Source organism: Methylobacterium sp. E-066 (assembly GCF_022829635.1).
Taxonomy (GTDB): domain Bacteria; phylum Pseudomonadota; class Alphaproteobacteria; order Rhizobiales; family Beijerinckiaceae; genus Methylobacterium.
This window is the reverse complement of record NZ_JAKSYO010000183.1, coordinates 55,453-167,670: the sequence shown is the minus strand read 5'-3', so window position 1 is coordinate 167,670 and position 112,218 is coordinate 55,453. Positions and strand designations below refer to the sequence as shown.

The 112,218-nt window shown below is 68.9% G+C and carries 106 protein-coding genes and 1 tRNA gene (2 of these 107 cut by a window edge); 54 read left to right on the top strand and 53 right to left on the bottom strand.

The genetic code is table 11. The features are described from left to right. Positions 1-270: the 5' portion of a response regulator gene (locus tag MKL20_RS26740; RefSeq protein WP_243971388.1), read on the bottom strand. 117 nt of this gene lie to the left of the window's left edge; 270 of the gene's 387 nt are visible here — the first part of the coding sequence; the start codon lies at positions 268-270; its stop codon lies beyond the left edge, outside the window. 86 nt (positions 271-356) lie between these two features. Then, on the bottom strand, positions 357-1,013 hold the full coding sequence (locus MKL20_RS26735; protein WP_092045953.1) for an alpha/beta hydrolase: 657 nt from the start codon (positions 1,011-1,013) through the stop codon (positions 357-359). Positions 1,014-1,286: 273 nt separating this feature from the next. Between MKL20_RS26735 and MKL20_RS26730 the strand changes: the two genes are divergently transcribed. The 6 genes from MKL20_RS26730 to MKL20_RS26705 all read left to right on the top strand — a co-directional run bounded on the left by MKL20_RS26730 (position 1,287) and on the right by MKL20_RS26705 (position 8,121). Then, positions 1,287-2,456, top strand: a complete 1,170-nt coding sequence (locus MKL20_RS26730) for a cysteine desulfurase family protein (RefSeq protein ID WP_244039185.1) — start codon at positions 1,287-1,289, stop codon at positions 2,454-2,456. A 69-nt stretch (positions 2,457-2,525) separates the two neighbouring features. After that, positions 2,526-3,995: a Fe-S cluster assembly protein SufB gene (gene sufB, locus MKL20_RS26725; RefSeq protein WP_244039184.1), complete on the top strand. Its 1,470-nt coding sequence runs from the start codon at positions 2,526-2,528 to the stop codon at positions 3,993-3,995. Positions 3,996-4,192: 197 nt separating this feature from the next. After that, complete coding sequence (gene sufC, locus MKL20_RS26720; RefSeq protein WP_243971380.1) at positions 4,193-4,945, top strand: Fe-S cluster assembly ATPase SufC; 753 nt, start codon at positions 4,193-4,195, stop codon at positions 4,943-4,945. Between the two features lie 4 nt (positions 4,946-4,949). Then, complete coding sequence (locus tag MKL20_RS26715; RefSeq protein WP_244039183.1) at positions 4,950-6,272, top strand: SufB/SufD family protein; 1,323 nt, start codon at positions 4,950-4,952, stop codon at positions 6,270-6,272. A 128-nt stretch (positions 6,273-6,400) separates the two neighbouring features. After that, positions 6,401-7,645 (top strand): cysteine desulfurase, encoded by a 1,245-nt coding sequence (locus MKL20_RS26710; protein WP_244039182.1) that lies wholly within the window; start codon positions 6,401-6,403, stop codon positions 7,643-7,645. Between the two features lie 92 nt (positions 7,646-7,737). Next, a complete protein-coding gene (locus MKL20_RS26705; protein WP_007566736.1) occupies positions 7,738-8,121 on the top strand; it encodes an SUF system Fe-S cluster assembly protein in 384 nt (127 codons plus the stop codon). Positions 8,122-8,127: 6 nt separating this feature from the next. On the opposite strand, the gene MKL20_RS26700 is transcribed toward MKL20_RS26705, so the two are convergent. Next, positions 8,128-8,715, bottom strand: coding sequence for a Uma2 family endonuclease (locus MKL20_RS26700; protein WP_244039181.1), 588 nt, complete (start codon positions 8,713-8,715; stop codon positions 8,128-8,130). Between the two features lie 1,106 nt (positions 8,716-9,821). Between MKL20_RS26700 and MKL20_RS26695 the strand changes: the two genes are divergently transcribed. The 4 genes from MKL20_RS26695 to MKL20_RS26680 all read left to right on the top strand — a co-directional run bounded on the left by MKL20_RS26695 (position 9,822) and on the right by MKL20_RS26680 (position 13,005). Further along, entirely contained in the window at positions 9,822-10,133 is a 312-nt protein-coding gene (locus tag MKL20_RS26695) for a hypothetical protein (protein ID WP_244039180.1), read from the top strand. Positions 10,134-10,843: 710 nt separating this feature from the next. Then, entirely contained in the window at positions 10,844-11,095 is a 252-nt protein-coding gene (locus MKL20_RS26690) for a hypothetical protein (RefSeq protein WP_244039179.1), read from the top strand. Positions 11,096-11,296: 201 nt separating this feature from the next. Continuing rightward, on the top strand, positions 11,297-12,229 hold the full coding sequence (locus MKL20_RS26685) for an ABC transporter ATP-binding protein (RefSeq protein ID WP_409568204.1): 933 nt from the start codon (positions 11,297-11,299) through the stop codon (positions 12,227-12,229). A gap of 14 nt (positions 12,230-12,243) precedes the next feature. Further along, positions 12,244-13,005 (top strand): ABC transporter permease, encoded by a 762-nt coding sequence (locus MKL20_RS26680; protein WP_244039317.1) that lies wholly within the window; start codon positions 12,244-12,246, stop codon positions 13,003-13,005. Positions 13,006-13,218: 213 nt separating this feature from the next. On the opposite strand, the gene MKL20_RS26675 is transcribed toward MKL20_RS26680, so the two are convergent. Next, positions 13,219-13,983, bottom strand: a complete 765-nt coding sequence (locus MKL20_RS26675; RefSeq protein WP_244039178.1) for an alpha/beta fold hydrolase — start codon at positions 13,981-13,983, stop codon at positions 13,219-13,221. Between the two features lie 125 nt (positions 13,984-14,108). On the opposite strand from MKL20_RS26675, the gene MKL20_RS26670 reads away from it, so the two are divergent. Then, complete coding sequence (locus MKL20_RS26670; protein WP_244039177.1) at positions 14,109-14,954, top strand: FkbM family methyltransferase; 846 nt, start codon at positions 14,109-14,111, stop codon at positions 14,952-14,954. Here MKL20_RS26670 and sfsA read toward each other — a convergent pair. Continuing rightward, complete coding sequence (gene sfsA / locus MKL20_RS26665; RefSeq protein ID WP_244039176.1) at positions 14,941-15,654, bottom strand: DNA/RNA nuclease SfsA; 714 nt, start codon at positions 15,652-15,654, stop codon at positions 14,941-14,943. The genes MKL20_RS26670 and sfsA overlap by 14 nt on opposite strands. Positions 15,655-15,819: 165 nt before the next feature. On the opposite strand from sfsA, the gene MKL20_RS26660 reads away from it, so the two are divergent. Next, complete coding sequence (locus MKL20_RS26660) at positions 15,820-16,560, top strand: competence/damage-inducible protein A (protein ID WP_244039175.1); 741 nt, start codon at positions 15,820-15,822, stop codon at positions 16,558-16,560. 41 nt (positions 16,561-16,601) lie between these two features. Beyond that, positions 16,602-17,471 carry a formate/nitrite transporter family protein gene (locus MKL20_RS26655; protein WP_244039174.1) on the top strand — a complete coding sequence of 290 codons (870 nt, stop codon included), beginning with the start codon at positions 16,602-16,604 and terminating at the stop codon, positions 17,469-17,471. 9 nt (positions 17,472-17,480) lie between these two features. Here MKL20_RS26655 and MKL20_RS26650 read toward each other — a convergent pair whose 3' ends face one another. Continuing rightward, a complete protein-coding gene (locus tag MKL20_RS26650; protein WP_244039173.1) occupies positions 17,481-18,761 on the bottom strand; it encodes an NAD(P)/FAD-dependent oxidoreductase in 1,281 nt (426 codons plus the stop codon). Between the two features lie 40 nt (positions 18,762-18,801). On the opposite strand from MKL20_RS26650, the gene MKL20_RS26645 reads away from it, so the two are divergent. Next, positions 18,802-19,005 (top strand): hypothetical protein, encoded by a 204-nt coding sequence (locus MKL20_RS26645; RefSeq protein ID WP_244039172.1) that lies wholly within the window; start codon positions 18,802-18,804, stop codon positions 19,003-19,005. Between the two features lie 133 nt (positions 19,006-19,138). On the opposite strand, the gene MKL20_RS26640 is transcribed toward MKL20_RS26645, so the two are convergent. From MKL20_RS26640 to MKL20_RS26610, 7 genes are all read right to left on the bottom strand, one after another. Further along, a complete protein-coding gene (locus tag MKL20_RS26640) occupies positions 19,139-19,624 on the bottom strand; it encodes an ATP F0F1 synthase subunit B (RefSeq protein WP_244039316.1) in 486 nt (161 codons plus the stop codon). A gap of 16 nt (positions 19,625-19,640) precedes the next feature. Further along, positions 19,641-20,219, bottom strand: a complete 579-nt coding sequence (locus tag MKL20_RS26635; RefSeq protein ID WP_244039171.1) for a F0F1 ATP synthase subunit B' — start codon at positions 20,217-20,219, stop codon at positions 19,641-19,643. Between the two features lie 150 nt (positions 20,220-20,369). After that, positions 20,370-20,597, bottom strand: coding sequence for a F0F1 ATP synthase subunit C (locus MKL20_RS26630; protein ID WP_007566773.1), 228 nt, complete (start codon positions 20,595-20,597; stop codon positions 20,370-20,372). 107 nt (positions 20,598-20,704) lie between these two features. Beyond that, positions 20,705-21,460 (bottom strand): F0F1 ATP synthase subunit A, encoded by a 756-nt coding sequence (locus MKL20_RS26625; RefSeq protein WP_243971346.1) that lies wholly within the window; start codon positions 21,458-21,460, stop codon positions 20,705-20,707. 73 nt (positions 21,461-21,533) lie between these two features. Beyond that, positions 21,534-21,908: an AtpZ/AtpI family protein gene (locus tag MKL20_RS26620; protein ID WP_243971344.1), complete on the bottom strand. Its 375-nt coding sequence runs from the start codon at positions 21,906-21,908 to the stop codon at positions 21,534-21,536. 189 nt (positions 21,909-22,097) lie between these two features. Then, complete coding sequence (locus tag MKL20_RS26615) at positions 22,098-22,742, bottom strand: DsbA family protein (protein ID WP_244039170.1); 645 nt, start codon at positions 22,740-22,742, stop codon at positions 22,098-22,100. A 100-nt stretch (positions 22,743-22,842) separates the two neighbouring features. Then, the gene (locus MKL20_RS26610) at positions 22,843-23,325 is read right to left on the bottom strand and encodes a DUF721 domain-containing protein (protein ID WP_243971340.1); all 483 of its coding nucleotides are present in this window, start codon (positions 23,323-23,325) and stop codon (positions 22,843-22,845) included. Positions 23,326-23,452: 127 nt separating this feature from the next. Here MKL20_RS26610 and mutY point away from each other — a divergent pair, with 127 nt between their 5' ends. Then, positions 23,453-24,793 carry an A/G-specific adenine glycosylase gene (gene mutY / locus MKL20_RS26605; RefSeq protein WP_244039169.1) on the top strand — a complete coding sequence of 447 codons (1,341 nt, stop codon included), beginning with the start codon at positions 23,453-23,455 and terminating at the stop codon, positions 24,791-24,793. Between the two features lie 138 nt (positions 24,794-24,931). Here the strand turns inward: mutY and MKL20_RS26600 are convergent, their stop codons facing one another. Then, entirely contained in the window at positions 24,932-26,122 is a 1,191-nt protein-coding gene (locus tag MKL20_RS26600; RefSeq protein ID WP_279595006.1) for a site-specific DNA-methyltransferase, read from the bottom strand. 573 nt (positions 26,123-26,695) lie between these two features. Between MKL20_RS26600 and MKL20_RS26595 the strand changes: the two genes are divergently transcribed. The 5 genes from MKL20_RS26595 (at position 26,696) to MKL20_RS26575 (ending at position 31,243) form a co-directional block, all read left to right on the top strand. Next, complete coding sequence (locus tag MKL20_RS26595) at positions 26,696-27,046, top strand: septal ring lytic transglycosylase RlpA family protein (protein WP_409568203.1); 351 nt, start codon at positions 26,696-26,698, stop codon at positions 27,044-27,046. Between the two features lie 119 nt (positions 27,047-27,165). After that, positions 27,166-27,480 carry a polyhydroxyalkanoic acid system family protein gene (locus MKL20_RS26590; protein WP_243971335.1) on the top strand — a complete coding sequence of 105 codons (315 nt, stop codon included), beginning with the start codon at positions 27,166-27,168 and terminating at the stop codon, positions 27,478-27,480. 80 nt (positions 27,481-27,560) lie between these two features. Next, positions 27,561-27,797 (top strand): hypothetical protein, encoded by a 237-nt coding sequence (locus MKL20_RS26585; RefSeq protein WP_244039168.1) that lies wholly within the window; start codon positions 27,561-27,563, stop codon positions 27,795-27,797. Positions 27,798-27,849: 52 nt separating this feature from the next. Then, positions 27,850-29,649 carry an ATP-binding cassette domain-containing protein gene (locus MKL20_RS26580; protein ID WP_244039167.1) on the top strand — a complete coding sequence of 600 codons (1,800 nt, stop codon included), beginning with the start codon at positions 27,850-27,852 and terminating at the stop codon, positions 29,647-29,649. A 103-nt stretch (positions 29,650-29,752) separates the two neighbouring features. Continuing rightward, complete coding sequence (locus MKL20_RS26575) at positions 29,753-31,243, top strand: carboxypeptidase M32 (protein ID WP_244039166.1); 1,491 nt, start codon at positions 29,753-29,755, stop codon at positions 31,241-31,243. Positions 31,244-31,618: 375 nt separating this feature from the next. Here the strand turns inward: MKL20_RS26575 and MKL20_RS26570 are convergent, their stop codons facing one another. Next, positions 31,619-35,095 carry an ATP-binding protein gene (locus MKL20_RS26570; RefSeq protein ID WP_244039165.1) on the bottom strand — a complete coding sequence of 1,159 codons (3,477 nt, stop codon included), beginning with the start codon at positions 35,093-35,095 and terminating at the stop codon, positions 31,619-31,621. Positions 35,096-35,105: 10 nt separating this feature from the next. Continuing rightward, the gene (locus MKL20_RS26565) at positions 35,106-36,344 is read right to left on the bottom strand and encodes an exonuclease SbcCD subunit D (protein WP_244039164.1); all 1,239 of its coding nucleotides are present in this window, start codon (positions 36,342-36,344) and stop codon (positions 35,106-35,108) included. A gap of 367 nt (positions 36,345-36,711) precedes the next feature. On the opposite strand from MKL20_RS26565, the gene MKL20_RS26560 reads away from it, so the two are divergent. After that, positions 36,712-37,752 carry a hypothetical protein gene (locus tag MKL20_RS26560; protein WP_244039163.1) on the top strand — a complete coding sequence of 347 codons (1,041 nt, stop codon included), beginning with the start codon at positions 36,712-36,714 and terminating at the stop codon, positions 37,750-37,752. 429 nt (positions 37,753-38,181) lie between these two features. Next, entirely contained in the window at positions 38,182-38,961 is a 780-nt protein-coding gene (locus MKL20_RS26555) for an endonuclease/exonuclease/phosphatase family protein (protein WP_244039162.1), read from the top strand. On the opposite strand, the gene MKL20_RS26550 is transcribed toward MKL20_RS26555, so the two are convergent. From MKL20_RS26550 to MKL20_RS26535, 4 genes are all read right to left on the bottom strand, one after another. Then, complete coding sequence (locus MKL20_RS26550) at positions 38,879-40,315, bottom strand: phospholipase D-like domain-containing protein (protein ID WP_244039161.1); 1,437 nt, start codon at positions 40,313-40,315, stop codon at positions 38,879-38,881. The genes MKL20_RS26555 and MKL20_RS26550 overlap by 83 nt on opposite strands. Before the next feature lie 66 nt (positions 40,316-40,381). Further along, positions 40,382-40,696 carry a hypothetical protein gene (locus MKL20_RS26545; protein ID WP_243971313.1) on the bottom strand — a complete coding sequence of 105 codons (315 nt, stop codon included), beginning with the start codon at positions 40,694-40,696 and terminating at the stop codon, positions 40,382-40,384. A 124-nt stretch (positions 40,697-40,820) separates the two neighbouring features. Next, a complete protein-coding gene (locus tag MKL20_RS26540) occupies positions 40,821-41,627 on the bottom strand; it encodes an enoyl-CoA hydratase (protein WP_244039160.1) in 807 nt (268 codons plus the stop codon). A gap of 93 nt (positions 41,628-41,720) precedes the next feature. Next, positions 41,721-42,182 (bottom strand): AMP-dependent synthetase, encoded by a 462-nt coding sequence (locus tag MKL20_RS26535; protein ID WP_244039159.1) that lies wholly within the window; start codon positions 42,180-42,182, stop codon positions 41,721-41,723. Positions 42,183-42,454: 272 nt separating this feature from the next. Here MKL20_RS26535 and MKL20_RS26530 point away from each other — a divergent pair, with 272 nt between their 5' ends. After that, complete coding sequence (locus tag MKL20_RS26530) at positions 42,455-42,877, top strand: hypothetical protein (protein ID WP_244039158.1); 423 nt, start codon at positions 42,455-42,457, stop codon at positions 42,875-42,877. A 4-nt stretch (positions 42,878-42,881) separates the two neighbouring features. On the opposite strand, the gene MKL20_RS26525 is transcribed toward MKL20_RS26530, so the two are convergent. Beyond that, positions 42,882-43,571, bottom strand: coding sequence for a uracil-DNA glycosylase (locus MKL20_RS26525; protein ID WP_244039157.1), 690 nt, complete (start codon positions 43,569-43,571; stop codon positions 42,882-42,884). Between the two features lie 224 nt (positions 43,572-43,795). Here MKL20_RS26525 and hemH point away from each other — a divergent pair, with 224 nt between their 5' ends. Together hemH and MKL20_RS26515 are read left to right on the top strand one after the other, a co-directional pair. After that, positions 43,796-44,878, top strand: a complete 1,083-nt coding sequence (hemH, locus tag MKL20_RS26520; protein WP_244039156.1) for a ferrochelatase — start codon at positions 43,796-43,798, stop codon at positions 44,876-44,878. Positions 44,879-44,972: 94 nt separating this feature from the next. Next, on the top strand, positions 44,973-45,131 hold the full coding sequence (locus tag MKL20_RS26515; RefSeq protein ID WP_243971301.1) for a hypothetical protein: 159 nt from the start codon (positions 44,973-44,975) through the stop codon (positions 45,129-45,131). A gap of 223 nt (positions 45,132-45,354) precedes the next feature. Here MKL20_RS26515 and MKL20_RS26510 read toward each other — a convergent pair whose 3' ends face one another. Further along, on the bottom strand, positions 45,355-46,272 hold the full coding sequence (locus MKL20_RS26510) for a peptidylprolyl isomerase (protein ID WP_244039155.1): 918 nt from the start codon (positions 46,270-46,272) through the stop codon (positions 45,355-45,357). 248 nt (positions 46,273-46,520) lie between these two features. Here MKL20_RS26510 and secA point away from each other — a divergent pair, with 248 nt between their 5' ends. The 7 genes from secA to MKL20_RS26475 all read left to right on the top strand — a co-directional run bounded on the left by secA (position 46,521) and on the right by MKL20_RS26475 (position 59,322). Continuing rightward, the gene (gene secA, locus MKL20_RS26505; protein ID WP_243971297.1) at positions 46,521-49,418 is read left to right on the top strand and encodes a preprotein translocase subunit SecA; all 2,898 of its coding nucleotides are present in this window, start codon (positions 46,521-46,523) and stop codon (positions 49,416-49,418) included. A 13-nt stretch (positions 49,419-49,431) separates the two neighbouring features. Further along, positions 49,432-50,103, top strand: a complete 672-nt coding sequence (gene bioD, locus MKL20_RS26500; RefSeq protein WP_244039154.1) for a dethiobiotin synthase — start codon at positions 49,432-49,434, stop codon at positions 50,101-50,103. Positions 50,104-50,371: 268 nt separating this feature from the next. Then, positions 50,372-52,318: a potassium transporter Kup gene (locus MKL20_RS26495; protein WP_244039153.1), complete on the top strand. Its 1,947-nt coding sequence runs from the start codon at positions 50,372-50,374 to the stop codon at positions 52,316-52,318. A 137-nt stretch (positions 52,319-52,455) separates the two neighbouring features. Beyond that, on the top strand, positions 52,456-53,856 hold the full coding sequence (gene ahcY, locus MKL20_RS26490) for an adenosylhomocysteinase (RefSeq protein WP_243971292.1): 1,401 nt from the start codon (positions 52,456-52,458) through the stop codon (positions 53,854-53,856). 383 nt (positions 53,857-54,239) lie between these two features. After that, positions 54,240-56,792, top strand: a complete 2,553-nt coding sequence (locus MKL20_RS26485; RefSeq protein ID WP_244039152.1) for a sensor histidine kinase — start codon at positions 54,240-54,242, stop codon at positions 56,790-56,792. Positions 56,793-56,843: 51 nt separating this feature from the next. Next, a complete protein-coding gene (locus MKL20_RS26480; RefSeq protein WP_244039151.1) occupies positions 56,844-58,076 on the top strand; it encodes an MFS transporter in 1,233 nt (410 codons plus the stop codon). Positions 58,077-58,266: 190 nt separating this feature from the next. Continuing rightward, positions 58,267-59,322 (top strand): nucleotidyltransferase domain-containing protein, encoded by a 1,056-nt coding sequence (locus tag MKL20_RS26475; RefSeq protein ID WP_244039150.1) that lies wholly within the window; start codon positions 58,267-58,269, stop codon positions 59,320-59,322. A gap of 24 nt (positions 59,323-59,346) precedes the next feature. Here the strand turns inward: MKL20_RS26475 and tolB are convergent, their stop codons facing one another. From tolB to tolQ, 4 genes are all read right to left on the bottom strand, one after another. Beyond that, positions 59,347-60,705, bottom strand: coding sequence for a Tol-Pal system beta propeller repeat protein TolB (gene tolB, locus MKL20_RS26470; protein WP_244039149.1), 1,359 nt, complete (start codon positions 60,703-60,705; stop codon positions 59,347-59,349). A 65-nt stretch (positions 60,706-60,770) separates the two neighbouring features. Continuing rightward, positions 60,771-62,072: a cell envelope integrity protein TolA gene (tolA, locus tag MKL20_RS26465; protein WP_244039148.1), complete on the bottom strand. Its 1,302-nt coding sequence runs from the start codon at positions 62,070-62,072 to the stop codon at positions 60,771-60,773. Between the two features lie 10 nt (positions 62,073-62,082). Continuing rightward, positions 62,083-62,529 carry an ExbD/TolR family protein gene (locus MKL20_RS26460; RefSeq protein ID WP_058192919.1) on the bottom strand — a complete coding sequence of 149 codons (447 nt, stop codon included), beginning with the start codon at positions 62,527-62,529 and terminating at the stop codon, positions 62,083-62,085. 24 nt (positions 62,530-62,553) lie between these two features. Continuing rightward, positions 62,554-63,270: a protein TolQ gene (tolQ, locus tag MKL20_RS26455; protein ID WP_092043862.1), complete on the bottom strand. Its 717-nt coding sequence runs from the start codon at positions 63,268-63,270 to the stop codon at positions 62,554-62,556. Positions 63,271-63,587: 317 nt separating this feature from the next. On the opposite strand from tolQ, the gene MKL20_RS26450 reads away from it, so the two are divergent. Then, positions 63,588-64,376, top strand: coding sequence for an HpcH/HpaI aldolase family protein (locus tag MKL20_RS26450; protein ID WP_244039147.1), 789 nt, complete (start codon positions 63,588-63,590; stop codon positions 64,374-64,376). Here MKL20_RS26450 and ybgC read toward each other — a convergent pair. The 3 genes from ybgC to ruvB form a co-directional block, all read right to left on the bottom strand. After that, the gene (gene ybgC, locus MKL20_RS26445) at positions 64,373-64,822 is read right to left on the bottom strand and encodes a tol-pal system-associated acyl-CoA thioesterase (RefSeq protein ID WP_244039146.1); all 450 of its coding nucleotides are present in this window, start codon (positions 64,820-64,822) and stop codon (positions 64,373-64,375) included. The two genes, MKL20_RS26450 and ybgC, sit on opposite strands and share 4 nt — an antisense overlap. 140 nt (positions 64,823-64,962) lie before the next feature. After that, the gene (locus tag MKL20_RS26440) at positions 64,963-65,691 is read right to left on the bottom strand and encodes a DUF4142 domain-containing protein (RefSeq protein WP_244039145.1); all 729 of its coding nucleotides are present in this window, start codon (positions 65,689-65,691) and stop codon (positions 64,963-64,965) included. Positions 65,692-66,058: 367 nt separating this feature from the next. After that, on the bottom strand, positions 66,059-67,108 hold the full coding sequence (ruvB, locus tag MKL20_RS26435) for a Holliday junction branch migration DNA helicase RuvB (protein WP_243971274.1): 1,050 nt from the start codon (positions 67,106-67,108) through the stop codon (positions 66,059-66,061). Positions 67,109-67,360: 252 nt separating this feature from the next. Here ruvB and MKL20_RS26430 point away from each other — a divergent pair, with 252 nt between their 5' ends. Both MKL20_RS26430 and MKL20_RS26425 read left to right on the top strand, forming a co-directional pair. Further along, on the top strand, positions 67,361-67,600 hold the full coding sequence (locus tag MKL20_RS26430) for a hypothetical protein (RefSeq protein ID WP_243971272.1): 240 nt from the start codon (positions 67,361-67,363) through the stop codon (positions 67,598-67,600). 125 nt (positions 67,601-67,725) lie between these two features. Then, entirely contained in the window at positions 67,726-68,106 is a 381-nt protein-coding gene (locus MKL20_RS26425) for a hypothetical protein (protein WP_244039144.1), read from the top strand. On the opposite strand, the gene MKL20_RS26420 is transcribed toward MKL20_RS26425, so the two are convergent. Next, the gene (locus MKL20_RS26420; protein ID WP_244039143.1) at positions 68,081-68,434 is read right to left on the bottom strand and encodes a hypothetical protein; all 354 of its coding nucleotides are present in this window, start codon (positions 68,432-68,434) and stop codon (positions 68,081-68,083) included. The two genes, MKL20_RS26425 and MKL20_RS26420, sit on opposite strands and share 26 nt — an antisense overlap. Before the next feature lie 77 nt (positions 68,435-68,511). Here MKL20_RS26420 and MKL20_RS26415 point away from each other — a divergent pair, with 77 nt between their 5' ends. Together MKL20_RS26415 and MKL20_RS26410 are read left to right on the top strand one after the other, a co-directional pair. Further along, entirely contained in the window at positions 68,512-69,408 is an 897-nt protein-coding gene (locus tag MKL20_RS26415) for a GGDEF domain-containing protein (RefSeq protein ID WP_243971266.1), read from the top strand. A gap of 214 nt (positions 69,409-69,622) precedes the next feature. Further along, positions 69,623-70,291 (top strand): LuxR C-terminal-related transcriptional regulator, encoded by a 669-nt coding sequence (locus MKL20_RS26410; RefSeq protein WP_244039142.1) that lies wholly within the window; start codon positions 69,623-69,625, stop codon positions 70,289-70,291. A 356-nt stretch (positions 70,292-70,647) separates the two neighbouring features. Here MKL20_RS26410 and MKL20_RS26405 read toward each other — a convergent pair whose 3' ends face one another. Continuing rightward, a complete protein-coding gene (locus MKL20_RS26405; protein WP_244039141.1) occupies positions 70,648-71,901 on the bottom strand; it encodes a DNA topoisomerase IB in 1,254 nt (417 codons plus the stop codon). 131 nt (positions 71,902-72,032) lie between these two features. Here MKL20_RS26405 and MKL20_RS26400 point away from each other — a divergent pair, with 131 nt between their 5' ends. The 4 genes from MKL20_RS26400 (at position 72,033) to MKL20_RS26385 (ending at position 75,399) form a co-directional block, all read left to right on the top strand. Continuing rightward, positions 72,033-73,196 (top strand): glycosyltransferase family 4 protein, encoded by a 1,164-nt coding sequence (locus tag MKL20_RS26400; protein ID WP_244039140.1) that lies wholly within the window; start codon positions 72,033-72,035, stop codon positions 73,194-73,196. 2 nt (positions 73,197-73,198) lie between these two features. Further along, positions 73,199-73,858: a class I SAM-dependent methyltransferase gene (locus MKL20_RS26395; RefSeq protein ID WP_244039139.1), complete on the top strand. Its 660-nt coding sequence runs from the start codon at positions 73,199-73,201 to the stop codon at positions 73,856-73,858. Positions 73,859-74,064: 206 nt separating this feature from the next. Then, entirely contained in the window at positions 74,065-74,637 is a 573-nt protein-coding gene (locus tag MKL20_RS26390; RefSeq protein WP_409568202.1) for an NAD(P)H-dependent oxidoreductase, read from the top strand. A gap of 147 nt (positions 74,638-74,784) precedes the next feature. Then, positions 74,785-75,399: a cytochrome b gene (locus MKL20_RS26385; protein ID WP_244039138.1), complete on the top strand. Its 615-nt coding sequence runs from the start codon at positions 74,785-74,787 to the stop codon at positions 75,397-75,399. 1 nt (position 75,400) lies between these two features. On the opposite strand, the gene MKL20_RS26380 is transcribed toward MKL20_RS26385, so the two are convergent. Next, complete coding sequence (locus MKL20_RS26380) at positions 75,401-76,300, bottom strand: AprI/Inh family metalloprotease inhibitor (protein ID WP_244039137.1); 900 nt, start codon at positions 76,298-76,300, stop codon at positions 75,401-75,403. Beyond that, positions 76,297-77,262, bottom strand: a complete 966-nt coding sequence (locus tag MKL20_RS26375) for a 2-hydroxyacid dehydrogenase (protein ID WP_244039136.1) — start codon at positions 77,260-77,262, stop codon at positions 76,297-76,299. The genes MKL20_RS26380 and MKL20_RS26375 overlap by 4 nt, the downstream gene beginning before the upstream one ends. Positions 77,263-77,505: 243 nt before the next feature. Here MKL20_RS26375 and leuC point away from each other — a divergent pair, with 243 nt between their 5' ends. The 5 genes from leuC (at position 77,506) to mqo (ending at position 82,977) form a co-directional block, all read left to right on the top strand. Further along, positions 77,506-78,918, top strand: coding sequence for a 3-isopropylmalate dehydratase large subunit (gene leuC / locus MKL20_RS26370; protein WP_244039135.1), 1,413 nt, complete (start codon positions 77,506-77,508; stop codon positions 78,916-78,918). A gap of 83 nt (positions 78,919-79,001) precedes the next feature. Next, positions 79,002-79,086, top strand: a tRNA-Leu gene (locus MKL20_RS26365). 472 nt (positions 79,087-79,558) lie between these two features. Then, the gene (locus tag MKL20_RS26360) at positions 79,559-79,837 is read left to right on the top strand and encodes a hypothetical protein (RefSeq protein ID WP_409568207.1); all 279 of its coding nucleotides are present in this window, start codon (positions 79,559-79,561) and stop codon (positions 79,835-79,837) included. Positions 79,838-80,270: 433 nt separating this feature from the next. Beyond that, entirely contained in the window at positions 80,271-80,792 is a 522-nt protein-coding gene (locus MKL20_RS26355; protein ID WP_244039134.1) for a lipocalin-like domain-containing protein, read from the top strand. A gap of 454 nt (positions 80,793-81,246) precedes the next feature. Continuing rightward, on the top strand, positions 81,247-82,977 hold the full coding sequence (mqo, locus tag MKL20_RS26350; RefSeq protein ID WP_244039133.1) for a malate dehydrogenase (quinone): 1,731 nt from the start codon (positions 81,247-81,249) through the stop codon (positions 82,975-82,977). A gap of 65 nt (positions 82,978-83,042) precedes the next feature. Here the strand turns inward: mqo and MKL20_RS26345 are convergent, their stop codons facing one another. From MKL20_RS26345 to MKL20_RS26330, 4 genes are all read right to left on the bottom strand, one after another. Beyond that, positions 83,043-83,312 (bottom strand): hypothetical protein, encoded by a 270-nt coding sequence (locus tag MKL20_RS26345; protein ID WP_244039132.1) that lies wholly within the window; start codon positions 83,310-83,312, stop codon positions 83,043-83,045. 134 nt (positions 83,313-83,446) lie between these two features. After that, entirely contained in the window at positions 83,447-83,659 is a 213-nt protein-coding gene (locus MKL20_RS26340) for a hypothetical protein (protein WP_244039131.1), read from the bottom strand. 228 nt (positions 83,660-83,887) lie between these two features. Further along, a complete protein-coding gene (locus MKL20_RS26335) occupies positions 83,888-84,211 on the bottom strand; it encodes a type II toxin-antitoxin system PemK/MazF family toxin (RefSeq protein ID WP_244039130.1) in 324 nt (107 codons plus the stop codon). Continuing rightward, a complete protein-coding gene (locus MKL20_RS26330) occupies positions 84,208-84,432 on the bottom strand; it encodes an antitoxin MazE family protein (protein ID WP_244039129.1) in 225 nt (74 codons plus the stop codon). Before MKL20_RS26330 ends, MKL20_RS26335 begins: the two co-directional genes overlap by 4 nt. Positions 84,433-84,785: 353 nt before the next feature. On the opposite strand from MKL20_RS26330, the gene MKL20_RS26325 reads away from it, so the two are divergent. After that, entirely contained in the window at positions 84,786-84,977 is a 192-nt protein-coding gene (locus tag MKL20_RS26325) for a hypothetical protein (protein ID WP_243971234.1), read from the top strand. Positions 84,978-84,994: 17 nt separating this feature from the next. Here the strand turns inward: MKL20_RS26325 and MKL20_RS26320 are convergent, their stop codons facing one another. From MKL20_RS26320 to murI, 3 genes are all read right to left on the bottom strand, one after another. Continuing rightward, a complete protein-coding gene (locus MKL20_RS26320; RefSeq protein ID WP_244039128.1) occupies positions 84,995-85,207 on the bottom strand; it encodes a hypothetical protein in 213 nt (70 codons plus the stop codon). Positions 85,208-85,231: 24 nt separating this feature from the next. After that, a complete protein-coding gene (locus tag MKL20_RS26315; protein WP_244039127.1) occupies positions 85,232-85,948 on the bottom strand; it encodes a cache domain-containing protein in 717 nt (238 codons plus the stop codon). Between the two features lie 169 nt (positions 85,949-86,117). Next, complete coding sequence (murI, locus tag MKL20_RS26310) at positions 86,118-86,993, bottom strand: glutamate racemase (protein WP_243971227.1); 876 nt, start codon at positions 86,991-86,993, stop codon at positions 86,118-86,120. A 261-nt stretch (positions 86,994-87,254) separates the two neighbouring features. Between murI and egtB the strand changes: the two genes are divergently transcribed. From egtB to MKL20_RS26295, 3 genes are read left to right on the top strand one after another with little or no spacing between them, the layout of a single operon-like run. Continuing rightward, positions 87,255-88,523, top strand: a complete 1,269-nt coding sequence (gene egtB, locus MKL20_RS26305; protein ID WP_244039126.1) for an ergothioneine biosynthesis protein EgtB — start codon at positions 87,255-87,257, stop codon at positions 88,521-88,523. A gap of 18 nt (positions 88,524-88,541) precedes the next feature. Continuing rightward, positions 88,542-89,516: an L-histidine N(alpha)-methyltransferase gene (gene egtD, locus MKL20_RS26300; RefSeq protein ID WP_244039125.1), complete on the top strand. Its 975-nt coding sequence runs from the start codon at positions 88,542-88,544 to the stop codon at positions 89,514-89,516. Positions 89,517-89,557: 41 nt separating this feature from the next. Next, complete coding sequence (locus MKL20_RS26295; protein ID WP_244039124.1) at positions 89,558-90,613, top strand: adenylate/guanylate cyclase domain-containing protein; 1,056 nt, start codon at positions 89,558-89,560, stop codon at positions 90,611-90,613. 58 nt (positions 90,614-90,671) lie between these two features. Here MKL20_RS26295 and MKL20_RS26290 read toward each other — a convergent pair whose 3' ends face one another. The 4 genes from MKL20_RS26290 to clpS all read right to left on the bottom strand — a co-directional run bounded on the left by MKL20_RS26290 (position 90,672) and on the right by clpS (position 95,319). Then, a complete protein-coding gene (locus tag MKL20_RS26290; RefSeq protein WP_244039313.1) occupies positions 90,672-91,970 on the bottom strand; it encodes a flavin monoamine oxidase family protein in 1,299 nt (432 codons plus the stop codon). A gap of 72 nt (positions 91,971-92,042) precedes the next feature. Next, complete coding sequence (locus MKL20_RS26285; protein ID WP_243971217.1) at positions 92,043-92,327, bottom strand: hypothetical protein; 285 nt, start codon at positions 92,325-92,327, stop codon at positions 92,043-92,045. Positions 92,328-92,417: 90 nt separating this feature from the next. Continuing rightward, positions 92,418-94,916 (bottom strand): ATP-dependent Clp protease ATP-binding subunit ClpA, encoded by a 2,499-nt coding sequence (clpA, locus tag MKL20_RS26280; protein WP_244039123.1) that lies wholly within the window; start codon positions 94,914-94,916, stop codon positions 92,418-92,420. Positions 94,917-94,953: 37 nt separating this feature from the next. Continuing rightward, positions 94,954-95,319, bottom strand: a complete 366-nt coding sequence (gene clpS, locus MKL20_RS26275; protein ID WP_243971702.1) for an ATP-dependent Clp protease adapter ClpS — start codon at positions 95,317-95,319, stop codon at positions 94,954-94,956. Between the two features lie 865 nt (positions 95,320-96,184). Between clpS and MKL20_RS26270 the strand changes: the two genes are divergently transcribed. Then, entirely contained in the window at positions 96,185-97,681 is a 1,497-nt protein-coding gene (locus tag MKL20_RS26270; protein ID WP_244039122.1) for a D-alanyl-D-alanine carboxypeptidase, read from the top strand. A 110-nt stretch (positions 97,682-97,791) separates the two neighbouring features. Here the strand turns inward: MKL20_RS26270 and MKL20_RS26265 are convergent, their stop codons facing one another. The 3 genes from MKL20_RS26265 to MKL20_RS26255 are packed head-to-tail and all read right to left on the bottom strand — an operon-like array spanning position 97,792 to position 99,920. After that, positions 97,792-98,538 carry a J domain-containing protein gene (locus MKL20_RS26265; protein WP_244039312.1) on the bottom strand — a complete coding sequence of 249 codons (747 nt, stop codon included), beginning with the start codon at positions 98,536-98,538 and terminating at the stop codon, positions 97,792-97,794. 3 nt (positions 98,539-98,541) lie between these two features. After that, positions 98,542-98,793 carry a hypothetical protein gene (locus MKL20_RS26260; RefSeq protein ID WP_244039121.1) on the bottom strand — a complete coding sequence of 84 codons (252 nt, stop codon included), beginning with the start codon at positions 98,791-98,793 and terminating at the stop codon, positions 98,542-98,544. Continuing rightward, positions 98,790-99,920 (bottom strand): S1C family serine protease, encoded by a 1,131-nt coding sequence (locus tag MKL20_RS26255; protein ID WP_244039120.1) that lies wholly within the window; start codon positions 99,918-99,920, stop codon positions 98,790-98,792. The genes MKL20_RS26260 and MKL20_RS26255 overlap by 4 nt, the downstream gene beginning before the upstream one ends. A 405-nt stretch (positions 99,921-100,325) precedes the next feature. Between MKL20_RS26255 and MKL20_RS26250 the strand changes: the two genes are divergently transcribed. Both MKL20_RS26250 and MKL20_RS26245 read left to right on the top strand, forming a co-directional pair. After that, a complete protein-coding gene (locus MKL20_RS26250) occupies positions 100,326-100,541 on the top strand; it encodes a hypothetical protein (protein WP_007569315.1) in 216 nt (71 codons plus the stop codon). A gap of 259 nt (positions 100,542-100,800) precedes the next feature. Then, entirely contained in the window at positions 100,801-101,100 is a 300-nt protein-coding gene (locus tag MKL20_RS26245) for a CCDC90 family protein (RefSeq protein WP_244039119.1), read from the top strand. 75 nt (positions 101,101-101,175) lie between these two features. Here MKL20_RS26245 and MKL20_RS26240 read toward each other — a convergent pair whose 3' ends face one another. Further along, positions 101,176-104,613, bottom strand: a complete 3,438-nt coding sequence (locus MKL20_RS26240) for an SbcC/MukB-like Walker B domain-containing protein (RefSeq protein ID WP_244039118.1) — start codon at positions 104,611-104,613, stop codon at positions 101,176-101,178. A 173-nt stretch (positions 104,614-104,786) separates the two neighbouring features. Here MKL20_RS26240 and MKL20_RS26235 point away from each other — a divergent pair, with 173 nt between their 5' ends. Next, entirely contained in the window at positions 104,787-106,463 is a 1,677-nt protein-coding gene (locus tag MKL20_RS26235; RefSeq protein WP_244039117.1) for a methyl-accepting chemotaxis protein, read from the top strand. A gap of 115 nt (positions 106,464-106,578) precedes the next feature. On the opposite strand, the gene MKL20_RS26230 is transcribed toward MKL20_RS26235, so the two are convergent. The 5 genes from MKL20_RS26230 to MKL20_RS26210 form a co-directional block, all read right to left on the bottom strand. Continuing rightward, positions 106,579-107,205 carry a DUF4194 domain-containing protein gene (locus MKL20_RS26230; protein ID WP_244039116.1) on the bottom strand — a complete coding sequence of 209 codons (627 nt, stop codon included), beginning with the start codon at positions 107,203-107,205 and terminating at the stop codon, positions 106,579-106,581. Continuing rightward, a complete protein-coding gene (locus MKL20_RS26225; RefSeq protein ID WP_244039115.1) occupies positions 107,198-108,568 on the bottom strand; it encodes a Wadjet anti-phage system protein JetA family protein in 1,371 nt (456 codons plus the stop codon). Before MKL20_RS26225 ends, MKL20_RS26230 begins: the two co-directional genes overlap by 8 nt. Before the next feature lie 36 nt (positions 108,569-108,604). Beyond that, on the bottom strand, positions 108,605-109,021 hold the full coding sequence (locus MKL20_RS26220) for an FKBP-type peptidyl-prolyl cis-trans isomerase (protein WP_092043916.1): 417 nt from the start codon (positions 109,019-109,021) through the stop codon (positions 108,605-108,607). Positions 109,022-109,117: 96 nt separating this feature from the next. Beyond that, a complete protein-coding gene (locus tag MKL20_RS26215) occupies positions 109,118-111,217 on the bottom strand; it encodes a methyl-accepting chemotaxis protein (RefSeq protein WP_244039114.1) in 2,100 nt (699 codons plus the stop codon). Positions 111,218-111,764: 547 nt separating this feature from the next. Further along, positions 111,765-112,218: the final stretch of a carbohydrate porin gene (locus MKL20_RS26210; RefSeq protein WP_244039113.1), read on the bottom strand. The gene runs 761 nt beyond the window's last position; the window shows 454 of its 1,215 coding nt (coding positions 762-1,215); its start codon lies off the right edge, out of view; the stop codon is at positions 111,765-111,767.

Below are 112,218 nucleotides of genomic sequence, written 5' to 3'. Positions count from 1 at the left end.
GGAGACCACCAGCACGGGGATCGACGGCCAGCGATGCGCCACCAGACGGGCCAGGGCGAACCCGTCCATCGAGCCCTGCGGCATGTCGACATCCGTCATCAGGACGCCGACATCGTCGCGGTTTTCGAGGACCTTGAGCGCCTTGTCGGCGTGGCTCGCCTCCAGCACGGTGAAGCCGGCATCCGCCAGGGTGTCCGACGCCTCCATGAGCAGGAGGCCGTCATCTTCCACCAGCAGCACGACAGGTTGGTCGGACGGGCTCTCTGACATCAGACCTGCAAAGGTTCAGCCGCGGCGTTCGAAGCCCGCGCCGTATTCCCCGGGCCTGCCCCCGTCAAGGCGCGAGGCCTGCGGCGTCAGGCGGCCTCCTCGCGCTTGCCGAGGCGCTTGTCGAGATAGGTGTCGACCGTCTGGGTCAGCTCGTCGACCTTGCCGTCGAAGAAGTGGTTGGCCCCCTCGACCATCTGGTGCTCGATGATGACGCCCTTCTGAACCTTCACCTTTTCGATGACCGGCATGACGTCCCGGGCCGGCGCGACCCGGTCCTCGGAGCCGTGCACGAACAGGCCGGACGAGGGGCAGGGGGCCAGGAAGGTGAAGTCGAAGCGGTTGGCCATCGCGGCGATCGAGATGAAGCCCTCGATCTCGGGACGCCGCATCAGCAGCTGCATGCCGATCCACGCGCCGAACGACACGCCGGCGATCCAGCACGACTTCGCCTCCGGGTTGACGGACTGCACCCAGTCGAGGGCCGCGGCCGCGTCGGACAGCTCGCCCGAGCCGTGATCGAATGCACCCTGGCTGCGGCCGACCCCGCGGAAATTGAAACGCAGGGCTGCAAAGCCGCGATTGGCGAAGGTGTAGAAAAGGTTGTACACAATTTGATTGTTCATCGTGCCCCCGAACTGGGGGTGCGGGTGCAGCACAATGGCAATCGGCGCGCCGCGCTTCTTGGGGGCTTGGTACCGCCCTTCCAGACGTCCGGCCGGGCCGGTGAAGATAACTTCGGGCATCGTTCGACTCTCGTTTCAGCGGTCGCCGGCCGCGCGATCAGGGGCAGTGAAGAGGCAGCCTTGACTCGCCGCACGCACACCATACAAACGCTCTTAGAACAGTTCTAGGCGATTAGAACTATTCTAAAGTAAGGCGAGCCGGCAGGCCATGCTAGCTCCCTGTGCCAGCCTTTCGGTTGGCGAGACCTCATTTGTCGGCGCGCCTTAGCACGGCGGACCGGTGCGCGGGCAAGGAATTGTACGCGCCGTACCAGGGGACGACACGGAATCAGCATGAGTCGGGCCCGCGCCTATCTCGATTATAACGCGACCGCCCCGGTCCGCCCGGCCGTGGCGGATGCGGTGGCGCGCGCGCTGATGCTGCCCGGCAACCCCTCGTCGATCCACCAGGAGGGCCGCGCCGCCCGCGCCGCCTTGGAGGCCGCCCGCGCCCAGGTCGCCGCCCTGGTCGGCGCTCGCCCGGCGCAGGTGCTGTTCACCAGCGGCGGAACGGAAGCCGCAAACGCAGTCCTGTCCGGGGCGCTCGGCCGCCGCGGGCAGCAGAAGCCGACCCGGCTTCTCCATTCGGCGACGGAACACCCTTGCGTGGCCGCCGGCCATCGCTTCCCCGAGGACGCGGTCGAGCAGTTACCGGTCACCTCGGACGGCTTGATCGACCTCGCGGTCCTCGAAACCCGCCTCGCCGCGCTGGCGGGCGAGAGCGTGCTGATCTCGGTCCACGCCGCGAACAACGAGACCGGCGCGATCCAGCCCCTGGCCGAGATCGTTGCTTTGGCTCGCGCCCATGGCCGGGCGTTGGTGCACAGCGACGCCGTGCAGGCGGTCGGCAAGATCGCCCTCGACATGGACGCCCTCGGGCTCGATGCGCTCACCCTGTCGGGCCACAAATTCGCGGCGCCGAAGGGCGTCGGCGCGATGATCCTGGCCGATGGCGTCGCCCTGGACAGCGCCTTCCTGCGCGGCGGCGGCCAGGAGCAGCGCCAGCGCTGCGGCACCGAGTGCCTGCCGGCCATCGTCGGCATGGGCGAGGCGGCACGGATCGCCGGCGCGGTGCTCGACCAGGAAGCCGCACGCCTCTCAGGCCTGCGCGACCGGATCGAGGCGGGCGTGCTTGCCCGGGCCCCCGACGCGGTGGTGTTCGCGGCCGATGCGCCGCGCCTGCCCAACACGCTCAGCTTCGCGGTTCCGGGCCTCGACGCCCCCGCGGCGCTGATCGCCCTCGACCTCGCCGGCGTGGCGGTGTCGTCGGGCTCGGCCTGCTCCTCGGGCAAGGTCGCGCGCTCGGCGACGCTGGCGGCGATGAGCGTCGATCCCAAGCTTGCCGGGGGGGCGCTGCGCGTCAGCCTCGGCTGGAACACGGTGGACGAGGATGCGTCACGCTTTCTCGACGCCTGCGAACGGGCCTTGCAGCCCCTATATAAGCGGCGAGGGCACGCGGCCTGAGCGACCGCGTCCCACGCTTTCCGACAGACGCTTCCCGGTCCTTGAAACCGGGCTTGCCAGGAGATGCTAATGCCTGCCGTGCAGGAAACAATCGACCGGGTCCGCTCGATCGACCTCGACCAGTACAAGTACGGGTTCGAGACCACCATCGAGATGGAGAAGTCCGCCAAGGGCATCTCCGAGGATGTCGTGCGCTTCATCTCGGCCAAGAAGAACGAGCCGGAATGGCTGCTGGAATGGCGCCTCGACGCCTATCGGCGCTGGCTGACCATGAAGGAGCCGGAGTGGGCGCGGGTCTCGTACGACAAGGTCGATTATAACGACATCTACTACTACGCCGCGCCCAAGCGCCCGGCGGCGATGTCGCTCGACGAGATCGATCCCGAGATCCTGAAGACCTACGAGAAGCTCGGCATCCCGCTGCGCGAGGTCGAGGTGTTGGAAGGCATCGCGCCGGAGCGCCGCGTCGCGGTCGATGCCGTGTTCGACTCGGTCTCGGTGGCCACGACCTTTAAGAAGGAACTCTCGAAGGCCGGCGTGATCTTCATGCCGATCTCCGAGGCGGTTCAGGAATATCCGGAGCTGGTGAAGAAGTACCTGGGCACGGTGGTGCCCTCGACCGACAACTTCTTCGCGACGCTGAACGCGGCGGTCTTCTCCGACGGCTCATTCGTCTACATCCCGCCGGGCGTCCGCTGCCCGATGGAGCTGTCGACCTACTTCCGCATCAACGAGCGCGACACCGGCCAGTTCGAGCGCACGCTGATCATCGCCGACAAGGGCTCCTACGTCTCGTATCTCGAGGGCTGCACCGCCCCGAAGCGCGACGACAACCAGCTCCACGCCGCGGTGGTCGAGCTGGTCACTCTGGACGACGCCGAGATCAAGTACTCGACTGTCCAGAACTGGTACCCGGGCGACAACGAGGGCAAGGGCGGCATCTACAACTTCGTCACCAAGCGTGGCGATTGCCGCGGTGCCCGCTCGAAGATTTCCTGGACCCAGGTCGAGACCGGTTCGGCGATTACCTGGAAGTACCCGTCCTGCATCCTGCGCGGCGACGAGTCCCGCGGTGAGTTCTACTCGATCGCGGTGTCGAACGGCATGCAGCAGGTCGATTCCGGCACCAAGATGATCCACCTCGGCAAGAACACCACCAGCCGGATCATCTCGAAGGGCATCTCGGCTGGGCGTTCGCAGAACACCTATCGGGGTCTGGTCTCGGCTCACAAGAAGGCCAAGGGCGCGCGCAACTTCACCAACTGCGACTCGCTGCTGATCGGCGACCAGTGCGGGGCGCACACCGTGCCCTATATCGAGTCGAAGAACGCCTCGGCGGTGTTCGAGCACGAGGCGACTACCTCGAAGATCTCCGAGGACCAGAAGTTCTACTGCCTGCAGCGCGGCCTCTCCGAGGAGGAAGCGACCGCGCTCATCGTCAACGGCTTCGTCCGTGACGTGCTGCAGCAGCTGCCGATGGAGTTCGCTGTCGAGGCTCAGAAGCTGATCTCGATCAGCCTCGAAGGCTCGGTCGGCTAATCCCACCGCGGATCAACGAAACGAAGCGATCATGGCGTCCTCGCCATGATCGCCGGCCGGATCGAGCGAAGGCTTCGACGCTCGTGTCCGTGCGGAAAAGCTTTCAAAATGGCCGTCCCGGTGGCGGCACGACAGGAACTGACGGCGCGCAGTCGGCGCACGGGTCCGGCCCGCCGTTCGATAGGACTTGAACTAACATGTTGGAAATCAAGAACCTCGTCGTACAGATCGAGGACAACCGCATCCTGAACGGCCTGAACCTGACCGTGAACGACGGCGAGGTCGCGGCGATCATGGGGCCGAACGGATCGGGCAAGTCGACCCTGTCCTACGTCATCGCCGGCAAAGAGGATTACGAGGTCCTCGACGGCGAGATCCTGCTCGACGGGCAGAACGTGCTGGAGATGGCCGCCGACGAGCGCGCCGCCGCCGGCATCTTCCTGGCCTTCCAGTACCCGCTGGAGATCCCCGGCGTCGGCACCATGACGTTCCTCAAGGCCTGTCTCAATGCCCAGCGCCGCGCGCGCGGCGAGGGCGAGATCTCGACGCCCGATTTCATCCGCAAGGTGAATGCCGCGGCGGACAAGCTCGAGATCAACAAGGAGATGCTCAAGCGCGCGCTCAACGTCGGCTTCTCCGGCGGCGAGAAGAAGCGCATGGAGATCCTCCAGATGGCGCTGCTGGAGCCGAAGTTCTGCGTGCTCGACGAGACCGATTCCGGCCTCGACATCGACGCCCTGCGCATCGTCTCCGAGGGCGTCAATGCGCTCCGGGCCCAGGGCCGCTCGTTCCTGGTGATCACCCACTATCAGCGGCTGCTCAACCACATCGTGCCCGACACCGTGCACGTCATGTCGAAGGGCCTGATCGTGAAGACCGGCGGCAAGGATCTGGCGCTCGAGCTCGAAGCGTCGGGCTATGCCGAGTACCGCACCAACGAGGCCGCGTAAGCCCATGGCCGACATCCAGAACCTGCGCACCAGCGCCGAGACCGGGCTGTCGAGCCTGTTCGAATCCGCGCGCAAGAGCTTCGCCTCGGAAGAGGCGATCGCCCGCGAGGAGGCGTTCCGTTTCTTCGAAGCCACCGGCCTGCCGAGCCGGCGGGTCGAGGCGTTCAAGTACACCGATCTGCGCGCCGCCATGAAGGAGGCCGTGCCCCCGGCCGAGGCTCCGTCGCCGAAGGCCGCGCAGGCCGCCGTCGCTTCGGCGAAGGGCTTTGCCGGTATCGACGCCGCACGCCTGACCTTCGTCAACGGCCATCTCATCCGGCCGCTCTCGGACCTCGACGGCTTGCCGGCCGGCCTTACGGTCACGCCGCTCAACGATGCGATGGGCAAGAGCGATGCGCGCCTCAGGCTGCTGGCCCCGGTCGAGCAGGCCCGAGAGAACCCGGTCTACCAGCTCAACACCGCCTTCCTGGCCGACGGCGCGCTGATCTCGGTGGCGGCCAGCACGAAGATCGAGCGGGCCCTGCACCTGCGCTTCATCGGGAGCGGGTCCGAGGGCTTCTCGACCGCCACCCGCGTGCTGGTCGATCTCGGCGACGGCGCGGAGCTGACCCTGCTGGAGAGCCACGAGGGTCCGAACGGCCTGACCTACCAGCCGAATGACGCCCTCGACGTGCGGGTCGGCAAGCAGGCTGTGTTCCGCCATGCCCGGCTCAACCGCGAGGGCGACGCCGCCATCGCGCTCTCAACGATCAGCGTGCGTCTCGATGACGAGTCGCAGCTGGAGACGGTCAACCTCGTCACCGGTGCCGTCCTCTCGCGCCATCAGATCTTCATGCATGTCGCGGGCGCGAACGTGAACGCCGTGGTCAACGGTGCCGCGATGCTCGGCAACGGCCAGCTGGCCGACTCGACCCTGCTTGCTGACCACGCGGCCGTGGGCGGCGTCGGCCGCGAGATGTTCAAGACGGTGATCGACGGGGACGCCACCGGCGTGTTCCAGGGCAAGATCATCGTTCGGCAGGCCGCGCAGCAGACCGACGGCAAGATGAAGTCGGATTGCCTGCTCCTCAGCGACGAGGGGCAGATGATGAACAAGCCGGAGCTGGAGATCTTCGCCGACGACGTCGCCTGTGGCCATGGTGCCACCTGCGGCGCCCCGGACGACGACCTGCTGTTCTACCTGATGGCCCGCGGCCTGCCCCGCGCGGTGGCTGAGAGCCTGCTGGTCCAGGCTTTCGTCGGCGAGGCTGTCGAGTCGGTCACGCATGAGGGCGCCCGCGCGGCGCTGATCGGTGAGATCGAGGCTTGGCTCGCGGCGCGCGCCTGACCCCTCAACCGATCCCGATTCGGGATCGCAACGCTCGTTCGGAGGCCTCTGTCGAGGCCTCCGCTTCACTCCGGCACCTCCGATGAGGTTGCCCCTGGGACGGACTCAGGTCTCAAAAGGTCGCGACGATGAACGCACCCGTCCTCACCACCGGCTACGACGTCGCGGCGATCCGCAAGGACTTCCCGATCCTGTCGCAGACGGTCTACGGCAAGCCGCTGGTCTATCTCGACAACGCGGCCTCGGCGCAGAAGCCGAAGCAGGTCATCGACGCGATGGTCTCCTGCATGGAGACCGGCTACGCCAACGTCCATCGCGGCCTGCACTTCATGGCGAACGCCGCCACGGAGGGGTTCGAGGGCGCCCGCGAGACCACGCGCCAGTTCCTCAACGCCGCCTCCACCGACGAGATCATCTTCACCCGCAACGCCACCGAGGCTTACAACCTCGTAGCCTCCAGCATGGGCTGGGCCGGGCTGATCGGCGAGGGTGACGAAATCATCCTGTCGATCATGGAGCACCATTCCAATATTGTGCCCTGGCACTTCCTGCGCGAGCGGCGCGGCGCGGTGATCAAGTGGGCGCCCGTCGACGAGGACGGCAACTTCTTGGTCGATGAGTACGAAAAACTGTTCACGCCGCGCACCAAGATGGTGGCGATCACCCACATGTCGAACGTGCTGGGCACGGTGACGCCGGCGGAGGAGATCGTGCGCATCGCCCACGCGCACGGCGTGCCGGTGCTGCTCGACGGCGCGCAGAGTGCCGTGCACCAGCCGATCGATGTGCGCGCGCTGGATTGCGACTTCTTCATCTTCACCGGCCATAAGGTCTACGGGCCGACTGGCATCGGCGTGCTCTACGGCAAGAAGGAATGGCTGGATCGGCTGCCGCCTTACCAGGGCGGCGGCGAGATGATCCGCACCGTCAGCCAGGACACGGTCACCTACAACGACCCGCCGCACCGGTTCGAGGCCGGCACCCCGGCGATCGTCGAGGCGGTGGGGCTTGGCGCAGCGCTCGAATACATGCTGGGGCTCGGCCGGCAGAACATCGCGGCCCATGAGGCGACGCTGACCCGCTACGCCCACGAGCGGCTCGGCGCGATGAACGCCCTGCGGATCATCGGGACGGCCAAAGGCAAGGGCGGTGTCGTCAGCTTCGAGATGAAGGGCGCCCACGCGCACGACATCGCCACGGTGATCGACCGTCAGGGCGTCGCGGTGCGCGCCGGGACCCATTGCGCCATGCCGCTGCTGACCCGCTTCGGCGTGACGTCCACCTGCCGGGCCTCGTTCGGCCTGTACACCACCACCGCCGAGATCGATGCCCTTGCCGAGGCGCTCGGCAAAGCCGAGATGATGTTCGCCTGATCGGCGCAGCGTCCCGGACCTTACCGGGCGGGCGATGTGCGAGCTGCGATGAAACCGGTTCCGTCTGCGCGGGTCCGGGGGAGAAGGAAACCATGAGCACCGACGCCACAATCACCGGCGGCGCCAACGCCCCCGCGGTCGAAGCCGCCTCGGCGATCCCGCCGGCCGAGCTGGACCGGCTGACCGACGACATCGTCGCCGCGCTGAAATCCGTCTACGACCCGGAGATCCCGGCCGACATCTACGAGCTCGGCCTGATCTACAAGGTCGATATCGGCGACGACCGGAAGGTCGCGATCGACATGACCCTCACGGCCCCCGGCTGTCCCGTCGCCGGCGAGATGCCGGGCTGGGTCGAGAACGCGGTCAGCGCCGTGCCGGGGGTGCAATCCTGTGCCGTGACGATGGTGTTCGATCCGCCGTGGGACCAGAGCCGCATGTCGGACGAGGCCCGCGTCGCCCTGGACATGTGGTAGGGCGCATCAGGTCGGCTCGCGCCCCGGCTCGAACGCAACCGTCTCATAGATGTCGGATAGCGCGAGCCGGGCACCGATCTCGGGCAGGTCGATGATGTCCGTCAGCGCCTCGTAGGTCTCCGCCGGCCACGCGTTTTCCACGCGGCGGTAGAGCAGGACGCTCGGGAAGCGCGTCTCCACTAGCAGGATGCCGCGCAGGGTCGGGTGACGCCGGTACTCGTCGAGCTTCCGGAAGCGATCGACGCTGCTGGTCAAGGGCGAGAGAACCTCGACCACGAGCCGGGGCGCGCGGCTCTCGTAGATGTCGCGCACGCGCTCGCCGCATTCCACCGTGATGTCGGGGCGCCGGAGCGTCGCGATGCTCGTGCCCAGGGCAATATCGTCCGTCGTCGGGCGGCAGCCGCTGCTGCGGAGCTGCTGATGCAGCGTGGCGATGATGTTGACCGTCACCTGATTGTGCTGGGTGCTCGCGCCGGTCATCCTCTTGATGTGCGGCACCGGCACGCAATCCACGAGCTCATAGAGCCCATCCTGGCCGAGCTGCCACGCGAAGAACGCCTCCGCATTCATGCGCCGCGTCGCAGGTTCAGCCATGGCCATCTCCCTGGATGAAAGCGAGCGTAGGGAGCCTTACGGAAAAGGCGAATTCCGGCCGCACTGAGCCGTTGGCGGCCCAGGGCAACTCCGAAGCCGGCGATCAGACAAGTGGATATTGGCATATGGGTGCTTTCGCCGAACGCCCGCCACTCAATACCAGTTCATATTTACGATCCGACGGCAGAAATTTCACGTGCCATTACTATCCGCAAAGGCGGATCCGCTGAAATTCCGGTCGAGCGCGGCATTTCCTCGGCTGGAGAGATAGCTGATCAGCTGAATACGCAGACGCCGGACAGAACTGGATTTTGCCTTGACTGTTCAATAACAGCCGAAACAACCTCCGTATGTATCAATTTACGGCGCTGTTAATATCTCGGTAACCACGATTGCCCACAGGGTCATGGACCGCCGGTTCAGGTGGTTTTTTCGGTGCAGACGGTGACGTGAGATGGGTCCGGGTTACGTGGTTGCGGCGGTTCTCGAAACGTCCGGACTGATTGGTCTCGTGGTCAGCGGGTTGGTACTCCGCGCCGAGCGGCAGGCGCGAGTGGCCGATCTGCGCGACTTCCTCCGTTCCGGTCAGAGCTCGCTCTCCGCATCGGGACTGGCGTCGCCGAGCCGTTGGCGCGCAGGCGCGTCCCGGGTCGTCAACGTCCCGGTCGGCACGCATCGCCGCGGAGGGGGTCAGTCGCGCGAGTCGGTTGCTCGTTCGGCCCTCGGACGCGCCATCGGTCAGAGCAACATCCGGACTACGCCCCGGCGCATGGCGCCGATCAACGCAGGATGATGTCGAGGCCGCTGCCGAGCAGGGTGACGGCGCTGAGCAGGAATATGAATTTCAGGTCTTCAAAACGCGTGCTCATGATCGGTCCTTATTTATCAAGGGGTTCGTCGTTGCTCGGATGCTGGATTATCACCCGATTAACGAATCTTTCGCGAGTCGTTTCAGGAACTGTTAGGGATTGTTCCGCGCTTTCCATTCGGTAAGGTTGATGAATGGTTAAGATCAACCTGTGCTGCTGAACCGGTCTTAACCCTGGTTCGGCAGGCCGGCCGTGTGGCGCCGCACGGTCGCGCGGCAACAGGGAAGGCGCAGGCTCATGACGCAGCCATCGACCAACGCGATCGTGCGGGCGCGCGATTGGATGTTCCGGGATCGCGGGACCGGCGCCATCACCGTGGCGCAATGGCCGAACCCGCCGCTCTGGCTGTTCCTCGGGCTCACGCTGGCCGCCTGGCTTGCCCGCAGCGCCGAACCCATTGCGTCGTGGCTGGGCATCGCCGCCGACCTCGCCCTGGGCTGGTGGGCGATTGATGAGCTCGTGCGCGGCGTCAATCCCTGGCGCAGGCTGCTCGGCCTCGCCACGCTGATCGGTCTCGCGGCGCTCGTTACCCTCCGGAGCGGCGGCTAGAGCCGCTCCCGATCGGGTTGCGACACGGGACACGACAAGGGCTGGCTTCGTCCTGATCGGCGTCCGTCCACTACACCCCCCTCATCCTGAGGCGGCGCCGCGCAGCGGCGCCCTCGAAGGAGCCCTCCAGGGATCGCGCGCAGACTGGAGGGCTCCTTCGAGGCTCGCTTCGCTCACGCCTCAGGATGAGGGAGTTGGGTTGGAGGAGCGCCGATCAGGACCGGATCGACTTTTGTGTCCGCTCAGCCGACGGCCCTGTCGAGGCGTCGTCGTGTACCGTGGCGTTGCGATTGGGAATAGCTCTAAGCCCGTGATTGAACGCGCCCGCTGACGCGGAACCGATATCCACTTCGCCTGACGCCAACGCATTGTCGGCATCCTGCTCGTTCAGGCCGCCGGTGACGATTCATCAGAGCGCGTTCTCGAGGGCGATTCAATCGATCTACGCCATCGTCGATTGCATTCTGCACTGTTGATTCGAAAATTATGATAATAAAACTCCTCGCAAAATTCATTTTCATGGAGAAATTTGCAAAGTTAACCGAAATTCAACCGGCACTTGAATTTCGGTTGACTACTGAGATGCGCAACGATTGATTGCGACGCAGCAAAAACTCATGAATGGTCGCCTCGGATTTTGTCCCGGGAAGCGACAGGTCTGTCGACGTGCGCGCTTCCATGCTCGGCTTCAGTTTGGGCTGGAAGGCACGATGACCGACGCAGGAGGCTTCGTAGCCCTCGATGCCGCACCGCGCCTCAGCGAGCAGGAGCGGCTTCTCCGCCAACTGGCCGACATGCTGAATCTTCCCATCTCGGTCTTTCGCCGCCGTCGTGTCGACCCGCCGGCTGAAGGTCCGACGGCAAGGGAATGTGCAGTGATCCTGGCGGCGTTCTCGCGCATCCGCGATCCGGAAGCCCGCCGGCGATGCCTGGCGATGGTCGAGCGCTGCGCCGACGCGTAGAATCGCGGTCCGGTTGTGCGCTCGCGCACGTAAGCGCAGTGAGAGCCGGGCCGACGGCATGCTATAGGGGCGCCCGCTTCCGAGAGCGGCCCGCCGGATAGGCAGGCCGCAAGGACCATCGCGACCTCTTCGGCACGCAGCATCCCCGAGCCGGTATTGCGGTCGCCGGTGCACGAGGCCCCGCATTCGATTTAGGCCCTGATGCCGATCATCTCCATTTCGAAGCTGTCGAAGACTTACACGTCGGGCTTTACCGCGTTGAGCGGCATCGACCTCGCCATCGAGCGGGGCGAGATTTTCGCGCTGCTCGGCCCGAACGGGGCCGGCAAGTCGACGCTGATCAACATCGTCTGCGGCATCGTCACGCCGAGTTCCGGCACGGTCACGGTCGACGGCCATGACATCGCCGCGGATTACCGCGCCGCGCGAAGAGCCATCGGTCTGGTTCCGCAGGAGCTCACCACTGACGCCTTCGAAACGGTGCTGAACACCGTGAGCTTCTCCCGCGGACTGTTCGGGCTGCGGCCGGATCCGGCCCATATCGAAAGAATCCTGCGGGCCTTGTCCCTGTGGGACAAGCGCGACAGCCGCCTCATGACTCTGTCGGGCGGGATGAAGCGGCGGGTGCTGATCGCCAAGGCCCTGTCGCACGAGCCCCGGGTGCTGTTCCTCGACGAGCCTACGGCGGGCGTCGACGTGGAGCTGCGCCAGGACATGTGGCGCCTCGTGCGCGACCTGCGCCAGCAGGGCGTCACGGTGATCCTCACCACCCACTACATCGAGGAGGCCGAGGAGATGGCCGACCGCATCGGGGTGATCCGGCGCGGCCAGATCATCCTGGTGGAGGAGAAGGCCGCGCTGATGCGCAAGCTCGGGCGCAAGCAGCTGACCCTTCAGCTCCAGGCGCCGATCCCCGCGGTTCCGCCGGAGCTGTCCGATTACGAGCTGGCGCTCGCCGGCGACGGCCGCGAGCTGATCTACACCTACGACACACGCGCCGAGCGCACCGGCATCACCGGGCTGCTCACCGGCTTGGCGGCCGCCGGAATCCAGTTCAGCGATCTCCACACCGAGCAGTCTTCCCTGGAGGACATCTTCGTCGGCCTCGTGCGCGAAGGGGAGACACGGGCATGAGCGAAACGATGAGCATGAACTGGCCGGCGGTCCGCGCGATCTACCGGTTCGAGATGGGTCGCTTCTGGCGCACCGCCGGCCAGAGCATCCTGGCCCCGGTGATCTCGACGACCCTGTATTTCGTGGTGTTCGGGGCCGCGATCGGATCCCGGGTGTCGGCGGTGGACGACGTGCCCTACGGGCTGTTCATCGTGCCCGGCCTGATCATGCTCTCGCTCCTGACCCAGAGCATCTCGAACGCCTCGTTCGGGATCTACTTCCCGCGCTTCGCCGGCACGATCTACGAGATCCTGTCGGCTCCGATCTCGCCCCTGGAGGTGGTGCTCGGCTTCGTCGGCGCGGCGGCCTCCAAGTCGATCCTGATCGGCCTGATCATCCTGGCGACCTCTGCCTTGTTCGTGCCGCTGCGCATCGACCACCCGGTCTGGATGATCGGCTTCCTGCTGCTCACCGCGGTCACGTTCAGCCTGTTCGGCTTCGTCATCGGGCTTTGGGCCGACGGGTTCGAGAAGCTGCAGCTGGTGCCGCTCCTCGTAGTGACGCCGCTGACCTTCCTGGGCGGCAGCTTCTACGCCATCAGCATGCTGCCGCCGTTCTGGCACGCGGTCAGCCTGATCAACCCGGTCGTCTACCTGATCAGCGCGTTCCGCTGGGCGTTTTTCGGCAAGGCCGATGTCAGCATCGCGATCAGCCTCGGGATGACCGCCCTGTTCCTGGTGATCTGCCTCGGCCTCGTCACCTACATCTTTCGCACCGGCTACCGCCTGAAAAGCTGATTGCAGAGTCTGTTTGACCGGTTTTTCCCACTCTCGACCTCATCCTGAGGTGCTGCGCAGCAGCCTCGAAGGAGCCCTCCAGCTGGCCGTGCGATCCCTGGAGGGCTCCTTCGAGGGCTCCGCTCCGCTACGCCACCTCAGGATGAGGGGAAGATTGGGATAAACGTTAGTCAGAACCGTCACGCGACTGCGATCACGCAGTCAAACAGGCTCTCAGGGCTGCGCGGCGAGGAAAGCCAGTACGCCGTCCCGGTGCGGCTTGGCGCCGACCGCCGTGGAGTGGTCCTTGCCCTCGATCTCCAGAGCGCGGGCATCGGGCATCAGAGCGGCCAAGGCCGGGCCGGAGCCCGCCACCGTGTCGAGCGTGCCGACCGAGACCAGCACCGGCACCTCGATCTGGGCGAGTTCCGCCCGGCTCAGCGTCTGACGCGAGCCGCGCATGCAGGCGGCCAACGCCCGCAGGTCGCTGCGCGTCTGCTCGGCGAAGGTCCGGAACGCCGCGGCGGTCGGGTTCGGGGCGGGCGTGCCGGGGGACGCTTCGAGGGCTTCGGCGATCCCGGACGGCAGGCCCTTGCCCTCGACGAGGTGCATGCCGAGGCCGCCGATGAGGGCGGAGCGGACCCGATCGGCATGGTCCAGAGCGATATGGGCGGTGATCCGGCCGCCCATCGAGTAGCCCATCACGTGCGCGCGTTCGATCCCGAGATAGTCGAGCAGCCGTATCGCATCGCCCGCCATGGCCTCGGAGCTGTAGGCCGCCGGATCGTAGAGCTTCTCGCTCTCGCCGTGGCCGCGATTGTCCAGCGCGATCGCCCGGTAGCCGGCCTGCGTCAGGGCTCGTACCCACTGGGTGTTGACCCAGTTGACCGCGTGGTTGGAGGCGAAGCCGTGGATCAGCAGGATCGGCGTGCCGGCCCCCTCCGCCGGCGGCACGTCGATATAGGCGATCCGCACGCCGTCCGAATCGAAGGAATCCATGCCGCGCAACCCGTGCCGTGTCGGTACTCTCACGAAGCGCGACGCTTAGACCACTGCGCCCCGAAGGAGCAACGCGGATCCATCTGCTTGCGGGGGAGGGCGCCGGCTGGCACACCGCCCCGGTTATGACCGATACCAAGCCCTACGGCACCTACGAACCGGCCGGCCTCGTGGCGGCGATCACCCGCCGGACCAACCGGATCCCGGCCGAATCCTGGTACGGCCGGCGCCTCGCGCTGTTCCTGCGCCGGATCGCGATCTCGCGGCTGGGGGGAAAACCCCTCGACGTGACCCGCTATGGCGCGCGGATGCGGCTGCACCCCTACAACAACAATTGCGAGAAGAAGGTGCTGTTCACGCCGCAATTCTTCGACCCGCAGGAGCGGGCGCTGCTGCAGGAGCGCCTGCCGCAGGATTGCGTGTTCCTCGATATCGGCGCCAATATCGGTGCCTACGCCCTGTGCGTGGCGGCGTTTTCGGGGCCGGGCGCCCGGATCGTCGCGGTCGAGCCGCAGCCCGACGTGTTCGCGCGCCTGACTTACAACATCGCCCAGAACCCGTTCCACACCGTGAAGGCGGTGGCCTGCGCGGTGGCCGACAAGGCCGGCGAGCTGACCCTGTTCATCGACCCCCGCAACCGCGGCGAATCGAGCTTGCGGATCGTCGGCACCAACGAGGGCGCCCGGATCACCGTGCCGGCGGTAACGCTCCTCGACTTGCTGCGGGCCGAGGGCCTGACCCGCGTCGACGCCGTCAAGCTCGACGTGGAGGGCGCCGAAGACCTGATCCTGGAGCCGTTCCTGCGCGAGGCGCCGGACACACTGCTTCCGCGCATCCTGCTGATCGAGAACGGCACCGGCCAGTGGCAGATCGACCTGCCGAAGCACCTGGAAAAGTTCGGCTATCGCGAGATCTCGCGCTCCCGGCTGAACCTGATGTACGAGCGCCGGGAACCGGTCAGGGCGGCGTGATTACCGGGATCTCGTCCGTCAGGGCGACGCCCGCGGGGCTCACGGCGCAGCGATAGGCCCGGACCTCCACGCCCGCCGCGCGGGCGTCGCGGAACGCCCGGTCGAAGGCCGGGTCGATGTCCCGGGCCACGTCGAACGCCTCCGCGTGCATCTGCACCACGATGATCACCAGCGCCCGTCCGCCCTCGGCGACGACCTGGGCAAGGTCGCGCATGTGCCGGGCGCTGCGGGCGGCGACGCAATCCGGGAATTCCGCGAGGCCGGCCCGGCGCATCAGGTGGCAGTTCTTGACCTCCACGTGGCACGGGCCGGCGGCCGCGCCGCTCGCCAAAAAATCGACCCGGCTGGCCTGGGCGTAGCGCACCTCCGGCTTCAACAGGTCGTGGCCGGCGAGCGCATCGATCACGCCGGCGCGAAACGCCTCGGCCACCAAGGCGTTGGGGCGCATCGTGTTGATTCCGACCCATTGCGAGCCGCCCGGCAGGTCGGCCTCCACCAGTTCCCAGGTCAGCGGCAGCTTGCGGGTCGGATTGCTCGAGCGCGAGAGCAGCACCGGCCGGCCCGGCAGGTTGAGGCCGAGCATCGCGCCGGGATTGGGGCAGTGCACGGTGACGAGGCCGTCGGCGGTCTCGATGTCGGCGAGGAAGCGCTTGTAGCGCTGCACCAGCAATCCGGGCGCGAGCGGCGCGGCGAAGAGCATCGGGTGGATATCTCCGGGTTCGTGTGGTCCGGGCCGGCGGCCGCGCTATCTGCTGATCATCCGCCGCCGAAGGTTCACCGCTGCGGCGGCGAGACCGATGGGCGCAGGATGACCATCGGCCGGATCCCGATCCGGCCTTAGCATGCCCTCCGACCACAGAGTCCCATGGACCAGCCTTCCGATTCGATCACGGCCGCGATCCTCGTCATCGGCGACGAGATCCTGTCGGGGCGCACCAAGGACAAGAACATCGGCACCATCGCCGATTTCCTCACCGCCGCCGGGATCGATCTGCGCGAGGTGCGGGTGGTGCCGGACGAGGCCGCGATGATCGTGGAGGCGGTGAACGCCCTGCGGGCGCGCTACACTTACCTGTTCACCACCGGCGGCATCGGCCCGACCCACGACGACATCACCGCCGATTGCGTCGCCGAGGCCTTTGGGGTCGGCATCGACATCGACGAGCGGGCGCGGGCGATGCTGCTGGAGCGCCACAAGCCCGAGGACCTGAACGCGGCGCGCCTGCGCATGGCACGAATCCCCTTCGGCGCCGACCTGATCCCCAACGCGGTCTCGAAAGCCCCGGGCTTCCGCATCGGCAACGTCCACGTCATGGCCGGCGTGCCGAGCGTGATGCAGGCCATGCTCGACGCGATCGCGCCGACCCTGAAGGGCGGCGCCGCGATGATCTCCGAGACCATCGAGGCGGGCGGGGTGCCCGAGGGCCAGTATGCCGGCGAGCTCGGCGAGATCGCCAAGGCGCGTCCGGCCGTGTCGATCGGCTCCTACCCGGCGATGACGCCGGACGGGTTTCGCAACCGGATCGTCGTGCGCAGCCGGGACGCGCAGGCGCTCGCGGAAGCACGCGACGTCGTCGCGGCTCTGGTCGCACGGCTCTCGGCCTGAAGGCCCATCATCCGGTCGGGTAGCGTCGCGGAGCTGAGCGGATGATTCGGAATCGGAACGACCGGGCCGACAAGGAGGCGCGGCGCGACGCGCTGCTGAAGGAGGTCTCCGAGGTCGGCCGGCCCGACGCCTACGTGCTGCACGAGGTCATACGGCTCGGCGGCGACGAGGAATTGCGCCGCCACGGCTTCGCGCTGTTCATCTCCGCCTTCGCGGCAGGCTTGAGCATCGCGCTGTCGTTGATCGTGCCGGGGGTGCTCAAGAGCCATCTGCCCGATGCCGATTGGGTGAAGATCGTCACCACGATGGGCTATTCGGTCGGCTTCCTGGTGGTCGTCCTGGGGCGTCAGCAGCTGTTCACCGAGAACACCATCACGCCGATCCTGCCGCTGCTGCACGACCGCTCGATGAAGACCGCGTTCCGAGTCGTGCGGCTCTGGTTCATCGTCCTGTGCGGCAACATCCTGGGGACGCTCGCCATCGCCACGGTGCTGGCCCATGCCGGCGCCTTCGAGCCGCCGGTGCTCAAAGCCTTCGCCGCGATCAGCCACGACGCCCTCGGACACGGGTTCTGGTCCACCTTCGTGAAGGCGGTGTTCGCCGGCTGGATGATCGCCCTGATGGTCTGGTTCCTGCCCGCGACCGGCGGCGCCGCCCCCTTCGTGATCATGCTGATGACTTGGCTGGTCTCGCTCTGCGGCCTCGCCCACATCGTCGCCGGCTCGGTGGAGGCCTTCTTCCTCCTGGTGACCGGCGCCGCCTCGCTGGAGGATTACGGGCTGCACTTCTTCCTTCCGACGCTGCTCGGCAACACCATCGGCGGCGTCACCCTGGTGGCGGTGCTGAATTACGGCCAGGTCGCGCCACAGGTGGAGGAGACCAAGGAGGTCGAGGGCGAGCGACCCGATTGATGAGCACGCTCAGTCCAGGCTTACGGGCGGACTGATCAAATGGTCGAGGTCGTCGAGAATCCAGGTCATCGTTCCGCGTAAGGGCCCGTACAGGCCGATCTGGTGCTGGCGGTACAACAGGTCATGGGTGAGCCGCGCCGAGAGGCCGTTCAGCCGGCCGCCCCCGAACGTGTAGCGCCCGAGGGTGCCCCAGCCGTTGAAATCGGCCAGCGAGACGATGGCGCCCTTCTCGACGTAGTGAAACGGCGGCAGCTCCGTCGCCACCGTGTCACCCCGGGCGAGCGCCCGCCCGAGATGCGACGCGAGGTGCTGCGCCTGCTGGCGCGCCGCCTGGGCGGTGGCCGGGACCGGCTTGCCTGTCTTTGGATCGGCCTGGCTGGCGCAATCCCCGAGGGCGACGATTGCCGGGTCCCGGGTCGTGCGCAGGTCGGGACCGACCACGAGCTGGCCGGTGCGCGAGCGTTCCAGCCCCTCAACCGAGCCGAGCACGTCCGGCGCCTTGACCCCGGCCGCCCAGACCTTGAGCCCGGCGGCGATGCGGCTGCCGTCCTTCAAGGTGAAGCCCGCCGCGTCCGCACCCGTGACCATGGCGCCGGTCCGGACCTCCACGGCGAGGTCGGACAAGGTGCGAGCGGCTGCCCGGGAGACACGCTCGGGGAAGGCCGGCAGGAGGCGCGGACCGCTCTCGATCAGGGTCAGCCGCAGCCGCCGCGGCAGGTCGGGGGAGCCGTAGGCCGAGGCCAGGTTGATCGCGTGCTTCAGTTCCGCGGCCAGCTCGACGCCCGTGGCGCCGCCGCCGACGATGGCGATCTCCAGCCTCTCCGGGCTGTCGAGCCGGGCCAGGAGATGGCGCCGCAACTGTCGGTGGAACGACTCGGCCTCGGTGAGATCGTCGATGGTCAGGCAATGCTCGGCGACACCCGGGGTGCCGAAATCGTTGGCCCGGCTGCCGATGGCGAGGACCAGGAGATCGTAGCCGAGATCGGCCTCCGGCCGCCCCTGCGCCGCCTCCACCGCGAGCCGCACCCGCCGGGCCGGGCGGTCGATCCCGATGAGGGTGCCCGGCTGGAACCGGAATCCGTTGCGGCGCGCCTGCGCGAAGAAATCGACCTTCTGGCGGTCGGGCCGGGCGGTGCCGGCCGCGAACGTGTGCAGCATCGGCTTCCAGACATGGGACAGGCTGCGGTCGGCCAGCACTACCTCGGCCTTGCCGCCTCGCCCGAGGCTGGTCGCCACCTCAATCCCCGCGACCCCGCCGCCGATGATCACGATCCGCGCTCGATCCGCCATGCCGTCTCCAGGATTTTTCGCTCCCGGTGAACGCAGGGCGGTGACCGATGTTCGCGGCTTGAATCACGCGGCGCTCGAGGCTCGTTCAGTCGGACTCGGCGTGATGGAGCCGATATTCCTGCGTGATACCGCCATAGCCATAGGCCGCCGCTCGACTATCGATGATGTGGATGTTCGAATGCGGGTGCAGGTTGCCGATGAGGCTCGAAAGAAGGTCGAATGCGGCAGGACAGGGACAGCGTGAGACCGGCGCCGTTCTGCTCCGTCAGTCTCCATTGAGGGTGCGGTCAGGGCCGGCCGATAACCGACAGGCCGCGCAAACGAAAGAAGCCGCCCAAAGGCGGCTTCTCGTAGACCGGGTGACGTTTGGAAAAAAATCAGGACCGGAGGCGGGTCCGAACCTCGCCGAGGCTGGAGCGGATCAGGCCCTGGGCCGCGTCGCCCTGCATCCGCTCGCGCAGGATCGTCTCCGAGACCTTCACGGCGGCCTCCGCAGCGGCGGCGCGAACCTGGGCCTCGGCCTGGGCTTCGGCCTGCGAGATCTTCAGCTCGGCCGCCTTGGTGCGCCGGGCCAGGAAGTCGTCGAGCTTACGATGGCCCTCCTCGGCGGCGCGTTTGGCCTCCTCGCGGGCGCCGGCGATGATCGACTCGGCCTCCTTCTCGGCCTCGGCGCGGCGGCGCTTGTAGTCCGCCAGCACAGTGGCGGCCTCCTCGCGCAGGCGCTTGGCCTCGTCGAGCTCATGACGGACGCGGTTGGCGCGGCCGTCGAGGCCCTTGGTCATGGCCGAAAAGCCGCCGGCCTTCCAGGCGATGCCGAGGAAGATGACGAACGCGACGGCGACCCAGAATTCGGCTTCGAGCAGCATCGTGGGTTCCCGTTCAGTGTGCGGTGGCGTCGAGGGCGCGATTCAGGGTCGCCGGATCGGGCGCCTGGCCCGTCAGGCGCTCCACGATCGCCGATGCGGCCTCGCCGGCGATGCTGCGGACATTGCCCATCGCGGCCTCGGTGCGGGTGCGGATCGTCGCCTCGGCGGACGACAGCTTGGCGTTCAGCTCGGCTTCGAGCGCCTTGCGCTTGGTCTCGGCTTCGGCCGCCAGCTCGTTCCGGGTGGTCTGAGCGATGTCGCGGGCCTTGCCCTGCGCGTCGCGGAGCGCGGTCTCGTAGGCGATGCCGGCGGCGTCGGCCTCGGTCTTCATCGCCTGAGCCTGATCGAGATCGGCGCGCAAGCGCTCGGCGCGGGCGTGCAGGATCGCCTGGATCCGCGGCAGCGCGACCTTGTCCATCAGGTAATAGAGGAGACCGAAGGCCAGCGCGAGCCAGATCAGCTGCGACAGGAACCCGGAGGTCTCGAAGGGTGGGAAGGCACCGCTATGCGCCTCCGTGTGCTCGACATGGCCGGGCACGATCTGCGTGTCGGCGCCCGGGGGCGGCGTGGTGAGGGGATTCGGCTGCGCCATGGGACCGCTACACTGACACCGTTCGCAGGATCACCGCCGACGCGGTGACGGAAGAAGGCGGACGCCTCGCTCGCGAAGCGCCCACCTGATGGTCGGGCGGTGGACTGCCCGGTGGAGGCCGCGTCGTCCGCGGCCCCCGAAGCGCGTCGATCAGACGGCGAAGAGCAGCAGCAGCGCGATGAGCAGCGAGAAGATGCCCAGCGCCTCGGTCAGGGCGAAGCCCAGGAGCAGGGTGGCGCGCTGGCCGTCGGCCGCGGAGGGGTTGCGAAGGGCGCCGGCAAGGAACTGACCGAACAGGTTGCCGAGGCCGATGCCCGCACCCGCCATGCCGAGGCAAGCGAGGCCGGCGCCGATGTACTTCGCAGCGACGGGATCCATGATAACTCCTGAGGTCTCTTCAGATCGAAACGTGCGGTGACGTTCGCGGCGGGTGGAGCCGGCCAAGTCTGCAGGCCGGGGTGAAGCTGGGTGGCCGGGGCGTTCGCCTAGTGGCCGGGATGGAGCGCGTCGTTGAGGTAGATCGCCGTCAGCGTCGCGAAGACGTAGGCCTGAAGCGCCGCGACGAGGAACTCGAGGGCGGTCAGGGCAATCGTCAGGAACAGCGGAAGCGGCGATAGCACGCTCCACGCACCCGCGAGAAGAAGCTGGACCACGAAGAACGCGAAGATCTTCATCGCGATGTGGCCGGCGAGCACGTTGGCGAACAGACGGACCGAGAGGCTGATCGGCCGCGAGACGAACGAGATGATCTCGATCGGCACGAGGATCGCCAGCAGCGGCTTCGGCACGCCCGACGGCACGAACAGTCCGAAGAAGTGCGTCCCGTGCTTCATCACCCCGTAGATCACCACGACCGAGATCACCAGGGCGGCCAGGCCGAAGGTGATGATCAGGTGGCTGGTCACAGCGAAGGCGTAGGGGATCATCCCGAACAGGTTCAGGATCAGCACGAACATGAACAGCGAGAACACCAGCGGCATGAAGCGCTTGCCGCCGTCGCCGGTGGCCTGGTGCAGCGTGTCGGCGATGAATTCATAGAAGATTTCGGCCAGAGACTGCATCCGCCCCGGCACCACCGAGCGCGAGGCCGTCGCCACCACGGTGATCAGCGCGATCACACCGACGGCGGCGAACATGTACAGGGCGGATTGCGTGAACGCGAGTTGCTGATGGCCGATATGGCCGAGGGATACGAGCGGCTTCAGCTCGAACTGCTCGATCGGGTCGATCGTGACCGCCATTCTCGCTTCCGCCCCTCTTGATCCGGCGCGCCGATGCACTCGGCCGCCTCAAACCCCTGTCGACCGGCGTGCCTTATGGCTCTTGCCGGTCGCCTCGTCCGGGACGCGCGCCGGCAAAACCTGACACCCGCATCACGTTGTAGATCCCCGCCACGAACCCCAGCATCAGAAGGACGATCAGGCCCCAGGGTTTCGTCCCGAAGACATGATCGACGATCCAGCCGAGAATGCCCCCCGCGATCACGCCCGCGACGAACTCCGTGGAGATCGTCATGGCCTGACCAAGCGAGGAGGGCCCGGTGCCCCGAGGCCGCAAGGAAGGATCGGGAGCGGCTTGCGGCCGCTTCCGTTCGATCTGCGTCTCGAGACGTCTGAGCCTCGCGGAGAGTTCGCTGTCCGTCGGCGTTCCCTCGGTCCCGTTCCCGTCCCTGGAATCGTCGCCGCTCACGGCTGAAACTCACAGGGCGGGAGGATCTGAAACCGGCTAGACGCCCCCATCAAGCGGGCGCACCATAGTTTCGCCTATCTTGAGTGTCAAGGCGACGCCGATACATATTAAACCTTTGACGGATATGGTGTTTTCGGTTCTCGGCCTGGTCCAGGGCGCGGTGCTTCGCGCATCGCCCCGCACAGCCGATCAAGCGCCGAGGATCGGCTTGATCACCTTCTCCATGCCGTCGATCGTCATCTCGCCGGTGTAGCGCTCGCCGTTGATGAAGAAGGTCGGCGTGGAATCGACCTTCATCACGTCCAGCCCGCGCTGCTTCACGGCGTTGACCGCGCCGTAGACCTTCTGGTCCTTCAGGCAGGCCTCGAACGTGTCCTTGGTGTAGCCGGCCTGCCGCAGCATCTGCTCCAGGGCGTCCACCGGCTTCTGGGTGAAGGCCCAGGCCGGCTGCTGGTCGAACAGCAGGTCGGTGATCGGGTAATACTTGGCATCGCCCTGGCAGCGCGCCAGCATGAAGGCTGCCGTCGCCAGCGGGTCGAGCGGGAACTCGCGCAGGGTGAAGCGCACCTTGCCGGTGTCGATGTAGCGCTCCTTGAGCACCGGCCAGGTGGTGCGGTGGAACGCGGCGCAGTGCGAACAGGTCATCGAGGCATATTCGATGATCGTGCACTTGGCATCCGCGGGGCCGAGCCAGACATCGCCGAGTGGGCCGGGCTGCATCAGCGCCGCCAGGTCGGCGTTCTGCGCCCAGGCCGAGCGCATGAGATAGGGCAGGGCGAGGCCGGCGCCGAGCGCGAGGCCGGTGAACTTGAGAGCGTCGCGTCGCGTGGTCATGGGCAGGCTCCGCCGGATTAGTTCGGTCTTGGCGTCCCGGTTCGGTACGCGGGCGCGGCTGTCCTGGCAAGGTGACGGAATCGCCGACGGATCTTGCGGCTCAGCGCTCCGGCCGCGTCGCCACGGCCGCGATCCCGAGCCGATCCAGGGCGGCACGCAGGCCGTCATCCTCGATCGCCGCCACCGCGCGCTTCACCTCCACGGCCCGGGACGGGTCGATGCCGGTGCGCGGCGCCGGCCGGCCGCCGCGGCCGACCCGGTCCTGCTGCAGCACGATGCGGGAGACGCAGGCCCAACCGTAATGGGCGTTGATGCGCTGGATCACCACGGGCGCGAGATGCTGGAGCTCGATGGCGAAGACGCCCTCGACGCGGACCACCAGCGTCCCGGATTCGGGCGTGTCGCCATCCTTGCGGCGGCGCTTCGGCCATTCGAGCTTCGACGGACGGCAGTAGCGCGCCAGCCGCTCGCCGACGATCTCCGGCCAGGCGGCCAGGATGTCGGTCGACGCGAAGCCCTGCGCCGCGAAGGCCGGCCCGATGCAACTCTCGATCAGCTCGGCCAGCGGTTTGACGCGCGCCATGGTGGTTCGGGCCTCGCCCATCTCATGAGTCGCACGAGGTTAGCGCAGCTTCGTTGACGAAGGGAGCATGAGCTGACGTTTCACGGCCCTATGATCGGCCGGCCCCTCCGTTTATGCAGCCTGGCCCATGCCGACCTGCCCACCCACGGATTCCGGGTCCGGTCCCGGACCACGCGCCGACGACCTGCTCGCCTGGTACGACCGGCATCGCCGGGTCCTGCCGTGGCGCGCGCTCGCCGGTGAGGTGCCCGATCCCTACCGGGTCTGGCTGTCGGAGGTGATGCTCCAGCAGACCACGATCGCGGCGGTGCGGCCGTATTTCGAGCGGTTCCTCACGCGCTTTCCGGATATCGACGCGCTGGCCGAAGCCCCCGAGGAGGCGGTGATGTCGGCCTGGGCCGGGCTCGGCTACTATTCCCGGGCGCGCAACCTCCATGCCTGCGCCAAGGCGGTCGCCGCCGCGGGCCGATTCCCCGACACGGCCGAAGGCCTGCGCAAGCTTCCGGGAATCGGCGCCTACACGGCCGGGGCGATCGCCGCGATCGCGTTCGAGCGGGCGGAGGCGGCAGTCGACGGCAATGTCGAGCGGGTCCTGAGCCGGGTCTTCGCCGTGGAAGCGCCGCTACCCGGCAGCCGCCCGGAGATCCGTCGGCTGACGCAAGCCCTGGTGCCGCCCGACCGGCCGGGCGACTTCGCCCAGGCGCTCATGGATCTCGGCGCGACGATCTGCACGCCCAAGCGCCCCGCCTGCGCGCTCTGCCCCTGGATGCTGCCCTGCCAGGCCCGGGCGCTCGGCACGCAGGACACGTTCCCGCGCAAGATCAAGCTGGCGAAGGGGGCGCTCCGCCGCGGCGCGGCCTTCGTGGCGATCCGCAGCGGCGACGAGGCGGTCTTGCTGCGGACCCGCCCTCCGGAGGGACTTCTCGGCAACATGGCCGAGCCGCCTGGCAGCGCCTGGGAGCCGGACTACGACGTGGCTTCGGCCCTTCTGGACGCGCCCCTCGACGCCCGATGGAAGCGCCTGCCGGGCCTCGTCCGCCACGGCTTCACGCATTTCCCGCTGGAGCTGACCGTGTTCTCGGCCCGGGTCGCGCTCTCGACCCCGACGCCCCCGGGAATGCGCTTCACCCCGCGCGCTGCGCTCGACGACGAGCCGCTGCCCGGCCTGATGCGCAAGGTGCTGGCCCACGCCTTCGATCCGAAGCCGGAGCCGGAGAAGAAGCCGCGCGGCCGCCCGAAGAAGGAGCCGCCGCCGATGCCGCTGCTCGCGGCCATGGAGGCGCCGATCACGATGGAGGATCCGGAGCCGCGGCCGAGCGTGCGCGCAGTCCCCAAGCCCCGGCCGAAACCGGCGCCGGAGCCGCCGCCGGACACGGACGACTTTTTGGATGGCGAGCCCGAGGCGCCGCCGGCCCCGGTGCGCGCCCGGCCGCCGACGCGCCGGCCGAGCGCGGCGCGGCGTCGCTAGATGCAATGGTAACGGGTTCCCAAAGGGCGAGCCCTTTGGTGGGGTTTGGGGCAAAGCCCCAAGCTATTCGCAGGGCTCCGCCCTGCACCCGCCAAAGGGCTGAGCCCTTTGGGAGCCCATGGCCGATACGGGGACGGCTCAGCCGTTCGCCATCGCCTGGCGCAGCCCGGCCCGGTAACTGTCGATCACCACCGGCTTGCCGGAGCGCTCGACGTGCCAGAAGGTCCAGCCGTTGCAGGCCGGGAGGCCCTGGACCAGGGCGCCGATCTTGTGGATCGAGCCAATCACAAGGCCGTTGTCGAGCTGGCCGTCCGGACGCACCGTGGCGCGGAAGCGGCGGCGCTCGTCGGTGACGATCTCACCCGGGCGGATATGCCCGGCCTCGATCACCGAGAGGAACGGCACCCGCGGCTCGGCGCGCTTCGTCGGCGCCACCATGAGGGCAGCCTTCGACAGCGGCTGGACGGCGGCGATCCGCTCCATCGCGGCCTTCGCGTAGGTGGCCTCGCGCTCGATGCCGATGAACCGGCGGCCGAGGCGCTTGGCGACGGCGCCGGTGGTGCCGGTGCCGAAGAACGGATCGAGCACCACGTCGCCGGGATTGGTCGCCGCCATCAGGGTGCGGGCGAGCAGGGCCTCGGGCTTCTGGGTCGGGTGGACCTTGTGGCCCTCCGCATCCTTCAGCCGCTCCTCGCCGGTGCAGAGCGGGATGAACCAGTCCGAGCGCATCTGGAGGTCTTCATTGCCCCCCTTCAGCGCATCGTAATGGAAGGTGTAGCCTTTCGACTCCGCCGAGCGCGAGGCCCAGATCAGGGTCTCGTGGGCGTTGGTGAAGCGCTTGCCGCGGAAGTTCGGCATCGGGTTGGCCTTGCGCCAGACGATGTCGTTGAGGATCCAGTAACCGAGATCCTGCAACGCGCTCCCGACTCGGAAGATGTTGTGGTACGACCCGATCACCCAAAGGGTTGCGTTCGGCTTCATCACGCGCCGGCAGGCGGCGAGCCAGTCCCGGGTGAAGGCGTCGTAGGCCTCGAAGGTCGCGAACTTGTCCCAGTCGTCGTCGACCGCGTCGACACGGCTCTGGTCCGGACGCAGCAGGCCGGCATCGCCGAGCTGCAGGTTGTAGGGCGGGTCGGCGAAGACGCAGTCGACGCTGGACGCCGGCAGCGCGTTCATGGCCGCGATGCAATCCCCGACCAGCACTTGGTCGAGGGGGAGGGGACGCTGGACGGGTACGAGACCCATCCGTGGCGCCGACGCGGGCCGCCCGGCACGCGAGACCTGTTTCCGGGCGACGGCGTCGGCAACCACGGTACGCGGGGAAGCCATGGCAAACACCGGTTACGCGACTGACCGGCAGACCATGCGTCGGACACGGTAAAGGTCGCGTTGTCGAAATTGCCCGGCCGGCGTCCCGTTCTGGGGCTGCAGTTTTTGCCTAGCTTGGACCCAACCAGTCATTCGGTAGTCGAGGCGTGCGTGTCGCACCGCGTTGACGCGTGCCGTCTCTTGCGCCGATGCCGCTTAATTGGCGGCCGAACCGTTATTTAGCGCCCAATCCTTTTGCGGTGCGCAAGATGACACATGTCGGCCTCCGGCGGGGTCCGCCTCCACCTCAGCGGGATGCTGGGTCACGCCCGGTGCAAGCCTTGGGACAATAAGCCGATCTGAGGATTAAGCAGCGGCCCGTCGATGCGACTTGCCGATTACCGCGCACGACAGTCGACGATACAAATCAAGTCGAGACCGGAAATATCCCGCAGTAAACCCTTAAGTCATCTTCATGACCAGGCAAAAGCAGGCCAAAATGTGACCTGAACCCGCCTTGAAATCCCGCCATATTCCGGTCGATTTCTGAAACGACTGGCGCCGCCCCGGTAACAACAAGGGAATGCGGGAAGAATGACATCTGGTTTCGGTAAGTTCGTGGCCTCCGTTGGAATGCTGTCTGCCATCGTCGGAACGACCCTCCCGGCTGCTGCCCAGAGCGGCGCGGCCTCCTGGTACGGGAGCGGCCATCGCACCGCGAACGGCGAGCGTTTCAACCCCAACGGACTGACCGCCGCCCATCGCAGCCTGCCGTTCGGAACCCGCGTCCGCGTCGAGAACCGCCGGACCGGTCGCTCGGTGGTGGTGCGGATCAACGACCGCGGCCCGTTCGTGCACGGCCGCATCATCGACCTCTCGCGGGGCTCGGCCCGTGCGCTCGGCATGGGCGGCACGAGCTACGTCTCGCTCCAGGTCCTCAACTGAGCATCCGGTGCTGACGGCTTCCAGGTCGAACACGTCCTGAAGCCCTGCGGCCTCCCGACGTTGTCTGCGGCATCGGGAGGCCCCATGTGCTGCGAAAGCAGCCCGGATCCAGCCGACCCATGCCCAAACCCCTGATCGTCGACATCCCGCACGACCTCGGCCGCGACGAGGCCAAGCGGCGCCTCGAGCACGGCACCGACCAGGCGCGAGCCTTCCTGGCCAAGAGCGGTGTTACGGTCGACCAACTGGCCTGGACCGGCGACCGCCTCGATTTCGGCGTCTCGGCCATGACTCAGAAGATCGGCGGCACGATCGATGTCGGCGCCGAGAGCGTGCGCCTTGAGGTGAAGCTTCCGTTCCTGCTCGCCCTGTTCGCCGAGAAGATCCAGAAGGTGGCGAGCAAGGAAGGCAATCTCCTGCTCACCAAGAAATAGCGGCCCGGAACTCCGGCCGCAGGCCCTCGTTGCTGCCCGAACGGCGCGGAACAGTGCCGCGGGCCTTCTGGAGGAGAACCATGCCAGACTTCACCCTCGCCGATCCGGGCCAGATCCCCGAGGTGCCGCCGCAGCCAACGCCGGCTCCCGACACCCCGTACGATCCGCCGCAGGCTCCGACGCAGCCGCCCGGCCCCGAAATCCCCGGCAACACCCCGGCTGAGGCGCCCGGCATCCAGCCGCCGGAGATTCCGGTGAACGATCCGGGTCCACCGGAGATCAGCCCGCCCACCGGGCCGGCCAACCCGATCGCCTGAGGGACGGGGGGCGCCGTTTGAACCCGACGCCCGGCACTGCCATAAGCCCGGCATGGCCGCTCCCCCACTTCTGACCCTCCAGGACGTCGCGCTCACCTTCGGCGGCACGCCGCTGATCAACCGCGCCGACCTGACCATCTCCCCCGGCGAGCGCACCTGCCTCGTCGGGCGGAATGGCTCGGGCAAGTCGACCTTGATGAAGATCGCCGCCGGCCTGGTCGAGCCGGACAAGGGGCGGCTGTTCGTCCAGCCCGGCACCACGATCCGCTACCTCGCGCAGGAACCGGATTTTTCAGGGTTCTCCAACACCCTGGACTTCGTCGAAGCCGGCCTGCCGCCGGGCGAATCCGCCCATCGCGCCCGGTACTTGCTCGAAAGCCTGGGCATGACCGGGGCCGAGGATCCGAAAAAACTCTCGGGCGGTGAGGGGCGGCGCGCCGCACTCGCCCACGCGCTCGCCCCCGAGCCCGACGTGCTGCTGCTCGACGAGCCGACCAACCATCTCGACCTGCCGGCGATCGAGTGGCTGGAGGCGGAGCTGCGCGGGACCCGGGCCGCGATGGTCCTGATCAGCCACGACCGGCGGTTTCTCTCCGCATTGTCGCGCGCCACGATCTGGCTGGATCGCGGAGAGACGCGAAGAATCGAGCAGGGTTTTTCGAATTTCGAAGCCTGGCGCGACGCGTTCTTCGAAGAGGAGGAGCGCGACCAGCACAAGCTCGACCGCAAGATCGCCGCCGAGGAGCATTGGCTGCGCTACGGCGTCACGGCCCGCCGCAAGCGAAACGTCCGCCGCCTCGGCAACTTGCACGAGCTGCGCCAGAATCGCCGCGACGTCCGCCGCCCGGTGGGCAGCGTCAGCATGAACGCGTCCGACGCCGAATCCTCCGGGAGCCTGGTGGTCGAGGCCCGGGAGATCAGCAAATCCTACGGTGAGCGGACCATCGTGGACGGCTTGTCCCTGCGGGTGATGCGCGGCGACCGGCTGGGCATCGTCGGGGCCAACGGAGCCGGCAAGTCGACCCTGATCAACCTGCTGATGGGCCGGCTCGCCCCCGATTCGGGGCAGGTCGTGCTCGGCACCAACCTGATGCCGGTGGTGCTCGATCAGGCCCGGGCGACGCTGGAGCCCGGCATGACCGTCACCGAGGTGCTCACCGGCGGCAGCGGCGACAGCGTCACGGTGAACGGCCAGAGCCGCCACGTGGTCGGCTACCTCAAGGACTTTTTGTTCAGCCCCGAGCAAGCCCGGACCCCGGTCTCGGTGCTGTCCGGCGGCGAGCGCAACCGCCTGTTGATCGCCCGCGCGCTGGCGCAACCGGCCAACCTCCTGGTGCTGGACGAGCCGACCAACGACCTCGATCTCGAGACCCTCGACCTGCTCCAGGAGATGCTCGGCGACTACCAGGGCACCCTGATCCTGGTGAGCCACGACCGTGACTTCCTCGACCGGGTGGCCAGCAGCGTGCTGGTCTCGGAAGGTTCGGGCCGCTGGGTCGAGTATGCCGGCGGCTACAGCGACATGCTGGTCCAGCGCGGGCAGGGGGTCGAGGCGCGCACGGTCGCGCCCTCGAAGAAGGAACCGCGCGAGCGCACGGCCCCGGCCGCCCAGCCGGCCGGAAAGCCCAAACTCGGCTTCAAGGACCAGCACGAGCTGAAGACGCTCCCGGCCCGCATCGCGAAGCTGGAGGCGGCGATCGCCCAGCTCAAGGCGATCCTCGACGATGCCGACCTCTACGCCCGCGACCCCGCCCGGTTCGACAAGGCCACCGCCATGCTGGCCCAGGCCGAGACCGAGCTGTCCCAGGCGGAGGACCGGTGGCTGGAGCTGGAAATGCTGCAGGCAGGGTGACGCCGGCCCTTGACATATTATAGGAAATATGTCTTATAAGTCCTCCGCGGGCACGATCCCGCGGGGCCGCAACGATCGCGAACCGACCGGAACGGATGATCGCATGACCGCCTACCAGACCCTCGAACAGCGCTTCTCCCGCCTCGCGGCCCTGGAAGGCGCGGCCGGGATCCTCGGCTGGGATGCGCAGACGCTGATGCCCGACGGGGCTGCCGAAGCGCGGGGCGACCAGCTGGCGATCCTGCGCGGGCTGGCCCACGAGATGCTGACGGCCCCCGAGACGCGGGACGAGCTCGCCGCCGCCGAGCGGCAGGGCGGCCTGGATTCCTGGACCGCGGCCAACCTGCGGGAGATGCGTCGCGCCCAGGCCCATGCCGGCGCCGTGCCCCGGGACCTCGTGGAGGCCAGCTCGCGAGCCGTGTCCCGGTCCGAGATGGTCTGGCGCGAGGCGCGCCGAGACTCCGATTTCGCCCGGCTGGCGCCGTATCTCGCCGAGGTGCTGCGGCTCCAGCGGGAGATCGGGCAGGCCAAGGGCGCGGCGCTCGGACTCGACCCCTACGACGCCCTGCTCGACAGCTACGATCCCGGCATGCGCCGGGCGGTGATCGACCCGCTGTTTGCCGACCTCACGAGCTGGCTGCCGGACCTGATCGCCCGCGCCCGGGCGATCCAGGAGTCCCGCCCGGCGCCGCTGCCCCTGGAGGGGCCGTTCGACACGGGCACGCAGCGGGCGCTCGGCCTCAAGCTGATGACTGCGCTCGGCTTCGATTTCGCCCGCGGCCGGCTCGATATCAGCCTGCACCCGTTCTGCGGCGGCGCTACCGACGACGTACGCATCACCACCCGCTACGACGAGGCCGATTTCGGCCGCGCCCTGATGGGCGTGCTGCACGAGACCGGCCACGCCCTCTACGAGCAGGGCCGCCCCGCCGCCTGGCGGCACCAGCCCGTGGGCGCCGCCCGGGGCATGAGCCTGCACGAGAGCCAGTCGCTCATCGTCGAGATGCAGGCCTGCCGGAGCCGGCAATTCTTCACCTATCTGGCGCCGCTGCTGCGTGAGGCGTTCGGCCGCTCCGGACCGGAATGGTCGCCGGAGAACCTGCACGCCCTGAACACCCAGGTCCGGCCGGGCTTCATCCGGGTCGATGCCGACGAGGCGACCTACCCGGCCCATATCCTGCTACGCTACCGGCTGGAGACCGCGATGATCGCGGGCGACCTCGCGGTCACCGACCTGCCCGGCGCCTTCAACGACGGCCTGCGCGACCTCCTCGGCCTCACCGTTCCGGAGGACCGCCTCGGCTGCCTGCAGGACATCCACTGGCCGAGCGGGGCCTTCGGCTATTTCCCGACCTACACGCTGGGCGCACTCGCCGCGGCCCAGCTGTTCCGGGCGGCACGGACCGCGGAGCCCGCTCTGCCGGCCTGCCTCGCCGCGGGCGATTTCGCGCCGCTGCGCACCTGGCTGCGCGCCAACGTCCACGAGGTCGGCAGCCTGCTCGGGACGGATGATCTGTTGGTCCGGGCAACGGGAGCGCCCCTGGGGACGGCGGCGTTCCGGGCGCATCTGGAGGGGCGGTATCTGGGGGGCTGAATGCCGGACGAGGCTCAGGTCCCATTCCCCCGCCGTTGAAGAGGGCCCCGCCTCGGCCTGTGTAAGGCACGGCCTCCCCCCTCTGCCGTGCGGGCTACGGGCTGCAAAGGTTTAAGGCGCAGGCGTTGTTGCAGACCGCGCCGCGCCCCCTCTCCCGTTCGGGAGAGGGTTGGGGTGAGGGATCAGGTCTTTCCGGACAAGGCGCATCCCTCACCCTGTCCCTCTCCCGCTCGGGAGAGGGGACCCGCGCCTCATGCGGTCGATGATGAGTGAAGCCGCTAGCCCGCACAGCACAAGGCGGTCGTCGCGGCCAGCAAAAGCTGATCTCTGACCAATTGAGCTCCGCAGGGAGAGCGCGCCTCCGCAAACCGCCCCCTACAGCTCCAACACATCGACCGCATCCCCCAGCCGATCCCGGGCGATCTCGGCTACGTGGCGGTGGTGGGTGAACAGGATCGGCTGGACGCTGGCGCCGATCTCCGCGAGCGCATCGAGGCCGTAGCCGGTGCGGGCCTCGTCGAAGGTAGAAAAGAGATCGTCGCCGATGAACGGCGCCGGTTCGGCGCGGCCGGCGTAATCTTCCAGGTAGGCCAGGCGCAGGGCGAGGTAGAGCTGGTCGCGGGTGCCCTCGCTGAGCGCCTCGATCCCGACCAGGGCGCCGCCCGCGCGCTGGCCGGCGAGCTTGGGCGTGTCGGCCTCGTCGTAGGTCTGGGCGAGGCCGGTGAAGGCGCCGCCGGTGAGGGCCCGGAACAGGGCGCCGGCCCGGGCCACCAGAGGATCCTGCTGGCCGGCCCGGTGCCGGGCCACCGCCTGGCCGAGCATCAGCCCGGCGAGCCGCAGCACCGCCCAGGAGCGGGACGCCGCCTGGAGGTCGGCTTCCGCCGCCTTGCGCTCGGCGGCGGCCAGCTCGGCGCCGCTGCCGCCTTCGAGTTCCGCCCGGCGCCGCTCGGCCCGATCGCGGTCGGCGAAGATGACCTGGCCGCGCTCGGCCTGCTCCTCGGCCTCCATGGCGAGGCGCGCCAGCTCCGCCTCCACGGCCTCCGGGGGCAGGGCGTCGAGGCCGGCGCGGATCTCGGATTCGGGCAGGCCATCGGCGGCGCCCGCGAGGCTGCCGCGCAGCCGCAGGCGCTCGGCCCGGAGCATCTCCCGGGCGTTCAGCCGGCCGAATATGTCTTCGACTGCGGCCGTCGACGACTCGGCCAGATCCGGCATGGTGTCGGCGACCTGGCGGGTCAGGTCTGTCCGGGCGGCATCACGCAGGCCGACGGCGTGGCGCAAGGCCGTTTCCGCCTCCTCCAGGCGGCGGTCCAGCTCGGCACGGCGGGCCTCCCGGGCCTGGGCGGCGACCAGGCGAGCGTGAAGGGTGCGGATCGCGCCGGTGGGCGGCGTGCCGGCGAGGTCCGGCGCCAGGGCCTCGACCAGGGCAGCCGCTTTGCTCCGAAAGCCGTCCATATCGCGCCGGAGACCGGCGGCCCGACGCTGCAACTCAGCGCGGGCCGTCAGCCGGTCCGGCACCGTGCGCCAGGCTTCCAGCGCACCCTCGGCCTCCTCGGGCCGGGCGGCGGCGGGCAGATTGAGGGGACGCAGCGCCTCCGCCCAGTCCGCCTGCCAGGCGGAGCGGCGTGTCGCGGTCTCGGCCAGAGCGGCCTCCAGCTTCTCCGCCGTCGCGGCGGCGGCGCGGAGCCGGCCGCCGGTCTCAAGATTGGCCTCCCAGCGGCTCGCCAGGGTGGCGACCCGGGCCTCGAGCCGTTCGAGGGCCAGGCCGATCTCGCCCTCCGGCGCCGGATCGAGCCCGGCGCGGGTGAACAGGTCGGCGAGCGGCGCCCGGGCGGATTCGATCCGGGCCTTCAGATGGTCGCGCTCGATCCGCTGCTCGGCCAGCTGCTGCTCCCCGTCGATCAGGCTCTCGGTCTCGGCGAGCCAGGCCGCCATCTCGGCCGGGGGGCCGGGGACGAGGCCGGCGGGCTGCCAGGCCTCGCGCCAGGCGGCCTCGCCCTCGGCGATGTCGTCCGCGATCCCGGCGAGCACCCGCTCCGTCGCCGCCAGCGCCGCATCCTCGGCGGCAAGGCGGTCGAGATCGGCCGCGTGGGCCGCGACCCGGGCGGCGTCGATGGCGCGCTCGTCGGCGAGGCGATCCGCCTCGAACAGGGCGCGCTCGTAGGCGGCCAGCGTGCCGGGCTCGGTGGTCCGGCCGGCCGCGAAGGCGTCGCGCAGGGGCGCGAAGGCGGCGTCGCGGGCGGCCCGCACGGACTCGAGCCGCTCCTGGGTGGCGATCGGCCGTCCGGCCTCGCGCTCGCGCAGGCGGGTGCGGGTGGCGTCGGCCTGGGTCCGCGCCGCGTCCCGGCGGTCGGCGGCGCGCTCCTGCTCGCGCCGCTTGCCGTCGAGCAGGCCGCGATAGCGCGCGATGGTGTCGGCGCTGGGCAGGGGCATGCGGGCGAGCGCGGCGGTGTCGGCCACCGGCGGCGACAGCCGGGCGGCCTGGTTGCGCAGCAGCGCCGTCTCGCGCCGGATCGCGGTGTCGAGCGCCTCATGGGCGGCGAGGCGCTCGTGCAGCTTGGCGAGCGGCTTCAGAGTCTCGCGGAGCGGCGTCGGATCGTGGGTGGCGCCGGCGGCCTCGACCTCCCGGGCCAGACGGTCGCGCTCGGCCCGGGCCGCGGCGGCGTCCCGGGCGAGCTGGTCCTCGGCGGCGGCGAGCGTCCGGCCGTCGCGGATCAGCCGCTCGACCCGGGCGCGGGCGGCGTCGGTGGGCTGGTCGGCCTCCAGGGCAGCGAGATCCGGGGCGCCGATCCGGGCGCGCAGACGCTCCAGGTCGAGCCCGACCTTGTGGGCGTCGCCCTCGATCCGGGGCAGGTCGGTGCCGCCCTTCTCGAATTCCTTGGTGCCGCTGAACGCCGCCAGGATCTCTTCGGCGCGCAGGATCAGGGCCGGCTCCACCGGCACCGCTTCGGCCTCGCCCCGCGCCCGGGCGAGGGCGGCGTCGGCGCGGGCTGCCTCGGCCTCGGCCTTGCGGCAGCGTTCGAGGGCTGCGCCCAGGCGCTCGATCCAGGCGGAATCCGCCTCGGCGAGGCCGGAATCCGCGGCGATCCGGTGGTCCAACACGTCGATCTCGGCGACGATCGGCCGGGCACGCTTCAGGCGCTCCAGGCGGGCGCGCTCGGTTGCCAAGCGCTGAGTTTCGGCCCGGAGCGTGTCGAGCTGCTGGGCGGCGGCCGCGATCTCGTCGTTCAGCGCACGCCAATCCCCGGACCGGAGGCCCTTCTCGCGGATCGCCTTGCGGGCGGTCTCGTGCCGCTCCAGCGCCTGGTAGAAGGTCCGGTGCTTGGCCTGGCGGGGGGCGAAGATGCCATCCGCCTCCGCGTCGAGGGCAGTTTGCAGCTCGGTGAGGCCGCGCAAGCCCGATCCCGCCGCGAACAGGCTGGCGCCGACCTCGCCCTCGACATCGACCATCTCGCGCCCGCCCGCCCGCAGGCTGCCGGCGTCGAGGCCGAAGGCGCGGCAGAACACGGTGCGGGAGATGCCGCCGAGGAACGGCGCCAGGGCGTCGTCGGGCAGCGGCGCCTCGACGGCGTCGATCAGGGTCCGGGTGTTGCCCTTGCGGCGGCGGAAGGCCAGGCGGCGCCCGTCGGCGGCCTCGACCTCGGCGCCGAGGCGCAGCAGCGGCATGTCGTGCAGGAAGGCGTAGCGGGTGGTCTTCTCGAAGCCGAACAGCAGGTCGGTGACCGCCGCGAGCGCCGTGCTCTTGCCGGCCTCGTTGGCCCCCAGCACCACGTGCAGGCGGGCCTCGGGCCGGAAGGTCACGGTCCGGTCGGTGAAGGCGCCGTAGCGCTCCAGGGCGAGGCGGATCAGCCGCATTTTGCGCGCCTCAGCAATGCCGGCCGCCGAGGCGGCCCAGGATCAGCGCCTCGGCCTCGGCGCAGAGCGCGTCGAACTCGGCCTCCAGATCGGCCTCCGCGGCGGCGGTGGCGGGCATGCGGGCGCCGATCTCGGCGAGCGCCGCCTTGGCCCGGCTGCGGAAATCCGGGTCGCGGTCGAGATCGGCGAGCAGGGCCGCCGGGTCGATCGCCGCCCCGGAGGCCTCGACCGGGGCGCGGGGCCGGCGGGTCTCGATCTTCAGGCGCTCCAGCCAGATATCCTCGTGCAGCCGGTGGGCGGCGGCCTGGATCTCGGCGGTGACGTTTTCTCTGTCGGCCGAGAGCGCGTCATGGGCCGGGGTGGTGCCGGCGAGATGCACCCGCACCAGGACGAGGCGCTGCGCCGCCACCTCCGCCAGGGGCCGCAGGGCGGTCTCCACACTCTCGAGGGCCGCGCGCGTGTCGGCGGCTTCGCTCAGGTCGACGGTGACCTGCTCGAACCGCGCGCGGTCGAGGGGGACGCGACTGACCCCGTTCACCCGCCCGTCTGCGACCTCCACCAGGACCGCGCCCTTCGCGCCGCATTCGCGCACGCTCCGGCCCTGGATGTTGCCGGGGAACACGATCCAGGGATCCCGGGACAGTTCCGCGTACTCGTGGATGTGGCCGAGCGCCCAGTAATCGTAGCCCCGGGCGGTGAGGTCGGCGACCGAACAGGGGGCGTAGGTCTCGTGCGCCGCGTGGCCGGTGCACGAGGTGTGGAGCACGCCGAGATTGAACCAGCCGGGCAGGGCGGCCGGGTAGGTCAGCGACAGGTTCTCCTCCACGGCCCGGGCCTGGAAGCTCCGGCCGTGCACGGCGACCCGCAGGGATTCGAGGCGCAGCGTCTCGGCCCGGGCCGCTGGGAACACATGCACCGAGGGCGGCAGGGTGATCGAGCGGGTGATCACGCTCTCGGCGTCGTGGTTGCCGCGCACCAGGATCGTCGGGATGCCGGCCCGGTCGAGGCGGGCCACCTGCCGGGCGAAGAACAGCCCGATCGTGTTGTCGGCCCAGTCGCCGTCATAGATGTCCCCGGCCACGACCACGAAGGCGACCCGCCGCTCGATCGCCTGGCTGACGAGATCCTCGAAGGCCTGCCGCCCGGCGGTGGCGAGGCGGCGGGCGAGCTCCGCGTCACGCGTCGCGAGGCCCGAGAGCGGGCTGCCGAGATGCAGATCCGCCGCGTGGATGAAGCTGAAGCCCGACATCGGTCTCCGATGAGCATTTCTTGGGATGGCGCAGGGCGTCGGGCGGGTCAGGGTTCTAGGCCGACGGGGTGTTCGACCTCAAGCGCCATCCGAGGCAATAAGCTCGGTGTGACGAAGGACCGACCGAGACGAACTTTAGAAGCCGTGACCACTATCACCGAGATCGGACGCATGAAAACTGAACGCGCTTAACGGAAATAATTTATGTGATATAGATTTGATATTAAATTATTCAATTGTATTATCTAAAAAATATTACAAAATAAATCAAGTTCTGAACATTTCGCTTGAATAAATCGAATAAATAAGATAATACGGCTTTATGATAAGATAATTTTAAGAAATCTGATTTGAACGGGACTATTGAATGACTCGATTAAAACTTCTTCATGCAGATTTGTTCCAAGCGCTGACCGCAGTCGGCACTAAACTCCGAGATGGTGGTGACGCTAGCTTCGAACTTAAGCTTGCTCTGGATTTACTGGGCAGCCTGGAGCCTAGCCATGTCGCGAGGTTGGACGGAGAGATTGCGAATGTCGCCGGCTTGTATCGCCATCCGCCACAGCCCCTCTGGGGCAGGTTGCTGTCGCCGCGCCCGAATCAATCCGAGCAATTGCTTCGAATGCCAGGCCTCGAATACCTTTTTATTTTTCACCGTGATGGTCGCCTCCGCGAGGCAGCGCTCCTAAAAATTACAGGCGGCCTGCCCAGCCCATTCTTGTTTGCGGCAGTTGTTTGGCGGTTGAATGATTGGGTCGCGCCCGTCCGCGAAGCGGCGATTCGCTGCGCAAACCGGTCGTTTACTGTCACCTCCCCCTCAATTGTGGCTCGCGCAGCAGCGGAGCTGCTGGTGCGCCAAGCGAGCTGGGGCAGATGGCGAGGCGAGCGCGCGGTTCTGGACCGGGTGTTTAGTCGTGCCGACGTGGCGGCGCAGCTGGCCGAGCTTATCGCATGTCAGAGAACGGGTCCGCAGGCATCGACGCTCCGTGAAGCTTTGCGCACACCTGCACTCGATCAGCACTTGGAAAAGATAGCCTATGAGGCAATCCAGCCGTCCGTCCGGGCCCTTGCACTCAAAGTTCTAATTGACCGCAAAGCGGAATGGCCTTCGGGCACCGTTTGGCAGTGGATCGACAAATCAATGGGATTACGGCGTCAAGTTGCTGCTTTCGATCACCGCATCATAAACTTAGCTCTATCCAGGACGGCACTCATAGCACACGGCGTCAATGACCGTTCGGCCGTTGTGCGCAGGGAAGCGCTTACCGGCGTCATTCGGTACCTACCTGGTACAACAGAAGCCAGAGCGTTCGCCGCACCGCTTTTGGCGGACCGCTCCCCATCAGTGCGAGAACGCGCAGAATTTATTTTGCGGCCGAGCGCTATCGGACCCGGATCAGGTACATGAAATTGCGTGCTGGGCTAAGTGCATTTGATCTTTCCAAGTGAAAAAATTCGACGGCGCCCTCACAAGCACATAAAAAACAACACACGGTGGCTTTTATGTATAATTTTTGTCTCTTATTGCCTGTTTAAAAACAATATAGAAAATTTTAATCAAAACAACATTCTCATATCATCCTTATATCAAAAGATATATTTGTTAAATTAATAATTTTACTCAGAGATATTCGCTGATTTTGCCGAAAAACTCGATCCGATCGATAACTTAAGCGGACGAAGCGTTGACTTACATTCGCAAGGCTGCTTGGCGGCCCATGTGCTGCGCGGCAGCATTGTCTTACAGCGCGATGATCAAAGCGAACGCCCAAGCCTCCGGCGCGTTGAAGCGCGGCGGTGGCGGCGGGACCGCCCGGTGAGGTACGAGTCCGGCTCGATGAACAGCGTCACCCCTCCGGCCCGGTCCGGCCTCGCCGCGGCGCTCCCGATCCGTCCGGCGGACCGGCCGCATGCGCCGTTCAAGATCGTGAGCTGGAACCTGCTGCGCCGCACCGGAGCGGCGGTGGACGATGTGGTCGCCCTGGTCGAACAGGAGAAGCCCGACCTGCTGCTGATGCAGGAGGCGACCCGGGGGATCGGCTTCCTGCGCGACCGGATCGGCGGCCATTACGCCTGGGCGCCGCTGCCGGGGCGGATCCACGGGCTCGCGATGTGGAGCCCGAAACCGTTCCCGAACGCGCCGCGGGTGATCACGCTCCCCGCCGGCGCCCTGGTGCACCGGGTCTGCCAGGTGCTCGATCTGGGCGAGTTCGGAATCGCCAACGTCCACCTGTCGCACGGGCAGATGCTGAACCGCCGCCAGCTGCGCCGCATCGTCGGCGAGCTGCCGCAGCGGGCCGCGGTGCTCGGCGACTACAACATCGTCGGCCCGGCGATGATCCCGGGCTTTCGCGATGTCGGCCCGCGCCGGCCGACCCACGCCATGGTCGAGGTGCTGCCGCTCCGGCTCGACCGCTGCCTCGCCCGCGGCCTGATCTGCCACGCGCACGCCGTGCTGCCGCGCGGCCCCTCCGACCACCGGCCGATCGTGGTCCATCTCGGGCCGGCGCCAGAGGCGCACGCCCCCGCGCGCTTCAAAGGTATGGCAGCAGCAGTCGCACGCCTGCGTCGCGCAAACGGATCGGCAATGCGCGTGCGGCGAGGTCCTCCCGGCTGAGGCGCGCCTCCATCTTGCCGCGCATGAACGTGTCGAGCTGGGCTGCCAGATCCGGGTCGATGATCTCGACGTTCAACTCGAAATTGAGCCGGAAGCTGCGCATGTCCCAGTTCGCGCTGCCGACGAAGCACCAGACGTCGTCCACCACCATCGCTTTCGAGTGGTCGAAGGGCGGCTCGTCGAGCCAGACCCGCACGCCGGCCCGGAGCAGCGGGTCGAGATGGGCCCGCGTCGCCCAGTCGATGAACGGGTGATCGCTCACCCGGGGGATGATCACGTCCACGGTGATGCCCCGTGTCGCGGCCTGGGCGAGGGCGCCGGTGACCAGCTCGTCGGGCAGGAAGTAGGGGGTCACGAACCGGACGGTGCGGCGCGCGCAGGCGAGCGCCTGGAGGACCACCTGCTCGATCTTCTCCACGTCGGCGTCCGGCCCCGAGGTGACCACGCGGGCGATGCTGGTCCCCTCCGGCTCCAGGTCGGCGAACCAGGGCGCGGAATCCAGGATCTCGCCGTCGACGAAGGCCCAGTCGGCCGCGAAGGCCGCGGCGAGTTGCTCGACCACCGGTCCGCGGAGCCGGAAATGCGTGTCGCGGATCGGGTGCTCGGGCTTCAGCGCGACGCGGTTCGGCTGCGAGATGTTGAGGCCGCCCGTGAAGGCCACACGCCCGTCGATGATCAGTAGCTTCTTGTGCGAGCGCAGGTTGAGGAACGGCATCCGCCAGGGCAGGGCGGAGTGCATGAACAGGGCCGCCGGCACCCCGAGGCTGGTCAGCCGGTGATAGACCGGCGCGCGAAAATAGCCGCCGCCGATCCCGTCGATGATGACCCGGACCTTGACGCCCCGGGCCTTGGCCTCGGCCAGCGCGTCGCAGAACTCGCGGCCGGTCGCGTCGTCGCGAAAAATGTAGCTCGACAGGCCGATGCTGGCCTTCGCGGCGCGGATCGCCGCCAGCATGGCCGGGTAGCCGGTATCGCCGTTGCGGAACATCTGCACGTCGTTGCCCGCAAACGCCGGCAGGCCGGTGATCCGCCGGATCGCCCGGTCGAGGGGCCAGAGGGTCTCCGGCACCACGGCGTCGTCGGTATCGGGAAGATGCGTTGCGTCGGAGGGTTTTGTGCGCAGCTTTCGGGCGCGGCGCGAGACGCGGTTGATGCCGAAGGTCAGGTAGAGCGCGGTGCCGAAGATCGGCGACAGCCAAGCGAGACCGATCCACCCGACCGCGACGCTGACCCGGCGCTTGCGCAGGAGGGCGTGCAGGGTGACGCCGAGCGCCAGGGTAATGCCGATGAGCGCGGCGACATCCGCCCGCAACAGGGCGGTGGATTGCAGCCACCGATACAGCGCGTCTTCCAAGGTCTCGGCATCCGGTTCGCGTCAGACGGCGCCGGATATAGCCGATGGAAACGCCGGAGCGCGGATTTAATACGCCCGCAGGGCCGTCTGCGCGCCGGCATCCGCGGCGCCCACGGGCCGCGCACAGCGATAGGGGCCGCTGCCGTCGAGGGCCGCGTACAGGATCCGGCCGCCATCGGCGATGCAGCGGGCCTTGGCCTCGGCATAGGGGCGGTGGAAGCTCCAGATCGTGATCATCGGCCCGACCGTGCCGAGGCAGATGCCGCCGAACAGCAGGGCGGCGGCCCAGGTCGCCCGGTCCGGCCGCGGACGCGGCGGCCGGGGCGGCGGCATGGCGCCGACGAAGGCCAGCGTCAGTCCGAACAGGTCGATGCTGCTCATCAGCCGTTCCGTGGGGAGGCGCCGAGCCCGGCAGGACAGGACATCCGGTTACCCTAGGGCAGGACGGCCCCGGAACCTACGCATCCCGGCGCATGGGGCCTGCGTCGTATCGCGCGGGGCCCGCTCAGGCCTCCCAGCGCGGGGGGCGTTTTCCGATGAAGGCGTCGATGCCCTCCTGGGCGTCGGCCATCAACATGTTCCGGGTCATGACCTCGGCGGCGTAGCCGTAGGCCTCCTCCAGGCCCATCTCGATCTGCCGGCTGAACGCCGCCTTGCCGATCGCCACGACCCGCCGCGCCTTCCGGGCGATTTTTTGCGCCATCGCGGCCACCGCGCCCTCCAGTTCCGCGGCCGGCACGACGCGGTTGACGAGGCCGATCCGCAGCGCCTCCCGCGCGTCGATCGGCTCGCCGACCAGCAGCATCTCCAGGGCGGCCTTGCGCGACACCGCCCGCGACAGGGCGACCATCGGGGTGGAGCAGAACAGGCCGATCTGCACGCCGGGCGTGGCGAACCGGGCCTCCTCGGTACAGAGCGCGAGGTCGCAGGTGGCGACGAGCTGGCATCCGGCCGCGGTGGCGATGCCGTGGACCTGGGCGATCACCGGCTGCGGCATCCGCGTGAGGCTCAGCATCAGCCGGGCGCAGGTGCGGAACACCGCCTCGGTCGCCGCCCGGGAGGGATCGGCGCGCATCTCCTTGAGGTCGTGGCCGGCGCAGAAGGCCGGCCCCGCCCCGCGCAGGATGACGACCCGCACCGACGAATCCTCCCGGATCGCGTCGAGGGCATCCTGGAGCGCATTCATGAGCGCCATCGACAGGGCGTTGCGCGCCTGCGGACGGTTCAGCGTCAGGGTCGCGACACCGTCGGCATCGTGGCGCAGCAGGACGGGGGCGTCCGCGGGGTTGGGCGCGGCGAGGGCTGCGGACATGGCGACGTCTCCCGGTTCCGGCCCCTTGATCGTGCGGAGCCGGTTTATGGCCGGAAGGCTAGCATGCCGGTGGCGTGGTGCAGAAGGCCGACCTCAGCCCTGCTCGGCCAGAGCCAGATCGAGGCTGGCGAAATCCGCCCCCGGGCCGTTCCACCACACGCTCGGATAGGAGGCGAGGCGGCCCATCACGCCGGCATAGGCGTCGGCAAGAGCGGTATCGACGATCGCCAGCGTGGCACCCGAGAAAGCCAGGCTGTCGGCGAGCGCCTCGCCGCGGCGACTGCCGTCGAGCGCGACCACCCGGACCCCGATCCGGGCCAGACCGAGGCGCATCGCCTCCGCCTGAGCGAGGTCGCGGACCAGGAGGGCGACGGTCTCGCCAGGGCGCAGGCCTTCGCCGAAGGCCCAGTGAGCGACCCGGTTGGGGCAGATCGCCGGGGCGGCGCGCCGGTCGCCGGAGGCGAGGGCGAGCCCGGATCGGAGGCGCCGATCGGCATCACGCGCGACCGGCGTGGGGACGGGAATGTCTGCGACAGTGGAGTTCACGCCAAACATACGCTGCGAACCGCCTGGATCTGGATAAACGGTGGACCTTGGCGTGACGCGGGCGGGTTAACACTCTGTCTCACGTTCGCAGATCACCGGAACACTGGCCGCTTTTCACGGCTCCGGACGGCTGGGACTGCGCCTATGCCGAATCGATGATGAACGGCCGACCGCAATTTGCAGCGAATTCGGTCGCATTGGCCCTCGGCTCGGACCGGCCTATGTCCCGCGTGAAACGGGCGGCCCGGAAGAGGTCGCGCCGACCGAGGAAACGCCGACCCATGCGCCAGATCGCCCCCGCCGCCCTCGCCCTGACCCTCGCGGCCCTGCCGGCGCAGGCGCAGATCCGGAACGCCCCGTCCCCCCGCGCCCTGGAATTCGCCGCCTACATCTTCGCGGCCTCGAATGTCTGCGGCTACCGGATCGGCAACGAGGCGTTCGAGGGCCTTCTGGCGAAGCAGAACGTGCGGGTGGACGACGTCCAGCCGCGGGGGCCGTTCGGCAACCGGGTGCAGACCATGTTCACGCTGATGTCGAATCAGATGGCCCAGAACCGCGACCAGGCCTGCCTGGCGGTGGCCGGCGAGTATGGGCCGGAGGGTGCGGTCGCCAAGAACGTCCTGCTGCCGGCCGGACAGACCACCGGCGCACCGCCCTCGGCGGAGCCCGCCAAGCCGGCAGAGACTGTCAAGCCGGCGCAGTAAGCCTCTAGCCCAGACGCCACATGATCGGCGGAACTCCGCGCTCGGCCAGCCAGCCATTGGCCCGGCCGAACGGGTCCGAGCCCGGGAAATCCCGGGCGCGGTTGAGCGGGGAGGGGTGTCCGCTCTCGAACACGCCGTGGCGCGCCGAATCGATCAGCGCCGTCCGGGCGCGGGCCTGGGCGCCCCAGAGCAGGAAGACGGCCGGCTCCAGCCGCGCCGAGACGGCGGCGACGGCCTCGTCGGTGAGCGCCGACCAGCCGTAGCGCAGATGCGCCCCAGCCTTGCCGGCCTCCACGGTCAGCGCGCTGTTGAGCAGCAGCACGCCCTGCCGCGCCCAGGGTGTCAGGTCGCCCCCGGCGGATCGCTCGGATCCGGCCTCGGCCAGGATCACCCGCAGGGAGGCCGGCAGCCGGCCCGCGCCCACATACGAGAAGGCGAGGCCGTTGGCGTCGCCCGGGGTCGGGTAGGGGTCCTGCCCGAGGATGACCGCGCGCACAGCCGGCAGCGGCGTGTCGGTGAGCGCCCGGAAGATGTCGGCGGGCGCCGGCAGCACCCGCGCGCCAGCGGCGATCCGGGCATCGACTCGGGCCGCGACCGCGTCGGCCGCCCCGCCTGCGAAGAACGGCAGCGCCAGCCAGGGGGATCCGGAGGCGCGGAAGGCGGCGAGCGCGGCGGCCACGGGCGTGTCGGACATCGGATCTCGCGGTTGCGGGGCGGGGCCACGGTGGCTAGGGAGGAACGGTCGACCACGCATGGGCCGCCCGGTGCAGCATGTCGCAGCCGGCCTTCGCTGGGCGGCGCGGCACCCTACATGGGATTGCACCTGACACCGGGAAGCCTCCGGCCCAAGCGCGTGCGCCGGCTGCTGGGTATCTGAAGCCAGAAGAAGGACTCGGCGCGCGGCGCCGGAACGCTGCCATGAACGAACGCGTCGAACCCGCCGCGCTGGCGGAAGGCCGGCCCCTCACGACTCTGGTCCCCGCCGCGGGCGGCTTCCCGGCCGACCACCCGAAGGTGGCCTGGGGCCGTGTCGGCGTCCTGCTGATGAACCTCGGCACGCCCGAGGGCACCAGCTACTGGCCGATGCGGCGCTATCTCAAGGAATTCCTGTCGGACCGGCGGGTCATCGAGGTGCCCCGGCTGATCTGGTGGCCGTTGCTCAACCTGATCATCCTGACCAAGCGCCCGGGGCCGAAGGGCCGCGACTACGCCAGCGTCTGGAACACCGACCGCAACGAAGGCCCGCTCAAGACCACCACCCGCGGCCAGAGCGAGCGCCTGCAGGCGGCGATGGGCGATTCGGTCGTGGTCGACTGGGCGATGCGCTACGGCAAGCCGGAGGTCGCCGACCGGCTCCAGGCGCTGCTCGACCAGGGCTGCGACCGGATCCTGCTGGTGCCGCTCTATCCGCAATACGCGGCGGCCACCTCGGCCACCGCCTGCGACCAGGCGTTCCGCGCGCTCATGGACATGCGCTGGCAGCCGACCGTGCGCGTGTCGCCGCCCTATCACGACGACCCGGTCTACATCGCCGCCATGGCCGATTCGATCCGCCAGGGCCTGGCCAAGCTCGACTTCGAGCCCGAGGTGATCCTGACCTCGTTCCACGGCGTGCCGCGCAGCTACCTGCTCAAGGGCGATCCTTACCATTGCCAGTGCCACAAGACCGGACGCCTGATCCGTGAGGCGCTGGGGATGTCGCCGGAGCGGATGCGGGTGACCTTCCAATCGCGCTTCGGCAACGAGGAATGGCTCAAGCCCTACACCGACGAGACCGTGACGGAGCTGGCGAAATCCGGCGTCAAGCGCATGGCGATCGTCGCCCCGGGCTTCACGGCCGATTGCCTGGAGACGCTGGAAGAGCTCGACGGCGAGAACCGCCACTATTTCGAGGGCAACGGCGGCGAGCGCTTCGCCTACATCCCGTGCCTGAACGATTCCGATCTCGGCATGAAAGTCATCGAGCACGTGGTGCGCCGCGAGCTTCAGGGCTGGCTCTGACGCAAAACCGCCGGCGCGCCGCTTGCGGACGGCCCCGGCCGGCCTATCATCGTCTGAAGCTGGACAATTCTCAGATCCGGCGTCGGAGGATCACATGGCGTTCTTCATCGGGATCGCGTGTCCCTGGCTGCTGATCGCGGTGCTCGACCGGATCGCCGAAGGTCGCCGCACGGCCGAACTCGCCACGCTCGGCGTCACCGCACCGGCGGCCCCCGCAAGCTCGGCGTACCTGCATCCCGACCGGCCGTATTGAGAGGCTGAGAAGGGCCGTGAAGCGGGCCGACCCGAGGCTCACGTCGAACAACCTTGGATTTTGACGCCTCTTCCAACCCACACCCTCATCCTGAGGTGCTGCGAAGCAGCCTCGAAGGAGGCTTCCAGAAGTCGCTGAGACATCTGGAGGGCTCCTTCGAGGCGTCCGCTGCGCGAACGCACCTCAGGATGAGGTCGCGGTTGGGAAATTCGTCCCTACCCGATCACGGCTTCTTCGTCTCCGGCGTCGGCTGAGCCGCAGCGGGCGCCGCGTCGGTGCGGTCGATCTTGGCCTCGGCGCGCAGCTTCAGGATCAGGTCCTGCTGGGCCTTGCGGACGAGGTGCTGGTCGATCTGCTCCTTCAGCTCGTCGAAGGTCGGCTGCGGCTTGGTGCGCTTCTCCTCGACCTTGATCACGTGCCAGCCGAACTGGCTCTTGACCGGGTCGGAGACCTGGCCGGGCTTCATCGCGAAGGCGGCGTTGGCGAAATCCGGGACCATCCGCTCCTTGGTGAACCAGCCGAGATCGCCGCCCTCGGCCTTGGAGCCGGGATCCTTCGAAGTCTCGGCCGCGACCTTGGCGAAATCCTCGCCGCCCTTGATCCGGGCCGCGATCTTCTTCGCGTCGCCCTCGTTGTCCACGAGGATATGGCGCGCGTGCACCTCCTCTTCTGGCTTCATCAGCTTGACGGTCTGGTCGAAGATCGCGTGCTCGGCCTCGGGCGTGACCGCGCGCTTGGCCTCCTGCTCCAGGTAGTCGTCGAGCAGGAGCTTATCGCGGAAATAGGCGAGCTTGCGCTTGAACTCGGGCGAGTCGCCGATCTTGGCGGCCTCGGCGGCCTGCGCGCCGACCCGCAGGTCGACCATGTAATCCACCAGCAGGGATTTCTTCTGCGCCTCGTCCACCCCCGGCAGCGACAGGGCCGGGTCGTCCGACGCGATGGCCAGGTCGCCCTGCGTGATCGGCTTGCCGTTGACGCTCGCCACCACCGTATCGGGGCTCGGGGGGGCGGTGTTCGCCGCCGGTGTCGCGGTCTGGGCCGGGGCCGGCGCCGCCTGGGGGGCCTGCGCCAGCGCGATCCCGGGCATCGCGAGCATCAGGGCGAGTGCGCTCGCGCGCCGGAGGAGGGCGGGGTTCGGCATGCTGGCGTGGTCCTCGGCTGACGTCTCGGCGCCGCCCCGTTGAGGCCGGGCGGCGGGCCGCGGCACAGGTGGCGCGGGTCGCCCGAGAAGGCAAGCGCTGCCGTTTCACCGGTCCGGAGCCCGATGGATCGGAGGCCGCCTCTTTCAGGTGCGCCGGCCGATGTTTACCTCTATAAGCCCGGCCAACTCCGCCAAGGCCGGCCCGCCACGCTCACCCGTGGGCGGGCTCGCGCGTCCGCAGGTCAACGATGCTCGGCTCCATCGCCAAGAAGATTTTCGGCTCCTCCAACGACCGGCGCGTCAAGGGCTATCGCCCGCGCGTGGCGTTGATCAACGCGCTGGAACCGGAGATCCAGGCCCTGTCGGACGACGCGCTGCGGGCGCGGACCGACATGCTGAAGGCGGAACTCGCTGCCGGCAAGAGCCTCGACGACATCCTGGTCCCGGCCTTCGCCACGGTGCGCGAGGCGGCCAAGCGGGTCTTCGGCCAGCGCCATTTCGATGTGCAGCTGATCGGCGGCATGGTCCTGCACGAGGGCGCCATCGCCGAGATGAAGACCGGCGAAGGCAAGACCCTGGTGGCGACGCTGCCGGTCTACCTGAACGCCCTGGAGGGCAAGGGCGTCCACGTCGTGACCGTGAACGACTACCTCGCCGCCCGCGACGCGGAGTGGATGGGCCAGCTCTACCGGTTCCTGGGGCTCTCCGTCGGCACCATCGTGCACGGGCTCGACGACGAGCAGCGCAAGGCGGCCTATGCCTGCGACATCACCTACGGCACCAACAACGAGTACGGGTTCGACTATCTGCGCGACAACATGAAGTACGAGCTGTCGCAGCTCGCCCAGCGCGGACACAACTTCGCGATCGTCGACGAGGTCGACTCGATCCTGATCGACGAGGCGCGCACGCCGCTGATCATCTCGGGTCCGGTGGACGACCGGTCCGAGCTGTACGTGTCGGTCGACGCGATCCTGCCCCGGCTGGTGCGCGAGCATTACGACCTCGACGAGAAGCAGCGCACGGTCTCGCTCACCGAGTCCGGCAACGAGTTCGTGGAGGAGACCCTGCGCGAAGTCGGCCTGCTCAAGGACGGCGACCTCTACGACGCCCACAATGTCAGCCTGGTCCACCACGTGAACCAGGCCCTGCGCGCCCACACCCTGTTCACCCGGGACAAGGACTACATCGTCAAGAACGACGAGGTGGTGATCATCGACGAGTTCACCGGCCGTATGATGCAGGGAAGGCGCTACTCGGAAGGCCTGCACCAGGCCCTCGAGGCCAAGGAGCGGGTGACGATCCAGCCCGAGAACCAGACGCTCGCCTCGATCACCTTCCAGAATTATTTTCGACTTTACAATAAACTGGCGGGTATGACCGGTACGGCCTCCACCGAGGCCGACGAGTTCGCCGAGATCTACAAGCTCGACGTGGTCGATATCCCGACCAACAAGGAGGTCGAGCGCGTCGACGAGGACGACGAGGTCTACCGCACCGTCGGCGAGAAGTACGACGGCATCATCGCGGAAATCGACAAGGCGCATAGCCGCCACCAGCCGATCCTGGTCGGCACCGGCTCGATCGAGAAATCCGAGCACCTGGCCGAGATGCTGAAGAAGGCCGGCTACACCCTGCTCGACTATTCCGATCCGAACGCGCTCACCGACGTCTACAAGGCCGCCCGCGAGGGCCGGGTCACCAAGCGCTTCGCCGTGCTGAACGCCCGCTTCCACGAGCAGGAGGCCTACATCGTCGCCGAGGCGGGAGTACCCGGCGCGATCACCATCGCCACCAACATGGCCGGCCGTGGCACCGACATCAAACTCGGCGGCAATCTCGAGATGCGGATCGAGAAGGAGCTGAGCCAGCTCCCGGACGGGCCGGAGCGCGACGCCGCCATCGAGGCGATCAAGGCGGAGATCGCCGACAACCGCGCCAAGGTCCTGGCCTCGGGCGAGCCGGCCGACCCGGAAGCCGGCCGCAAGAAGGCCCTGCCGGGCGGCCTCTACATCATCGGCACCGAGCGCCACGAATCCCGGCGCATCGACAATCAGCTCCGCGGCCGCTCCGGCCGCCAGGGCGATCCCGGCCGCTCGAAGTTCTACCTGTCGCTTCAGGACGACCTGATGCGGATCTTCGGCTCCGACCGCATGGACGGGATGCTGCAGAAGCTCGGCCTGGAGCAGGGCGAGGCGATCATCCACCCCTGGATCAATAAGGCGATCGAGAAGGCGCAGCAGAAGGTCGAAGCGCGCAACTTCGACATGCGCAAGAACGTGCTGAAGTACGACAACGTCATGAACGACCAGCGCAAGGTCGTGTTCGAGCAGCGCCGGGACTTCATGGCCCAGGAGAGCGTGCGCGAGACCGTGGACGAGATGCGCGAGGGCGTGATCGATGACCTCGTCGCCCGCTACATCCCGCAGAACGCCTATGCCGAGCAGTGGGACGTTGCGGCCTTGCGCGAGCAGGTCCGGGAGGTGCTCAACCTCGACGCGCCAGTGGAGGATTGGGCCAAGGAAGAGGGCATCGCCGACGAGGAGATGCGCGAGCGCCTGCTCAAGGCCGCCGAGACCGCCTATGCCGAGCGGGCCGAGAAGAACGGCACCGAGATCACCGCCTATATCGAGAAGCAGGTCCTGCTCCAGACCCTGGACCACCTGTGGCGCGAGCACCTCGTGACCCTCGACCACCTGCGGCAGGTGATCGGCTGGCGCGGCTTCGCCCAGCGCGACCCGCTCAACGAGTACAAGTCCGAGGCGTTCGACCTGTTCAACAACCTGGTCACGGCCCTGCGCGAGCAGGTGACGGCTCAGCTCTCCCGCGTCGAGATCGTCCACCAGCAGCCCGACCAGCAGCAGGCCTTCCCGGGCGGCCCGCCGGAGCTGCCGCAGATGTTCGCCCAGCATCTCGACCCGGTCACCGGCGAGAACGAGATGGATTACGAGGGGCGCGGCTCGGGCAGCGATGGCGGCGGCGGTCCGGCCTACGGCTACGCCGCGCAGGGCCTGTCGGTGGACGGCGCCGTGCTGGAGCGCGACCCCAACGATTCCGCCACCTGGGGTCGGGTCGGGCGCAACGAGCCGTGCCCCTGCGGCTCGGGCAAGAAGTACAAGCACTGCCACGGCACCTTCCAGGCCTGAGGCGGTCTTCGGGATGGCTGCCCGCACGGTCTTCGTCGCCGGCGCCGGAACCGAGATCGGCAAGACCTACGTCACCGCGGCGCTGACCCGGCGCCTGCGGGGGCAGGGACGGCCGGCGCGGACGCTGAAGCCCCTCGCGAGCGGCGTGCCGCCGCTGAGCGACCCGGCCTTCGCGGAGAGCGACACCGCCCGGCTGCTCGACGCCCAGGGCCTCGCGGTCGACGACGAGACCGTGGAGGCCTGCTCGCCCTGGCGGTTTGCGGCCCCGCTCGCCCCCGATCAGGCCGCCGTGCTGGAAGGCCGGTCCCTGGCGCTGGACGACCTCGTCGGCTGGTGCCGGACGCAGGCTGCTTGCACCGAGGGGACCCTGATCATCGAGGGCGTCGGCGGGCTTATGAGCCCGATTACCGAGGCTGCGACCGGGCTCGACTGGCTCAAGGCGCTCGACGTGCCGACGCTCCTCGTCTCCGGCAGCTATCTCGGGGCGATCAGTCACGCGCTCACCGCCCGCGAAACCCTGCGCCTGCACGGCATCCCGCTCCTCGCCATCGCCGTGAGCGAGAGCGAGGGGGCGCCGGCGCCGCTCGCCACCGTGGCCGCCTCGATCGCCCGCCATGCCGGCGTGCCGGTCTTCGGCCTGCGACGCGGCGCGGCCTGCCCGGAGGCGTTGGCCGATCTGGTGTGACCGGGTCAGATCTCAACACGGTGTCGGTCTGATCGATTCGCCCAATACCCCACACCGTCATTGCGAGCGCAGCGAAGCAACCCAGGGATCCGCTACGACTGGAAACCACGCGCCGCACTGGGTTGCTTCGCTGCGCTCGCAATGACGTGAGGGTCGATGGCGCACCCTTCGATAACAAGCGGATCCGGCCGCGTCGGCTTCCACTGAGACGAACGGCGCTCTACCTGTGCCGCCAGGGCGGTGAGTCCGATCCCGCGGGAGCCGTGCGTTGAGTCAGTCCCTTGCCCCCGCGGCGGCTTCGGGTTCCCCGGCCGGTGCCGGCGACGACGCCGCGTCCGAGAAGGGCCGGCTCAAGCCGGCGCTGATCTTCGGCGCGCTCGGCGTCGTCTACGGCGATATCGGCACCAGCCCGCTCTACGCCTTCAAGGAAGCCGTGAAGGCCGCCACCGCGGGCGGCGCCTCCGTGCCCGAAGCTGCCACCGGCGCGGTGTCGCTGATCCTGTGGTCGCTGATCCTGATCGTGTCGCTGAAATACGCGGTGTTGATCCTGCGCGCCGACAACAAGGGCGAGGGCGGCATCGTCGCCATGCTGGCCCTGCTCGGCGCCCGGCAGGCCCGGCACGGCACCTGGAAGGCGGCCCTGCTGGTGGTCGGGCTGATCGGCGCGGCCCTGCTCTACGGCGACGGCGCGATCACCCCGGCGATCTCGGTGCTCTCCGCCATCGAGGGGCTGAAGGTCGACGCGCCGACTCTCGGGCACTTCGTCGTGCCGATCACCATCGCGATCCTGGTCGCGCTGTTCGCCGTCCAGCACAAGGGCGTGGCGGCGATCGGCCGGGTGTTCGGCCCGGTGATGCTGGTGTGGTTCGTGGTGCTGGCGGCCCTCGGGGTCGCGGGCATCCTCGACAAGCCGGAGATCCTGGCGGCGCTGAACCCGCTGCGCGCCGTCGAGTTCATGCTCCATGCCGGCTGGCACGTGAGCTTCGCGATGCTGGGCGCGGCCTTCCTGGCGGTGACCGGCGGCGAGGCGATGTATGCCGATCTCGGCCATTTCGGCGCGATGCCGATCCGGGTGGCGTGGTTCGTCCTGGTCCTGCCGGCGCTGGTGCTCAACTATTTCGGGCAGGGCGCCCTGCTGCTGGCCTCGCCCGACGCGATCGAGAACCCGTTCTTCCGCCTCTGCCCGGATTGGGGCCATTACCCGCTGATCGCGCTGGCGACGCTCGCGACGATCATCGCCTCGCAGGCGATCATCTCGGGCGTGTTCTCCCTGACCCAGCAATCGGTCCAGCTCGGCTTCCTGCCGGCCATGCGCATCGTCCAGACGGCCAAGGAGGAGCGCGGCCAGATCTACGTGCCGATGGTGAACTGGCTGCTCGCCGCCGCGACCCTGGTGGCGGTGGTGATGTTCGGCTCCTCCGACGCGCTCGCCGGTGCCTACGGCATCGCGGTGTCGATGCTGATGGCCATCACCACCCTGCTCGCGGCGCTGATCGCGCTGCGCTGGGGCTACAACCCGATCCTGGTCTTCGCGGTCAACGGCCTGTTCCTCGCCATCGACACGGTGTTCTTCGCGGCCAACAGCGTGAAGATCCTGGAGGGCGGCTGGTTTCCCCTGGTGCTCGCCGGCCTCGTCGCGCTGATGATGCTGACCTGGAAGAAGGGCAACGAGCTGGTCGAAGAGGCGCGGGTCGCGCTGCGTCTGCCGGAGGACGCCTTCCTGGCCGGGCTCCAGCACCGCGACCTGTTGCGCCTGCCCGGCACCGCGGCGTTCCTGTCGGCGGCCGAGCACGGGATCCCGCTGCACCTCTCGCGCTTCGTCGAGCGCAACCATGCCCTGATGGAGCGGATCCTGATCATCACCGCCCTCTACGAGGAGACCCCGACGGTCCCGGTGGAGCAGCGCGCCCACGTGACGATCCTGGCGCCGAACTTCTACCGGGTGATCCTCCGCTACGGCTTCATGGAGGAGGCCTCGATCCCGGAGGGGCTGGCCTGCGCGGTGACTTCCCGCCACCTGCCGGCCCACGTGATCGAGGACATGACCGTGTTCGTCGGCCACGAGACCATCATCCCCAAGAACGACAAGCGCGGCATGGCGCCCTGGCGGGAGAACCTGTTCGCCTTCATGCAGCGCAACGCCGAGCGCACCGGCGCCTTCTTCGGCGTGCCAACCCGGCAGGTGGTCGAGGTCGGCACGGAGATCGAAATCTAGGGGAGCGGGGCGCTGCCTGGGCCCGGCCCGCAGCTTGGAACGCATAAAGACATGTTTATGTCTTGATTGCTTCGTATGCCGCGAAGTGGTACGGGCTGGCCCCGAACCGCAACGCGAACACACGGAGCCGCCGACTCATGGCCAAGGATTATATCGTCAAGGACATCGGGCTGGCCGATTACGGCCGCAAGGAGATCTCGATCGCCGAGACGGAGATGCCGGGCCTGATGGCGGTCCGCGAGGAGTACGGCGCCGCGCAGCCCCTGAAGGGCGCCAAGATCGCCGGCTCGCTCCACATGACGATCCAGACCGCCGTGCTGATCGAGACCCTGAAGGCGCTCGGCGCCGATATCCGCTGGGTCTCCTGCAACATCTACTCGACCCAGGATCACGCCGCCGCCGCCATCGCGGCCGCCGGCGTCCCGGTCTTCGCCGTCAAGGGCGAGACCCTGGAGGAGTACTGGGACTACACCTCGCGCCTGTTCGACTGGCATGACGGCGGCGTGCCGAACATGATCCTCGACGACGGCGGCGACGCCACCATGTTCGTTCATCTCGGCCTGCGCGCCGAGAACGGCGACACCGCCTTCCTCGACAAGCCCGAGAGCGAGGAGGAGGAGGTCTTCTTCGCGCTGCTCAAGAAGAAGCTCAGCCAGAAGCCGAAGGGCTGGTTCGCCGGCCTCGCCGACAGCATCAAGGGCGTCTCCGAGGAGACCACCACGGGCGTCCACCGCCTGTACGTGCTCGCCAAGGAGGGCAAGCTGCTCTTCCCGGCGATCAACGTGAACGACTCGGTCACCAAGTCGAAGTTCGACAACCTTTACGGCTGCAAGGAGTCGCTGGTCGACGGCATCCGCCGCGGCACCGACGTGATGATGGCCGGCAAGGTCGCCATGGTCGCCGGCTTCGGCGATGTCGGCAAGGGCTCGGCCGCGTCGCTCCGCAACGCCGGTTGCCGCGTGCTCGTGTCGGAGATCGACCCGATCTGCGCGCTCCAGGCCGCCATGGAGGGCTACGAGGTCGTGACCATGGAGGATGCCGCCCCGCGCGCCGACATCTTCGTCACCGCCACGGGCAACAAGGACATCATCACCCTCGACCACATGCGGTCGATGAAGGACCGGGCGATCGTCTGCAACATCGGCCACTTCGACAATGAGATTCAGGTCGCCGGCCTGAAGAACCTCAAGTGGTCGAACATCAAGCCGCAGGTGGACGAGATCACCTTCGCGGACGGCCACCGCATCATCCTCCTGTCGGAGGGCCGCCTGGTGAACCTCGGCAACGCCACCGGCCACCCGTCCTTCGTGATGTCGGCCTCGTTCACCAACCAGACGCTGGCCCAGATCGAGCTCTGGACCAACCCGGGCAAGTACCAGAAGCAGGTCTACACCCTGCCCAAGACCCTCGACGAGAAGGTCGCGGCCCTGCACCTGGAGAAGATCGGCGTGAAGCTCTCGAAGCTGCGCCCCGACCAGGCCGCCTATATCGGCGTCTCCGAGTCCGGACCGTTCAAGTCCGAGCATTACCGCTACTGAGCCGGGAACCGCTCCGGTTCGGCGCCCACGCCGAACCGGGGGTTGAAGTCCCGACCGGCGCGATTGCGACCGGTACGGTCCTGGCTTAGCCAACGACCTAGACAAGAGGGCCCGGCGCACTGCGTCGGGCCCTTTCGTTTGTCAAGCCGGTTTGGCGCAACCGCACTGTGTCTTCTAAGTGTCGTTAACGGATGATTGTGAGCGGCAAGCGTATAGCCACGCTTCGTTCCCCTTCCGGGTCGATTCCGCCGCACGGTAAGGTGCGGGCGAATCTTAGATCGGTGGGTCCGCGACGGTTCGAGAGAATCAGCTGCGGGAACGGTGCGTTCTGCGCCGCGCGGTTGCACGCGCGTTCGGATCGTCAGGGTGGGGGCAGGGCTATCATGGGTGTCGGTCGTGCCGCGCACGTTCGAATTTGCGTGGGTACGCTCACATTGACCGCGGCGAGCGCCGCGCTCGCCGAACTGCCCGAGACTGCCGCCGCGCATGCGCCGCGCGAGATGCACAGCGTCGCCGCCCTGGCGATCTTCGGCGGCCTGGTCGCCTTCGCGGTGATCCTGTCGCTGCTCCACCTCTACGAGCGCGGGCGCTGGACCCGCCGGGAGCGCGAACTCGCCGGTGCCCTCGACGTGCTGCGCGGCGCCCATGACCGCGCCGAGATGCTGCTCAACGCCGAGCGCCAGATCATCGTCACCTGGGACCGGCGCAGCGAGCCGGTGGTCGAGGGCGATATCAGCCTGGCGATCTACGGCGAGCGGCCGACCTCGGGCTATGCCCGGCGGGTGCTGGCCTTCGGCACCTGGCTGGTCGCCTCGGATGCCGCCGCGGTCGAGGCCGCGGTCGAGACCCTGCGGGCACGCGGCACGAGCTTCACCCTCAGCCTGCGCACCCAGACCGGGCGCAGCATCGACGCCCACGGGCAAGCGGTGGCCGGCCGCGCACTCCTGCGCCTGCGCGAGACCAGCCAGGAACGCTGCGAGATCGCCGACCTGCGCGCGACCCTGGACGAGACCCGCCGCGGCCTGTCGGCCCTGGCCGGCCTGCTCGACGCGATCCCGCAACCGGTCTGGCGGCGCAACCGCGAGGGCGGCCTGAGCTGGGTCAATGCCGCCTACGTGGCGGCCGTCGAGGCCGAGACCCGCGAGGCGGCGCTGGATGGCGGCATCGAGCTGTTCGACCGTCCGGCCCGCGAGGCGATCATCCGCGACGAGGCGGCACGCTCCGCCGGCCTGACCCGGAGCGTGCCGCGTCTCTCGGCCGTCGTCGCCGGAAGCCGGCGCATGCTCGACGTGTTCGAGACCACCCTGGATAGCGGCCGCGTCGGGATCGCCATCGACGTGTCCGAGCTGGAGAGCGTCCGCGCCGACCTTCAGCGCCAGATGAACGCCAACGTCCGCACCCTCGACCAATTGCCGACCGCCGTGGCGATGTTCGACGTGTCGCAGCGGCTGATCTTCCACAACGCCGCCTACCGCCAGCTCTGGGACCTCGATCAGGCTTTCCTCGACAGCCGTCCCGCCGACGGCGAGATCCTCGATCACCTCCGGGCCGAGCGGAAGCTCGAGGAGCACGCGGATTTCCGCGGCTGGAAGCAGGGGGTTCTGGCCGCCTACCGGGCCGCCGAGGCCAACCAGAGCTGGTGGTATCTGCCGGACGGACGGACGCTCCGGGTGGTCGCCGACCCGAACCCGCAGGGCGGCCTGACCTACCTGTTCGACGACGTCTCCGACAGCCTGAACGCAGAGACCCGCTACATCGCCCTGCGGCGCCTCCAGGCCGAGACCCTCGACACCCTGGCCGAGCCGGTGGCGGTGTTCGGCGCCGACGGGCGCATGACCCTCGCCAATCGGGCCTTCTGCACCGTCTGGCAACTCGATCCGGCAACCGTGGAGGAGCGGCCCCACGTCGATGCCGTCATCGAGGCCTGCCGACACCTGGCGCCGGCCGAGGAGCCGTGGCTCGACATTCGCGACGCGGTGGTCGGCCTCGAATCCCGGACCGCCCGGTCCTGCCGCCTGGCGGTGGTGGACGGCACCGTCCTCGATTGCGCCGCGCAGCCGCTGCCCGAGGGCGCGACCCTGCTGACCCTGATCGACGTCACCGCCAGCGTGAACGTCGAGCGCGCGCTCACCGAGAAGAACGACGCGCTGGAGAAAGCCGCGCAGCTGCGCGACACCTTCGTGCACCACGTCTCCTACGAGCTGCGCTCGCCGCTCACCAACATCATCGGCTTCACCCAACTGCTGGGCGACGAGACGGTGGGGGCGCTCAACGACCGGCAGCGCGAGTATTCCGACCACATCATGCGCTCCTCGGCGGCGCTGCTCGTGATCATCAACGACATCCTCGACCTCGCCTCGATCGATGCCGGCTCCCTGGAGCTTCAGCGGGAGGAGGTCGACGTCCAGTCCACCATCGAGGCCGCCGTGCGCGGCATCGAGGACCGGCTGGCCGAATCCCACATCACCCTCGCCCTGGACGTGCCGGAGGATATCGGCAGCGTCCATGCGGACGGGAAGCGGGTCCGCCAGATCCTGTTCAACCTGCTCTCCAACGCGGTCGGCTTCTCGGATGCCGGGCAGCGCGTCGAGGTCCGCGCCCGCCGGGAAGCGCACGACCTGATCCTGAGCGTGCGCGACCATGGCCGCGGCATGCCGCCGGAGATCGCTGATTCGGTCTTCAACCGCTTCGAGAGCCACACCCTGGGCACCCGCCATCGCGGGGTCGGGCTGGGCCTGTCGATCGTGCGGTCCTTCGTCGAGCTCCATGGCGGGCGGGTCCTTCTGGAGACCGCGCCCGGGGCCGGGACCCAGGTGACCTGCATCTTCCCGCTTTTCCCTACTGAGGGGCCGCGCCTCGATCAGCACGAGGTGAGCCGGCCCTTCACCGCCCCGCCCGCGGCCGCGATGCGCAAGCCGGGCTTCGCGCTTCACTGACGGCAACATCGCCGGGCTTGATTAATCCCCCGGCCGGGCTCAGCAGGGCGCATGTCCCAAAAAGATCGTTCCGGCTGGGCCGTCTTCGGCATCGGCGATTTCCGCCTGTTCGGCTCGGCCCGCTTTCTGACGGGCCTCGCCTATCAGATGCAGGCGGTGGCGATCGGCTGGTTCGTCTACGACCTGACCCATTCCGCCCTGGCGCTGGGCCTCGTCGGGCTGGCGGGTTTTCTGCCCGCGGTGATCTGCGCGCTGATCACCGGCCATGTGGCGGATGCCTATGACCGCCGCCTCGTCGGCGCAGCAGCTTTCGGACTCCAGAGCCTCGCGAGCTTCGGCCTCCTCGCCTACGCGCTCGCCGGCTTCCAGGCGGTCTGGCCGATCTACGCCCTCGTGATCGTCGTCGGCACGGCCCGGGCCTTCGCCAACCCCGCCCTGCAGGCGCTGCTGCCGACCCTGGTGCCGGGGCCGCAATTCGGCTCGGCCATCGCCTGGAACGCCTCGCTCTGGCAGAGCGCCTCGGTGATGGGTCCGGCGCTGGGCGGCCTGCTCTACGCCCTCGGGCCCGCGGTGGTGTTCGGCGGCGCGGCGGCGAGCTTCGCCCTGGCGAGCCTCCTGACCGGGCTGATCCGCTTCCGGCCCGCGGCGGTGACCGAGCGGCCCCCGATCACCTGGGCGGCGCTGTCGGCGGGCATCGGCTACATCCGCTCGCAGCCGGTTGTGCTGGGCGCCATCAGCCTCGACCTGTTCACTGTCCTGCTCGGCGGCGCCACGGCGCTCCTGCCGATCTATGCCGGCGAGGTGCTGCATGTCGGCCCGCTCGGCCTCGGTGCGCTCCGCAGCATGCCGGCCTTTGGGGCGGTCACCATGGCGGTGCTGCTGGCCTATCGCCCGCTCCGGCGTCATGCCGGTGTGCGGATGCTCCGGGCGTGCGCCGTGTTCGGCGCGGCCACGGTGGCGTTCGGCCTCTCGACCTCGCTGCCGCTGTCGATGGCCTGCCTGTTCGTCACGGGCGCGGCCGACATGATCTCGGTCTATGTCCGACAGACTTTCGTGCAGGGCGAGACCCCGGATGCCATGCGCGGCCGGGTCTCGGCGGTGAACACGGTGTTCATCGGCGCCTCGAACGAGCTCGGCGAATTCGAGTCCGGCGTGCTCGCCGCCGCGATCGGGGCGGTCCCGGCGGTGGTGGCCGGCGGCGCCGCGACCATCGCGGTCGCGCTGCTCTGGGGCCGGTTCTTTCCGGCCCTGCGGGCGCGGGACCGGTTGCTGGTGCAGGGATAGCGGCAGCCAATCACGTCTCAAGCCCGGCTCGGCATCCAGCAGGATTTTCCAGGCCCGTGGGCGGGTCCGGCGAAGGCGCGTTCAATTATCCATTTTGCGCCTCAGGCCGATCGGAAAATGGATAACTTATTTCCAATCATAGACTTAGATGATATGTATCGCGCCCTGAACGTCTGCGGGGACGGGCACCATGCCTTACAGGGAACTCGACGACGAACAAGCCCGGCAACTCATCAACGCCGAGCAGGTCTTCGATGCCTATCGCGCGGCGCGATCGACCTTGCAGAGCCGGTTTGCCGGTTCGATGGCTTGGAAATCCGTCGAGGGGCGCAGTTACCTCTATCGTTTCAAGGATGGCGTCTGGAAATCCCTCGGTCCTCGCTCGGAGGAAACGGAGGCCATTCACCAACGCTTCGTCGATGGCCGGTCGCACGCGAAAATGCGCAGCACTTCGCTCGCAGAACGGCTGAACAGGATCGCGGCCGTTAACCGAGCACAGCGGCTTGGCCGGATGCCGGTGATCGCCGCCCGGATCCTGCGGGCTTTGTCCGACGCCCGTCTGACGGAACCGGTGGTCGCCACGGTCGGCACCAATGCGCTGTTCGCCTATGAGCGGATGGCCGGCGTGCAGATCGACCAAGCGGTCCTCGAAACAGCCGATTTCGACCTGCTGTACGACGCGCGGGCCAGCCTGAAACTCATCGTGCCTGAAGTCGCAGCCTCCGGAATCGTCGGCCTTCTCAGGAAGGTCGATCATTCCTTCGAGGTCATGGGCAAGCGTGGGTTTCGTGCGGCGAACCGCGACGGCTACATCGTCGATCTGATCACGCCCGCTGCGAAGGACCCCATTCGGCCAAGCGACGTAAAGCCGATCGGGCGCGATCCCGACGATCTCATCCCCGTCGAGATCGTCGGCCTGGCTTGGCTCGTGAACAGCCCGAAGGTCCGGGTCACGGTGCTCGATCTGCGCGGCTACCCGGCCGAGATGACTGTGCCCGATCCGCGCGCCTTCGCGCTCCACAAAGCCTGGCTGTCGGAGAGACCGGATCGGAATCCCGAGAAGCGCCGCCGCGACGCAGCACAGGCCAAGCTCATTGCCGGACTCATCGCCCGCTACCTACCGCATCTCGGTTTCGACGATCCCGTCCTCGGGGCTCTGCCGAAAGCACTGCGGGATCAGGCCGCGACGCTCACCCCTGCCGTCACGGGCCACGAAACGAACGACGCCCTGGAGCCCGACTGGTAGCCGGGCTCCAAAATCCCAAAAAAATCAGCGTCCCGCCAGCAGCGGCGACCAGGTCGGGTCGGAGGCGTAGGACGGCGTCGGGATCGGCTGCTCCACCTTGCCGGTGATGTCGACCATGAACAGCTTGCCGCCGCCCTGGCCGCCCGGGTCGCGGAAGAACAGCACGTACTGGCCGTTCGGCGCGAAGGTCGGCCCCTCGTTGTGGTAGCCCTCGGTCAGGACGCGCTCGCCGGTGCCGTCGGGCTTCGACACGCAGATGGCGAAGCCGCCGTTGCGCTGGCGGGTATAGGCGATCAGGTCACCGCGCGGCGACCAGGCCGGCTGCGAGGCCGAGCCGGTGCCGAAGGTGATGCGGTGCGGGTTCGAGCCGTCCGCGCCCATCACGTAGACCTGCTGCGAACCGCCGCGATCCGATTCGAACGCGATCTGCGAACCATCCGGGGCGTAGGTCGGCGAGGTGTCGATCGCCATGCCGTTGGTGACCGAGTGCTGGGCTTTTGAGGCGATGTCCATCGTCACGATATCGGCGTTGCCGCCCTGCTGCACGCTCATCACCAGGCGGCGGCCGTCCGGCGAGAAGCGCGGGCTGGCGCTCATCGAATCGACGTTTCCGAGCGCCTGGCGGGCGCCGGTCTCGAGGTTGATCACCTGGACCCGCGGCTGGTGCCCGGTGGCCTGGGACATGAACGCAATGTCCTGCGTGGCCGGCGAGTAGCGCGGCGCGACGATCGAGGTCTCGCCGCTGGTGATCGCCCGGACGTTGGCGCCGTCCTGGTCCATCACCATCAGGCGCTTGCGCCGGTTCTCCTTGGGGCCGCTCTCGTCCACGAAGGCGATGCGGCTGTCGAACCAGGGGCCGAGGCCGGTGATCTTGGTGTAGACCGCGTCCGAGATCAGGTGGCCGGTGCGCCGGGCGTTGGCGGTGTCGGTGCCGTATTGCTGGCCGGTCATCTGCTGGCCGGAGGTCACGTCCCAGAGCCGGAACTCGACCTTCAGCTTGCCCGAGGCGTCGCGCGAGACGCGGCCCGTGACCAGACCCTGGACACCGGTGGCGCGCCATTTCTCGAAGTTCGGCGCAGCGTCGAAATTCGGCTGCTCGGGGAAGCGGGCGTGGTCGAGGGGCGTGAAATAGCCGGAGCGGCGCAGGTTGTTGGTCACCACGCCGGAGACGAGCCCGCCGAGGCTCGGATCGCCGCCGAAATCCGCGATCGCGATCGGCAAGGGCTGGAAGTTGCCACCGCCGATGCGCAGCTGCAGCTGCGCCTGGGCCGGCGCCGCGAAGCCGAGGGCGACCGTCAGCAGCGCAAGAAACGCGACGAGGGGCGCGATCAGGCGCGCGGCTGAGGGCGCCGGAAGGCGCCCGGCGGAGGGAAGGTTATGCATGGGTCGGATCCGAAGTGGCGATCAGACGGGGAGGCTGTTGATGGCAGGCTGCGCGGAAAGCGACCTCAGGTCGCCGTGAATTCGAACTCCGCGTTGATGGCCTTCCAGTCATTGTAATACGGCGCGTAGGTGGCCGGTATGTTGTACGGCGCGCAGCGGCGCACCGCCCGGAGCGCAGCTTGCGCGATCGACTGGTCGACGCCGCTGGTGCCGCCGCGCATGATCCGCGGCTCGGTGCTGAGCGAGCCGTTCGGGTTCAGGCGGATGTCGAGCACCGGCAGCACCACCCCCTGGGCGGCGCCGGGCGGGGCCGAGTAGCAGCGCTCGATCTGCTGCTGCAGCAGCCCGACCAGCGCGTCGCGCAGGGACGGCGACAGGCGCTGGGCGGTGCCGGTCGCGGCGCCCAGGGCCGCGACCTTCTGCACCGTATGGCCGGTGGCGCCGGTGGATTGCGACGGCGCCTTCGAGGCCAGCACCGAGCGGATGTCGCCGGCATTGAACTTGTCGGCGAGCTCGGCCTGCTTGCGCGCCTTGGCCTCGCCGTCGGCCTTGGCCTTGGCGTCCGCCATCGCCTTGGCCTTCGCCTTGGCGGCGGCCTCGGCCTTGGCAGCGGCCTCCGCCTTCTCGTGCGCGGCCTTGGCCTCGGCCATCTCCTTCTGACGCTCGGCTTCCGCCTCGGCCTTGGCTTCGGCGGCCTTCCGGGCGGCTTCGCGGGCAGCCTCGGCTTTGGCGGCATCCGCCTTGGCCTTGGCTTCGGCCTTCGCGGCGGCGGCTTTCGCGGCCGCAGCCGCGGCTTCGGCCTCCTGCCGCTCGATCAGCTTGTCGAGCTGCTCGCGCTTCTCGGCTTCGGCCTTGGCGGCCGCCTTCGCCTCGGCCTTGGCCGCCGCAGCCTTCTCGGCGGCGGCCGCCTTGTCGGCCGCGGCTTTCTCGGCGGCCTTCTCAGCGGCCTTGGCGGCAGCCTTCTCGGCCTCGCGCTTTTCCTCGGCGGCCTTGGCGGCTTTCGCCACCTCCTGCGGATCCGGCTCGGCGCGCAGGGGCATCTCCTCCGCGTTGGCGAGCTTCATCTCGGCCGTGCGCTTGGGTGCGGTCGGCGCGTCGGTCTTGGCGTTCTCGGGCTCGCGGTCCTCGACCTTCTCGGCCTGGCGGTCGGCGCGCGGCTGGGCGTTCGGCATCGGCTTGTCGGCCTGGCGCTCGCCCTTGGTGATCTCGGAGAACTGGTTCTCGGTGATCACCTCGACGGGCACGCCCTCCTGCGCCTCGGGCAGGGCCGGGGCCGCCACGCTGAACAGCGCGAAGGCCAGCAGCGCCACGTGGGTGCCGGCGGAGATCCAGACACCCGGTTCCTTGCGGTCGAAGTGGAACTCCACGGTCCAGGCCCTACTGATGCTCAGGCTCGGTCACGAGGGCGACCTTCTTGAAGCCGCCGCCGGTCACGATCGCCATCACCTGCGCGACGCGGCCGTAATCGACCCGCTTGTCGCCGCGCACGAACACGCGCTCCTCGGTCCCGGTCTTGGCGGTCTCGAGCAGCTTCGGGATGATCGTCTCGTCGGTCAGCTCATCCTCGCCGAGGAAGACCTGGCCGGTCTGCCGGATCGAGATCGTCACCGGCTTCACGTCGGAATTGAGCGGCGACGCCTTGGATTGCGGCAGGTCGAGGGGCACGCCCACCGTCATCATCGGCGCCGCGACCATGAAGATGATCAGCAGCACCAGCACGACGTCGATGAACGGCGTCATGTTGATCTCGTTGATCGGACCGCCGCGCCGGCCCCTGCGCCGCCGCCGCTTGCCGCCGTGGGATGCCCCCGCCGCCATGCTCATGGATGATCTCCTGGATCGGCGCGGTCAGGCGGCGAGTGAGAGGCGCTCGTCGATCTGGCGGGAGAGGATCGCGGAGAACTCGTCGGCGAAACCCTCCAGCCGCGATTGCGACTTCGAGACCTCGGCCTGGAGCTTGTTGTAGGCGAGCACCGCCGGGATCGCGGCGAACAGGCCGATCGCGGTGGCGAACAGGGCCTCGGCGATGCCGGGGGCGACGACGGCGAGCGAGGTGTTCTTGGAGGCCGCGATCGAGGTGAAGGCGGTCATGATGCCCCAGACCGTGCCGAACAGGCCGATATACGGGCCGGCCGAGCCGATCGAGGCGAGGAACAGCAGGCGCGATTCGAGCCGCTCGACCTCGCGCTGGATGGTGACGTCGAGCTGCTTCTCGATGCGCTGCGACAGGGACTGGACCTGGCGGCCCGAGCCCTCGAACGAGCGCTTCCACTCGCGCATGGCGGCGACGAACACCGCCGCGAGCCCGGTGGCCGGGCGGTCGTTGAACGAGCGGAACAGCTCCTCCAGGGAGCGGCCGGACCAGAACGCGTCCTCGAACGCATCCATCTCGGCCTTGGTGCGGCGGAACAGCAGCGTCTTGTCGACGATGATCGACCAGCACCAGATCGACGCGCTGAGCAGCCCGACCATCACGATCTTCACGACGAAGTGGGCTTGCAGGAACAGCCCGAGCAGCGTCATGTCGGCAACAGGCGCGGCCTGCATCGCGTCGGCTGGGTTCATCCGTCGAGGTCTCCTGCTCCGGATCGCGATGCGCCGGGCGAGGCCCGCGTCCGCCGGATCCGTGAGCGATATCAATGCTATCGTCCGCGAATCTGTCGAAAGTAAGGGCCGTCTTCGCGCCGAAACACGCCGGCTTGCACCGACTCCGTTAAGGGCGCGGCAGGGTTAAGGATCGGTTTCGATCCGGGCGATCCCAAGGCATTCCAAAGTATCGGCCGCGCGAGTCGCTTGGGAGGCTGGACCTCGCGAAACCGACGCCCTTATTCTCGTGGCGTCAGAGTGCCGCGCGCACCGCCAGTCTCAGTACAGGAAGCGCCATGACCCTGCCCGTCCCGAGCCTCCAGGGCCTGCTGCCCGCCGAGCCGGCCCGTTTCCTCGGCTGGTCCTGTATCGCCGACCCAGCCATTGCCGGCGCCCTCGCGCGCTCGGGCTTCGACGCCGTGCTGCTCGACCAGCAGCATGGCGCGCACGATTACCATTCATGCTGCGCGGCGATCACCGAGGTGGCGCTTGCCGGCAAGCCGAGCCTGGTCCGGATCCCGGTCGGCGACTTCGCCATGGCGTCGCGGATGCTGGATGCCGGCGCCTCGGGTATCGTCGCGCCGATGATCAACAGCGTGGCGGATGCGCGGGCGCTGGCCGCCGCCACCAAGTACCCGCCGGTCGGCCAGCGGAGCTGGGGGCCGGACCGCGCCATGTGGATGTCGGGCCAGAGCGACGCGTCCGAGTATCTTGCGGGCGCCAACGCCCGGGCCTTGACCATCGCGATGTGCGAAACATCGGAGGCGATCGACGCGCTGGAGGCGATCCTGGCCCTGCCGGGCATCGACGGCATTCTGGTCGGGCCCGCCGACCTGTCGATCGCCCTGTCCAAGGGGACGGCCATCGACCCGGCCGGCGCGGCGGTCACGGCCGCACTCGGCGAGATCGTGCGCAAGACCCGGGCGGCCGGCAAGCTGCCCTGCGCCTTCTCACCGTCGCCGCTGCGGGCCCGGGAGATGGTCGCGATGGGCTTCCAGCTGGTCTCGGTGGAGTACGACGCGATGACCATCGTCAACGCCTTCGCCAAGCTCCTGCGCGACGCCGACCCGACGCGGGTCGCCTAAGTTTCACCAGGCGCCAGCAGGCGCCGCAGGGCCTCCGGCAGGCGGATCGCGCGGCCGTCGCGCACGCAGGCGACCGTGACCTCGGCGGCGACGAGCAGTTCGTCGCCCCGGCGGACCTCCTGGGCGAGCTGCATCGAGGCGCCGCGCAGCTGCTGCGTGCGGGTCACGATGGTGAGCTGGTCGTCCATGCGGGCGGGGCGGATGAAGTCGAGCATCATGCGCCGGACCACGAAGACCAGGCCGCGCGCCTCCCGGTGCAGATCGGATTGGTCGCCTGCCAAGCCGCGCAGCAGCTCGGTCCGGCCGCGCTCCAGGAATCGCAGGTAGCTCGCGTGGTAGACGAAGCCCGAGAAGTCGGTGTCCTCGTAATAGACCCGCACGCCCAAGCGGTGGGGCGCGATGCCATCGGCGTTCGGCGCGTTGTCGGCAGGGTTCGGTCCGCTCATCGGCGTCGTCTACGGCATCGTGCGGAAGCCGGGAAATCTAACCGCTGAAACAGTCGCGCCGGCTTGCCGCTCGGCCTGTGACCGACACGACGAGGGCCGCCCTGGGGCGGCCCTCGCGTGGTCAGGTCTGGGCTGACGGATCAGCCGCCGATGCGGGCGGCCAGGCTCGCCGAGTGGGCATGCTCATCGGCGATGTAGGGCAGCGCCTCGCTGGCGAAGCGACGGCCCTGGGCGCTGTCGCCCTGCTTGGCGTAGGCATCGTACAGCGACAGGGTCTGGGCGTCGGACCGGGCCTGCTGGTCGATATAGGCGCGGTCGAAGGACCGGCCGTTCGGGGCCGACTGGAGCTGCGCCAGACGGGCCTGGCCGCGCTCGCCGAGGGCCACGCGACGACCCGGCTCGGTCGGGCTGTTGTCGACGATGCCGACCGCGCCCAGCGCGCCGCCGACGATGCTGGTGCCGAGGTTGGCCGCGATGGTCACCGGGGCCAGCACGAAGCCGACGGGGTTGCTCAGGTCCGTCTTGATGCCCTGGTTGTCCGAGACCACCGTGCCATTGCGCGACAGGGAGGTGTTCGGCGGCAGGAGGGCCTCGGTGGTGGCCTTGCGCTCGACCAGGACGCGGTTGGCGTAGTTCCGGACCCGCGGGTTGCGCGAACGCTCGAGGGCGATGCGGCTCGCCTCGATGCTGGTGGCATCAGAACGCAGCGCCTCGGCGCGGAATGCGGGGGTCTCGGTCGCCGCGGCACCGACGCCCTGCTGCTGGTTGGCGAAGGGCAGGATCCGGATCGGCAGCGCGTCCTGGGCGAAAGCCGGCGCCGAGAGCGCAGCGGCGGAAAGGCCGAGGACGGCGAGTGTGATGTTCTTCATGTTGGAAGATAGTCCCTGGTGTTCTTATTGATGGCTCAAAGATGTGTCGGGATTTCGTGGCCTGAACCACAGTCCCGCAATCCTGCCAGCGCCACGTAATCTGGCGCGGTCGTCATCACAACTGCCGCGTTTTGAGGCTGTTCCGCCGCTATGATCGCGTTTGCGTGAGCGGTTGCGGCACGCGACTACGCAAAAGCTCGGCGTTCGTGCCGGGGGCGGCTGGTCCGAAACCCGAATGTGCTGAGGTGCTTGGCTCTTGTGCAGCGCACATGTCGAGCGAGTTCGGCTACGGAGGTGGGCGCAGTCGTCCATGAACCAGGCGTGAACCAGCCCCGTCTCGACCGCATGGAGGTTAGCCGGAGATCGTTCAGGAGGCGTCGCCGTCGTCGAACAGGCCGTCCCGTTCGCGCCGCGGCTCCGCGAAGCCCATATGCCGGAACGCGTGCTTGGTCAGCACCCGGCCCCGGGGCGTGCGCTGCACGAAGCCGCGCTGGATCAGATACGGCTCGATGATGTCCTCGATGGCGTCGCGCGGCTCGGACAGCGCCGCCCCGATCGTCTCGATCCCCACCGGTCCGCCGCCGAACGAGGTTGCGATCAGGGTCAGGTACTTGCGGTCCATCACGTCGAGGCCGACCGAATCCACGTCGAGCAGCTTCAGCGCCCGGTCGGCGATGGCGCGCGTCACCGTCTCGGCCTCGGCCACGATGGCGAAGTCCCGCACCCGTCGCAGCAGCCGGCCGGCGATGCGCGGCGTGCCGCGCGCCCGCCGGGCGATCTCGTTGGCGCCCTCGTCGGACATGCCGATCCCAAGCACCCGGGCGCCGCGGGCCACGATCTTCTCAAGCTCGTCGATCTCGTAGAATTCGAGCCGGATCGGGATGCCGAACCGGTCGCGCAGCGGCGTCGTCAGCAGGCCCGCCCGGGTGGTCGCCCCCACCAGGGTGAATTTCGGCAGCTCGATCTTCACCGAGCGCGCCGCCGGCCCCTCACCGATGATCAGGTCGAGCTGGTAATCCTCCATGGCCGGGTAGAGGATTTCCTCGACCGCCGGATTGAGGCGGTGGATCTCGTCGATGAAGAGCACGTCGCGCTCTTCGAGGTTGGTCAGCTGCGCGGCGAGATCGCCGGCCTTGGCGATGACCGGGCCGGAGGTCGAACGAAAGTTCACACCGAGCTCACGCGCCACGATCTGGGCCAGCGTGGTCTTGCCCAGGCCCGGCGGCCCCACGAACAGCACGTGGTCGAGGGCCTGGCCGGTCATCTTGGCCGCCTCGATGAAGATCTGCATGTTGGCGCGCGCCGCCTTCTGGCCGACGAACTCGGCCAGGCTCAGCGGCCGGATCGTCTGGTCCACGTCCTCGGCGCGCTTCTCCGGCGTCAGGAGCACATTGGTCGGGGGCTTCGGCTTGCTCATGAACCTTCGCTCGTGGACCGGCTCGCCCGCTGGTTTTATGGGTCCACGGGAGCCGTCGCGTCCGGGCCGCTTCTCCTAATACGCGGCGGCTGCGAAGTCTAAGCGGGTCGCGCGGCCTGTGCCGCAGCACACCGTCACGCCCGCCGGCCGCCGGTCCCGTGGTGAGAACCGCCACATTCGATGAAACCGAATTGCTGCACCGCGCATTCCACTGGCAACTCCGCAAACCCGGCCGCAGGGCACGCTTCCACCATGACCATCCGATCGACTGCAGCCGGCGCGGCCAGCGCCCTCTTGCTCCTCGCCAGCCTCGCAAATGCCCAGGCCGCGCCGGGCGCAACCGAGACCAAGGTGGCCGAGGCCGCTCCGCCGCAGGTCCACCCGGTCGCCGCGGTCGAGCGCGACGACGAGGCCAGCTGCAGCCGCGCGCGGCGGCGGCTGTGGATCGAGGGCGAGGGCTGGGTGGTGCGCCGGATCACGACCTGCCGCTGAAAGTGTAGGGGAGGGCGCCCATACGCAGTCCGCGCGGCTGGCGATCCGGAACGGCCGGTAATCGTGTCGGTTGCCCAGGATCGTTCCTGACGCGTTCCTCCCGTCGAGTCTCGGAGCCCGGCCGCATGATCTCCCGGACATTGCTCACGATCTCCGCCATCCTCCTGGCGGCACCGGCCTCTGCGCAGGGCATCTATCCCTATGGGCCGGTGACGACGAGCGAGGCCGACTTCGCCAGCCCGTTCGTGCGCGGCACCTATATCGGCGCGCCCCTGACCCGCGTGCCGCGGCCGACGGAGATCGTGCCCTCGGCCTGGAGCTACGGGACCTACGGGATCCCGACCGTCACGGGCATCGCCGCGCCGCCGGCCCAGCTGCCGAGCATCACGGTCATCAACGCCACCGGTCCGGAGCCCCGGCCCAAGCGCGAGCGGCGGACCGAGCGGGCCTCGGACAGCCGCGTCGCCGGCGCGCAGGTCATCACGGTCCAGGTTCCCCGCCGCTGAGCGCGGCGAACCAGTCGGCGTAGGGCGTATTCCGGACGAGGCGGCGGTTCAGGTCCGGCGCGCCGTCATCCCACCAGACCGGGCCGCGCTCGCCGAGCGCCGTCTTGGCCGCATCGACCTCGCCCCGGGCGGCCTTCATCGCGACGGCGGCCTCCGGCTCGCCCGCCCGCTCGGCGGCCTTGGCCGCCTTCACGGCCCGGCGCCCATCCATCAGCCGGGCCACCAGCGTCGCGCGATGCTTCGGCGACAGGTGAGGATTGGCGCGCCGCCACAAGCGCTTACGGACCACGATATAGCGCAAGTCGGGCGTGGTGATGACCTCGCTCATGCTGGAATTCGGCTCCGCTGTTGGGTCGAAGTTAAGTCTTGTCCCTTAGACCCCAGATATCGGGTCCGGGTCATGCCATGCAGATCGTCGTCGTCGATTCGAGCCGCGTCGTCCTCCAGATCATCGCCTCCCTGATCGAGCCGCGCGGTCACACGGTGCACGCGTTCACGGATTCCGCCCAGGCGCTGCAATACCTCGCCGCCACCCCGTCGGTCCGCGTCCTGATCACCAGCGTCGAGGTCCGGCCGCTCTGCGGGCTCGAGCTCTGCTGGTCCGCCCGCCTCCTCGCGGAAGAACGCCGGCCGCTGCACGTCATCACCATGTCGTCCGCCCGCAATGTCCGCAGCCTCGCCGAGGCCCTCGACAGCGGCGCCGACGACTTCATCGAGAAGCCGCCGAGCGCCGAGGAGCTGAACGCCCGGCTGCGCGCGGCCGAACGCCTGATCACCATGCAGGAGGCATTGATCCGGCTGGCCGAGACCGATCCTCTCACCGGGGTCTACAACCGGCGCGCCTTCTTCGACCGGGCGCGTCTCGCCGCGGAGCAGGGCGGCCGCCCGGGCCGGATCTCGGCGATCCTGGCCGACATCGACCACTTCAAGCGGATCAACGACGAGCACGGTCACGATATCGGCGATGTCGCCATCAAGGCCGTGGCCGAGCTGATCGCCAGCGACGGCATCGGCGGCCGCCTGGGCGGCGAGGAGTTCGGCATCGTGCTGCCGGGCTGCAGCCTCGATGAGGCGACCGCCCAAGCCGAGCGTCTGCGGGCGCGTGTCCAGGCTCTGCGGATCCGCGGCAGCAAACATGCGATCGGCCTGACCTGCAGCTTCGGCGTCAGCACTTGGATCGAGGCCGACGACGTCAACGCCCTGATCAAGCGGGCCGACCTCGCGCTCTATGCCGCCAAGGATGGCGGGCGTAACCGTGTCGTGCCGTACCGGGGCGGCGCCGCTTTGGCCGTCGCAAGCTGAGACGGCCAAGCCGCCCCAGCGTGGGACGCGCGAGCGCAGCATGGTTAAAGACCGCGCTCCATATTGGCACATCAATCCGTGCGATGAAGACAGAAATCGACCGAATCCGCGAATATAAAGCTTAATATTCGCCCAAAACTCGTGGAATGGATCTTGGAACTACGCATCCGATCCCGGCCCCTTTGTATCGCCGGGAGACGAAAGGTGCGAGGTCATGAGTACGGCCGTTGGCGTCCTGATCCTGGATGAACCGCAGGACCTGAGCGCGACTGTTCGCGCCACTCTGGAGCATATGCCGGAGTTTCACACGATCGGCGTCGAAGACTTGGACCGGGCCGATGCCGGATCCGCGGTCGCGTTGATCTTCCTCGACGAGATCCGGCTGGCGGATGGGATCGCACGTCTCGTCGGCCTGAAGGAGCGGCAGCCAAACCTGCGCACGCTCGTGGCCTTCGGGGCGCTCACCGCCGACGACCTCCGGGCGCTGCTGGCGGCGGGCGCCGATGCCTTCGTGGCACGCTCGAAGTCGCCGCGGGAATTGGGCGCGGCGCTGCTGGCGCTCGCCGAGGGATCGGATTGCCTCGTCCCCCCGGAGCAGCAGGCCGTGGTGCCGGCGGAACAGGGCGACGCGCTCGGACTCACGCCGCGCGAAGCGGAGGTGCTGCGCTTCCTCAGCTCCGGTTTCAGCAACAAGGAAGTTGCCCGCCGCCTGGCGCTCAGCGTCCGGACGGTGGAGACCCACCGGCTCAACCTGCGCCGCAAGACCCAGACCGGGCGGCTGAAGGACCTGGTCTCGCTGGCGCGCCAGCTCGGCCTGGCCCCGGTGGTCGACAGCGACCAGAACCGGCGTGGCGGCGGCTCCGGCAATCAGTCCCGGCACTGACCGGGATACCGGGCAGCCCCGGCGGGGCTGCCCCCCTAAGATAGAAACCGACGGAGCCGAGCGTTGCCGTTTTCCGCCCCGCCCTTTCCCAGGCGCATGCAGCGTCAGCGGAATGCGACCCGGGACCCAGCACGAGACGACGCGTAGCGTCCGTGCGGTTTCGAAAGGTGCCACTGCGCGGCGCTTTCTCTGCTGGGTCCCGGATCACCTTCCACTGACGTTCCAGGTGTCCGGGAAAGGGGCGTGCTTCATACGTTGAGGAAGCGAAGCCGATCGCAACGCATGCGACTTCCGATTGGATCGGTCTGACTTTCGCTCAGCGGGGTCATCGCGAGCCGTTCAACCCAAAAACCGTATCACGCGACGCCGACCTGCGCCCCGGTGCGGGACCGCGAACGCCCGGACGGTTTTTTCCCGCTCGCCAACGACTTGGCCACCGCCTTGGCCCGGGACGCTACCCCTTTCTTCGCCGTACTCCGTTTGCGGGCCTGAGACGCAGCGGGCTTGACCTTTTTGCCGGCGAGGGCGTCGCCCTCCGACGCGGCCAGCCGCGCCTGGAGCAGCCCGAGCACCGCGGCTTCCTCGGAGCGAAGCTTTCCGAGATCCTGGCTCAGCTCGGTCTCCACCGCGTCCTTCACCTGCAGCAGGAGATCGCCCTCCAGGTAGCAGTCGAGGATTTGGGGGTGGATGTAGCACTTGCGGCAGATCGTCGGCGTGTTGCCGAGCCGGCCAGCGACGCTCTCGATCGCCGTCCGGACGTTGCGCTTGGCACCGGCCTCGCTGTCGAAGCTCTCGAACTCCCGCAGGGCCAGGGCCGCCAGGACCGTGCCGGCCCAGGTCCGAAAATCCTTGGCGGTGAAATCCTCGCCGGTGATCTCGCGCAGATACGCGTTCACGTCGGACGAGGTCACGTCGCGCTGGACGCCATCGGCGTCGATATACTGGAACAGCTCCTGGCCGGGCAGGTCCTGGCAGGCCTTCACGATCCGGGCGACGCGCCGGTCCTTGAGCGACACGTCCCAGGTCTTGCCGCTCTTGCCCTTGAACCGGAACGACAGTTCCGCGCCCGCGATCCGGACATGGGGATCGCGCAGGGTGGTCAGGCCGTAGCTCTTGTTGGTGCGGGCGTAATCGTCGTTGCCGACGCGGATCAGCGTGGTCTCGAGCAGGTGGACCACGGTGGCCAGCACCTTCTCCCGGCACAGGCCCGGCCGCTTCATGTCGGCATCGACACGCTGGCGGATGCCCGGCAGGGCGTCCGCGAAGGCCATGATCCGCGAGAACTTGTTGGCCTCGCGCGCCTGCCGGAAATCGGGATGGTAACGGTACTGCTTGCGGCCCTTGGCGTCTCGGCCGGTGGCCTGGATATGGCCGCTGCTGCGGGCGCAGATCCAGACATCGGTGTAGGCCGGCGGGATCGCCAGGGCGCGGATGCGGGCGAGGATCCGCTTGTCGCGCACCGGCGCCCCCTTCGCGTCGAGGTAGCGAAAACCCGTGCCGCTGCGCTTGCGGGTCAGGCCCGGCCGGCTGTCGTCGACATAGACGAGCCCCGCCTCCTCGGCCGCCGCACGCAGGCTTCCGCCGTTCTGATCCGTCTCGACTTCCGCCATCGCCGCCCCTCCCGGATACGCCGCCGGGGTACCGCCCGGCGAGAAGGCGCTGATCAACCGGCGGCGGCCGACCGCCGTTCCGGATCTGCGCATCCGCCGCAGGCGAACGCGGAGCGTGCTAGAGGGACGGCATGGATTCCGAACCCGCCCGCGAAACCCGTCCGACGCCCATGCGAAGCCTCGTCTTCGTCGTCACCGAGGATTGGTTCTTCGCCTCGCATTTCCTGCCGATGGCCCGGGCCGCGATCGGCATGGGGCTCGCGGTCACTGTCGTCACCCGGGTCCGGGCGCACCGCGCCATCATCGAGGCGACGGGCGCGCGCGTCGTGCCGCTGGAGGCGGAGCGGGCGAGCCTCAACCCGATGGCAGCGGGCTACGCCGCCGGGCAGCTCGCCGGGATCCTGAAGGCGCTGAACGCAGACATCGTCCACTGCATCGCCTTGCGCAGCATCCTGGTCGGCGGGACCGCCGCCGCCATGGCCGGGATCCCGGCGCGGGTCTACGCGCTGACTGGGCTGGGCCTCGTCGGCGCCCGCAGCGACCGGATCGGGCGCGCGGCCCGGCTCGGGCTGAAAGCGCTGATCCGCGGGCCGCTGGCCTCGGGGCGCACCCGCTTCCTGTTCGAGAACCCGGACGACGCCCTGGCGCTCGGCCTCGACCCGTCCGAGCAATCCGTCACGGTGATCGGCGGGGCGGGGGTCGATTGCGCTGCGTTCCAGCCGCAGCCGCTGCCAGAGATGCCGCCGCTCAAGGTCGCCGTGGTGGCGCGCATGCTCTGGTCGAAAGGCATCGACGTGGCCGTCGAGGCGACCCGCCTGGCCAGGGCCCGGGGTGCGGCCGTGGAGCTCGCCCTGTTCGGCGCACCGGACCCATCGAACCGCCGCTCCATCGACGCCGCGACCCTGCGCGACTGGAGCCGGGACGGCGTCGCCTGGCACGGCCCGACCGAGGACGTGGCCGCCGTCTGGGCGGGCCAGCACGTCGCCTGCCTGCCGTCCCGGGGCGGGGAGGGGCTTCCGCGCAGCTTGCTCGAAGCCGGCGCCTGCGGCCGGGCGCTGGTCACCACCGACGTCCCGGGCTGCCGCAGCCTCGTGCGCGACAGGATCGAGGGCCTGCTCGTGCCCCCCGGCGAAGCCCCGGCCCTGGCCGACGCGCTGGTCCGCCTGAGCGGCGATCCCGCCCTGGTGGCGAGCCTCGGCGCCGCCGCCCGGACGCGGATCGAGGCGGGCGGCTTCACAGAAGCGGCGGTGACTGATCAGGTCTGCGCCGTCTGGCGCGACCTGCTGGACGCCTGACCATGCGCGCCCCGGACGATCCGCGCGGCTTCATCGCGGCCCATACCCGGCTGCTGCCGGTTCCCTACGCGCCGGAGATCCAGCTCCATGTCGCCGACGAAGCGACCGCGCTCTGGCAGAAGACCGAGGATGAATTGCAGGAAATCGGGCTGCCGCCGCCGTTCTGGGCCTTCGCCTGGGCCGGCGGGCAGGCGCTGGCCCGCTACATCCTTGATCATCCCGAGATCGCGCGCGGGCACCGGGCGGTGGATTTCGCCTCGGGCTCGGGCCTCGTGGCGATCGCCGCAGCCCGGGCGGGCGCGCAACACGTCGTCGCCAGCGATCTCGACGCGTTCGCGGTGGCGGCGATCGGCCTCAACGCCGCCGCCAACGGCGTCGGCGGCCTGATCCAACCGGTCTCCACCGACCTCCTCGGCAGCGTCCCGGAGGCCGATCTCGTCTTCGCCGCCGACGTGTTCTACGAGCGCGACCTCGCCGAGGCGGTCACCGCCTGGCTCACCGACCTGCAGGCAAGCGGGCGCACGGTGCTGATCGGCGATCCCGGGCGCACCTACCTGCCGCGGACTCGTCTCGAATGCCTGGCGAGCTACGCGGTGCCGGTCTCCCGCGCGCTGGAGGATGCCGAGATCAAGCAGAGCCACGTCTGGCGGTTGCACGGCTGAGAGAATGGCCCGGCCGTGACGCGTCCAATCGCTCCGGGCGGTGCTGCGAGGCTTCATCCGCGGCCGGAATGCGTTACGTTGCAGCCGGACCGTGATGTACGGGGGCACATCGTTGCGAGTCGCCCTCCGGCGCTCGGCAGGCTCGAATTTTTGCGCGTCCCGCCGGGCGCAGGCAGCGGCGGAGTCATTCCAGTGAGCGTCAAGTCGTGAGCGTCAACCCGAGCCTGCCCCGTGTCGTCGCCTTCTCCGGGAGCGCCAAGCGCCCCTCGCGGACCCGCGATCTCGTGGAGGCGGTCGGCGCCGAGCTGGGGCGCCTGCGCCGGATCGACCTCACGGTCTACGACCTGATCGATGCCGGGCCGGGCATCGGCGTGGCGCTGCGCGAGGATCTGCCCCTGCCGGCCGCGCACTTGATCGAGGCGATCGAGGGGGCGGACGCCCTGATCGTCGGGACGCCGGTCTACCAGGGCGGTTATGCCGGGCTGTTCAAGCACGTGTTCGACTTCGTCGATCCGGCGCGGATGGCGGGCATGCCGGTGGCGCTCACCGCCACGGGCGGCGGCCTGCGCCACGCTCTGGTGGTCGAGCACGGGTTGCGGCCCCTGTTCGGCTTCTTCGCGGCCCATGTGGCGCCGACCTCGGTCTATGCCGGCCCCGAGGACATGGCCGATGGCCGCATCACCGACGCCACCGTGGCCGCCCGGCTCGCCACCGTGGCGGTGGAGCTGGCCGCCTTGCTCGACGTGGCCCGGGCGATCGACGCCGGCGCTGCCGCGTGAGGGGGGTGCAATCGGCGCTTGCAGTAAGTTTGATGTGTCCGACGACGATAAAATGGGATTGTTCTAAAACTTGATCTAACGTGGGATTGGTCCGGCACCCGCGGTCTGCTTAGATCCACGGTGAACGACGCCCATCCGCGAGGGATCATGGCAGGCTCAACCGTCACGGCCGGCAAGCAGGCGGGAACGCCGCTGCCCGCCACCTACGTCACGGCCTCGGGCCTGCCGCGTTACCATCCGGTCTCGCAGGCGCTGCATTGGGTGACGGCCGCCCTGGCGCTGGCGGTGCTGCCGCTGGCCTGGGTGGCAGTGAGCCTGCCGCCGGCGCCCCTCAAGGGCAACATCTTCGTGCTGCACAAGTCGGTCGGGCTGACGATCCTGGCGATCGTGGTCCTGCGGATCGTCTGGCGGATGATCCGGCCGGCGCCGCCCGATCCCCAGGCGCCGCGGCTGCTGACCCTGATCGGCCGGGTCAACCACTGGCTGCTCTACGCGGTCTTCCTGATCATGCCGATCAGCGGCTACCTGCTCAGCGCGCTGTCGGGACGGGACACCCCGTATTTTTGGCTGTTCACCGTCCCGGGCCTGACCAAGGACGAGGGCGCGCAGAAGATCGCTGAGTCGATCCACCTCGTCGGGCAATGGTTCGTCTACGCCCTGGTGCTGCTGCACATCGCCGGGACGGTCTGGCACCTCGTGATCCGCCGGGACGGCCTGCTGGAGCGGATGCTCCCGGTCCAGGACGGCCGCGGCTCCCGGTAGCTCAGTCGACCCGGCGCAGCACGAAGGTGGTGCCGACCTCCGGCTCGCGCCGCCAGCGCCCGTCATCGGTGGGCACGAGGTCGATGGTGTGGCCGCGCTTGGCGGTGAGCGTCATGCGGCCGTTGGCGTAGCGCCAGCGGACCGGATCGAACACCTCCAGGCCGCCATCGTGGCAGCCCGGGACAACGTGGACGCCGCCGCCGGCCCCGTCGAGGGTGATCCGGCAGGTGTCGCGCTCCTGGAACCGGTCGAGGGCGTAGACCCCCGGGGCGGGACCGGGCGCTACCGTGGCGGTCGCGGTCGGGCTGCGCTGCAACTCGGCCGGCACCGCCGGCGCCGTCTGGAACGCGGACGGCGCGGGTGCGGTCTCGATCCCGGCGATGTCGGGCGCGGCGGACGCGGCCGGACGCATCGCCGCGATGTCGAGGGGCACCAGGCTGTAGGTCTCGCCGCCCTCGGTCTTGGCGACGAGGCTGCGCTGGTCCGGCCGCCGGACGAATTCGAGGATCGGGCGAACGTTCCGGTCGACCAGGCGCACGCCCCGGTCGCTGAACAGCCAGCCGGCGACCCCGCCGACGATCGGCAGGGCGCGCCGGCAGCCGGCCGGGAAGCTGATCCGCTGCCCGGCCTCACCGACCTCGCTCCGCAGGGTCATCACGCAGCGCCGGTTGGTGCCGTCGCGCGACAGGTCCCAGGTCCCGGGCACCTCGGTGAGCCGTTCGGGCAGGCTCGGCGGGGCAGGGGGCGCCGCCGGAGTCAGCGTCGGAGGCGCGGCCAGCGTCCCCGGGTCCAGGAGGCTCGGCTCGGGCGTCGTCACGGGGGCGGCGAAGTCCTGCTGCGCCGCCACCGGCCGCGGGATCAGGGCCAGGGCGACGAGCAGCGCGGCCAGTGCGGGTTTCACGCGGGCGGGCTCCAGGGTGTCTCGGAAACGGGGGTCAGCGGGCCGCGCCCCTCGAACCACGACAGGACGTTGTCGACGACGAGCTGCGCCATCGCCGTGCGGGTATGCTCGGAGGCGGAGCCGACATGCGGCAGCAGCACGGTGTTGTCGAGGGCGGCGAGCTCCGCCGGCACGTGCGGCTCGTTCTCGAACACGTCGAGGCCGGCCCCCAGGATCGTGCCCGCCCGAAGCGCCGCGATCAAAGCGGCCTCGTCGACGAGGCTGCCGCGGGCGACGTTGATCAGGATGCCCTCGGGCCCCAGTGCCTCTAGGATTCCGGCATCCACCAGGCCGCGGGTGTCGTCGCCCCCGGGCGCGACCACGATCAGGATATGGACCGCCCGCGCCATACCGAGCAGGCTGTCGTGGAAGGTGTAGGTCACGTCGGCCTTCCGGCTGCGGCCGTGATAGTCGATCGCGACACCGAAGCTCTCCAGGCGATGGGCGATCGCCTTCCCGATCCGGCCGAGGCCCAGGATGCCGACCCGCCGCCCGCGCAGGGAGGCGGTCAACGGGAACGGCGCCTTCGGCCAATGGCCTTCGCGCAGGTAGCGGTCGGCCTGCGGCAGCCGCCGGACGGTCGCCAGAACCAGGCCGACGGCGAGGTCGGCGACCTCGTCGGTGAGCACGTCCGGGGTGTTGGTGACGACGATCCCGCGCCGATGCGCCTCGACGGCGTCGACGGCGTCGTAGCCCACGCCGAAATTCGCGATCAGTTCGAGCTTCGGCAGCTTGTCCATCAGGGCGGCGTCGACCTGGCCGCCGACGCAGAGGCCGCGGATCCGCGGGCCGACCTCGGCGAGCAGCGCCTCCGGGTCCGCGGCGCCCGCGAGCCGGTGCACGGTGAAGCGCCCCTCGAAGGCGGCCTCGACCAGCGGGTGCATCTTCTTGAGGAACAGGATCTCGGGCGGCGCTTCGGACATCCCACACTCCCTTATTTTTGAACGACCGCCGATGCGGCCGGTCACGCTCGCTTCGGCATAGGGCCAGTGCCCGGTGTGGCGCCAGCCACGCTCTGCCTCCGGCCGTGACATCGGGGGCCAAGCGCCGAGCGGCCAATTGACAGGGCGAAGACTTGCCTCTTCCGAAAACCGCGCGCGATGCCTACTAAGGAACCCGCATTATCGCGAGAGCTCTGCACCGATCCCATCCAAAGACGAAAACCGATGACCAGCCCGCGCACCCTCTACGACAAGATCTGGGACGACCACGTCGTCGATGTCCAGCCGGATGGCACCAGCCTCCTCTACATCGACCGGCACCTCGTTCACGAAGTCACGAGCCCGCAGGCGTTCGAGGGTCTACGCGTGGCCGGCCGCAAGGTGCGGCATCCGGAGAAGACGCTGGCGGTGGTGGACCACAACGTCCAGACCTCCGACCGCTCGAAGGGCATAGACGATCCCGAGAGCCGGACCCAGCTCGAGGCTTTGGCCGAGAACGTGCGCGACTTCGGCATCGAGTTCTACGACGCCCTCGACCGGCGCCAGGGCATCGTCCACATCATCGGGCCGGAGCAGGGTTTTACGCTCCCCGGCCAGACGATCGTGTGCGGCGACTCGCACACCTCGACGCACGGCGCCTTCGGGGCGCTGGCCCACGGCATCGGCACCTCGGAGGTCGAGCATGTGCTCGCCACGCAGACGCTGGTGCAGAAGAAGGCCAAGAACATGCGCGTCACGGTGGACGGCGCGCTGCCGGCCGGCGTGGGCGCCAAGGACATCATCCTGGCGATCATCGGCGAGATCGGGACCGCGGGCGGCACCGGCCACGTGATCGAATATGCCGGCGAAGCGATCCGCGCCCTTTCGATGGAGGGCCGGATGACGATCTGCAACATGTCGATCGAGGGCGGCGCCCGCGCCGGCTTGGTGGCGCCGGACGCCACCACCTACGCCTACGTCAAGGACCGCCCGAAGGCCCCCAAGGGCGCGGCCTTCGACAAGGCGCGCGCCTATTGGGAGAGCCTGCTCACCGACGAGGGCGCGTTCTTCGACCGCGAGGTCCGCCTCGATGCCGCGAGCCTGCCGCCGATCGTCAGCTGGGGCACGAGCCCGGAGGACGTGATCTCGGTGCAGGGACGCGTGCCGGATCCGGCGGCGATCGCCGACGAGAACAAGCGGCAGTCGAAGGAGAAGGCGCTGGCCTATATGGGCCTGACGCCCGGCACCCCGATCACCGACATCACCCTGGACCGGGTGTTCATCGGCTCCTGCACCAACGGCCGGATCGAGGACCTGCGGGTCGTCGCCCAGATGGTCGAGGGCCGCAAGGTGCACGAGAGCGTCTCGGCCATGGTTGTGCCGGGCTCCGGCCTCGTGAAGGCGCAGGCCGAGGCCGAGGGCATCGACCGGGTGCTGAAGGCCGCGGGCTTCGACTGGCGCGAACCGGGCTGCTCCATGTGCCTCGGGATGAACGCCGACCGGCTCAACCCGCTGGAGCGCTGCGCCTCGACGTCCAACCGGAACTTCGAGGGCCGCCAGGGCCATCGCGGACGCACGCACCTGGTCTCGCCGGCCATGGCGGCGGCAGCGGCGGTCGCCGGCCGCTTCGTCGACATCCGGGACTGGCCGCAGGGCTGAGGCCAGAAAGCCAGAAATCCCGATTGACGGACCCGGTTCGTCCGAATAAACGAAGCCGTCGCCGACCGCAGGGTCGGCGGCAAGCCCAGGTGGCGGAATTGGTAGACGCGCTGGTTTCAGGTACCAGTCTTGCAAGAGGTGAAGGTTCGAGTCCTTTCCTGGGCACCAATCGCTGAGATCAGAACTGATTTCACAGCGGTTTTCCCCTAAAAGTCCCATCGGCTCACAGAGCCTTGAACAGTGGGACTTTACCTGACCCCCGACGTTCCCAATCGATCCAGTGCATGGCACCGCAGCCGAGTTGCTTTCGCCGATCTGTGCGGATCTCGCGCTTAGGCATCTTGGACGTTCTCTAACGCGACATCGCCCTGATCTGATGCTCGGTCGCGTCCGGAGCGGAATTTGCGCGCCGATCAGGCGGGCCGGCTTGGCGCGCGGCGCCGGGCAGGACCCAGCGAGCAGTCCGGCCGCAAGCCTTTGGAGCGCGGCGCGCGCTCCGTCACTCCGTTCCGCAACGGCATAGATTTATTCCGCGGCGCCACGTGCGCGACGGCACGTCATAGCGTGATACCCCTCCCCATATCTGACTTACGCAAGAAAAAATGGGCCGGACAATCCGGACTGTACTGCGTTAAAGGGTATGAACGACGTTATGAAAATCCGTATTGCCGCCGTCGCCACCGCTCTCGTCCTCGGCATCGCTCCGATCTCGTCCGCTATGGCCTTCGACGGCTCCGCCCAGTGGGGCTACGCGCCCGACGAGGTCGAGACCACGGGTTCGCTCGGTGCTCCCTTCGGCAGCCGCTATGACCGGAACCCGATCACCTGCTCCCAGAGCTCTGCGGCCGAAGGCAACGCCAACCAGCAGAATTTCCCGGTCAAGCAGTACGGCCAGACCGCGGGCGGCAACCGCTGCTGATCGCGGGTCCGGTCGAGACCGTGCAGCTCAGGCTGTTTTCCTACGCGATGATCGTGGTCTTCGCCTGCAGCCTCCTGGCGACGGCCCTTGGCTCCGCCGTCGTGCTTCTGAGGCCGTGACGCAGACGATCCGATAGACGGAAGGCGGGGTGAGAGCCCCGCCCTTTTTTTGGGACGCATCGGTCGCGATCACTCGCGTTGGTCCCGTCGCCCCCCCTCGGCCGCCGATCGAAGTCGCCATCGGGTCCGTGTCGGCCGATACGGCGCAGTCCCACTCCCATTCCAGCTTCGCGCCACCGAGACCTGTCATGGGATCGCCGCCCGCCGTCTATCCGGGGTCGGCAGCCCGTCGTACGGGGGAACGACCGCACCCTGGAGAGACCCTTACCCCGCTTGGATCAGGTGTCGCAGCACGCCGGAAGGTGGATCACGGGATGACGAAGTTCTCCACGACGCTCGCGGCCGCCCTGCTCATGGCGGCGTCTCCCGGCCAGACCGCGGAGGCTCAAGCCCAGGCGCACGCGGATGAGGGCGATCTCGCCGAAAAAATCGTCGGGACCTGGGAGCTCGTCTCCTACCAAGTCGAGGACAAGGCGACCGGGGCGCTGATCGACGCGATGGGCAGCGCGCCGCGAGGCCGGGTGATCTTCACCCAGGACGGCTGGGTCGCGTTCAATCTCGAGGGCACCGACCGCAAGCCGGCCGAGACCGATGCCGACCGCGCGGCCCTGATGAAGACGCTGGTCGCCTATATCGGCCGCTACCGGATCGAGGGCGACCAGTGGATCACCCAGGTCCAGACCGCCTGGGCGCCGGAATGGGTCAACACCGAGCAGCGGCGCTCGATCAAGCTCCACGGCGACGAGGCGGACGTGATGACGCCCTGGCGTATCATGCCGAACTGGGATGCCGGCCGGCTCTCGCGCAGCATCATCCGCTTCCGCCGCGCCCGATAGCGGTCTGTCCCCGGTGGGGCGTCCGATTGTCCAACACCGTAGATTGTTCTTTCAGACCTCATCCTCTAAGACGCGGGCATCGACCCGCTGGGCCAAGTCGGCCAGCGTGTTTTCGCCTTCGGCGGTCGCCGAACTCCGTGCGGCCTCCAAATCCGACCCTGGCTCTATTCGGCGTTGCCATTCCGAACCCGGCCGTTGGTTGATAATAGACGCTCCGATCCGGAATTCGAGTTCTGGAAACTACTTTCGTCGGCGGCCCTCAAACCGCTCCGACCGATAGACAAAAACGCGATCGCATAAGAACGATCGATCACGCACAATGTACCGCATCACCTGCGGGGGGAACGTTCTGGAAGGCTGGACGCGCGGGTCTCCCGATCGTGTCGATCCGACGCCTTCAGGACCGGAGCGTGCCAGCCGCGCAGTCCCGGTCCGCAAACGATGAGATGTGGCGATGCGTGCCGACGACACCAACAAGCCCCAGTCCGGGCTCTCCGCGCAGGACAGGCTTGCCTTCAGCCGCCGGCAACTGCTTGGAACGGCGGCCACCGGGCTCGCGGCGGCCTCGCTGCCGAGCTCGCTGGCCTTCGCGGATAGCGCCGACGGCAAGGTCGACGTGCTGCTGATCGGCGGCGGCATCATGAGCGCCACGCTCGGCGTGTGGCTCAACCAGCTCGAGCCGACCTGGTCGATCCAGATGGTCGAGCGCCTGGACCAGGTCGCGTTGGAAAGCTCCAACGGCTGGAACAATGCCGGCACCGGCCACTCGGCGCTGGCCGAGCTGAACTACACCCCCGAGAAGAAGAACGGCCAGGTCGAGATCGCCAAGGCGGTGGAGATCAACGAGGCCTTCCAAGTGACGCGCCAGTTCCTGGCCTCCCTGGTCAAGACCGGGGTGCTGAAGAACCCCCATTCGTTCATCAACTACACCCCGCACATGAGCTTCGTCTGGGGTGACGACAACATCACCTACCTGAAGAAGCGCTGGGAGGCCCTAAAGGCCAGCCCGCTCTTTGCCGGCATGGAATACTCGACCGATCCGGAGCAGCTCAAGACCTGGGTGCCCCTGATGATGGACGGGCGCGACCCGAAGCAGAAGGTCGCCGCCACCTGGACGCCGCTCGGCACCGACGTCGAGTGGGGCGAGGTCACCCGCCAGTACGTCGCCCACCTGCAGGGCCAGCCGACCTTCAAGCTGAACCTCTCGACCGAGGTCGAGGGCATCACCAAGAACGCGGACGGCTCCTGGCGGGTCACCTCCCGCAACACCAAGGACGGGTCGCGGCGCAGCGTCGACGCCAAGTTCGTGTTCATCGGCGCCGGCGGCGGCGCCCTGCACCTGCTGCAGAAGTCGGGCATCCCGGAGGGCGAGGATTACGCCGGCTTCCCGGTCGGCGGCTCGTTCCTGATCAACGAGAACCCGGACGTGGCGACGCTCCACCTCGCCAAGGCTTACGGCAAGGCATCGGTTGGCTCCCCGCCGATGTCGGTGCCGCACCTGGACACCCGAGTGCTCGGCGGCAAGCGCGTGATCCTGTTCGGACCGTTCGCGACCTTCTCGACCAAGTTCCTGAAGGAGGGCTCGTATCTCGACCTCCTCAGCTCGACCACCACCAGCAACATCTGGCCGATGGTCCGGGTCGGAATCGACGAGTATCCCCTGGTCGAGTACCTGGCCGGCCAGCTCATGCTGTCGGATGACGACCGGATCGCGGCCCTGCGCGAGTACTTCCCGAAGGCCAAGAAGGAGGAGTGGCGCCTCTGGCAGGCGGGTCAGCGCGTGCAGATCATCAAGCGCGATAAGGACAAGGGCGGCGTGCTGAAGCTCGGCACCGAGATCGTCAACGCCAAGGACGGCAGCATCGCCGCCCTGCTCGGGGCCTCCCCGGGCGCCTCGACGGCGGCGCCGATCATGCTGCAGGTCCTGGAGAAGGTGTTCGCCAAGAACGTCGCCACGCCCGAGTGGCAGGCCAAGATCAAGCAGATCGTCCCGAGCTACGGCACCAAGCTCAACGACGATCCGGATCGGGTCGCCGAGGAATGGGCCTATACCAGCGAGCAGCTGCAGCTACCGGCCCCGCCGCGGATCGACAAGGCGGCGCTCAAGGCCGTCCCGACCAGCAGCACGGTGCTGAACAGCAGCAACACCACCGTCCCGGCGCCGGTCCACGATCTGGCCCCCTGAGCCGCCACGATCCCGGGTCTCGCTTCCTTGGAGTGAGGCCCGGGATCGGCTCCGGTTCGAACCGCTCAGGCGGATCGAACCGCGGTCGCGCGGCTAGCGAGGTGGAGCCAGCCGAAATCCACGGGATACCCGAGGCCGTGAAGCATCTTGACCCGCTTCCACGAGGCCGAACGGGCCGAGGCCTCGTCCTGGCCGGCCTCGATCTCCGCGGCTTCCATCTCCTGAAGCTCCCGGGTCAGTTCCTCGCGCAGCCCCGCCGCCTTCATGGCGCCGAGCGCCGCCGTGAAGGCCTGTTCGGTGACCCGCACCTGATCGCAAATCTGACGCACGCTCATCAGTTCTGAGCCCTCTCGCGCAACCGTTTGACTGCCGTCTTGCAGTCGTCGGATCCTAGCATCCGGGTTTGCAGCAGGAGATGTACGTCTTTGGTACAGACAGATTTACTGTCCGATGTAGTAAATCCCGAGCCCTACCGCACCGGGAGCGAGCCGAGGCGGCGCGTGGCGCGAAACGATCGGCGCCACCGCCGCTTGCGCCCGAAGGTCCGACGCGGATCGATGATCCCGGCGGCGAGGTCATCCTTCTGGATGATCCGGGGCTGCACGGCGGCTCCGATCGCGACCAGGGCCGCCGATCCGACCAACGCGACGATCGCGGCGCCCCAGAACAGGCTCTCGAACATCTGGTCCTTCCGATCGGCAAGTCCTCACATAGGCGTGAAGTCTGATCGAAATTGCGGCGGAATCTAGACTATGCCAGTTATTTTGCACACTTATCAGTATCCGCCGGGATAGCCTGCGCGAGAACAGCGATTTCGACAACCGTCATCGCCACGGACGATCAGTCTTCGCTGATTGCGCCCACGGTCCGAGAGTCGTGTTCGGACAGAATTGGGCGCCGTGATTCCGGGTCAGGCGATACCGAGAAACACCGCCAAGGCTCGGGTCACGGCCAGCATGGCTTCCGCTTCGAGATGGCCGATCGTCGGGCCGATCCGGTCGCGCTTCACGGACATCGCCTTGTCGATCATGACCTGAGACGGCTTGCGCAATCCGTTGGACGGCGTCGGCGCGATATCGGTCCGGATCAGGGGCGCGTCCACCTGGGTCCCGGATATCAGCAGGACCGTGACCGTCCCGGTCTGATCGAACAGGTCGGACTGGATGACGAGGGCTGGGCGCGGCTTGCCGAAGTCGCCAGTCAGCGCGATCGTGACCAGATCCCCGCGCTTCACGCCTCGCCCTCGGGGTCGAGATCATCGAGGGCCGCGTCCAGGACGGCGCTCAGATCCTGATCGGCCGCGTCGGCCGCGGCGACCGCCCGCGCTTGGCGCCGGCATTCTTCGGCAAATCCGGGCCGGCGGGTATCGGGAACCCAGATCTGGATCGGTCGCAGGCCGGCGGCGCGAAGTGCATCGCGGCGCTTCTGGACGCGCTGGCGGATGGGTGCGGGCATGACGTCATCCTTCCGATCTCGTTACATGTAACATAGATCGGCTGGCACGAGCGGAAAAGACGACGGGTGATGTGTCGGCGCACCTCACCCGGATCGCGACCCCGAATGCGGCGACTTGGGACGGATCTTTCGATCGCAGCCATAAAGCCGCCCCGCAGGCAGGCCAGTGCATCCCGGACGCCGCAGACCGGCTGCATGGGCCGCCTTGGGGTGTGCGATTTACGACTCGTTCATCCTCTAGGTGTCCCCTGGTCCCAGCCGGACGCCGATCCAGGCCTCCGGCGGAACAGGACTTTCACGATGGGCGAGGTCCCCATCCGCAGGACAGCATGCGAAACAGGGAACCGGAAGCGATGCCGCGCGAGACCGAGACGACGACCCAAGAGCCGATCCAAGCCACGACCCAAGAACCGATCATGGAGCTCTGGCGGATCCTAGCCCTCGCGCTGATCGTCGCCGCCGGGATGCTGTTCGTTCACCTGGTCGTGCCGGAAGAGGCCGAAGCCTCCGGCGAGCCCGCGAGCGCCGTCACAATCGTCCGGTAGTCGGCTCGCTCGGCCAATCAGGGAAGCCTGGGCCAGAGGTTCGCCGGGTCCAAGGATGAGACATCCCCGGCGATATCCGCCGGCGTCAGACCGATCAGCACGGCGGCCGCGAGGATCGCGGCGGCCAGGACCAGGACGATCGCCACGCGCTCGGGATCGATCCGTGCCGATTGCAGCACGGCACACCCGATCGTGAAGGTCGCGGCCTCGGTCAGCGACAGGATCGGCACCGGCCCCATGCCAGACGACGCGGCCTACTCGGTCCCCGCCTGTCTGAGGCCGGCCGAGTCCAGGGCGGTCGTGGCGGCCCGCATATCGCGCCGGGCCTGCGCGATCGCCGCCGCCTTCGCGTCGCCCTGCGCGTTCAGCGCCTCCAAGAAGGCGATCCAATCCGCCCGCACCTGGCTCGGGATCTCCCCGTCGAGCTTCTGCCGGAGCTGCGCGACCCGGCCATCCGGGGTGGCGGCGGACGGCGCGGATTGGTCGGTGTCGTAGACGCCGACCGCGCACATCTGGTCGCCGGCCTTCGTATAGTACGTGGTCTTGGGTTCCTCGATCGTGCTGCCGGGCTTCGGGAACAGATAGTGGATCACCGCGATCTGCCCGGGCTTGGCCGTATCCAGCATCGTCTGGATGAAGTGGTTGCCGGTCTTGTCGTGCAGGTCGCGAACGTCGTGCCCCTTCAGGATCGGGTTGGGATGGGCGCTCATGACGCCGTCCGGCGCGACGCAGAACACGTAGGTGTCGGCGGTGCGGAAGCCGTTCGTCCCCGTGGTGAATTCGGTCAGCGCCTTGGCGGAATCGGCTTGAAGAGCCCGGCCGACGCGCCCGAGCATCCAGGAGGCGAAGCCATTCGGGCTCGGATCGTCGCAGGAGGTCGGAGCCTCACCGTCGCCGCAAGCCAGGGCGACCGTACCCGGCTGCACGGCGCACATCAGTGATGCTGCCAGCAGCGCTGCCCGCAGAGCCATGCGACGCCCCCGAAATCAATATAGTCACTTCGATAACGGGGATAGAAAACCGGATCGATTGATTATGCAAGCGCGCATTATTGTCGCCGCGGACCGGACAGGCCACGACGCAGCGCCGGGCGAGGCGCAATTGAATGGAGCGCCGGACCCGCGACCGGGTCCGGGCGGCCTACTGCATCGGAAGCGGCAGCGCCTCGACGGCGATCTCGCCGATCCCGCGGGCGGCGAGCGAGGCGCGCAGCGGCGCGGTCAGGCAGGTCCCGGCCGTGAAGGCGCCGTGCACGGCCCCGTCATGGTCGGCATCGCGCCGGGCCGGGCCGATCAGCTGGACCACCCGCCGGGCGATGGCCGGGGCCGGATCGATCCAAGTCACCGGCCACGGCGCGAGGGCTTCGAGGCGCGGGAGCAGCAGCGGATAATGCGTGCAGGCGAGGCAGACCACGTCGGTGCGCCGACCGTCCGCATCCGCGACGAAGCAGGGCGCGATCTCGGCGGCCAGGGCCGCGTCGTCGATCGGCGTCCCGGCGAGTTCGGCCTCGGCGAAGCCTGCGAGGTTCGGCGAGCCGACCAGGGTGACCGCGCACGCGCCGGCATAGGTCGCAATCAGGTCGTGCGTGTAGGAGCGCGCCACCGTGCCGGGGGTGGCCAGCAGGGAGATCAGGCCCGAGCGCGTCGCCGCGGCGGCCGGCTTGATCGGTGGCACCACGCCGATGAACGGGGTCGCGAAGCGCTGGCGCAGGGCCGGCAGGACCAGGGTCGAGGCGGTGTTGCAGGCGATCACGACCAGATCGGGCCGATGCGTCGCGACGAGCTGCTCCATCACGGCGAGCACCCGGGCGACCAGGGCCGCCTCGCCGAGCCGGCCATACGGGAAGGCGGCATCGTCGCCGGCATAGACGTAGCGCCCGTCGGGGCGGGCGCGGCGCACCGCATCGAGGACGGTGAGGCCGCCCAGGCCTGAGTCGAACACCAGGATGGTCGGCTCCGGCGACACACGGAACGCCGCGGCGGACAAGCTGGCCCCGGCCATCAGATCGATCCGCATGGAAATTCTGGACTCCGCACTCAGCGCCTCGAGTCTCGATGCCGAGGGTTAAAAGCTCCTCACTGCGGCGCAAAAAAGACCCGCCCATTCCAGTTCTCACCATTAACCGCGCCGGCTGCACCGGCGAATGAGCGGATCGGACTGGGCGGCGGCAGAATCACTAGCGGAGGTTGTCTGACCACCGCGGGGACATATCTTCTGCGACCAAGCTGGGCGTCGATAAGACGATCCCAGGAGAGATGCGAATAAGGGAAGATCCGCATGGCAGCCACGGCGGCACTCCGCTCCGGCGACACGCGCGCGCATACGGCAGCGGCTTTCCCGCCGCCGCCCGTAACGGCACGGCCGATCGACCGCGCCGCCTGGATCGCCGCATTCCGCTTCGTGCGCGGCGAGACCGAGCGCCGCGCCGCGCCGCTCTCGGCCGAGGACCAGCAGGTCCAGTCGATGGCCGATGCCAGCCCGACCAAGTGGCACCGGGCGCACGTGTCGTGGTTCTTCGAGCAGTTCCTGCTGCGCGAGCACCTGCCGGGCTACGCCATCTACGACGAGCGGCTGCATTACCTGTTCAACTCGTATTACGTGGCGGCCGGCCCGCGGCAGCCGCGCATCCAGCGCGGCATGATAACCCGGCCGACCATGGACGAGGTGACAGCCTACCGGGCGCATATCGATCGAGCGGTCGAGTCGCTGCTCGGCCAGGCCGCGGAGGGTGCCCTGGAGGCCGTGCTGCCGATCCTAGAGATCGGGCTCTACCATGAGCAGCAGCATCAGGAGCTTTTGCTCACCGACATCCTGCACGCCTTCGCCCAGAACCCGCTCGGGCCGGTCTACGACGCCGCGTGGCGCTTCCCGGCCGCCGCGGGGCAGGGGGGACAAGCCCAGCTCGCCCGGGGCATCGCCTGGATCGGGCACGCGGGCGACGGTTTCTCGTTCGACAACGAATCGCCCCGCCACGAAGCGCTGATCCTGCCGGGCCGGATCGACAAGGCGCTGGTGACCAACCGCGAATGGCTCGGCTTCATGGAGGCCGGCGGCTACGCCAAGCCCGAGCTGTGGCTCTCGGACGGCTGGTATGCCGGCCAGGCCGAGGGCTGGGAGGCGCCGGGCTACTGGCGCCGGGACGGGGACGGCTGGGCGACGATGACGCTCGGCGGCATCCGCCCCGTGGAGCTCGACGCGCCGGTCACCCATATCAGCTACTACGAGGCCGACGCCTACGCCCGCTGGGCCGGCCGCACCCTGCCGACCGAGTTCGAGTGGGAGGTCGCGGCCCGGGACGGTGCCCTGCCGGACGCGTTCGGCCTCGTCTGGCAATGGACCCGCAGCGCCTACGTCGCCTATCCGGGCTACCGGCCGTTGCCGGGGGCCCTGGGCGAATACAACGGCAAGTTCATGGTTAGCCAGTTCGTGCTGCGCGGCTCGTCGGTCGCCACGCCCGAGGGCCATGCCCGACTGCCGTACCGCAACTTCTTCTATCCGCACCAGCGCTGGCAGTTCACCGGCCTGCGCCTCGCCGACGCCGCCTGACGCGCCCCGGAGCCTCCCTTGACCGTCAAGCCCAGCTTTACCGACGCGACCCCGGTCGCCCTGGACACACCCGAACTGGCCTTCCTCGCCGATGTGCGGGACGGCCTCTCCCGGCCGCAGAAGGCGCTCTCGCCGAAATACTTCTACGATTCCGCCGGCTCCGACCTGTTCGAGGCGATCACGCGGCTGCCGGAATATTACCCCACCCGCACCGAAGTCGGCATTCTCGACCGCAGCGGGCCGGAGATGGCCGCCCTGCTGCCCGCCAAGGCCGCGCTGGTCGAGTTCGGCAGCGGTTCGACCAACAAGCTGCGCCGCCTGCTGCGCCACCTCGACAAACTCGCCGCCTACGTGCCGGTGGACGTCTCCGGCGAATTCCTGCGCGCGCAGGCGGAGGTCCTGAGCGGCGACTTCCCGCATCTTCGGGTCGAGCCGGTGGTCGCAGACTTCACCCGCGACTTCGACCTGCCCGAGAGCCTTGCTGGCATGCCCCGCGCCGGCTTCTTCCCGGGCTCGACCATCGGCAATTTCGAGCCGAGTGAGGCCGAGGAGCTGCTGCGGCGGTTCGGGCGGATCCTCGGGAAAGGCGCCCACATGATCGTGGGCGTCGACCTCGTGAAGGACGCCGCGATCCTCGAGCGGGCCTACGACGATGCCGCCGGCGTCACCGCGGCGTTCAACCTCAACCTGCTGACCCGGATCAACCGGGAGCTCGCGGGCCGCTTCGACCTCGGCGCCTTCTCCCATCGGGCCGTGTTCAACCCGAAAGCCTCGCGGATCGAGATGCACCTCGTCTCGGAGGGCGCGCAGGACGTCGGCATCGGCTCCGACACGGTCGCCTTCGCGGACGGCGAGACGATCCACACCGAGAGCAGCTACAAGTACACGGTCGAGACGTTCCGAGCCCTCGTGGAGCGGGCCGGCTGGACCTGGATCCAGGTCTGGACCGATCCGGAGGGGCTGTTCTCCGTCCACGCGCTGCGGCAGGACTGAGAGCGGCGCCGCGGATCGGCGCGTGGGGTGAGGACGCCCGGATGCGTTTCAACCCACGCTGGTTCTACCTTGTCGCCCCCGGGCTCGGCGCCCTGGCCGGCCTGCTCTACGGATCGATCTTCGCGGTCGGTCCGCTGCTCGGCTCGGCGATCCGCGGCGCGATCATCGGCACGCCGATCCTGCTCTACGAGCGCCGTCTCCTGCTCCCGCGGATGCGCCTGCGGGTGCGCCAGATGGCGACGCCGCTGTTCCTGCTCGCCACCATGGCGCTCTACATTTTCATGATCGTGGTCGGCAACGCCGCCGCCAGCACGGTGCTGAACCGCCTGTTCCACTTCATGTACAGCGAGCGGAACGCGATGCTGATGTCGCAATCCGGCGTGCTCTACGCCCTCGGCATCTCGGCTTTTACGGTGTTCGTGTTCCGGGTGCGGGACCTGATCGGCCCGGGTGTCTTCGCCAACCTGCTGATCGGCCGCTACCATCGTCCGATCAGCGAGGAGCGGATCTTTCTGTTCCTCGACGTGACCGGTTCGACCCGCTTCGCCGACCGCCACGGCGACCGGGCGGCGCAGGCCTATCTCGGGCAGGTGTTCAACGCCCTGGCCCTGCCGGTCTCGCGCTCGCGCGGCGCGATCGACGATTATATCGGCGACATGGCGCTCGTCACCTGGACGATCGAGCGGGGGATCCGGGACGCGGCCTGCCTGCGTTGCGTCTTCGACTTCGCCGCACGGCTCGCCGAAGAGTCCGAGGCCTGGACGCAGCGGTTCGGCCAGATTCCGGAATTCCGCGCCGCCCTGCATTGCGGCCCGGTGGTCACGGCCGAGGTCGGGCTGGAACGGCACAAGATCGCGTATTTCGGCGACGTCGTGAACACCACCGCCCGGCTGGAGAGCCTGTCCAAGAGCCTCGGCGTGCATGTGCTGGTCTCGGCCGACCTTCTGGACCGGATCGGCCCGTTGCCGCCCGATCTCGTGGCTGAGGATCTCGGCGCCCATGCCCTGCGGGGTCGCGACGCGCCCTTGGCGGTGGCGGCGATCCGAAAACGCCTCCAACGCGTCGTGCCGGATATCGGAACCGGCACGACGCGCTAACTTTTTGATTGGTGTCGTCTTTTTGCGAAAGCCGGCGGCCACCTTTCGGGGCGATGCTCTAGGCGCCCAGCACCTTCAGCACGTCCCGGGCGGCGCGCTCGCCATCGAGGGTGGCGCCGCCCACCGTCATGGCGCCGCCGCCGGCCAAGGCTTCGCCGGCGAAGAACACGCGCTCGCCCACCGGCTCGCGCAGGCGGTCCCGGGCCTCTGCATGGCCGGGGGCGACGATCGAGTACGAGCCGCAGGCATGCGGATCGGTCCACCAGCCGGCGAGACGCCCGGCCTGGACCGCACCTTTCGCCTTCGATCCCAGGATCGCACCGAGCCGCTCAGTGGCCAGCGCCACGGCTGCCGGCTCGCCCGCGCGGCACAGGTCCCGGGCGAGGTCGCCGCCGAGATTGGCCACCGCGAGGGGGCGGCCGAACGGCCCCATCTCGAAATAGACGGTCGGGCCGCCGGTGATCACCGACACCGCGTCGCCCAGCGCCGCCGGATCGACCTTCGCAGGGTCGAGGCGCAGACCGATCTTGGTGTAGGCGCCCATATGGAGGCCATCGAGGGCCGCCTCGGCGGGATTGAGCAGGCGCGGCGTGAACCGGATGGCGCCGGATTTGAGCACGCCCACCGGTACCGTGACGATGACCGCCGCCGCCGCGAGGGTGCCGCCCTCGGTCTCGACCCGGACGGTTTTTTGGGACCAGTCGATCGCCCGCACCGGACAGCTCAGCCGTACCGGAAGGTCAGCGAAGCGACGCGCCACGAGGTCGCCATAGCCGTCGACCCAGAGGTCGGTACCGGACCAGAGCCGGTCGTAATCGACCGCCGAGACCCGTTCGGGATCCTCGCCCAGCGACAGCCGGCTCAGTCCGGCCGCGGCCAGCTCGGCATTCGGGCCGCCGGACCGGGCCGCCTCAGCCAGCGAGAGGTCGCCCCCCTTCGGTGCCAGCAGGGCGTCGAGCCCGGAGAAGCCGGCACGCCGGTTCGCGTTCTCGGCCTCGGTCGCCGGCCGGCCGTCGATCGTCAGCGTGCGCGCCCAGCCACCTTCTTGGGCGAAGCGCACGCCCGCCGCCCGGGCGATGGGCGCCCAAGGGTTACGCTCGGCCCAGTGAATATACTCGGCGCCGGCGTCGAAGCGGCAATCCGGGCCGAGCGCCCGGTCGGTGAAGGCGCGGCCGCCGATCCGGTCCCGCGCCTCAATGAGGGTGAAGCTCCGGCCGGCCGCCCGAAGCGTCGCGGCCGCCGCCAAGCCGGCGGCACCGGCGCCGACGACGACCACCGTTCCGTCGCGCGCTGTTGCACGCAGGGCGGGGGCCGTCAGGAGCGCGGAAGCCAGGATCGCTCGTCGGGTCGGTGTCATCACGTCCCGCCCAGGTCCCGTGGTCCGTCGTTGGACGATGCCCGCCCCCTTCAGCGATCCGTCGGCTGATCGCTAGCCGCGGGCGCCCTGGCTGTTGGAGCGCTTCTCCATCATCGTCTTGACCTGCATCATCTGGTCCCAGACCACACCCGGCGAGGTCCCGAAGAAGTCGAAGGTCGCGTAGACGCCCCAATAGAGGCCGAAGCAGATCAGCGGCACCAGCACCCAGGCCAGTACCTCCTCGCCCCGGCGGCGGCGCTGCCGACGACGGCGGCGCTCCTCGCGCCGGGTCAATTTCTGGGGGGGCGCAGGATGCGCAACGGGGGATAGAGGCCCCTCGTGCAAGTCTTCTGTCATCAGGCGCCTCCTCGCCGCGGCGCGTTCGCGTCGCGGCGGTCATAGACCGGCAGGGCTGTGTCCGGAAGCCTGCCGGCCGGCCCGCGCGCCTTATGCGCGCACGAGTGGCACCTTCGGCACGGTGCGGATCCCACCGCCGGAACCGCCGCCCTCACCGCCGCCACCCTTGTCGTCCTTCGGGGCCTTCTTGCGCGTGGCCGTACGGGGCTTGGCCCGCTTGTGCCGCTTGGCCGCGTTGGTGACATCCGCCTCCGGCTTGGGCGTGACCGGCCCTGCCGGGAACTCGAAGCCGAGGCTGTCCTTGGCGCCGGCCTTGGCTTCCTCGTCCTCGGGCTTGCGCACCACGACCTTGACGGCGCCGCCATCCTTGAGCTTGCCGAACAGGACCTCGTCGGCGAGCGGCGTCTTGATGGTCGACTGGATCAGGCGCGCCATCGGGCGGGCGCCCATCGCGTCGTCGTAGCCGTGCTCGACCAGCCACTCCCGGGCCTCGTCCGACAGCTCGATGGTGACGTTGCGGTCGGCGAGCTGCGCCTCGAGCTGGAGGACGAACTTGTCGACGACCTTGGCCACGACCTCCTTGGGCAGGTGGCCGAACGAGATGATCGCGTCGAGACGGTTGCGGAATTCCGGCGCGAACAGCCGGTTGATCGCCTCGACATCGTCCCCCGTCCGCTTGGACTGGGTGAAGCCGTAGGCCGACTTCGCCAGGTCCGAGGCGCCCGCGTTCGACGTCATGATGATGATGACGTTACGGAAATCGACCTGCTTGCCGTTGTGGTCGGTCAGCTTGCCGTGGTCCATCACCTGCAACAGGATGTTGAACAGGTCCGGGTGGGCCTTCTCGATCTCGTCGAGCAGCAGCACGCAATGCGGGTGCTGGTCGATCCCATCGGTGAGCAACCCGCCCTGGTCGAAGCCGACATAGCCGGGGGGCGCGCCGATCAGGCGGCTGACCGTGTGGCGCTCCATGTATTCCGACATGTCGAACCGCAGCATCTCGACGCCCAGAGAGGACGCGAGCTGCTTGGCCGCCTCGGTCTTGCCGACGCCGGTCGGACCCGCGAACAGGTACGAGCCGATCGGCTTGTCCGGATCGCGCAGACCCGCCCGGGCGAGCTTGATCGCCGAGGTCAGCGCCTCGATGGCGCTCGGCTGGCCGTAGACCACCCGCTTCAGGTTTTCGGTGAGGTGCTGGAGCACCACCGCGTCGTCCTTCGAGACGGTCTTCGGTGGGATGCGGGCCATCGTGGCGATGGTCGCCTCGATCTCCTTGATCCCGATGGTGCGCTTGCGGCGCGCCTCCGGCACCAGCATCTGCGAGGCGCCGGTCTCGTCGATCACGTCGATCGCCTTATCGGGCAGCTTGCGGTCGTTGATATAGCGGGCTGACAGCTCCACCGCGGCCTTCACGGCCTCGGTCGTGTACTTGAGCTTGTGGAACTCCTCGAAATACGGGCGCAGGCCCTTCACGATCTCGATCGTGTCCGGGATCGACGGCTCGTTGACGTCGATCTTCTGGAACCGGCGCACCAGGGCGCGGTCCTTCTCGAAGTACTGGCGGTACTCCTTGTAGGTGGTCGAGCCGATGCAGCGGAGCGTGCCGGAGGCCAGCGCCGGCTTCAGCAGGTTCGACGCGTCCATGGCGCCGCCCGAGGTCGCACCGGCGCCGATCACCGTGTGGATCTCGTCGATGAACATGATCGCGTTCGGGTGCGCCTCGATCTCCTTCATCACCTGCTTGAGACGCTCCTCGAAGTCACCCCGGTAGCGGGTGCCGGCGAGCAGCGTGCCCATGTCCAGGGAGAACACGGTGGCATCCGCCAGGACCTCCGGCACCTCGTGCTGGATGATCTTGCGGGCCAGGCCCTCGGCGATCGCGGTCTTGCCAACGCCGGGGTCGCCCACCAGCAGCGGGTTGTTCTTCTGGCGACGGCAGAGCACCTGGATCGTGCGCTCGACCTCGGAGTGACGGCCGATCAGCGGGTCGATCTTGCCGTCCCGGGCCTTCTTGTTGAGGTTGACGCAGTAGGCGTCGAGCGCGTCGCCCTTCTTCTTGGCGCCGCCGCGGGGATCGCCCTCGTCGCTCGGACGCTCGGGGGTGCCTTCCTCCTCGGCGCCGCGCACCGGCTTCGCCTCGGAGGCGCCGGGGCGCTTGGCGATGCCGTGGCTGATGTAGTTCACCGCGTCGTAGCGGGTCATGTCCTGCTCTTGCAGGAAGTAGGCGGCGTGGCTCTCGCGCTCGGCGAAGATCGCCACCAGCACGTTGGCGCCCGTCACCTCCTCGCGGCCCGAGGACTGGACGTGGATCACCGCCCGCTGGATCACCCGCTGGAAGCCCGCCGTCGGCTTGGCATCCTGGCGTCCGTCGCCGGTCAGGTTCGACAATTCCGTGTCGACATAATCGACCAGGCTGCGCTTGAGCGTGTCGATCTCGACGTTGCAGGCGCGCATGACCGCGGCCGCGTCTTGGTCGTCCACGAGGGCGAGCAGGAGGTGCTCCAGCGTCGCGTATTCGTGCCGTCGCTCGCCGGCGAGCGCCAGGGCTCGATGGAGGGCTTGTTCTAGGCTGCGTGAGAAGCTTGGCAAAGCTGGCCTCTGTGTGGGTGCCTACCGCGAACGGCGCCTATTTCTTTTCCATAACGCACTGGAGAGGATGTTGGTGTTTGCGCGCGAAGTCCATGACCTGCGTCACCTTGGTCTCCGCCACCTCGTAGGTGAAGACCCCACACTCGCCGACCCCGTTCTGATGCACGTGCATCATGATGTGGTAGGCGTCCTCATGGCTCTTGTTGAAGAAGCGCTCGACGACCAGCACGACGAATTCCATCGGCGTATAGTCATCGTTCAGAAGCAGTACCCGGTAGAGGCTGGGCTTCTTCGTCTTCGGCTTGGTCCGGGTGATGATCGCGGTGTTGGACCGGTCGTCGCCGCCCGGCGCGCGCGACCCGGAGGCCGTGACCGCGGGCTGCGCCGGCTGGTGGAACGTCATCGTGGCGGTGCCCTGCAGGGGAACCTGTGTCATGTGCGTCGAACCGATCCCTCGATTGGAGCGGGCGTCGCCGTCCCCCAATCCGATCCTGTCATGACCCTGCCGGGAGCGGCGTCTGGGTCAGCGGACATTAATCTACAGACCGTGAGGCGACTTCGCCAGACGCCTGCGCGCACTTGTCCGCCCCGCAAAGCTTGTGCCCGGCGCATCGCTGTCGCCCGGCTTCTTCGGCCGGGGGGCGGGCAGGGCGATGGGCTCGCCTGACCGGAGGGGATGCGGGCGTCACGCATCGCACGACTCGGCCGAGAGGGCGGCGGGACACTCCTCGCCGTGCCGGCTTCCGATAGTCAGACCTCGCCTTGGGCAGGCCGCGACGTGCTCCCTCTCCCGTGCGGGAGAGGGTTGGGGTGAGGGATCAGGTTTCTCCGGAGAGGTCGCACCCCTCACCCTGTCCCTCTCCCGCACGGGAGAGGGGACCCGCGCCACATCCGGCATCGTGCAGATGGGGGATGACGGCTGCCGCGCCAAAAATCCGACCCCCGACATGGGGCCCAATATGGCGATTGCGTGGGCCGCGGGGCGGGCGGGGGATCGCTGCATGGCCGGCCTCCTTGGCGCCGCCGGGCCGGCCTGACGCGACCGACGCGGATGGCGAAACCGGGTTTGTCCAGAGATTGTGCGCCGCCTCCGCCATCGTCAAGCGGCGCCCGGACCGACAGGATTCGGAAGTCGCGGGCATCGCATTAACGGGCCTGTAACTGCACCCGCCTAATTCTCAAACGATGCAGCGGGGCCACGCGATCAGCGCCGGCCCACACCAGAGAGACGACCGGTTGTTGCCGGTCCCGCGAGGCAATCAGGCGTGATGCGTAGCGTTGTAGGCCGCTTTCGGACGACCCCCGCGCTGCCGGCCGCCATTCCGGCCGCCCTGGCAGCCGCCGCGGTTCTGACCGCCCTGGCGGCACCGGCCGAGGCCCGGCGGGGCCGGCATCACCATCACCACGCGTCCGGGGGCGGGTACAACCCACCCTACGCCGCCATGGTGGTGGACGTGAAGAGCGGGAAGACGCTGCACGCGGTCAACGAGGACGCGCTGCGCCACCCGGCCTCGATCACCAAGGTCATGACGCTCTACATGCTGTTCGAGCAGATGGAGCGCGGCAAGTTCGCCCTCGATTCCGACCTGACCATCTCGGCCCACGCCGCCGCCCAGGCGCCGTCGAAGCTCGGCCTGCGCCCCGGACAGACCATCTCGGTCGAGGACGCCATCAAGGCGATCGTCACCAAGTCCGCCAACGACGTGGCCTGCGCCATCGGCGAGAACATCGCCGGCTCCGAAGAGCGCTTCGCCCAGATGATGACCGCCAAGGCGCATGCGCTGGGCATGAGCCGGACCCGCTACGCCAACGCGTCGGGCCTGCCGGATCCCGACCAGCTCACCACCGCCCGCGACCTGACCGTGCTGGCCCGGGCCATCCAGGACCGGTTCCCGCACTATTACCGCTACTTCCAGACCCGGTCCTTCGCGTTCCGCGGCCGGGTGATCGGCAACCACAACCACCTGCTCGGCAACGTCCAGGGCGTGGACGGGATCAAGACCGGCTACACCCGGGATTCCGGCTTCAACCTGATGACGGCGGCGAAGTCCGAGGGCCGCCAGATCGTGGCGATCGTGCTCGGCGGCAAGTCGGGCGGCAGCCGCGACCGGATCATGGCCGACCTCGTCCGCTCCAGCCTGCCCCGGGCCTATGCCGGCGTCCGCCAGGCGCCGCCGGTCACCGAGGTGGCCGAGCGGGCCCGGCCCGCCGTGGTGGCGGATGCGGTCTCGCGCACCCGCACGCAGGTCGCCTCGGCCGACGACGAGGATGTCGAGACCACCGGCACCACCGGCGAGCCGCTGGACATCACGCCCTCCCGGGCGACCACGACGCCGGGCGGCACCTGGAAGCCTGGTCCCCAGGGCGTTTCACAATCGCTGCCGAAGGCGGCCCAGGCCTACGCCGGCACCAGCAGCGCCCAGGCGCCGTTCCCGGGTGCGTCCAAGACCGTGGCCCGGATGGCCTCTTCGGAGCGCGACGAGCCGCCCAAGGCCGTCACCGGAAGCCGCGTCGTCCCCACCGCCTGGGTGATCCAGCTCGGCGCCATGGACGACGAGACCAAGGCCCGCGCGATGCTCTCGGAGGCCCGCGCCAAGGCCGGGGGCAGCCTGTCGAAGGCGGCGCCCTACACGGTCAAGGTCGAGCATGGCGGGACCACGCTCTACCGCGCCCGCTTCTCAGGTTTTTCGGAGCAGGATGCGGCGCAGGATGCCTGCACATCTCTGAAGCGCAGCGGCTTCAGCTGCTTCGCAACCCGCAGCTGAGCGACCTCGACAACCAGCGTCGCGCCCACAAGGTGCGCCGATACGGCGGAGCTGCGGCTGTGTTTGCCCGCGGCTGCGAATCAGTAAGTATCTGACAACGCGCGTGGAGTTCAGCGATGTCGGTTCAAAAGCCTGTCTCGGGCCGCGTTGACCCGCGCCGCCCGCTCGGCACTTCCGCCCTGGTCGGGGTGGGTGAGCTTCATCAGAGACCTGTGGGCCGTCCGGACCTGCTCAGCGGACGCCCCGCGCTGAAGCCCCAGGATCTGGTACGCCTCCTCCTGCGTCATCGACCCTGGATGCGTCGGGCGTCCCGGCCGCGGGTCACGATCGCGCTCAGCGTCTACACGCCAGCCGGGCGCCCGGCGGTCGAGATACGGCTCTAGCAGGGCCGCGCCCTCGGGATCGCTCTGGCGGCAGGTGGCGAGCAGCTCGGCCACGACCGCCACCGGCAGGGCATCGAGCCAGGCCCCTGCGCGGGGTCCGGCGATCACCCGGCCTTCGCTGAGGCTGCCGTCCGAGCGGCGGCGGATCTCGATCAGCGCCGTCCGGTGCCGGCGCCCGCGATCGGCCCAGGGCTTGAGGATCGGGGTGAGGCGCGCATTCATCGCCGCCTGCCCCTCGATCATCCAGACACCGCCGAGGCCGAGCAGGGCCGCCAGCACGAAGTTGCCGTGCAGCAGCAGGAACCCGGCCGCCCCGAGGGCCAGGACGCCGCCGATCTTTTCAGGCCGGATCGCGCCCACCATCGCGGTCACGCTCTTGCCGAAGGCGCGCCCGAGCCGGCCGCCGAAGCCGTCGCCGTTCTTCGAGAGCCACCAGAGCGTCAGGCAGGCCAGAAGGGCCGCAAACAACGCCATCATTTATCGCCGCGTGCCGAACTCGGCACCGACGCGGCCGCCGATCTGTACCGTCGTCCCGTCCCCGAGATCGTAGAAACCACGCCGGGGCGTCGTCGGCTTGTGGGCCGGAACGTCGCATCCGGGTCGCGGCGGCAGGCGGACGCCCTCGGGCAGGTCCTCCGGGCAGAGGCGGGAGCGCACCGGCTGCTCGGCGGACGCCGCGGCGCCGGCGGCAATCAGGAACAGGGACGCAAGGACGGACAGGCGCGTCACCGGCGGTTCTCCGCGACATCCGCGGTGGTGATGCGGATCTGACGGATCCGGCCGTCGCGCTCGACCTTCAGGGTCACGGGCGCGCCGAGGCCGGCCTCCTCGATCGCCGCCGTTAGGTCGGCCAGGCGATGGACTGGCTGGTCGTTGGCCGCCACGATCACGTCGCCGATGTCGCCGGTCTGCGGATCGACGCCGCGCAGGCCGGCCTGGGCCGCCGGGGAGCCGGGCAGGACCCGCAGCACCACGACGCCGTCGATCCCGAGCCGGGCGGCGGCGGCCTCCTGGGCGGCGATGATGCCGATGCCGGGATTGCGCACCCGGCCGACCCGGATCAGCTCCGGGACGACGCGGTTGACCACGTCCACGGGGATCGCGAACCCGATCCCGGCGCTAGCCCCCGAGGGCGACACGATGGCGGTGTTGACCCCGATCAGCCGCCCGGCGGAGTCGAGCAACGGGCCGCCGGAATTGCCGGGGTTGATCGCCGCATCGGTCTGGATGACTCCGGAGAGTTCGCGGCCGGCGCTGGTCGGCATCCGTCGGCGCACCGCGCTGATCACGCCGGTGGTTAGGGTATGGTCGAGGCCGAACGGATTGCCGATGGCGAAGGTCGATTGCCCAACCTTGAGGTCCGCCGAGGATCCGATCGCCAGCGGTGGTGGCATCTTGGTCACACGTCCAAGCCGCAGCACGGCGAGATCGTAGGACGGCGCCAGCCCGACCAGGGTCGCCGAGACCACCTCGCCGTCGCTCATCCGGACCGAGACCGAGCCGCCGGACTGCGCGGCGTTCTGCACCACATGCGTGTTGGTGACGACGTGGCCGGCGCCGTCCCAGACAAAGCCGGTGCCGGTCTGGGTACCGCTCTGCTCCCCGCCCTCGTCATCCGGGTCGAGCAGGTCGCGCCCGGTGGCGGCACTCTGCGCGAAGACGTGGACCACGGAGGGGCTCGCCCGCTCGAACAGCGCGATCGTGGTCGTCTCAGACTGGGCCAGATCGCCGCGGGCAGCCACCACCCGGGGCGCCTCGGCCGAATAGAGCAGGGGCTGCAGGTAGGGCTGGGCGACGTAGAGCGCCAGCAGGACCAGGACCGCGGCGAGCACGAAGCGCACGGTACGATCCGGCAAGGGTCTGTCTCCAATCGGGGCCCGGACGCGGGCGCGGGCCTTAAGTGCGCGTTCAGGATCAGGGCGTCAACACAGACGGAGCGCCGTCGCCGACTGGCCCCAGACGTGTTCTGGCGCACGTCGGAGACTGGCGCACTTGGCTAACGGAATGGTCATCAATCGATGGCCACAATTCTCGCAAGTTCAGGGCGGATCAGTCACGGCCGGTTTGAGCATGGAACACGGTACTGCGTCTTATCCTACGTACTAGGACTCAATGCTGGTGCCTGAGATGCCCAAATTGATCGCAAAGCTGCCGCAGAGATGCTTGCATTGACGCTCAGCCTTTCAGTTCCCGCAGCAGGCCGGCTGGCCCGGGCTGCGGGACTCTGAACGGTCCCAAACGGTTCGGAAGGACACGACATCATGGAAACCGAAGCTCTGGAACGCCCGGCCGATCTCACGATCTGGCGCACGGCCCCGGCGAGCACCCCGCTCGCGCAGCCCGAGCGGTACGGCACCCTGCGCGAGGCGATCGCCGCCGCCGCCGGTGCCCTGACCGATCCGGCCAAGCAGCCCTGGATCATCACCGAGGAGGGCGAGATCCTCTCCCCGAACTGGATCCGTACCTACCTGAACTGAGCGGTTTCAGCGGATTCTGAAGTGGCGTTGCGCGAAGAGGATCGACCTGCGGGGGTCCTCGCAGCGCAGAGCCCCGCCGATCGGCGGCGCCGTGACGAATTGCCGAACGGTCGTGCCACGCGCATCGCATGACGGCGATGCGGTCGACCGAGGTGCCAAGGTCACGTCGCCCGTGCGCCAAGGCCGTTCCTATGCTAGACGAAAGGGGCCTGAAGCTGCGCTTTGGGCAAGCCTCGTCTTGAGAGCGCGAGCCGCGTCCGTGACCGCCGTTGCCTTCGACACCTTGCGGTTCGTCCGCACGCTCCGCGACAAGGCCAAGATGTCCTCGGAGCAGGCCGAGGGTCTAGCCGACGCCATCGCCGAGGCGATCCAGAACGATCTGGCGACCAAGACCGACATCGCCGCGGTCCGGACGGACATCGAGGCGATGCGGCTCGCCAACAGGGCCGACCTCGCCGACACGAAGGCCGAGATCATCAAGTGGATGATCGGCACGATTGGGTTCCAGGCGCTCGTGATCGTCGGCGGCATCGTAGCCCTGGCGCGGGGACTGCACTGAGCGAACCCGTTCGCATCTTCGGAACAGCGGGGATACCGGGGATCGCGGCCCGCCTCGTCCGGCTGCCCCGCCGGCTCACTCCGCCGCGTCGGAGCGGCGGAAGCCCTCGATCCCGATCTGGTCCGGGTTGATCGCGTGCAGCGCCCGCCGGGCCGCCTCGAGGGGGTGCTCGGCCTCGATCCGCACCGACGTCAGATCCGGGCTCTTGTAGACGGTGACGATGGTGTCCATCACCTCGGTCAACGTCGTGCGCTTGTCCTCGGGAGCGGCGATCAGCAGCTGCAGCCCCCAGGCGCGGTAGAGATCGACCAGCGCCTGGCTGTTGCGCACGTCGAGCTTCGAGAACGCCTCGTCGAGCAGGCAGAGACCCAGCCCCGGATTCTCATCGCCGGGCCGGTCGCCCGGATAATAGGCGCTGGCGAGCGAGGCTGCGATCGCCACGTAGAACGGCGCCTGCGCCTCGCCGCCGGAGCCGCGCAGCGCCCGTGCCGACATCGTCGTGCGGTTGCCGGCCGCGTCCTTCATGCCGATCTCGTAGACGAAGTAGTTGCGGTAATCGGCGAGCCGGGCCGCATCCTCCTGACCGGCGATCAGGGCCGTGATCTCTTCGAGCGCCGCCGCCATCGGCCCCTCGGTCTCGCCCGCCAGCAGCGCCTGCGCGGCCTCCGGCGAGCGGGCGGTCTCGGTGGCGAGCGCGTGAACGGCGGCGTAGCGGCGGTCCACCGCCGCCTCGAACGCGTAGGTCTGGCCGGTGAAGCTGCGCGCCGAGAGCCGCTCGTTCAGGGCGGCGAGCCGGGCATGGACCCGCTCGAACCGGTCGGCCAGGCGGGTCAGCAGGTCCTCGGTCATGAGGCGGCGCATCTCGACCTCGGCCCGCTCGGCCTGGGCGCGGTAGCGGCGCAGCTCGTGGCTCTCGACGGCCTCGTATTCCTTGCGGACCCAGGCGTAGCCGTCGATCGCCGGGGCGTCGCCGGCGTTCAGCGGGTTCTCCACCCGCCAAGCCGAGCAGGCCTCGGTCAGCTCGCGCTCGGCGACACGGCCGTGGGAGCGCGCCGCCTCGGCGGCTTCCCGGGCGAGCCCGCGCTCGGTAGTGGCCCGCGTGCCGGCGGCCTTGGCGTCGAGGCCCGTGAGCGCGTGCCGCGCCTCGGCGATCACCGCGACGCTGAACGGCTCGGAGCGGGCGAGGCGCACCCGCGCCGCGTCGCCACCCATGAGCTGCCGCAGGGCCGAGCGCCTGGCCGAGAGCGCAGCCCGGGCCGCCTCGCGCACGGTCCCGAGCCGCGCCCGCAACGCGGCCTCGTCGGCGAGCAGGCGGTCGAGCTTCGGCTCCAGCTCTTCCGACAATTCCCGCAGGTAACCCATCCGCTCGGTGGTCAGCGCGGCGATCTCGGCGGTCAAGCCGGCATTGTCGCGTTTCTCGATGCCCTCGCGCTCGGTCTGGAGGGTGCGCCGCCGTCCTTCGAGCCCGTCGAGTTCGCCCCGCAGGGCGTCGATATCGTCGAGGCCGCGCGCGATGCGGGCACGGACCGCCGCGGCGGTGCGGGCCGCCTCGCGCAGGACGGCGGCCTCGCCGCGCAGCCGGCGGGCCTCGGCGACCGCGGCCTCGTGCGCCCGGCGGCTGTCGACCGTGGGGCCGCGATGGCCGCGGGTCATCAGCAGATCGACGTTGCGGGTGACCGAATAGGCCATGCCGGCGGTGGTCCGGCCGCTCGGCGCCACGGCGCGGGACAGGCGGGCCAGCTCGGCATCGTCCCGAGCGAGGTCGTAGCCCCCGAGCCGCACCCCCAAAAACGCCTCGGCGTGCGGGTCGCTGGTCTCGATCACGGTGAGCGGCCCGTCATCGTAGCGGCGCGGGCGCTGCTTGGCGGTGTCGGTGGTCTTGACCAGGATGCAGCGGTGGAACCGGTCGCGGCCCGACTGGAGAACGCCGAGCGCCTCGCTCAGCCGGTCGGGGGAAACCACCAGGGCTTCGCGGGCGCGGCCGAGCAGGCCTTCCAGCGCCGGACCCCAGGTCGGATCGACGATCTCGGCCAATTCGCAGATCGGCAGCGCGTCGATGCCGCGCCGCTCCAGCTCGCCGCGGAACGCCACCGTGTCGGAGGACAGGCGCGCCGCCGGGCCGGCTCCGGTGCGCGGCGCGGTGCGCTCGGCCTCGCTCTCCTGGGCGCGGGCCTTGAGCGCCGCATCCTCGGCGGCTCGCTCCAGGGCCTCGTCGAACTCCGGCAGGCGTGCCAGCCCGTCGATCAGCTCGGCCAGGGGACCGTCGGGCCGCAGGATTTCTTCAGGGGAGGATTCCCGGCGCAGGCCCGCCCGGGCGCAGGATTCGGCGAGCCGCGCCGCCGGCGGGCAGGCCTGACGCAGGATCGGGGCGACCGGCTGGAGCTTGCCCATCTGGCCGACGAGGCCGACGAGGTCGGAAATCCGCGCGACCAGCTCTTTCCGGTCGCGCTCCAGCATCGACAGGCCCAGCGTCGAGGCCGCCAGTCGCCCTTCCGCGGCGCTGCCGGCGAGCAGGGCCTTCTTCTCGGCGATCTCGCCGTCGATCTCGCGCACATGCCCGCGGCTCGCCGCGACCCGCTCCCGGGCGATCCGCAGGATGTCGGCACCCTCATTGAGGCGCAGCCGGACCGCGGTGAGGTCGAGGCTGCGGCGGCGCAGCTCGGCGCAGGCGGCGCGGAATTCGTGGTTGGCGGCGGCCAGCACCGCCTCGCTCCAGGCGTCGTAGCGGTCGCGCAGGCGGCGCAGGCGGGTGAGCCGGCTCTCCAGCTCGCCGATCGTCTCCAGCAGCCGGCGCCAATTGGCGATGGAGAGCCGCACCCGCTCCACATCCAGCGGTTCCGGATCGAGCACGAAGGCGCGCACGAAGGCGCTGGTGTCGAAGATCGGCTTGAACGCCACCGCGTTGGCGAAGCTGCGCAGGAAGTGCCGGGGCTCGGGGGAGGGCGCGCCCTCCCGCAGGGTCGCCAGGATGTCCGCGGTGAAGCGCTCGCCGGAGGTGCGGTACTCGGTGAAGCTCGCCGCCCGGGCGCGCAGATCCGCGGCGATCTCGCTCCACGGCGCCGTGAAGCTGCCCCCCGGGGCGGTGCGGGCGTAATCGGCGATCTCGAACCGGTGCCCGACCGCGATGAAGCGCGACAGCACGGTCTCGCGCGGCTCCACGGCCCGGGCGGCGAGCGCCAGCCCGACCGTGACGGTGCGGCCGGAGGCCGGGTTCTCGAACACCAGGGCCAGCACGGTCTCGCAGGATTCCCGCGTCGGCCGGCCGCCCTCGGCCGGGTCGCTGATCCAGCCGAGGCAATAGTCGCGCACCGTGCGGGCGCTGCGCCCGGAGGCCGAGGCGTTCAGCGCCAGCCGGCTGGCATTGTTGCCGGCCAGCACCGTGCCGACCCCGTCGAAGATCGTGGACTTGCCGGCCCCCGTCGGCCCGACCAGGGCGGCAGCGCCCCGCAGGCGGATCTGCTCCCGCCGGATCAGGTACCAGTTCGAGATGGCGATATCGGTGAGGACGTACACGATGTCGGAAGGCCGGGCCGCTGCAGGAAAACGCGCGGCCCAGTTGGCCGGGTTCGGCCGCGCATGCAAGCTTCGGCCTTCGCAGCGCTGCGTTGTCACCGCGACCAAGATTCACGACTTGTCAGACAATTTCGCACCTGTATCGTCCCCGCCCGGGGGGATTGATAAAAACCATGCGCGCCAGCCTGAAGCTCAAATTGAGCGGCCTATTCGCTTTGCTCCTCCTGGCCGCAGCGCTTCAGGGGGGATTCGCGATCCATAAGATGGTCGCCCTCGACCGGCAGCTCGAAGCGCTGCTCGACCACGCGGTCCTCTCGATGAACGAGGCGCAGGCCATCGAGGCTCTGGTGATCCGGACGCGGCTCGCCCAGGTCCGCTTCGTCACCGCGACGGCCGAGACCGAGCGGCAGCTCACCGTGAAGGAGGTCGACGGGCTGATCCGGGAGCGGAACGCCAAGGTCGAAGCCTACCGGGCGCTGATCGCCTCGCCCGACGAGAAGGCGCGGTTCGACGACCTGCTCGCCAAGCTCAAGGTGCAGCACTACGACTGGGAGCGCCTGCGCGGCTTCACCCTCGACCAGCGCGAACCGGCAATGGCGTATTTCCGCGGCAGCATGAACGGCCATTACGTCGCCGCCGCCGGGGCCGCGCACGCGCTCGCCGAGATGAACATCAAGGCCGGCGACGAGGCCGGACGGAGCGCGCGTCAGAGCCAGGCGGAGGCGGTCCGCTCGACCGTGATCATGCTCGGCGTCACGCTGCTGCTCGCGCTGGGCGCGACTCTGTACAGCTTCGTGGGCGTGTCGCGGCCGATCACCGTCATGACCCAGGCCATGCGCCGCCTCGCCGACGGCGACACGCAGGCAGAGATCCCCTATGCGGCCAGGCGGGACGAGATTGGCGCCATGTCGGCCACCGTGGCGGTGTTCAAGCAGAACCTGCTGCATACCCGCGCCCTCGAGGCCGAGGCTATCCGGGCTCGCGCCGAAGCCGAGACCCAGCGCCGGGCGGCGACGCGGACGCTCGCCGACCGGTTCGAGGGCGCCGTCGGCGGCATCGTCGGCTCGGTCACTGCGGCGGCGACCCGGTTGCAAGTAACGGCTGAAAGCCTGAGCGCGACGGCGACGCAGACAGCCGGCCAGTCGACCAGTGCGGCCGCGGCAGCCGAGCAGGCCTCCACCAACGTGACCACCGTGGCGGTGGCAGCCGAGGAGCTGGGTTCGACCGTGGACGAGATCGGGCGGCAGGTCGGATCCTCGGCGGATCTGGCCCAGACCGCCGTCCGCGAGGCGGCCGCGACCGTGCAGCTGGTCCAGGCGCTGAGCGCCGGAGCGAACCGGGTCGGCGAGGTCGTCTCCCTGATCGCGTCGATCGCCGACCAGACCAACCTGCTGGCGCTGAACGCCACCATCGAGGCGGCGCGGGCCGGGGAGGCGGGGCGCGGCTTCGCGGTGGTCGCCACCGAGGTCAAGGCGCTGGCCGCCCAGACCGCCCGGGCGACCGCCGAGATTTCAGCGCAGATCGCCCAGATCCAGGGCTCCACCGGCGAGGCGGTGCGCGCGATCGACGGCATCGCGTCCCGCATCCGCGAGATCAGCGGCATGGCGACCGCGATCGCCGCCGCGGTGGAAGAGCAGGGCGCCGCGACCCAGGAGATCGTCCGCAACGTCACCCAGGCCGCCACCGGCACCGAGGCGGTGACCGCCAACGTCACCGGCGTGGCCGGCGCCGCCGAGGCTACCGGGAACGCGGCAGGCCAGGTGCTGGATTCGGCCTCCGAGATGGCGCGGCAAGCGGCGCAGCTCGGCGAGGAGGTGGAGCACTTTCTGGCGACGGTGCGGGCGGCTTGAGGTGCCGCGCCGTCATTGCGAGCGCAGCGAAGCAACCCAAGGCGGCGCGCGGTCCCCGAGGGTGGCGCTTTTCTGGGTTGCTTCGCTGCGCTCGCAATGACGGAAAGGGCTGGTTTCAGAGTTCCCCGGCTTCCGACCACGCCCGCAGGCGCTCCAGCCAGGCGTCGGAGGCCAGCACCGCCAAGCCCGGCAGCAGCGACAGCGGCGTCACCCGCTCGACCCGGTCGCGCTCGCCCATCCGGAGGCCGCCGCGGCGGGCGTAGAGGCGCAGGATGTCGGCGAGGCGGCCCTCCTCGGGCGGATCGTTGCGCGCCACCGCGCGGATCTTTTCCACGATCTCGTCGGTGGTGCACTCGACGATCCCGTCCGTGCCGGCGCGGTTGTCGCGCAGGCCTTCCTCGTAGAGCAGCCGGAGCGCCAGCAGCACCAGGGTCTCGTCCTTGCGCAGGCGCTCGGAGGCGATGTCGTGCCGAGGCGCGTCCGCGGCCGGGCTCAGCGACACCATCTGGTCGCGATGCGAGACCGTGAGCGCATAGCCGAGGCAGGCGAAATAGTCGGTGAAGAACGGCGCGTAGTGCCGGGCGAGCTCGTAGGAGCGGCCGATGCCGGGCGTGTCGGCGTAGATCACCTGCCCCTTGAGCATCACCTGGAGGGCGCGGCACAGCTCCTCGGCGTCGGGCGCGCGGGCGCCGGGCGGCGGCGGCTCGTCGCCGTCGATGATCGCGCGAAATCCCTCAAGCACCGACGCGACGCTCCAGCAAAAAATCCGGGCAGTCCAGCCAGCCATTGGCGAGCCGCTCGGGCAGCCGGACCACGGCGTAGCGGTCGCGCAGCCGCGCATCGAACAGCACGTCGATCTCGCGCAGGCGCTGGAACACCACGAAGTCGTCCACCCCCTCGATCCTGATCTGCGAGCCGCGCAGCGACACGGCCTTACCGAGCCGCGCTTCGACGAAGGCGGTCATGGTCTCCGGCGTCACGGTTGTCCGTCGGCGGAACTCGGCTTTGGCGGCCGCGAAGGCATCGACCGCGGGGTCGTCATCGACATCCGGCAGCGGCTCGACATCGATGGCGCTGCGGCGGGCGCGGGGCGTCTGCAGGTGGGCCTGTCCGATCGGCGGCCGCAGCAGCGACACCACCGGCGGCACGTCGGGCGCCACCTCGGCGGCGCCGACGGCCCGCAGCATCGCGGCCGTGCGCTCGATCCCGGTCGGGTCCGGCCGGTCCATGGCGTGGAGCGCGGCGCCGATCCGCCGCTCCAGGCGCGCCACGACGGCGTCGACCGCGTCGAGATGGTTGTCGAGCCCCTCGAACACCGAGAGGATCTGGGCGAGATCCGCCCGGACCGCCCGCTGGGCGGTGTCGAGATCGGGGCTTCGGCCCTCGCGGATCAGGCCCTCGGCCAGGGCCCGCACCGTGAGGGCGTCGCGCAGGGCCCGGCCGGCCTCCCGGACCACGCTGGCGCGGAACCGGAACGGGTTGAAGCGGGTGTGCAGCGTCCGGTAGTCGCTGATCAGGTGGCGCTCGACAAAATCCTCGAAGAACAGCCGGAAGGTCTTGGCCCGGTCGGGCTCGCGCAGGATCCGCTCCTCGACCTTGCGCATGCCGGCAGCGAGGCCACGCACATGCGCCAGGAAGGCGGCGGACGCTCGGGCGGCGTTGGACAGCGCCTCGGACCGGCTGCCCGGATCGGACACGGCGCTCTCCAGGCCGCCCAGCACCTCCAGCACCGCGCCGCCATAGGAGCGGGTCTCACCGCGCTCCAGGCGCGACAGCTCTTCGAGGAGGAGACGCGCCTCCGGGTCGAACTCGACCACCGGCACGTAGCGCTCGCGGCGCTCGATCAGCCAGCCGGTCTCGAGGAGGCGGCGGTAGAGCGCGTTGCGGCGCTCGGCCGGATCGGCGGAGATCGGCTCGTCGCCCAAAATCTCCGGATCGCTCCAGCCGGCGGCGAAATCGCCGATCTCGGCCAGCAATTCGGCCTTGCGCACCGGCTCGGCCCCGAGGACGCGCCGGTGCAGGTGCAGCAGCAGGGCCGCGTTGAAGCCCCGGCTCGGGGAGGCCAGGGGCTTGAACAGCTCGTCGGGCAGCTGCGCGAACAGCATTCTTTTGGGACTTTCGCTGTCGCGCAGCCGAAAACCTTACTTCGCGCCGAGGAGTTCGACGTCGAAGATCAGCGTGGCGTTCGGCGGGATCACGCCGCCGGCGCCGCGGGCGCCGTAACCGAGCTCCGGCGGGATGATCAGGGTGCGCTTGCCCCCGGTCTTCATCGTGGCGACGCCGAGATCCCAGCCCTGGATCACCTGGCCGGCGCCGAGCGGGAAGCTGAAGGGCTGGTTGCGATCCCGCGAGGAATCGAACTTCTTGCCCTTCTTGCCGCCCTCATCGAGCCAGCCCGTGTACTGCACGGTGACCTGCTGGCCGGCCTTCGGCTCCGGCCCGGTGCCCACGACCTCGTCCTGATACTTCAGGCCCGAGGGCAGGGTGACGATCTCGGCATTCGCGGCTGCTGTCATGGCGATCAACGCGGCTCCGGCAATGAGGGACAGGCGAGGCATGGTTTCTCCCTGGAGCCGGCGCCGTCCGCGCCGGCCGTCGGGGGGCCTTCTATCGACTTGGGTCCGTCCAGGCCAGGGAGGCGGGCGATCGACGGCTCAGGCCGCCCGCACCGTGTCGAGGAACCGCGCCACCTCGGCGGTGAGGGTCTCCGACTGGCGGGACAGTTCCGTCGCCGCGCTCAGGACCTGGCTCGCCGCCTTGCCGGTCTCGTCGGCGGCATTGGCGACGCCGGCGATGTTGCCGGTGACCTCGCCGGTGCCGGCTGCCGCCTGCCCGACATTGCGGACGATCTCTTGCGTCGCCGCGCCCTGCTCCTCGACCGCCGCCGCGATGGTCGTGGCGACGCCGCTGATCTCCTGGATGCGGGCGGTGATCGAGCCGATCGCCGTCACCGCGCCGCCGGTGGAGGCCTGGATCCGGGCGATCTGGCCGGAAATCTCCTCCGTCGCCTTGGCGGTCTGTTCGGCGAGCGCCTTCACCTCGGAGGCGACGACGGCGAAACCGCGGCCGGCATCGCCGGCCCGGGCCGCCTCGATGGTCGCGTTCAGGGCCAGCAGGTTGGTCTGGCCGGCGATGGAGGAAATCAGCCCGACCACGTCGCCGATCCGGCCGACGGCGCTGCTCAGCTCCTGCACCAGACTCGCAGTCTGCCCGGCCTCGGCGGCCGCGCCGAGGGCGAGCTTGGCCGAGCCGTCGACCTGCCGGCCGATCTCCTGGACCGACGAGCCGAGTTCTTCGGCGGCGGCCGCGACCGTGTTGACGTTGCTGGCGGCCTGCTCGGCGGCAGCGGCCACGGTGGTGGACTGGCTCGCCGTCTGCGTGGCGGTGGCGGTCATGGTCTGGGCGGTGGCCTGCAACTCGGTGGCCGAGGCCGAGACCATGCCGATGATGCCGCCGATCGCGGTCTCGAAGCTTTCGGCCATCTGGCGCATGCCGGCCTTGCGCTGCGCCTCGGCGGCCGCGCGCGCCTGCGCGGTCTCCGCTTCCAGGGCGCGGGTGCGGATCAGGTTGTCCTTGAACACCTGAACCGTCCGCGCCATCGCGCCGATCTCGTTGCCCCAGTCGCGCAGGGGGACCGCCACCGATGCGTCGCCGTCCGCCAGAGCCTGCATGGTGCCGGTCATGGTCCGGATCGGCCGGAGCACGTAGCGGACCAGGGCGTAGAGGCCGAGCACGACGAGCAGCGTGGAACCCAGGAGAGCCGCGACGTTGCGGATCAGGCCGCTGCGCGCCTCCTGGGCCAGGTTTTCGGCGCGGGCGATCATCTCGTCGAGGGCGGCATAGGCGAGATCGACGATGGTGGCCTGTTCCGGCGTGTCGAGCTTGCGCGCTTCCTGGAGCGTGATCTTCGGCGGCTCGTGCTGGGCCAGCGCGGTCGAGACAGCCAAGCGCCGGGCCAGCGGCGCGCCCTCGAAATTGTTGGCCCGCGCCTTCTCGAACGCCGCGCGAACCTTGTCCGAGAGGTCGTTCGTATTATCCATCGCCGCCTTCCAGGTGGCGTCGAGACGGCCGCGCTCCTCGGCGGCGGCCACCGTCTCGGCCGGAGACCAGGGCGTGCCGGCCGACAGGGAGGTCTGGATCCGCAGGGCGACGGCACCGACCGACATGCGGGTGGCCCAGGCCGCCCGCTTGAGGGCGAGGTCGCGCTCCAGGATCGTGTCGGAGCGTGGGATCGCGGCATCGACCGCATCCGTCGTCGCCGTCAGGGTGTCGAGCATGGCAAGGAACGCTGCCTGCGCCTCCGGGGTGACCGACCCGTCCCGCTGGGCCTTGGACACCTTCAGGGCCGCATCGACCCGGGGCCGGAGCCGTTCGACGCGCTCGCGTGCCGCCTGAAGCGGGCCGAGCGTCGCCTTGACGGCGGCTAAGTCCAGATCGCCCACCAGAGCCGTCGCCTCGGCGATGCCGGCCACCGCCCGCTGCCGTTCCGCGTAGAGCGAGGACAGCGTCTCCGCATCCATAGGCTGGTCGGCGGCGAGGAACTGCAGGGTGGCGCCGCGCTCCAGCCGCGTCGCGTACAGGGTCTGGAGCAGCGCCCGGCTCGCCCGCACCAGGGAGATGCCGGCCTCCGATTGAACCGCCTGCTGTCGTGCACCGATGAGCGCATTCGATGCATAGATGAAGATGATCAGGCCCAAGACGAAGAATACCAGGCCCATCATCGTTCGGATCGAAATATTCTGCAGGCGGATCATCGCACAGCTCCAGCGACCTGATGATCGCGTTGTAATGTCTTATATGACCGCATTTGTCGATCAATTTTGCGTTAGTTACGCCCGATTCAGACTTATTCCGCGCAGCAAATTTTCCCAATACTCGGATTATTGCCGTAACTATTTTACATCGGTCCAAAAACTTTGCCGGCTTTGTTTAGAAAAAGACCTCTTTAATCTCAATTTTACGATTTCAATCGATATTGATATTGATTTCATCGCGAAGGAAGGCATCTCATGCCAGTGCCGAACCGGAGGCGGGCGACGCGAACCGGAGACGCGTCGCGTTTTCCTGTGCTGGGTCGCGTGTCGCATTCCGCTTCCGGTCCAGGCGCTCGGGAAAGGGGCGGCGCGGAATCGGCAACACCCTGTTCAACCGTTCTTTTTGAAACGGCGAAATCGCGCGCCGCTCCGGGATGCGGCAGCGCGCCCTCAAAGACATCGGCGCGGATCTCGGATCCGCGACGATGCACCGAGCCCTCGAACGTGCAGTGTCCCGAAAGCCGGCAAAGACCCTCGGGGTGCCGCGTCAGAAAGTGATCAGCGAGGTCAGGCCGAACACCACCACGTCGGGCTTCTGTTCTGGCGTCGCCCGCCGGGTGATGTACTGGATGTTCGGCCGCACGACGATGTTGTCGGTCACGGCGATGCTGTAGAACGCTTCCAGATAGCGGTCCTGCGCCGGGAGTCGCCGGTTGGTCCGGTTGACGAGGTTGCGCAGCTCCAAGGCCTCGACCGCTCGCGGATTCGGGGTCGTCTGGCCGGCGCCCAACCCGATCCAATCGTTCGGGCGCTCCGCGCACCAGCCCTTGTAGACGAACCCGCCCGTCACCGCGGCGGAATACACGGAGGTCTCCCGATCGATGGTGACCGCCCGGACGAAGGCCGAGATGTTACGCGCGGTATTGGCGGGATCCGGGCGGTAGACCTCTTGGACGCCGACGAAATAAAAGCCCTCGCGGCCGCCGCGGTGCAGCGGCTGC

Bases quoted from the DNA above. Each gene is read 5' to 3' on its own strand.
- MKL20_RS26735 (WP_092045953.1), bottom strand. From the start codon at position 1,013: ATGCCCGAAGTTATCTTCACCGGCCCGGCCGGACGTCTGGAAGGGCGG.
- MKL20_RS26730 (WP_244039185.1), top strand. From the start codon at position 1,287: ATGAGTCGGGCCCGCGCCTATCTCGATTATAACGCGACCGCCCCGGTC.
- sufB (WP_244039184.1), top strand. From the start codon at position 2,526: ATGCCTGCCGTGCAGGAAACAATCGACCGGGTCCGCTCGATCGACCTC.
- sufC (WP_243971380.1), top strand. From the start codon at position 4,193: ATGTTGGAAATCAAGAACCTCGTCGTACAGATCGAGGACAACCGCATC.
- MKL20_RS26715 (WP_244039183.1), top strand. From the start codon at position 4,950: ATGGCCGACATCCAGAACCTGCGCACCAGCGCCGAGACCGGGCTGTCG.
- MKL20_RS26710 (WP_244039182.1), top strand. From the start codon at position 6,401: ATGAACGCACCCGTCCTCACCACCGGCTACGACGTCGCGGCGATCCGC.
- MKL20_RS26705 (WP_007566736.1), top strand. From the start codon at position 7,738: ATGAGCACCGACGCCACAATCACCGGCGGCGCCAACGCCCCCGCGGTC.
- MKL20_RS26700 (WP_244039181.1), bottom strand. From the start codon at position 8,715: ATGGCTGAACCTGCGACGCGGCGCATGAATGCGGAGGCGTTCTTCGCG.
- MKL20_RS26695 (WP_244039180.1), top strand. From the start codon at position 9,822: ATGACGCAGCCATCGACCAACGCGATCGTGCGGGCGCGCGATTGGATG.
- MKL20_RS26690 (WP_244039179.1), top strand. From the start codon at position 10,844: ATGACCGACGCAGGAGGCTTCGTAGCCCTCGATGCCGCACCGCGCCTC.
- MKL20_RS26685 (WP_409568204.1), top strand. From the start codon at position 11,297: ATGCCGATCATCTCCATTTCGAAGCTGTCGAAGACTTACACGTCGGGC.
- MKL20_RS26680 (WP_244039317.1), top strand. From the start codon at position 12,244: ATGAACTGGCCGGCGGTCCGCGCGATCTACCGGTTCGAGATGGGTCGC.
- MKL20_RS26675 (WP_244039178.1), bottom strand. From the start codon at position 13,983: ATGGATTCCTTCGATTCGGACGGCGTGCGGATCGCCTATATCGACGTG.
- MKL20_RS26670 (WP_244039177.1), top strand. From the start codon at position 14,109: ATGACCGATACCAAGCCCTACGGCACCTACGAACCGGCCGGCCTCGTG.
- sfsA (WP_244039176.1), bottom strand. From the start codon at position 15,654: ATGCTCTTCGCCGCGCCGCTCGCGCCCGGATTGCTGGTGCAGCGCTAC.
- MKL20_RS26660 (WP_244039175.1), top strand. From the start codon at position 15,820: ATGGACCAGCCTTCCGATTCGATCACGGCCGCGATCCTCGTCATCGGC.
- MKL20_RS26655 (WP_244039174.1), top strand. From the start codon at position 16,602: ATGATTCGGAATCGGAACGACCGGGCCGACAAGGAGGCGCGGCGCGAC.
- MKL20_RS26650 (WP_244039173.1), bottom strand. From the start codon at position 18,761: ATGGCGGATCGAGCGCGGATCGTGATCATCGGCGGCGGGGTCGCGGGG.
- MKL20_RS26635 (WP_244039171.1), bottom strand. From the start codon at position 20,219: ATGGCGCAGCCGAATCCCCTCACCACGCCGCCCCCGGGCGCCGACACG.
- MKL20_RS26630 (WP_007566773.1), bottom strand. From the start codon at position 20,597: ATGGATCCCGTCGCTGCGAAGTACATCGGCGCCGGCCTCGCTTGCCTC.
- MKL20_RS26625 (WP_243971346.1), bottom strand. From the start codon at position 21,460: ATGGCGGTCACGATCGACCCGATCGAGCAGTTCGAGCTGAAGCCGCTC.
- MKL20_RS26615 (WP_244039170.1), bottom strand. From the start codon at position 22,742: ATGACCACGCGACGCGACGCTCTCAAGTTCACCGGCCTCGCGCTCGGC.
- MKL20_RS26610 (WP_243971340.1), bottom strand. From the start codon at position 23,325: ATGGCGCGCGTCAAACCGCTGGCCGAGCTGATCGAGAGTTGCATCGGG.
- mutY (WP_244039169.1), top strand. From the start codon at position 23,453: ATGCCGACCTGCCCACCCACGGATTCCGGGTCCGGTCCCGGACCACGC.
- MKL20_RS26600 (WP_279595006.1), bottom strand. From the start codon at position 26,122: ATGGCTTCCCCGCGTACCGTGGTTGCCGACGCCGTCGCCCGGAAACAG.
- MKL20_RS26595 (WP_409568203.1), top strand. From the start codon at position 26,696: ATGACATCTGGTTTCGGTAAGTTCGTGGCCTCCGTTGGAATGCTGTCT.
- MKL20_RS26590 (WP_243971335.1), top strand. From the start codon at position 27,166: ATGCCCAAACCCCTGATCGTCGACATCCCGCACGACCTCGGCCGCGAC.
- MKL20_RS26585 (WP_244039168.1), top strand. From the start codon at position 27,561: ATGCCAGACTTCACCCTCGCCGATCCGGGCCAGATCCCCGAGGTGCCG.
- MKL20_RS26580 (WP_244039167.1), top strand. From the start codon at position 27,850: ATGGCCGCTCCCCCACTTCTGACCCTCCAGGACGTCGCGCTCACCTTC.
- MKL20_RS26575 (WP_244039166.1), top strand. From the start codon at position 29,753: ATGACCGCCTACCAGACCCTCGAACAGCGCTTCTCCCGCCTCGCGGCC.
- MKL20_RS26570 (WP_244039165.1), bottom strand. From the start codon at position 35,095: ATGCGGCTGATCCGCCTCGCCCTGGAGCGCTACGGCGCCTTCACCGAC.
- MKL20_RS26565 (WP_244039164.1), bottom strand. From the start codon at position 36,344: ATGTCGGGCTTCAGCTTCATCCACGCGGCGGATCTGCATCTCGGCAGC.
- MKL20_RS26560 (WP_244039163.1), top strand. From the start codon at position 36,712: ATGACTCGATTAAAACTTCTTCATGCAGATTTGTTCCAAGCGCTGACC.
- MKL20_RS26555 (WP_244039162.1), top strand. From the start codon at position 38,182: ATGAACAGCGTCACCCCTCCGGCCCGGTCCGGCCTCGCCGCGGCGCTC.
- MKL20_RS26545 (WP_243971313.1), bottom strand. From the start codon at position 40,696: ATGAGCAGCATCGACCTGTTCGGACTGACGCTGGCCTTCGTCGGCGCC.
- MKL20_RS26540 (WP_244039160.1), bottom strand. From the start codon at position 41,627: ATGTCCGCAGCCCTCGCCGCGCCCAACCCCGCGGACGCCCCCGTCCTG.
- MKL20_RS26535 (WP_244039159.1), bottom strand. From the start codon at position 42,182: ATGTTTGGCGTGAACTCCACTGTCGCAGACATTCCCGTCCCCACGCCG.
- MKL20_RS26530 (WP_244039158.1), top strand. From the start codon at position 42,455: ATGCGCCAGATCGCCCCCGCCGCCCTCGCCCTGACCCTCGCGGCCCTG.
- MKL20_RS26525 (WP_244039157.1), bottom strand. From the start codon at position 43,571: ATGTCCGACACGCCCGTGGCCGCCGCGCTCGCCGCCTTCCGCGCCTCC.
- hemH (WP_244039156.1), top strand. From the start codon at position 43,796: ATGAACGAACGCGTCGAACCCGCCGCGCTGGCGGAAGGCCGGCCCCTC.
- MKL20_RS26515 (WP_243971301.1), top strand. From the start codon at position 44,973: ATGGCGTTCTTCATCGGGATCGCGTGTCCCTGGCTGCTGATCGCGGTG.
- MKL20_RS26510 (WP_244039155.1), bottom strand. From the start codon at position 46,272: ATGCCGAACCCCGCCCTCCTCCGGCGCGCGAGCGCACTCGCCCTGATG.
- secA (WP_243971297.1), top strand. From the start codon at position 46,521: ATGCTCGGCTCCATCGCCAAGAAGATTTTCGGCTCCTCCAACGACCGG.
- bioD (WP_244039154.1), top strand. From the start codon at position 49,432: ATGGCTGCCCGCACGGTCTTCGTCGCCGGCGCCGGAACCGAGATCGGC.
- ahcY (WP_243971292.1), top strand. From the start codon at position 52,456: ATGGCCAAGGATTATATCGTCAAGGACATCGGGCTGGCCGATTACGGC.
- MKL20_RS26485 (WP_244039152.1), top strand. From the start codon at position 54,240: ATGGGTGTCGGTCGTGCCGCGCACGTTCGAATTTGCGTGGGTACGCTC.
- MKL20_RS26480 (WP_244039151.1), top strand. From the start codon at position 56,844: ATGTCCCAAAAAGATCGTTCCGGCTGGGCCGTCTTCGGCATCGGCGAT.
- MKL20_RS26475 (WP_244039150.1), top strand. From the start codon at position 58,267: ATGCCTTACAGGGAACTCGACGACGAACAAGCCCGGCAACTCATCAAC.
- tolB (WP_244039149.1), bottom strand. From the start codon at position 60,705: ATGCATAACCTTCCCTCCGCCGGGCGCCTTCCGGCGCCCTCAGCCGCG.
- MKL20_RS26460 (WP_058192919.1), bottom strand. From the start codon at position 62,529: ATGAGCATGGCGGCGGGGGCATCCCACGGCGGCAAGCGGCGGCGGCGC.
- tolQ (WP_092043862.1), bottom strand. From the start codon at position 63,270: ATGAACCCAGCCGACGCGATGCAGGCCGCGCCTGTTGCCGACATGACG.
- MKL20_RS26450 (WP_244039147.1), top strand. From the start codon at position 63,588: ATGACCCTGCCCGTCCCGAGCCTCCAGGGCCTGCTGCCCGCCGAGCCG.
- ybgC (WP_244039146.1), bottom strand. From the start codon at position 64,822: ATGAGCGGACCGAACCCTGCCGACAACGCGCCGAACGCCGATGGCATC.
- MKL20_RS26440 (WP_244039145.1), bottom strand. From the start codon at position 65,691: ATGAAGAACATCACACTCGCCGTCCTCGGCCTTTCCGCCGCTGCGCTC.
- ruvB (WP_243971274.1), bottom strand. From the start codon at position 67,108: ATGAGCAAGCCGAAGCCCCCGACCAATGTGCTCCTGACGCCGGAGAAG.
- MKL20_RS26430 (WP_243971272.1), top strand. From the start codon at position 67,361: ATGACCATCCGATCGACTGCAGCCGGCGCGGCCAGCGCCCTCTTGCTC.
- MKL20_RS26425 (WP_244039144.1), top strand. From the start codon at position 67,726: ATGATCTCCCGGACATTGCTCACGATCTCCGCCATCCTCCTGGCGGCA.
- MKL20_RS26420 (WP_244039143.1), bottom strand. From the start codon at position 68,434: ATGAGCGAGGTCATCACCACGCCCGACTTGCGCTATATCGTGGTCCGT.
- MKL20_RS26415 (WP_243971266.1), top strand. From the start codon at position 68,512: ATGCAGATCGTCGTCGTCGATTCGAGCCGCGTCGTCCTCCAGATCATC.
- MKL20_RS26410 (WP_244039142.1), top strand. From the start codon at position 69,623: ATGAGTACGGCCGTTGGCGTCCTGATCCTGGATGAACCGCAGGACCTG.
- MKL20_RS26405 (WP_244039141.1), bottom strand. From the start codon at position 71,901: ATGGCGGAAGTCGAGACGGATCAGAACGGCGGAAGCCTGCGTGCGGCG.
- MKL20_RS26400 (WP_244039140.1), top strand. From the start codon at position 72,033: ATGGATTCCGAACCCGCCCGCGAAACCCGTCCGACGCCCATGCGAAGC.
- MKL20_RS26395 (WP_244039139.1), top strand. From the start codon at position 73,199: ATGCGCGCCCCGGACGATCCGCGCGGCTTCATCGCGGCCCATACCCGG.
- MKL20_RS26385 (WP_244039138.1), top strand. From the start codon at position 74,785: ATGGCAGGCTCAACCGTCACGGCCGGCAAGCAGGCGGGAACGCCGCTG.
- MKL20_RS26375 (WP_244039136.1), bottom strand. From the start codon at position 77,262: ATGTCCGAAGCGCCGCCCGAGATCCTGTTCCTCAAGAAGATGCACCCG.
- leuC (WP_244039135.1), top strand. From the start codon at position 77,506: ATGACCAGCCCGCGCACCCTCTACGACAAGATCTGGGACGACCACGTC.
- MKL20_RS26360 (WP_409568207.1), top strand. From the start codon at position 79,559: ATGAACGACGTTATGAAAATCCGTATTGCCGCCGTCGCCACCGCTCTC.
- MKL20_RS26355 (WP_244039134.1), top strand. From the start codon at position 80,271: ATGACGAAGTTCTCCACGACGCTCGCGGCCGCCCTGCTCATGGCGGCG.
- mqo (WP_244039133.1), top strand. From the start codon at position 81,247: ATGCGTGCCGACGACACCAACAAGCCCCAGTCCGGGCTCTCCGCGCAG.
- MKL20_RS26345 (WP_244039132.1), bottom strand. From the start codon at position 83,312: ATGAGCGTGCGTCAGATTTGCGATCAGGTGCGGGTCACCGAACAGGCC.
- MKL20_RS26340 (WP_244039131.1), bottom strand. From the start codon at position 83,659: ATGTTCGAGAGCCTGTTCTGGGGCGCCGCGATCGTCGCGTTGGTCGGA.
- MKL20_RS26330 (WP_244039129.1), bottom strand. From the start codon at position 84,432: ATGCCCGCACCCATCCGCCAGCGCGTCCAGAAGCGCCGCGATGCACTT.
- MKL20_RS26325 (WP_243971234.1), top strand. From the start codon at position 84,786: ATGCCGCGCGAGACCGAGACGACGACCCAAGAGCCGATCCAAGCCACG.
- MKL20_RS26315 (WP_244039127.1), bottom strand. From the start codon at position 85,948: ATGGCTCTGCGGGCAGCGCTGCTGGCAGCATCACTGATGTGCGCCGTG.
- murI (WP_243971227.1), bottom strand. From the start codon at position 86,993: ATGCGGATCGATCTGATGGCCGGGGCCAGCTTGTCCGCCGCGGCGTTC.
- egtB (WP_244039126.1), top strand. From the start codon at position 87,255: ATGGCAGCCACGGCGGCACTCCGCTCCGGCGACACGCGCGCGCATACG.
- MKL20_RS26295 (WP_244039124.1), top strand. From the start codon at position 89,558: ATGCGTTTCAACCCACGCTGGTTCTACCTTGTCGCCCCCGGGCTCGGC.
- MKL20_RS26290 (WP_244039313.1), bottom strand. From the start codon at position 91,970: ATGACACCGACCCGACGAGCGATCCTGGCTTCCGCGCTCCTGACGGCC.
- MKL20_RS26285 (WP_243971217.1), bottom strand. From the start codon at position 92,327: ATGACAGAAGACTTGCACGAGGGGCCTCTATCCCCCGTTGCGCATCCT.
- clpS (WP_243971702.1), bottom strand. From the start codon at position 95,319: ATGACGTTCCACCAGCCGGCGCAGCCCGCGGTCACGGCCTCCGGGTCG.
- MKL20_RS26270 (WP_244039122.1), top strand. From the start codon at position 96,185: ATGCGTAGCGTTGTAGGCCGCTTTCGGACGACCCCCGCGCTGCCGGCC.
- MKL20_RS26265 (WP_244039312.1), bottom strand. From the start codon at position 98,538: ATGGCGTTGTTTGCGGCCCTTCTGGCCTGCCTGACGCTCTGGTGGCTC.
- MKL20_RS26250 (WP_007569315.1), top strand. From the start codon at position 100,326: ATGGAAACCGAAGCTCTGGAACGCCCGGCCGATCTCACGATCTGGCGC.
- MKL20_RS26235 (WP_244039117.1), top strand. From the start codon at position 104,787: ATGCGCGCCAGCCTGAAGCTCAAATTGAGCGGCCTATTCGCTTTGCTC.
- MKL20_RS26225 (WP_244039115.1), bottom strand. From the start codon at position 108,568: ATGCTGTTCGCGCAGCTGCCCGACGAGCTGTTCAAGCCCCTGGCCTCC.
- MKL20_RS26220 (WP_092043916.1), bottom strand. From the start codon at position 109,021: ATGCCTCGCCTGTCCCTCATTGCCGGAGCCGCGTTGATCGCCATGACA.
- MKL20_RS26215 (WP_244039114.1), bottom strand. From the start codon at position 111,217: ATGATCCGCCTGCAGAATATTTCGATCCGAACGATGATGGGCCTGGTA.